The following is a 113,800-nucleotide window of genomic DNA, read 5'->3' on the forward strand; positions in this document are numbered from 1 at the left end:
TTTTGTAGGCCGGGTAAGCGCAGCGCCACCCGGCGTGGTTATTCGCGATGAACTATCACCAGTACTACCCCGTCGACATCGTTAACGGTCCCGGCACCCGCTGCACCCTGTTTGTTTCAGGCTGCGTCCACGAATGCCCCGGCTGCTACAACAAAAGCACCTGGCGCTTAAATTCCGGTATGCCGTTTACCGCTGAGATGGAAGACCGGATCATCAACGACCTGAACGACACCCGCATTCACCGCCAGGGGATTTCGCTCTCCGGCGGCGATCCGCTGCATCCGCAAAACGTGCCGGATATCCTGAAGCTGGTGAAGCGCATTCGGGCAGAGTGTGCGGGAAAAGACATCTGGGTCTGGACAGGCTACAGGCTGGATGAGCTGAACGCGCAGCAAATGGAAGTGGTGGATCTGATTAACGTACTGGTCGACGGCAAGTTTCTGCAGGATTTAAAAGACCCGGCGCTTATCTGGCGCGGCAGCAGTAACCAGGTAGTGCATCATCTGCGTTGATCAAAGGCGGATGTTATCCGTCCGCCCTTACCTCAAAACCGGCTCAAACTCTCCATCGCCACCGCCTTAAACTCGGCAAAATCGCCGCAGCTACAGAGCCGTGACATCGCCCGTTCGCGCAGGAAGGTGACGAAGATATCGTATATCGCCATCGCCTCCTCGTACTCGCTTTTGCTGATGGCGAGCAGGAAGATGACGTGTGCGGTTTCGTCGCCCCACTGGACACCGTGCGGGGCGAGCACGGTATAGACAACCGTTTTCTGCGCCAGCAGGCCGAGTGAGTGCGGCAACGCGATGCCGTCACCGAGCATGGTGCTGACGATGGCTTCACGCTCGACGACGGAATCCAGGAACTCCGCGCCGACAAATCCCTCGCCTTCAAGCTGCGCGCACAGTTCACGGAACAGCGTTTGCTGATCAACGGGCGTGTCGATAATGCGGAAATGGGCCGCATCGAAGTATTTATCCAGCATCCACGGGCGGGTACGGTCCACCAGCACCAGCTTGCCGATCTGCTCTAACTGATAGTCGGTCGGGAACGGGGCGATCGTCACCACCGGTTTCGACTTTTCGCTGACGCGGGCGGTGGCGATCACAAAATCTTCGCCAATCGTTTCCGCCAGCTCGTACTCGCGCAGGGTGAGCGTGCGCGTAACCTCAATTTGCGGGTATTTACGCTGCAGCACCGCCTCAATCATGCGGACCATGGCGTTACCGGCGTCGCACACCAGCAGCACGCGCGGCTGGCGCTGGTAGCCAATGTTGTAGTGACGCTCCAGCCCGACGCCGATATGCAGCACCAGGAAGCCGATCTCGTTTTCGCTGATCACATACGGCGTGTATTTGCCCCAGTTCGATACCGCTGCGAGGGTCATATCCCACGCCATCGGGTAGTGCTGCTTGATGTTATCCAGCAGCGGGTTGGGGATCATAATTTGATACCGCACGCGGGTGATCATGGTTTTGATGTGCGTGAGCAGGTCCGCGTGAAGCTGCTCGTCGCTGAGCAGGTTGTAGTTATAGTGAGTGTTGATGTAGCGCAGGATGTAGTTGACCAGCGCTTCATCGTCGTCTGCGTTAATCGCGCTCGGGGCAATCTCCTGGATCTGCCGCGCCGCAATGTGCACGCACAGCCAGCTCTCCTCCGAAGGCGAAAGCGCTTTGCCCGCCAGCTGCTGGATAGAGACCGCGATATCTTTCGCCGCCTCGCGCACGTTCTCTTCTACATCTTCGGCGTGGAATTCCGGCAGCGGAAAGCCCTCGCTGATGCGACGTACCGACACCGCACAGTACAGACGCAGGAACAGCTCACCTTCGTCGGTCAGGCGGATGTGATGTCGCGTCAGCGCATCATGCAGTACGGCCACCATCTGCTCCGGCACACCCGCGTTGAGAGCAACTTCGGTCACCAGCGGGTTGAGACTGTCCTGCTGCGCCAGCTCCCAGAGCAGGTCGGTCAGGCACGCGCGGGTGGACATCTCGCTGCCAAACAGCTTCATGCCGTGGCGCGGACGCGTTTCCAGGGTCAGGTTGTAGCGGTGGAACCACTCGCGCACTTCCACCATGTCGCTTTGCAGCGTGGCGCGGCTGACAAACCACTCATCGGCCAGATCTTCCAGCTTGAGGGAAAACGCTGAGGTGAGAAAACGTACCACCAGATAGTGCACGCGCTCGGGTCCGGTCCGCGGAATACGCAACGCGCGCGGGTGGGATGCCTGCAATTGCTGATAACGTTCAGCGTCGTCAATTTTGAGCTGATAGCCATTGCCACGGCTCAGAACAAACTGCGCGCCGTGGCTTGCCAGCAGCGCGTTCAGGGCGGTGATATCGGCACGGACGGTTCGCGTGGAAACCGACAGCCGCTGCGCCAGCTCGTCCTGCGGCAGCGTCTCGTTTTGCAACAGATCGAAAAGTTGCGCTAAACGTTGGTTCGGAAATCGCACGGGTTTGTCCTCTTACGGCTTAAGGTGAAATGACCATCTGGGATGGGCTGCCGACCGGGGTATAGTCCGGTTCGAAGCTGAGTTTGCCGTCCTGCGCCACGCGGAAACGGGTAATGTTGTCGCTGCGCTGGTTCATGACGTACAGCCAGCGTCCCTGTTTATCGAGCGTCAGGGTGCGCGGATAGTCGCCCCGCGTCCACACGTCGTCCTGATGCGTCAGCGTGCCCTCCGCTGTTACGGTAAAGTGCCCGATGCTGTTATGCAAACGGTTAGCCACATACAGCTGTTTGCCGTCGGCACTTAATGCCAGCCCGGCAGCAAAGCTGGTGCCTTTGTAACCTTCCGGCAGGGCTGAAAGCGTTTTGCCCTCTTTTAAGGTGCCGTTGGCGTTCACGGTATAATGGGTGAGCGTAGACGCCTCTTCGTTAATCAGCCACAAGGCATCGCCTTTTGGCGTAAAGACAAAGTGGCGCGGTCCGGCACCTTTTGAGGAGGCGCTGATAAACGGCGGATCGTTCGGCGTCAGCTTCCCTGTTCGATCGTCAAATCGGTACTGGTAGATGCGATCCAGCCCAAGATCGGTGGAAAACACGTATTTCCCGCTCGGTTCGGCGGCGATCATGTGCGCATGCGGGCCGTTGTGATCGCTGATGGCAAAGCTGCCCTCCGCAGCCGCTTCCGGCTTCGCCGCGCCCGGTTCGCCTTGATCCTGATGTTGATCCGTGGCGTCACCCAGGCTGCCGTCTGCCTTAACCGGCAAAACGGCAATCGATCCGCTGACGTAGTTCGCCACCAGCAGGTGCTTACCGTTCGGCGTCAGGGAAAGATACACCGGCCCCGCACCGCCGGATGCCACCTGATTCAGCTCGCTCAGCTCACCGTTATCCCCCACCCGCAGCGCCTGCACCACGCCCTGCTCCACTTCGCTTGCCAGATACAGCGTTTTGCCGTCGTGCGAGACGGTAAGCTGCGCGGCGTTCGGCAGCGTGCTGACCAGCGTTTTATTGCCGAGCGCGCCGGTTTGCGGGTCAACGGTAAAGCGGTACAGCCCTTCACCGTTCGGATTATAGGTGCCCACCCAGGCGTATTGCGTTTGGGCGATAGCGGCGGTGGCGAGCATTGAGAGTGAAGCGACAAGCAGGTTACGGGTGTGCATGGTGGCTCCTTCAGGTTTGAGTGCGGAGTTCCCCCCTCACCCTAACCCTCTCCCCAAAGGGGAGAGGGGACGATTACACCCTCTCCCCTTTGGGGAGAGGGCTGGGGTGAGGGGTGTTGTTTTTATTACTTCACCAGCTTCTTCGTCATCTCCAGCAGCGTGCGCACATCCTCCGGACGCGTATCGCCGCTGGCTTTGTCGATAATCGAGCTGTAGATATGCGGGATGATTTTGCTCACGCCCGCGTCGAGGGCGATCTGCAGGATCTCCTCAAAGTTCTCCAGATCGATTCCCCCGGTCGGCTCCAGCCAGAAGTCGTGACGGGCGCAGGCTTCCGCCACCGCTTTATACTCGTCGCGGCACTTGAGGCCGCCCATCGGGAAGTATTTGATGGAGCTGCCGCCGAAATCTTTCAGCAGGGCAATCGCGGTTTCAACCGGCACGATACCGTCCGGCGCCGCGCTGCTCAGCGGGCCGGTGGAGATTTTCACCATCCCGACGGTGCCGGTCGGGGAGACCAGACCGTTGACCACGGAGTCGTTCTGCCCCAGCAGCGCGCGGCTAGTCGCAACGCCGGTAAAGACCTGGTTGACGTGCTGCGGCTGCACCTGACGGGAGATTTCACTCACCATCGCCGACTGGTTTGGATCCCCAGCGCCCAGGCCGACGGAGAGCGCGTTATCAATCAGCGCGGCATATTCGCGCATATCGGCAACGGCGCTCGCCACGTCCGGGTAATTTTTGGAGAGCACGCCCACCAGCACGTGACCTTCCGCCGCCTCGTAAATGGCGCTGGCGTTGGCTTTCGATCCTGCCAGCACGTTAAGGCAGACGCGGTCACGGTAAAAGTTGGGGGTCAGTTTCATGCTTTTTTCTCCTGTCCTAACACTTCGCTAATGCGGCGGTAGACGATGTTCAGCTGGTCTGCGTTTACGCTGCGCACGTCCGCTTCGATAATCCCTTCGTTGGCCTTGTAGCCGCGGAAATAAATGGCGTATTCGCCCTGCTTGAGCGCGTTCACCAGCTCGCCGGTGCCGACACCCGTTGTGGCTTCATCAAACTTAATCTCGGTGCGGGCGATATCGCGACCGGCGCTGTCCCAGACCACGCGCGCGGTGACGCCGTTCAGGGTATTAAGCGCCTCGATAAACGGCGTCATCTTCGCCACCATCTCAGCGCCGCTCTCTTTGGTGGCCGTCAGGTAGTGTTCGATGGCGCAGGTCAGGCCAAGAATGCCCTCTTTCCCCACTTTCATGGCGCGGCCAATGCCCGCGGACTGACGTTTTACCCACTCTACGTACTGGGTTTTGCCGATCACCAGCCCGCTGGTTGGCCCTTCAATCGCCTTCGCGCCGCTGTAGATCACCAGATCGGCGCCGGATCGATAGTAGGTATGCAGATCTTCTTCCGCTGCGGCGTCGACGATCAGCGGGAGATCGTGCTTACGCGCGACCACCGCCGCCTGCTCGACGCTGAGCATGCTTTTCTGCACGCAATGGTGCGATTTGATGTAGAGGATCGCTGCGGTGCGTGGAGTAATTGCCGCCGCCAGCTGATCGGCAGAACATTCGTTGGCGTAGCCCGCTTCCACCAGCTTGCCGCCGCCCAGCGCCACCATGGTGCCCACCGGCGCGCCAAAGTTCACGTTGTGGCCTTTCGGCAGCACGATTTCGTTGTTCTCAATCGGGGTCACGTGCAGGTTTTCCAGCAGCCAGTCGCTGTCTTTGACCAACACCGCCGCCACGGACTGGGCAATGCCCGCCGACGCGCAGGAGACCACCGTTGCCCCTTCCACATCCAGCAGTTTCGCGATGTATTCCCCGGTTTTATTAACCAGATCCTTCATCTCGAAGTACTCATTCATACCGTCCATTGCCGCCTGCACCACTTCCGGGCGCGGCGTGGAGACGCCCAGCGCCGTCATGCGGCCGGAGGTGTTGATAACCTGCTTTAAGTTGTACTTCTCATAAATCGAAGGCATGTTCCGTGCTCCCTTGTTCGGTCATGTAGCCCTTGCCCGCGCGGATCGCGGCAAGCGGCACCAGAATGTGTTCAGCCTGCAGGCTGTCGTTTTCGGCATCCGTCAGCACCGTCGGCTGACGTTTAAGGGTGAACAGCGTCAGGTCGGCATCGAGACCCGGCTGAATGCGACCCTTATGCGCCAGGCGCAGGCCGTCGGCGGCGTTCGCGGTCACGCAGTCAATCACCTGCGGCAGCGACATGCCGATGGCGAGGAATTTCGACATCACGCTTGCCAGCGAGCCGACCGGACCGTTGATGCGGTTGCGGCAGTAGATATCCGAGCTGATGGTGTGCGGCAGAATGCCCATCGCGATGGCGCGTTTTGCCACCTCAAAACTGAAGCTCGCCGTGCCGTGCCCCACGTCCAGACGCACGCCGCGCTTCAGGGCCGAGGTGATGGAGGCGCGCAGCTCGCCGGAGGGCGTCAGAATGCGGTTGGGTTTGCCGTTGTAGCAGTGGGTGATAATGTCGCCGGAACTGAGCAGTTCGGCAATTTCGTCGAGGTTCGGCGGGTTGTTGCCAATGTGCACCATCAGCGGCAGGTCGCCGTTCTCTTTCTGAATGGCTTTGGCGCGCTCCAGCGGCGTGATGCCGTTTTCACCGACCACGCTGCTGCTCATGCGCGCCTTCAGGCCGACGATAAAATCAGGGTGGCGCTTCACCGCCTGCTTCACCGCGTCGGCGTCGATATTCGCCATGTTGGCCAGTTCGTTCTGGGCAATCAGCCCCACGCGGGAGATGTTCAGCAGGGCAAAGACCTCGGTAGAGGCTTTGCGGGTGATGTCGTAGAAATCGTCCACGTCGTCGGCACCGGTACTGCCCGCGTCCACCACGGTTGTGACGCCGGTGGCAATGCCGACGCTGTCCGGTTCGTCGTGGTAAATCGGGGAGTTCGGGTAGCAGTGAACGTGGGAGTCAATCCAGCCTGCGCTGACGAATACGTCGCCGTTCAGCTCAACCGTTTTATGCGCGGGGGCGTCAATGTCGCCCAGCGCCGCGATCTTCCCGTCCTGAATGGCGATATCGGTCAGGGTATCGTCGGCAAGGCGCGCACGGCGCAGGAGTAAATCAAACATGAGGATCTCCTGATAAGGCGGGCGCCTGAGCGCCCGCGGGTATTAAAGGGCGACCGGGAACAGCCAGCCCAACAGCATTGCGCCGAGGATCGCGCCACCGGTGATCGGCTTCTGCCAGATGTAGAACACCAGCGCACCCAGCAGGGAACCGACGCCGATAGGAATGGAGGCGGTCATGGCGCTGAGGATAATCAACGGCCCGAGGAAGCGGCCGGAGGCGTTACCCGCGCCCATCATCACGTCTGCACCGTAGGTGGAGTTGCTCTGGTTGATGGTGAACTTACGCGCCAGGATGATGACGTAGCCAATCGCCAGGCCAATCACCAGGCCGGTAATCAGTGCGGCAATGAAGTTGGTCACCGGGAACATTATCCCCGCGCCCAGCAGCAGCGCCGGAACGCCGAGGCCCACGCCGGTCTGGATGGCGCCGCCGATATCAAGAATACCGACCAGCGAGCCTTCGATAATGCGGGCGAACAGGAAGCTCGCGCCGAACGCCGCCACCGCGCCGTAGACGCCGGTATCTATCCCCGCTTTCAGCATCGCCACGAAGGCCACTTCGTTAAACGCGCCGATGCCGTAGAGGTAGTACATGTGCGTCCCGGCAAAGACGCCGGAGGAGAGCAGGCCAACGAAGATCGGGAACGACCAGTCGGCATACCAAAAACCTTTATTCTGTTCCATGTAGAGGCTCCTGTTATTTACCGCTGAGCGAGTTGTGGATCATGTCGAGCCAGTTCGGCACGGTCAGATGGAAGGATTCGATCATCTTCATGTCGAAGCCGCGGAAGAAGCCGCTCAGCACGAAGAGCAGGACAATCGCCGCCATCATCACTTTGGTGACGTGATTCCAGCCGCTCTCTTCCACGCCTTTACCGATCAGGATCCCCAGCACCAGGCCCGGAACGGCGTTCCCCATAATCAGCTGCGCCGCGCCGCCAAAGATGGTGGCCCAGAAGCCCGATTTTTTACCCGCGTCGATGGCTGCCAGCCAGAAGATCACCGGCATGACGGTGTTCACCAGCAGGTTTGCCGCCGGTACCAGCACCTTCACGGCGGTGACCTGAAGCGCTGCCGGCACGGATGAGGCGGTCAGGTTCAGGAAGGTCACGACGATCATGCCGATCACGCCGCAGGCAATCGCCATTTTGCGCGGGTCGTGCAGCGTTTCGCCGACGTTACGGTTTTTAACCATCAGTGCAGCAGCACCCCAGTTCGGGATGATGCGGTGGTCAACGTCCTGTGTGAAGGCACCAGCGGCCACGGAAGAGGCCCAGGCGTTAAAGAAGAAACCTAACCCAAAGGAGAAGTGGGACGCCGGATCCCCTTCACAGGAGTTCAGTTCCCCCAACGTACGAAACGCGCCCATACCCTGTGTGGTAGGCGCATGAAACATGCGTGCAGCCCCGGCCCCCACACCGACGCCAACCAGGCCGCCAATGATGAGCGATTTTATTAATATAATTAAGAACATCAGTCTGCCCTTTTATGAATAATCAGCGTTGCGTGACGAAATCCACCTGGTCAAGATTGATAGCGGTCACGTTGACGGTCACATCCAGCTCCACGCTGTAGGTGCGTCTTTCCCGGCGCAAAAAGAAGAACAGAAACGCTTCTTTACGCACCGCTTCTTGCGCCTGAACAACCTGCACATCCTGTGGCTCAATACGCAGTAAGATATGCGGTGAGGCTTTCATCACCGCGGCCTGAACGTGGTTGAGCGCGTCGGCAAAGGCGCGCGCTTTGGCGTCGCCTTTCCCCTTCACTCTCACCGTGGTTGTGAACTGTTCTTTCATGCTTATGCGCCGTATTTCTTCTGCCACGCCTGTACCAGACGCTCGCCCAGCTCTTCTTTATCCATAAAGCCAAAGCCCAGCACGTTGCAGCCTTCGTTGATGGCGGTCACGCCCTCTTCCACGGAACGCATGCCGTATTTCGCTTTGTAGCCATATTTGGTTTGCGCCGTGATGGCACCCGCGCCGCCGCTGCCGCAGAAGGAGATGCCGAAGGTGGCGTTTTCCGCTTTCATCATGTCGCCAAGCTTCATGTCCGCGGCCATACCCGGTACGACAACCGCGCGTCCACCTGCTTTTTCCACACCCGCGGCCACTTTCTGACCTTTGCCCAGGCGATCGCCAATCACGACTGTAATCTGTTCCATGTGTTGCTCCTTAAAGGTTGTCTTTCGCGACTTCGAAGTGAACGGAGAGCAGCCAGGCTTCTTCATCAGGAAGGTTGCCAAACTGCGCTACCACTTCACGGGCAAGTTGCATTGAATCTGGTGAAATTTCGTCGAACAGCTCCGCTTCAACCTCCGGCAGCGGCTCGCCGGTCACGGACCGGTGCGCCATCGCGCGAACGTGGGAGGTGAGCATCTGTTCCTGTACCGCGTTGGGGATGATGTCGTGCCGGGCCAGCAGGGCATAAACCTGCTGCAGCATCGTGTTCGCAAGCTGCTCTGTTTGCACTGCCTGTTCCCCAACGTCGTTCATTACCGCTCCGTTAATCACTGGTCTTACCCCGTTAATGGCTCTGGAAGTAAACTAACTGTGGGGGGGAAGGGTTTGTAGCGAGTTGTTTTCCACTTCGAAGTGGAAAGGCGGGCAGCAGCAGTGATCTGTGCCACATAAATGCGGTGAATCTGGATAAACCGCTGTATTTACGTGATGAATGTCACGCTATTAAACGGCAATAAACAGGCAAGCAAAGTGGAAAAGTTTCCGAGCGGGCTCGTAGAAATGTGACGTGGATAAGGTTTTCTTATGGGGATTCGCTAGAGTGGTTGCGGGTGCTTGAGACTGACCGTCTCAGGCATGGGACGGAAAGTGGAAAGCCCCTACCTGAATTTAAATCAGGACGGGGCTGTAAACGACACGTCTAGCCACGTGATGTTTGCTACCTCGCCCGCTTTACAGCAAGGAGGCATCCATGAAACGCAGAAACCCAAGTATCGGGGTTTTGATGATTATTTCTTTGACGATAATCATCTTAACGCTGGTGACGAGGAAAACACTGTGCGAGATCCGTTTTCGAAACGGCTCGCTTGAAGTGACCGCGCGGATGGAGTGTCGCTCCGGCAAGTAGGGAGCAAAGATGCGGGGGCGCGTAATGCGCCTCCGCATACGGAGGAAGGACGTACAGCTCAGGCACCCAATTAACGATACTTTTTATGATAGGTGTTGCGCGTCGCCACAAACTGGTCGGCCGCCGCCTGGGCTTCCTTCACCTTGCCTTCGTTAGCCAGCTTCAGCGCACCGTCGATCTGGCCGACCAGCACGTCAAAGCCGTGGCGATAGTCTTTCATCTCTGCACTGTCTGCCGCTTTGCTTTCCAGCTTCGGCGGGGTCGCTTTTTGCGCATCCAGCGCCGCTTCACGCATTTTGGTCAAGGCGTCTTTCATGTCCGCCGCATTGTCCGTTTTCTGCACTACCTTCAGGTTTTCACTGAGGATGTCCATGTTGTCTTCAAGATCGGCGGCAAACGCAGACGAGCCAAGAACCAGCGTTGAAGCCGCGACGATCGCTAACAGATGTTTACGCATTGCTCACTTCCTTTTTTATTATTAACAAAACGCTATCTTTATTGACCCGCAATTTTCATTTCGGGCAGAAGAACTGATCCACACTGTATATTGCTACGTGTTTCAATATCGTTACCGACCGTAACGATGTTGCGCCACATGTCCTTCAGGTTACCCGCGATGGTGATTTCGCTCACCGGATACTGAATTTCGCCGTTTTCGACCCAGAAGCCCGCCGCGCCGCGCGAGTAGTCGCCGGTGATGCCGCTTACGCCCTGGCCCATCAGTTCCGTGACGACCAGGCCGGTGCCCATCTCTTTCAGCATCTGCTCAAAGCTCAGGCCCTGACCGGCAATGCGCCAGTTGTGGATGCCGCCCGCGTGACCTGTGCTTTTCAGCCCCAGCTTGCGCGCGGAGTAATTGGTCAGCAGCCACTGGGTCAGAATACCGTCTTTGATAATATCGCGACGTTCGGTGCGAACGCCTTCGCTGTCGAACGGCGTGGAGGCCAACCCTTTCAGCAGGTGCGGATGCTCTTCAATGGTCAGCCATTCCGGCAGGATCTGCTTGCCCAGCGAGTCGAGCAGGAAGGTCGATTTACGGTACACCGAGCCGCCCGCGATAGCGCCCACCAGATGGCCAAACAGGCCGGTTGCCACTTCATTAGCAAAAATGACCGGGGCTTTCATGGTGGAGAGTTTGCGCGGCGACAGGCGAGACAGCGTGCGCTCGGCGCACTCTTTACCCACCCACTCCGGAGACTGTAAATCCCCCAGCGCGCGGCCAATGGTGTAGGCGTAGTCACGCTCCATGTCGCCGTTCTCTTCGGCAATCACGCAGCTGGAGAGCGAGTGGCGGGTGGAGCAGTAGCCCTGCAGCATGCCGTGGCTGTTGCCAAAGACTTTGATGCCATAATGGCTATTGAAGCTGCCGCCTTCGGTATTGGTGATGCGCTTATCGGCCTGCAGGGAAGCCTGCTCTGCGCGTGCAGCCAGTTCAATGGCTTCGTCCGGGGTCACTTCCGCCGGGTGGAAAAGATCGAGATCCGGCGCATCAAACGCCAGCAGCTCTTTATCGGCCACGCCTGCGTAAGGATCAGGAGAGGTATAACGGGCGATATCCAGCGCCGCCTGCACCGTTCGGGCAATGGCATCCGGACTGAGATCGGTGGATGAGGCGCTGCCTTTGCGATTCTGGTGATAGACCGTGATCCCAAGCGCGCCATCGCTGTTGAATTCGACATTTTCCACTTCGCCATAGCGGGTGCTCACGCTGATGCCGGTGGTTTTGCTGACCGCCACTTCGGCGCCATCTGATTTTTCTGAAGCAAGCATCAGCGCGGTGGAGACGGCTTCTTCCAGAATCTTACGCTGCGCTTCAACTTGTGAGGTTACTTTCATCGCAAATGCCATACTGTAAGAGAGAGTTATCTGAAGTCTAACAGAGAACCGTTTTTCAGTGCGCGTCTTAACTGGTAACATTAGCCTCTTTTTTTAAGGAGCCTGACATGACTAAGCAGCCCGAAGACTGGCTCGACGACGTTCCCGGTGATGACATCGAAGACGAAGATGATGAGATCATCTGGGTCAGTAAAAGTGAAATTAAACGTGACGCCGAAGAGTTAAAACAGCTTGGCGGAGAACTGGTAGAACTGGGTAAAAACGCGCTGGATAAGATCCCGCTCGACCAGGATCTGCGTGATGCCATTGAACTGGCACAGAAAATCAAAAAAGAAGGCCGTCGTCGCCAGCTTCAGCTTATCGGGAAAATGCTGCGTCAGCGCGACGTCGATCCGATCCGCCAGGCACTGGACAAGCTGAAAAACCGCCACAACCAGCAGGTTGCGTTTTTCCATAAGCTTGAGCAGATCCGCGATCGTCTGATTGAACAGGGTGATGACGCCGTACCGGAAGTGCTGAACCTGTGGCCGGATGCCGACCGCCAGCAGCTGCGTTCTTTGATCCGAAACGCGAAGAAAGAGAAAGAAGGGAATAAGCCGCCGAAGTCTGCGCGCCTGATTTTCCAGTATCTGCGCGAGCTGTCTGAGAACGACGAGTAATCTGTTCCCCTCACCCCGAGGGAGAAAAGAATGTAGGCCCGGTAAGCGCAAGCGCCACCGGGCTTTTTTTTACTCTGCGGCCGCGGCCGCTTCCGCTTTCTTCGCCAGACCGTCCAGCAGCTTCTGATGGATCCCACCAAAACCGCCGTTGCTCATCACCAGAATATGGTCACCGGGCTGGGCCGCTTTCACGACCATATCCGCGAGCACATCCACATCCGCACTCCAGTGCGCAGGCTGAATGCAGGCATCGGCCACTTCCGCTACCTGCCACGGAATATGCTGCGGCTGCAAGAGGAAGACCTCATCGGCACGTCCTAACGACGGCGCGAGGTCATCTTTGCAGATGCCCATTTTCATGGTGTTCGAGCGCGGTTCCAGCACGGCCAGAATGCGCGCGGTGCCGCCAACCTTGCCGCGTAACGCTGCAAGCGTCGCAAGAATCGCCGTTGGGTGATGCGCGAAATCGTCATACACCGTCACGCCATTCGCTTCGCCGCGCAGCTCCAGACGGCGACGGGCGTTAATGAACGAGCCCAGCGCATTGGCTGCATCCGCAGGCAGCACGCCCACGTGACGCGCCGCAGCAATGGCCATCAGGCCGTTGTGCATGTTGTGCTCGCCCACCAGGCCCCACTTCACCTCACCCACTTTTTCACCGTCGAGCAGCACTTCCCACTCGGAGGCATCGGCGTTGAGTTTCTTCGCCTGCCAGTGACCCTGTTCGCCCACCAGCTCCTGCTCGCTCCAGCAGCCCATTGCCAGGGTTTGCTTCAGGTTGATGTCGTTCTCCGGCAGGATGATGCGGCCCTGACCCGGAACAATGCGCACCAGGTGGTGGAACTGTTTCTGGATCGCTTTCAGGTCGTCAAAGATATCCGCGTGATCGAACTCAAGGTTGTTGAGGATCAGCGTGCGCGGGCAGTAATGCACAAACTTGGAACGCTTGTCGAAGAATGCACAGTCGTATTCGTCGGCTTCGATCACAAAGAACGGGCTGTCACCCAGACGTGCAGAAACGTCGAAGTTGCCCGGAACGCCGCCAATGACAAAGCCAGGCTTATAGCCGCAGGCTTCGAGGATCCAGGTCGCCATTCCGGCGGTGGTGGTTTTGCCGTGGGTACCGGCAACGGCAACAACCCAGCGGTCGCGCAGCACAAAATCATGCAGCCACTGTGGGCCAGACATAAACGGAATATTACGTTCCAGCACCGCTTCAACACATGGGTTACCACGGGTCATGGCGTTACCAATGATCACCAGATCCGGTTCAGGATCCAGCTGGCTGGCCTCGTAGCCCTGAATCAGAGAGATGCCCTGCTTCTCCAGAAGCGTGCTCATCGGCGGATACACATTGGCGTCCGAACCTGTTACTTCATGGCCCAGTGAGCGCGCCAGCATTGCCAGTCCGCCCATGAAAGTGCCACAAATCCCCAATATATGAATGCGCATACGTCACTATCCTTCTTCAATGTGGCGCACATTTTACTCACATGTTAGCGGCTGTGAAACGCATTTCAGGTAAATCCGTATTTGCTGGCGCGATTCACCAGTGCGCTACTATTTGAATATTTGTTAAGATTGTTGGGCTTTAGTCGTTTTGGTGAACATACAATCGCTCTACTCACATAAGATGCAGGGAAAGTGTTATGAAAACGTTAGGTGAATTTATTGTCGAAAAGCAGCACGAGTTCTCTCATGCTACCGGTGAACTCACTGCTTTGCTGTCGGCAATAAAGCTGGGCGCTAAGATCATCCACCGCGATATCAACAAGGCCGGTCTGGTCGATATCCTGGGTGCCAGCGGTGCCGAGAACGTTCAGGGCGAGGTTCAGCAGAAACTCGATCTGTTCGCAAATGAAAAACTGAAAGCTGCACTGCGCGCGCGCGACATCGTTGCGGGTATCGCCTCCGAAGAAGAAGATGAAATTGTTGTTTTCGAAGGATGCGAACACGCGAAATACGTTGTCCTGATGGATCCGCTCGACGGCTCCTCCAACATCGACGTTAACGTTTCTGTCGGTACCATTTTCTCCATCTACCGCCGCGTCACGCCTGTTGGCACGCCGGTCACCGAAGAAGATTTCCTCCAGCCGGGCAGCAATCAGGTTGCTGCGGGCTATGTGGTGTATGGTTCGTCCACCATGCTGGTGTACACCACCGGCTGCGGCGTTCACGCCTTTACTTACGATCCGTCGCTGGGCGTGTTCTGCCTGAGCCAGGAACGTATGCGCTTCCCGGAGAAGGGCAACACTTACTCCATCAACGAAGGCAACTACATCCGATTCCCGAGCGGCGTGAAGAAGTACATCAAATTCTGCCAGGAAGAAGATAAGGCCACCCAGCGCCCGTATACCTCCCGCTATATTGGTTCTCTGGTCGCTGACTTCCACCGCAACCTGCTGAAAGGCGGCATCTACCTCTACCCAAGCACCGCAAGCCACCCGGACGGGAAGCTGCGTCTGCTGTACGAATGCAACCCGATGGCATTCCTCGCCGAACAGGCGGGCGGCAAGGCGAGCGACGGTAAAGAGCGTATTCTGGATATCGTGCCGGAAAGCCTGCACCAGCGCCGTTCGTTCTTCGTCGGCAACAACCACATGGTTGAAGACGTTGAGCGTTTCATCCGTGAGTATCCGGACGCGTAACCCCTTTATCCTGGGAAGCCGCCCGGCTTCCCAGTCATTTATATATTTTACCGTATAAGTGTTTATAAAAAAGACGCTTTAATCTTCATCCCTGCTCCTGCATTATTTCCATAACAGTTTGACAATTATTTCCTGGAGCATATTCGCGATGAAAAACTATTCTCGTGCCAATACCGGCATTGATTTAAATCTTATTCCTGTCTTTATTGAAATTGTTCGCTGCGGCAGCATGGCGAAAGCCTCTGTGCGCCTGGACATGTCCCGCCCGGCGGTAAGCCTGGCACTGAAGCGCTTTAATCAACTTTTTGATGAGCCACTGTTTTACCGTAAAGGTTTATATCTTGAACCCACAGAAAAAGCGTTAGCGTTAACCAGCGCGCTGGAAATATTAATGGGGAATATTCACGATAATATTAATGCGTTAAATTCATCGGCAAATAAAACCCTGGCACAGCACGTACCAGGGATGAATATGATTATGCAGCAGTCTGGGCCGTCAGCTTAAACGAGGACATGGCTTCCATCAGTTCGCGCGACTGCTCTTCCAGCGAGCGTGTCGCGGCGGATGACTGCTGTACCAGCGCCGCATTTTGCTGCGCCGTTTCGTCCATCTGGTTCACCGCGATGTTCACCTGCTCAATGCCGCGACTCTGTTCCTGAGACGCGGTCGCAATTTCACGCATCAGCCTGGTCATCCGCAGCACTTCGGTTGCGATCTCATCCATCGTTTCACCGGCCTGCTGTGCCAGTTCGCTCCCCTCATTCACATGAGTTTGTGAATCGCTGATAAGCGATCGGATCTCTTTCGCCGCGTCGGCACTGCGGCTGGCCAGGTTTCGCACTTCGCCCGCGACAACGGCAAAACCCCGTCCCTGTTCGCCCGCACGCGCGGCTTCAACGGAGGCGTTCAGCGCCAGAATGTTGGTCTGGAAGGCAATGCCGTCGATCACGCTCAGGATGTCGGCGATCCGCGCCGAGCTGCCGGCAATATCGCGCATTTTTTCAATCACGTAGCAGACCATTTCACTGCCGTGATCGGCCGTGTCGGAAACGGACTTCGCCAGCTGGTGCGCCTGCTCGGCGTTATCGGCGTTGAGTTTCACCGTGGCGGTGATCTCTTCCATGCTGGCCGCCGTTTGCTCAAGTGAGGTGGCGGTAGATTCCGTGCGCTGGGCAAGGTTCATGTTCCCTGCCGTCAGCTCCCGGCTGCCGGTATCAATTTGCGAACTGGCATCGCGCACCCGCAGAACCGATCCCATCAGCGACTGACGCATCGCTTCAATGGCCGCGTTGAGCCGGTTAAATTCCTGGCTGGCCGTTGGATCCAGGGTATGGGTTAAATCGCCTGCCGCGACATGTTCAAGCTGAGCAATCGATGCCGAGAGCGGCTTCAGCAGCATATGGCGCAGCACCAGCCAGGCGAGGACGATAATGCCTGCCGTCAGCAGCGCGGCGACAACGATCAGGATCAGTACGCGGGTTTTGCTCGACTGCACGGCACTGACTTCCGCTTTGCCACGCGCTTCGCTCCACGCCTGGAAAGCCTGCATATCGTTATCAAACTTGTTGGCCACTGGAATCAGCGCGTTCTCAATCAGGTCGTAATAACCGTCCGCACTCTGGTCGTTCAGGGCTTTCAGCATCGGGTTGATGCCCTGCCGGGTATACGCCGCCAGACTCGCCGCCACGTTATCCAGCAGCTTTTGCCCCTGCTCGTCAGCCACCCCGCCGTCGATCACGGCTTTCAGCGTTTTCTGCGCCTGGGCAATTTCCTGATTGATGTTTTTTACCGATTTGGATGCATCGTCCAGCAGACCAATTTCCATCATTCGGACGGCCTGGCCCGCCTCATTACGCGCGCGCAGGATCAGCGTATAGCCAGAATTAAGCTGCACCATTTGCTCACCCTGAAGGTGGTTGATGCGCTGGAGTGAAGAAGAACTCTGTGTGAGGGCATAAATACCAATGCCGCTGACAATCAGCAGCAGAAGGGTCATAACGGCCAGTAAAGAGAGCAAGCCGGTACGAATCGATAGCGTTTTCAGCATGATGTTATTTCCGGTAGCGAGATATTTCTTGGCGTAAAAGAAGAGTATCGGCCGCTACCGGAAAATGTTTAGACTTTAAGCAATTTCAGCGTGTTATGGCTCTGTTACCGATGTGTTTACGCGGGTAACAGGCGAGCTCTGGCGGTTCTCCCAGAGCACCGTCAGACCGCGCTGCAGGGCAATAAAAATAAACAGCAAAATGCCGATGGCGATCTTCGTCCACCACGAGCTGAGCGTGCCGTCGAAGTTAATGTAGGTCTGAATCAGCCCCTGGATCGCCACGCCGAACAGCGTGCCCAGCACCGTGCCTACCCCGCCGCTGAGCAGCGTGCCGCCGATAACCACAGAAGCAATCGCATCCAGCTCAACGCCGACGCCCGCCAGCGCGTAACCGGCCTGGGTATACACAGAGAAGACGATCCCCGCCAGCGTCGCCAGCCCGGTCGACAGCATATAGATGCGGATGGTGGTGCTGCGGGTGGAGATCCCCATCAGGTTGGCCGACGTGGCGTTACCGCCAATGGCGTAGACCTGATTGCCAAACCGGGTGCGGTGGGCGAGGAAGATGCCAATCACCACCACGCCCAGCATCAGCAGCCCCATCGCGCTCAGGCGGCCGCCGCCGGGGATTTTCCACGCCAGGCTGGAGAGCGTGTCGTAGATGGGGTGGTTAATCGGGATCGACTCCTCCGACACCAGATAGCTCACGCCGCGCAGGAAGAACATCCCGGCGAGGGTGATGATAAAGGCAGGAATTTTCAGCGCGTCGATCAGCAACCCCATAAAGGCACCAAACGCGCAGCCCATCGCCAGCACCAGCGGGAATGCCACCAGCGGAGAGATGCCCCAGAACCCAATGGCCTTCGCGAGGAACACGCCCGTAAACGCGATCACCGAGCCGACGGAGAGATCGATCCCGCCGGAGAGGATCACAAAGGTCATCCCTACGGCGATGATGCCTAAAAAGGCGTTATCGGTCAGGATATTGCAGATCACACGTGTGGAGGCGAAACCGGGAAACTGGGTGAGGCAGTAGAGATACCCCAGCACAAACACGCCCAGCGTGATCATCAACGGCAAATTACGTTTTATCATGGCCACGGATCCCCTTAATGATGCTGACAAAGCGCGGCGACTGGACGATCAGCACGCAGAGCACGACCACCGCTTTCACCACCTGGTTGAGTTCCGGCTGGAATCCCGAGAGCAGGATGCCAGTGTTCATGCCCTGAATGATCAGCGCCCCCACCACCGAGAGCAGCAGGTTAAAGCGCCCGCCCATCAGCGACCCGCCGCCGATCACCACCGCGAGGATCGCGTCCAGCTCCAGCCATAACCCGGCGTTGTTGGCATCGGCCCCGCGAATATCCGCCGCGACGATGACCCCGGCGATGGCGGCGCACACGCCGCTCAGCACGTAGGTCAGCATCACCATCAAGCGGGTGTTGACCCCGGCGTTACGCGCGGCGCGGATGTTGATCCCCACCGCTTCAATAAACATGCCGAGCGCCGTTTTGCGGGTAAAGAGCCAAAAGATAACCAGCGTCACGAGGGCAATAATCACCGGCGTCGGGAAGAACAGAAGGTTGCCGCTACCGAGCCACGCCAGGCTCGGGGAGTTAAAGGTGACGATCTGCCCGGACGTAATCAGCTGCGCCACGCCGCGCCCGGCCACCATCAGTATCAGGGTGGCAACAAAGGGCTGAATTTTCAGCACCGCCACCAGAATGCCGTTCCAGAGCCCGGCTAATACCCCGGAGCCCAGTGCGGCCAGCAGCACCACCGGCAGGCTGTGCCCGGCGACGGTCATTGAGGCGGCGGTGGCGCCAGCAATCGCCATCACCGCGCCGACGGAGAGGTCAATCCCGCCGGTGGCGATCACCAGCGTCATACCAATCGCCAGCAGCGCGACGGGCGCAGCACGGTTCAGGATATCAATCGGGCTGCCAAACAGGCGGCCATCCTGCACGATGATCTGGAAGAAATGCGGCGCGACCAGGCTATCCACCAGCAGTACCACCAGCAGCGCCGCGATTTGCGGCGTGCCGGTCGGCCAGCTAAAGCGGCGCTTTGACTCACCGGTTTGCGAAAGTGAACGGGGCATCACGATTAGCTCCTTACGCCGCGATGGCATTCATGATTGCCGGAACGGACAGCTTATCCAGCGGGATCTCTGCCACCTGCTTGCGATCGCGCATGATAATGACGCGATCGGCATAACCCACCAGCTCCTCAAGCTCGGACGAAATGACCAGCAGCGCCAGACCGTCCGCGCACAGCGTTTCGATAAGCCGGATAATTTCGGCGTGCGCGCCTACATCAATGCCGCGCGTCGGCTCGTCGAGGATCAGGAACTGCGGTTTGGTCAGCAGCCAGCGCGAGAGGAGCACCTTCTGCTGGTTACCGCCGGAGAGAAATTCAATGGGCTGTTCCGCGCTCGGGGTGCGAATACCAAGCTGACGGATAAAGCGCTCGGCAATGGCGTTTTGTTCTTTACGCGGAATGGGACGCAGCCACCCGCGCTGCGCCTGTAGCGCCAGAATGATGTTTTCCCGCACCGAGGCGGCGGCAATAATACCGTCCGTTTTCCGGTCTTCCGGGCAGAAGCCGACGCCCAGACAGGACGCCTGATGCGGCGATCGCAGGGTTTGCGGTTTGCCCCTGATCAGCGCCCTGCCGCTGTCGGCAGGTTTGATCCCGAAGATCACCTCGGCGGTTTCGGTTCGGCCTGAGCCTAGCAGGCCCGCCAGGCCAACAATCTCACCGGGGCGAACCTCAAGGTTAAACGGCGAGATCACCCCTTTTTTGCCGTAATCACTGAACGCGGCGACCGGTTTTTCGCTCAGCAGCGTGCGCCCTGCACGCTGAAGGGCGTTGGTTTCCAGCTCTCGGCCCAGCATCATTTTCACCAGCTCAATCTGCGGTAGCTCGCGGGTTTCGCGGCAGCCGACAAAGCTGCCGTTGCGCAGCACCGTGATGCGATCGCTCACTTCATACACCTGATCGAGGAAGTGCGTAACGAAGATCAGGCTCACGCCTTGATCGCGCAGCTGGCGCATCAGGGTGAAGAGCATTTCGACTTCCTGGGTATCCAGGCTGGCGGTGGGTTCATCGAGGATCAGCACCTTTGCCGAGAGATCGATAGCCCGGCAGATAGCGACGATCTGCTGCATCGCCACGGAAAAGCGGTTCAGCGGCTCGCGGACGTCGAGGGAGAAGCCGTACGATTCCATCAGTTTTGTCGCCCGCGCTTCCATCTCTTTGCGGCGCAGCAGGCCAAAACGGCGTGGCTCACGGCCAATAAACAGGTTATCCGCCACCGACATGTTTGGCAGCAGGTTGACTTCCTGATACACCGTCCCGATCCCCAACTGTTGGGCATGGGCGGTATTTTTTGGCGAAATGGCGTTACCTTCCAGCCAGATGGTGCCGCGATCGGCGTGATACACGCCGGTCAGCGCTTTGATCAGCGTCGATTTCCCCGCGCCGTTCTCGCCCAGCAGCGCCATGATCTCACCGCGACGCAGGCTGAAATCGACGTTATCCAGCGCCTTCACGCCGGGGAAGAATTTACTCAAGCCCTCTGTGCGGAGGATTTCCTGGTGTTGTTCAGTGGTCATGGTTTTCCCCCTGCATCAAGCCGGATGGCGCTACGCTTATCCGGCCTACAAAAGAGCGTATCGTAGGCCGGGTAAGCGCAGCGCCACCCGGCAATTTCACTGGATCAGTAGCCCATATTTTTCTTCTTCTCTAACTCTTCTTTTGCCGTGTCAGGCAGGTAGAGCGTGGACTTGGTGACCGTCACTTTCTCAGGCATCGTGCCGTCTTTTTTGAATTTCTCCAGCGCGTCGAATGCCGGGCCCGCCATGTTCGGCGTCAACTCCACGCTGGCGTTGGCTTCACCGTCGATCATCGCTTTGTAGATGTCCGGCACGCCGTCGATAGAGCCGGTGAGGATATCTTTGCCCGGTTTCAGACCCGCTTCTTTAATCGCCTGAATCGCACCGATCACCATGTCATCGTTGTGGGCGTAAACCATGCAGATGTTCTTGCCGTTGTTTTCAGCCTTGATAAAGCTTTCCATGACCTCTTTGCCCTTACTGCGGGTAAAGTCACCGGACTGAGAACGGATAATTTTGATGTTTGGCGCTTTGGCGATGGCTTCAGCAAAGCCTTTCTTACGGTCGATGGCCACGCTCGCACCGACGGTGCCCTGCAGTTCAACGACGTTACACGGCTTGCCGTCGACCTGTTTCACCAGCCAGTCACCAATTAACTGTCCTTCAAGAACGTTATTGGCCGTCACGGTGGTCATATAGAGAGATTTGTCTTTTACATCAATGGAACGATCGAGCAGGAAGACCGGGATCTCCGCGTCTTTCGCTTCCTTCAGTACGGGCTCCCAGCCGGTCGCCACGACGGGCGCAATAAAGATGGCATCTACGCCCTGGGCGATAAAGGAGCGTACGGCTTTGATCTGGTTCTCTTGTTTTTGCTGACCATCGGCGATTTTCAGCGTGATCCCGCGTTTCTGGGCCTCGCTTTTTGCTACGTTGGTTTCTGCCGCGCGCCAGCCGGATTCAGAGCCGACTTGCGAAAAACCTACGGTTAAAGGTGCGGCCATCGCCATAGACGACATGGCTGCCGAAACTGCTGTGACAAGAAGTAAGCGCTTCCACATATGAACGTCCTCGTAGGGTGAGTTATTGTTGGTTAAAAGATGTTCTGCGAAATGACTATAGCCAATGAAATATGTAACGAATTGCGTTACATCACACTTCAGAAAAGTGAATAAAACGTTAATCACAAGTTTGTAATCGCTTTCATTTCACCATTAAAAATGCGGCTGAGTTTATGGATTTTCCTGTCATGGAAACGGTCTGAAAAGTGGGGTTAACGAGGGAAGATGGCGAAAACAGGCGGAGACATTCAGCGCGAGTTGGCTATAATACCTGCCACTTGTTTACCATCCATTTTAAAGGACACCGACATGAGCTTACTCAACGTCCCTGCGGGTAAAGAACTGCCAGAAGACATCTACGTAGTTATCGAAATCCCGGCTAACGCAGATCCTATCAAATACGAAATCGACAAAGACACTGGTGCGCTGTTCGTTGACCGCTTTATGTCTACCGCGATGTTCTACCCATGCAACTACGGTTACATCAACAACACCCTGTCTCTGGACGGAGATCCGGTTGACGTGCTGGTCCCAACGCCATACCCACTGCAGCCAGGCTCAGTCATTCGCTGCCGTCCAGTTGGCGTGCTGAAAATGACCGACGAAGCCGGTGAAGATGCGAAACTGGTTGCGGTACCGCACACCAAGCTGAGCAAAGAGTACGATCACATTAAAGATGTGAACGACCTGCCAGAACTGCTGAAAGCGCAGATCAGCCACTTCTTCGAGCACTACAAAGACCTCGAGAAAGGCAAGTGGGTTAAGGTTGACGGCTGGGACAACGCTGAAGCGGCGAAAGCAGAAATCATCGCCTCTTTCGAGCGCGCTGCTAAGAAGTAATTCTTACTGCCGATCGACAAAGCCCCGCATGTCGGGGCTTTTTTGTGGCTGGAGAGTTTTGCCCGGCGGCGCTACGCTTGCACGGGCCTACATGTTCATTGCAGGCCAGGTAAGCACAGCGCGACCCGGCAAGAGTCGCAAAAAAACAACGCCACCTCACGGTGGCGTTGTTTTTTTTCAGTACTGGTCTCTGTCTAACCAGTTACCGCTTTCAATCCGCGTTAGCCCATCAACAGGACGCTGATAAACGTACATCCACGCACTTCCGTATGGCGTCTGGATCAACTGGCGAGCGTATTCACCGCCCCTGGTGCGCAAGGCATCAAGTTCGGCAAGCGTAGCATTGTCAATACGATAAACTTCACCCTGTACTGTTCCTTCCCCCGGAACCGCGCCTGGATAGTGGCCCAGACTGTACAACTGGTAGTTCTCGATATTGTAATTCCCCAGCAGCAGGGCATTGGTCATCCAGTGACTGTTGCCTTGCTTGGTTCGTAAACTGCCGTACACAAATATTCGCATTGCTAAAACTCAAACTGATAGAGCAGATCAAGTGCCTGGTCTACGCCGGACACTGCTTCCAGATATAGCTTAGGCATCAGGCGATAGCGTAGCGTGAGTGTTGCCAGTGAGTCAAAGATCCCCACACCATATTTTACCTGCAGACCCGGCAGTACATAGCCGCTGACCACCACCTGCGAGGAGTCGCCCACGCCCTGGGTGTCCAGCGCCAGATTGCTTACGCCGAACGTCTCGCCGATTTTACCCACAACCTGACCACTTTGTGCAACCCCCAGACCCACTAACATTGATGTCATCGCAGCACCATCGCCTTGTGCACTATCCAGTCCCTGTCCACGCAGGAGATAAGAAAGTGCTTCTTGCTGCGACATGGCCGGGTCGGAGAAGATCTCCGCTTTGGGTTCGTCGGCAGAGCCGGTGACACGCACGCCAGCAATCACATCGTTTTCAGTCGCTTCAGGGTTACGAATGGCTTCGATATTGAGCACCGGCTGATCCGGTGGACCGGAGAATAACAGCTCGCCTTTACGCACAATCAGATCCTGACCATAGGCGTGGAAACGCCCATCAGGAATATTGATTTGCCCGTTGAGGCCCAGCCCTTGACTGTCCTGCGCCACTTTCAGATCGCCCGTGAGTCTCGCCTTCAGCCCAAACGCATCCAACCGCACGTTATTCCCCACGTGCACGATAAGATTACTATTGATTGGTATGCCTGCGCTCTGTTGTTCAACAGGTTTCAGATTTTCATTGAGCATAACTTCATCGCTGGAGACGCCGACTGCACTTTCCGGTACCTCGTGAACCACGATACGCGCCCACGGCACGTCGACACGACCGTCCAGAGTGAACAGGCTCGGTGTCGCCTCAAAGACGACGTCAGGTGAGACATCCAGACGCACCATCGGCGGTACGGTGATGCGTACCCGGCTCCCCTTCGCCGCGATGCGTGCGCGCCAGTTATCAAGCTGGCTCCAGTCAGCATCACCGCTCAGATTAATTTGCCCCTGCTGGGTCAGCACCGAGCCGCTCAGCGTCGAACTCATGCCGTTGAAGTTCAGTGCAATCTGGCTCGGCTGCATGTCGAACGGCATAAAGTTACCGTCAATATCGAGCCCGCTGAGCCGCATCTGCCCAAACAGCTGCGGGCTTTCCGCGTTGCCAGCCAGACGCAGATTGGCATTGAGCAGTCCCTCAGCTTTTTCCCCGCGCGCGAAAATGGGGTTCACCATCGCCAGGTTGAAATTGCGGATATTCACGTTACCGCCGAGATTACGCCGCCCTTGCGGATCGGTAATCTGCACCTGCCCGTCCAGCTGACCGTTGTTGGTCAGGCGGATCGTCCATCCCAGCTCAGCACGGTTGTTACGCAGATCGGCACTCAGGTTCAGGGTGTCGAACGCCACCGGCAGCGGTGCGTCGTTAACTTCTTGCGTCACCTTCACGTTACGCCCGGAGAGCGTCACGCTGCCCTGCGGCAGCCCCTCTTTGGTGGTGTCCCATGCGACATCCGCTTTACCGCTAAAGACGCCGCTGGCCTGGGTCGTATCCGGCATAAACGGCTTTAGCATCGCCAGATCGAAGCGGTTGAGGTTAATCTGTGCGCGCCCTTCTGCCCCCGCATCAATAGTCTGCGGTACGCAAAGTTCTGCGTTAGGGTTGGTCCAGCAGTGCGGTCCGATGCTGATCTTCTGCTCGGCGTTGCGGTAGTCCAGCGCAATCGAGCGAGACAGCGCCAGCGGCCCAACCGGCGTGCTGAAGCGGGTGTTATCTAACTGCCCCTTCCAGCGTTCCGCTTTGCGGTCGAAACTTCCCGTCAGATGGAGCTGGCCGGATACCGGTTCGCCCTGCACGCGCAGCTGGAGGTCATGCTGCTTCTCGTTGCCTTTGGCTTCCAGCGTCACCAGATTGATGTTCACATCCGGCTGAGAGATTCGCTCCACGCGCAGGTTCAGATTGCCGCCGATCTGATCGGTGGATTTTACATCTCCTTCAACGCGAACGCGGGCGACGGACAGTTCCTGCCAGCGCAGGTTATTGGCGGTGATATCCGCCAGCAGCTGCGGCGCCTCCACCGTACCGCGCACCTTCACCAACCCTTTCGCCGTGCCGCCAAGACCCGGCAGGGCGTTATCCAGATTCGGCGCGTCGATGGTGGCATCCAGGTTGAGATCCTTCACGCCCAGCTCGCCTTTGATATCCGCCGTGTTGCGGCCCAGCGCCACGTGCAGCCCCGGGATGATCCACTGCAGATAGCTGTTGCCTTTCAACGAACCTTCAACGTTAACCTTGTTCTGCTTCACGTTCCCGGTGAGCTTGATTTCCGGTACGTCCATCTGCCAGGTGCCGCCGTACAGGCTGCCGCGGGTTTTAATCAGGCCGTCCAGTTTCGACGGCCAGTCCGGCACCTCTTTGGCGGTGTTAATGCCCGTCAGCTTCAGCTCGCCGCGCCAGCTGATTGCCTGCTGCCAGTCGAGCAGCGCGGTCAGCTCGGTTTTGCCTTCCAGCGCCGCGACGGTCAGCTTGTCGAGGTTAACCTGCTGTTCGTTGCCTTTTGCATCCAGCGTAATGTTCGCGGGCGGCACGCCCTGCCCCTTCACCGCGGTGCTGAATGACAACGTGTAATCGGTCATCTTGCCGCTCAGCTTCAGCTTCAGGTCATCGGCCTGGAACTGTTTTTCGTCGGTGAACGGCCAGTAAAGCTGTTTGCTGACAATTTCCAGGTTGAGCGGTAAACCGGCTTCTGCCAGTTGGGTTTGCCCGCGCAGCACCATATCCACCGGGCCGGAGAGGTTAACGCCGAATTCCAGCTTCTCGCGCAGCGCGCCGCCGACGTTGACCTTCACCTTTTCACCCTTCAGCGGGTCGATGTTCAGGGCGCTGTTGAGGGTGATATCCACCGGCCAGTTGTCGCGCAGCAGGGCATTCCCTGACGCATTGACAGAGCCCTGATTGGTGTCGATATCCAGCGCGTCGAGCTTCATGTTGCCGTCAATGCTGCTGACTTTCAGCAGCATGTTATAGACCGTCAGGTCGGTATCGCCCGTCAGACGCAGCTGTTCGCCTTTGAATTCCTCAATGTTGAGGTTCAGCGGCAGATGCACGTCGGTCATCTCCGGCAGAACCGGTTTCGAGAAGAGATCTTTCAGCGTTTCACCCAGCGGCTTTTCTTCCGGCTGCGGGTTCTGGATCTTCGGCTCGACAATCTCTTCCTGCGCCACGTCGGCCACTTTCGGTAGCGCAATCAGCAGCCCCTGCAGGGACGTTGGCGTCAGGGTAAGGTTTTTCTCCTGCCAGCGCAGGCCGGAGGTGAAATCCATCACGGACACGGTGGTGTCGTCGATTTTGATATTGACGTTATCCAGCGCCACCCGATAGAGCGCAATCGGGTACGGTGTGGAAAGATTCAGCGGGCCGCTGTCCTCTTCCTCAACCGGCGCAGACTTTGGCATTTTTTTTGAATCTATCGCCACGTTCACATCTTTTAGAGACAGATCGTTCACGCAGAGCTTACTGTCCCGCAGGCAGCCCAGCTTCACGGCCAGATGGAATTCGCCTGCATTAACGGCCACGCCCGGCTGCTCATAACGAATGTTCTTCAAACGCAGGTCGCGCCAGCCGCCCGTCACCTGCCCAATTTCCAGCCCCGGCACCCAGCGGTTAGCCGCGTTAAACAGCAGATGCAGGCCGGTGGTGGTGCCCACCAGAAACGCCACCGTACCGAGCAGCAGCACGATAAAAATCAGTACGCCGAGGCTTATCTTCTTCCATAAACTCATAATTCAGGCCCCAGACCGATGTAAAACTGTAAACCGTGTTCGTCTTTGTCGCCCACCGGAACGGCGAAATCGAGCTTGATGGGCCCGACGGGTGACTGCCAGCGCACGCCTACGCCCGCGCCGGTTTTGAAATCGCTGCGGCGGATATCGTTTACCGCCTCACCGCCGTCAACGAACATCGCTCCCCACCACTTGCCGCTGACGTTGTACTGATACTCCAGCGAGCCGGTCGCCAGTTTGGATGCCCCGGTCAGCTGGCCTTTTTCGTTTTCCGGTGAGATAGATTTGAACTTATAGCCGCGAATGCTGCGGTCGCCCCCGGCGAAGAAGCGCAGATCGGGCGGCACGCGTTCGAAATCGCCCGTTTCAATCCAGCCCAGGTTGCCGCGCATCACAAAGCGGTGTTTGTCATACAGCGTACGGATCCAGACGTTTTGCGCCTGAAAGACGGAGAAGTCCACGTCGGAGCCCCAGGCGGTGTTGGAATAATCGATGGAGTAGCGCTGTGAGTCGCCCCAGGTCGGCATCAGGCCCCCGCGCGAGCGGGTGCGGCTGATCATCACGCCCGGATAAAGCAGCATGGTGGTATTGGTGACGTTGGCCTGGGTAAAGTGGTCGAGGCTCCAGCGCAGGTTAATGGCGCGCTGCCAGCCGCTTGAAAGATCCCAGAAACGCGATACGGCAAGCGTCGTTGAGTCCTGCTCGGTGTCGTTCAGGTCGGTGCGCTTAAAGCCGCCCTGCAGAAGGTAATACTGCTCAAGCGGATTTTTCAGCAGCGGCATTTTGTAGCTGAAATCCAGCTGCTGCTCAGGCGCAGAGAGGCTCAGACTGGTGGTCAGGCTGTGGCCGTAGGAGTTCATCCACGGTTTTTTCCACGAGGTTTTCACGCGTGGGCCAACGTCCGTCGAATAGCCCACACCGGTTTCAATGGTGTTCTCGGTGCGCGGAGAGACCACGCCATGCAGCGGCAAGACTTTCGTTTTACGGGACTTTTCAAATTCCGGCGCGACAATCACCGAGTTAAACCAGCCGGTTGCCGACAAACGGCGGTTGAGTTCGCCCAGGTCGCTCGACTGGTAATAGTCGCCTTTTTTAAACGGTATCAGGTTTTGCAGGTACCCCTCGCGGATCTGCGATCCTTCGAACGTCACATCGCCAAAACGATAGCGTTCACCGCTGTCGTAGTCGATGTCCCAGAAGGCCTGACGCCTCTCCAGCGCTACGCCAAGCTGGCTTTTATTAAACTGGCTGTCGAAATAGCCTTTACGTAGCGCTACGTTGGTTAAGGATTTTTTAAAATGATCGTAGTCGCCGTGATTCAGAACGGTGCCAACTTTAGGACGGGTACTCAGCAGATCCAGGTAATCCCGATCCGTACGCGCGCCGCCGCGCAGCACCACGTTGGTACCGCCAATCAATACCGGCTCACCCGCTGAGACGCGGGCAATCAGCACCTGACGCCCCTTCTTTGGTGGCGGGCGGAGGTCGAAATCAATGGTGGGTTCGTAATACCCCAGCGCTTTCAGTCCTTCGCGGATCGCGTCATCCACGCGCGCGCGAAAACGCCGGTCCGGCGTCACTTCGTCACTCTGGATCGTCGATAACTGCGCGCGCACGTTTTTTTCCAGCGCCCCGGATAACCCCTCAACCTGCAAACGGACATTCGCCGCGCTGGCAACCCCGCTTGTCAGCAATACACTGACCAAACATAACTGGCGGATTTTTGTCACGTTTTCTCCTGAATATCCCTGTTTCCACCCTGGAAGCAAATGAAATGCCGCTCTGCGGCAAAAAAACGGCCTGTTAGCCAAAAACCCAAATCGTGGGTTGAAAATGGGTGTAACACCCAAATATTTCTTATGATTAAATCTAGACTTATTCAGCGCATTTATTGTGTTCAATTAAACGCTTCGTGACAACCTTAACCGAAACATCGCTACCCGGGAGGCACCATCGTGAGTTTATTCGACAAAAAGCATCTGGTTTCACAAGCAGATGCATTACCGGGACGCAACACCCCTATGCCTGTGGCGACCTTACACGCCGTAAACAACCATTCAATGACAAACGTTCCTGATGGAATGGAGATCGCCCTGTTCGCCATGGGCTGCTTCTGGGGAGTTGAACGTTTGTTCTGGCAACTGCCCGGCGTTTACAGTACCGCAGCAGGCTATACCGGCGGTTACACGCCAAACCCAACCTACCGCGAAGTGTGCTCCGGCGATACCGGTCACGCGGAAGCGGTTCGCGTAGTGTATGACCCGGCCATCATCAGCTACGAACAACTGCTGCAGGTGTTCTGGGAAAATCACGACCCGGCGCAGGGCATGCGTCAGGGTAACGATCACGGCACCCAGTACCGTTCGGCCATTTATCCGCTCACACCCGAGCAGGATGCCGCCGCGCGCGCCAGCCTCGAGCGTTTTCAGAAAGCCATGCATGACGCGGGCGATACGCGCGAGGTGACCACGGAAATCGCCACCGCGAAGCCGTTCTATTATGCCGAGGACGACCACCAGCAATATCTGCATAAAAACCCGTATGGCTACTGCGGTATCGGAGGCATCGGCGTCTGCCTGCCGCCACAGCTGGCCTGATCACTGGTCTAGCGCCACGCGAGCCGCGTGGCGCGTCGCATTACTCACCGAACCAAAATCCATCACCTTCCCCTGCAACAGCAAATTATAAACCGGCGCCTGAGGTCGGTTGAGCCGCGTTTGCAGCAAATGCACCGCTTCTATCCCCAGTTCACGACAGGGCACCGTGACGCCGGTGACCGGTTTTTCCAGGCGGTGCGCTAAATTCCAGGCAAAATCGGTGGTGATGAGTGAAATGTCTTCCGGGATACGAAGCCCGTGACGCGTCAACGCTCTGATCACCCCCTCCACCATGCTGGTACTGTTGGGGAAAATCACTTCCGGCCACTGGGCTTTATCGTGACTCGACAGCCACTCATCCAGCGCCTGTTCGGCCTCTTCCGCGGTAAACCACTCCGTCACTAACAAATCACGTCGTGGCTCAAAGGCAATGTGAAAATGGCGGTACGCCTCTTTGATCCCATCCAGGCGAGCATAGAGCGTATCCCGCCGCAGACACGTTAAGGTCAGCACCCGGCGGTGTCCCTGCTCAAAAAGGTGCTGCATGGCGGTAAAACCAATGGCCCGATGGTCGGGCGAAACGGAGTCCAGCACCCGATCCCTGTCGACGGAATTAATTAAAACGCAGGGTTTATTGAGCGTGCTGGCCAGTTTAAATATGGTGGAATCATCCGTGCCAATGATAATTATCGCGTTGATATTTTTATGACTGGCCTTTTCCAGAAACAGTTTTACATCGGCGTGCTGTTCTTCTAATCCGCAATAGCTGACCCAGACATTATGCGGCGCGCTGGCTTCGGTTATTCCTTTGGTCACTTCGAGATAAAAAATATCGCCGCGGCCCTGAAAGGTTCTTTCCGGCGCAAAAACAGCGATACCGTTAATTAATAGCCGCCCGCTTGCCATGGATTCAAGGACACCTAATTCCCGCGCGGTGCGAACAATCGCTTCCCGGGCCTTATCGCTGGTATACGACTTCCCGCTTAGCACCCTTGAGACAGTGCTAACGGAATAGCCCGTCAGGGAGGAAATTTCCTCCATTTTTAACTTACCCGCCATAGTGTGACCTCGCTCCCAATCAGTTTTTGCAAATATTTGCAGAAACAGCGCATTGATTTTAAAACTAAATTTCAAGATGGTTAGAGTTTACTTATTGACCTTGCGAGTATTCTCACAAAAACACATTGTCGCTGCGCCTGAGCTTTCCTATTTTCCGGTCATCACTCTTTTCGACTGAAATTAAGGTGAGACATGGAGAAGGTACGTTTTGGCATTATTGGTATAGGTAATATTGGCACGGTCCACGCGCGCTATTTACTGGCAGGTACCGTCAGCGACGCCTGCCTGGCGGCAGTTTGCGATAACGCGCTGGAAAAGCATCCTGCCATTCGTCAGATGGTCGGCACCCTCCCACTGTTTAGCGATGCGCAGGAGATGCTCCAGAGCGGGCTTATCGATGCGGTCATTGTCGCCACGCCGCACTATGAGCACCCGCGCCTGTCGATGCTGGCGATGCGCAACGGCATCCATACCTTGTGTGAAAAACCGGCGGGCGTGTACACGGCGCAGGTTCAGGAGATGAACGCCTGTGCCCAGGCGTGCGACGTGGTGTTCGGCATCATGTACAACCAGCGCCCGAATCCGCTCTACCAGAAAGTGAAAGATCTGATCGACAGCGGCGAGCTGGGTGAAATCCGCCGTTCAAACTGGATCATCACCAACTGGTATCGCTCGCAGAGCTACTACAACTCCGGCGGCTGGCGCGCCACCTGGAAAGGTGAAGGCGGCGGCGTGCTGCTCAACCAGGACCCGCATCAGCTCGATCTCTGGCAGTGGCTGGTCGGCATGCCGGTCCGCCTGCGCGCGTTCTGCCAGTTCGGTAAGCATCGCGATATCGAAGTGGAAGACGAGGTCACCGCCTACGCCGAGTATGCCAACGGTGCCACCGGCGTATTTATCACTACCGTCGCCGAAACGCCGGGCACCAACCGCCTGGAAATAGCGGGCGATCGTGGCAAAGTGGTCGTCGAGGAGGGGAAACTGCGCTACTGGCGACTGCGCGAATCCGAAACCGCCTTTAATGCCCGCTGGCAGAACGGCTTTGGGGAGCCTGAGTGCTGGGAAGTCTCTATCCCCGTCGCCCCTGAATACAGCGAACATCACATCATTACCGCCAACTTCTGTGCGGCCATCCTGCGCGGCGAACCGCTGATTGCGCCGGGTCTGGAAGGGATCCATGGGCTCACGCTCTCTAACGCCATGCACCTTTCCACCTGGACAGACGACTGGGTCGAGCTGCCGCTCAACGAAAAACAGTATCTGCGCCTGCTTCAGCAACGCATCAGCACCTCAGTGGCTAAAGAGACAGCCAGCGTCACGCTGGATGCCTCTGGCACCTGGTAACTCCGGAGAAGAAACGATGTTAAATGTCGCCATTGTGGGAACGGGGAATATCTCGCATAACCATATTCAGGGCTATTTGCAGTTTGGTCCGCGCTGCCGGATCGTTGCGCTGGTGGATATCTACCCGGAAAAAGCGGAAGAGAAAAAAACGCGCTACGGCCTGGCAGATGCCCGCGTGTATGAAAGCCACCGGCAGATGCTGGAATCTGAGCCGAATGTCGACATCGTCGACGTCTGCACGCCGCCCTACGTCCACGCAGAGATCAGTATCGACGCGCTCAACGCCGGTTGCCACGTGCTGTGCGAAAAACCGATGGCCGCCTCGCTGGAGGAGTGCGACGCGATGATCGCCGCCCAACAGGCCAGCGGTAAAACGCTCTCCATCATTGCCCAGAACCGCTTTACCGATGCCTTCTGGCGCTTAAAAGCGGCGCTGGACTCCGGCCTTGCCGGGAAAGTCTGCCATGCGCAGGTGGATTCGTTCTGGTGGCGCGGTCACTGCTACTACGACCTGTGGTGGCGCGGCACCTGGGAAAAAGAGGGTGGCGGCTGCACCCTTAACCACGCTGTTCACCACATCGACGCCATTCAGTGGATGCTCGGCTTCCCGTCCGAGGTGGTGGCGATGATGACCAACGTGGCGCACGACAACGCTGAAGTCGAAGACCTCAGCGCCGCGATCTTCAAATACCCCAGCGGCGCGCTCACGCAGTTGACCGCCTCGGTGGTGCACCACGGCGAAGATCAGAAAATGATCATTCAGGGTGATAAGGCGCGCATCTCTGCGCCGTGGCAGGCCTTTGCCAGCGTCAGCGCCGATAACGGCTTCCCGCAGGAAACCCACGACCAGCAGCGAGAAGCACAGCTCAACGCCGTTTTTCAGGAGACGCCAAAGCTCGAGTGGACGCTGCACACCGGGCAGATCAATGACCTGCTTTATGCCATTGAGCACGGCACGGCGCCGCTGGTAGACGGCGTGCAGGGCAAACGCTCGCTGGAGCTGATTACCGCCATTTATAAATCAGCCATCACTCGCGCTGTCGTCTCATTGCCCATTGGCCGCGACGATCCGTTTTACCGTACCGGCGGGACCAACGCCCTCGCCCCCCGTTTTTATGAAAAATCCGCAAGCGTCGCCAACTTCAGCGAAGTGGGTGCGATTCCCCTCGGCAAAGATCTGGATTAAGGAGTGACACCATGAACAAGAATGACGGTATGAACTACGCCCCGGTGGGCAAACCGCAGCCGGTTGTCCGCGAGGGTGAATTCGTCTTCGCCGCCGCCGCGCTCGACCACGGCCATATCTACGGGATGAGTAACGGCCTGATAGAAGCCGGAGCCACGCTGAAGTGGGTATACGACCCCGATCCGGCCAAAGTGGATAAATTTATCCAGCAGTACCCGCAGGCAAAAGTGGCTGAGTCTCTGGAGGTGATCCTCAACGACGACGAGGTGCGTCTGGTTGCGGGAGCAGCAATTCCTTCCGAGCGCTGCGCGCTGGGGCTGAAAGCGATGGCGGCGGGAAAAGATTACTTCACCGACAAAGCGCCGCTCACCACCCTTGAACAGCTGACGGACGCCAAAGCGATGGTTGAAAAAACCGGGCGGAAATATGCGGTGTACTACAGCGAGCGTCTTCACGTCGAGAGCGCGGTTTTTGCCGGGCAGCTGGTGCAGCAAGGCGCCATTGGCCGCGTCGTGCAGACCCTGGGAACCGGCCCACACCGGGAAGGCACGGGCCGCCCGGACTGGTTCTACGATCGTCGCTACTTCGGCGGCATTCTGTGCGATATCGGCAGCCACCAGATTGAGCAGTTCCTGTTTTATACCGGCAACAGTGAGGCATGCGTGGTCGCCAGCCAGGCCCGCAATGTCAACCATCCTCAGTATCCGGCGTTTGAAGATTTCGGCGATGCGATGATCAAAGGCGAAAACGGGGCCAGCGGCTATTTCCGCTGCGACTGGTTCACGCCGGACGGACTCTCCACCTGGGGCGATGGCCGCCTGACGCTGCTCGGCACCGACGGATATATTGAGATCCGCAAATACGTCGATCTCACCCGTGGCGAACAGGATGTGGTGTATCTCGTCAATAAAGAGGGGGAATTCCGTTATCCGGTGGCCGGACAGGTCGGGTTCCCGTTCTTTGGCGAGCTGATCCTCGACTGCCTGCACCGCACCGAAAACGCCATGACGCAGGCACACGCTTTCAAAGCTGCCGAACTGTGCGTGAAGGCTCAGATGCTGGCCAACGCGACGGAATAACGGGAGGCAACGATGACGATCCTGAACACGGCAATTATTGGCGGCGGTGCGATCCACGTCTGCCATGTGAATGCTCTCCGCCAAATTCCTGACGTGGCGCTACGCGCGCTGGTGGATATCGACAGCGTCAAAGGGCTAAAGCTGGCGATGGACTATCGGTGCCGCTTTTATCAGGATTACCGGGAAATGCTGCTGGATGACAGCATCGACGTGGTGCATATCTGCACGCCTCACTTTGAACATAAAAACATGATCCTGGCGGCGCTGGCTGCCGGAAAACACGTTTTCTGTGAAAAGCCGGTGGGCATGAACGGCAGTGAACTGGTCGATATCGCCCGCGCCGTTGAGCAGGCGGAGGGGCAGCTTGGCGTCTGCTACCAGAACCGACTCAACCCCACCAGCCTGCGCGTGCGTCAGGAGTTAGCCCATGGCGGGCTGGGTAAGATGCTCAGCATCAAGGCGGTATTAACCTGGTCACGCTTCGGCACCTACTACACCGACAGCCCGTGGCGTGGGCGACTGGCGACCGAAGGCGGCAGCCTGCTGATCAACCAGGCAATCCACACCCTCGACCTGATGCAGTGGTTTGGCGGCGGCGTCACGCGGCTGAAAGGCGTAGTCGATAGCGGAGAACTGGCAAACGTGACCGAAGGGGAAGACAGCGCGATGGCGACGCTGCATTTCGCCAACGGCGCGCGCGGCCTGTTTTATGCCACCAACTGCCACACCACGGATTCCCCTCTCCTGCTGGAGATCCACTGTGAACACGGTTCACTGCTGCTGGAACACAACGTTCTCTGGCGTATCACGCCCGGTGAACGCCTCAAACTGACAACCGACGATTCACCCGACGGCTCGGTCAAAAGCTACTGGGGTCTGGGTCATCAACAGGCTATCCGTCGCTTTTATCACGCCCTTATTCATCCGGAAAACAGGGATTACACCGATATCCATGAAGCCGGCAAATCACTCACCCTTGTGGAGGCCATTTATCGCTCATCTCAATTACGACAATGGATAGAGATCAATAACTAGAACGTAATGTGCAATCCAGACGTTAATAAAAACACGACCTGACATACAGGTTAAACATTACCCTACACTGGATATTATTATGGTCAAACCAACTGAACGTAGAGTTGGTTATGGCGTAGCGCTTGGCTACGGCATAACCGATCTGTTTGGCGGAGGCGCTTTCGCCATTATCGGCACCTGGCTGTTATTTTTTTACACCACCTATTGCGGACTCTCTGTGATTGAAGCGGGCTCAATATTTGCCATTGCCCGCGTCATTGATGCGTTATTAAGTCCCATTATGGGTTATATCACCGATAATTTCGGGGATACCTGGCTTGGACGAAAATTTGGTCGTCGCCGCTTCTTTTTATTACTCAGCTCCCCGTTAATGTTTCTGTACGCCCTGCTCTGGATGACGGACATGGGATACTGGTACTACCTGGGCACCTATCTGTCTATCGAACTGCTGTCGGCAATGGTGCTGGTGCCCTGGGAGACGCTGGCGGCAGAAATGACCAACCGCTACGAAGAGCGCAGCCGCCTTTCGGGCGTGCGGATGATCTGCTCACAGCTGGGCGGTTTTCTTGCTGTATCGGTCCCCGGTGTGATTATGCAATTCACCGGCAAAGATAATCCGTTTACCTATACCCTCACCGGACTGATATTTTCCTGCGTATTCTGCCTGGCGGTATTTATTACCTGGTACACCACCTGGGAAGCAAAAGATGTTCATCAGGAATCGAACTTCAAGGTGGATAATCAGCGTAAAGGCGGCCTGGGGAATCACTTAAAATATCTGGTGCTTGATCTCTTTTCGTCATTCCGCATCCGTGCGTTCCGCCTGCATATACTCATCTATATTTTTTCTTTTACCGCGATGGATGTATTCGGTTCAGTCTTTACCTATTACGTGGTGTATTGCCTGAGCCAGGATGCCTCTGCGGTTTCCGGCTGGCTAAGCATTGCGGCCTTTGCCTCGGTACCGGGCACGTATGGGTTTATGCTGCTGTTGAACCGGCTAAACATGACGCCTTCTGCCGCCCTGCGGCTCTCGTACGGCTGTATCTTCCTGGTGCTGGCGTTTCTGTTTACGGTCTACCTCACCAAAACGCAGGTGCCGACGCTGCTCTTCTCAGCGGTCTTTATCCTGCTCGGTGCGGCACGTTCCGGCCTGTATTACATCCCCTGGAATATTTACAGCTTTATTCCGGACATTGACGAGATGGTCACGCAGCAGCGCCGCGAAGGGATTTTTGCCGGGGTGATGGTGCTGACCCGCAAAAGCACCGTGGCGATTGCCATCATGATTATCGGCCTGGTGCTGCAGGAGTCCGGTTTCGTGAAGGGCAGCGGTGCGCAGCCTGAAAGCGCGCTGGGTGCCATTATCGGGCTGATGATTTTCGCCACGGCAGCCCTGCTGACCGTCAGCTTCTTCACGACATACAAATTCAAGCTGACCCGTGAGACACACAAGGTACTGCTCAAAGAAATTGCCCGCCGCAAGCTGGGCGGCGATTATCGCGACTGCGACGAGAAAACCCGCGTGGTGATCAAGCAGCTGACGGGCTACGAGTATGACCAGGTGTGGGGAGGCGATGCAACGCGCCGTGCAGTGGGTAACGTCCCGCTGTCGACCGTCAAATAGCGACATATGCCGGGCAGGCACCCCACCTGCCCGGCCTTTTTTTGCCCAAAATGTGACCTCTGGCAGATTTACATCTCTTTACGCTATACTACCCGCTGAAATAATCGGCTCAACGCTACGAGCTGACGTTCAATGTGTCTTCACACAAATGGTATCAACTCCCCTTCTGAGGATCTGGCGAGAAGCCGGATAAACTATGTTAAACAGTATTTTAGTAATACTTTGCCTTATTGCCGTCAGTGCATTTTTCTCGATATCCGAGATCTCGCTGGCCGCGTCCCGTAAAATCAAACTTAAGCTGCTTGCCGATGAAGGCAACATCAACGCCACGCGCATCCTGAAAATGCAGGAAAACCCCGGCATGTTCTTCACCGTGGTGCAGATTGGCCTTAACGCGGTCGCCATTCTCGGCGGTATCGTGGGTGATGCGGCGTTTTCCCCGGCGTTTTATAGCCTGTTTGTGCAGTACATGTCCGTTGAACTGGCCGAACAGCTGAGCTTTATTCTCTCCTTCTCGCTGGTGACAGGCCTGTTCATCCTCTTCGCAGACCTGACCCCGAAACGCATCGGTATGATTGCGCCAGAAGCCGTGGCTTTGCGTATCATCAACCCGATGCGCTTCTGCCTGTACGTGTTCCGCCCGCTGGTGTGGTTCTTCAACGGCCTGGCAAACGTGATTTTCCGCATCTTTAAGCTGCCGATGGTGCGTAAAGATGACATCACCTCCGACGACATTTATGCGGTTGTAGAAGCCGGGGCGCTGGCCGGGGTGCTGCGCAAGCAGGAGCACGAGCTGATTGAGAACGTTTTCGAACTCGAATCCCGTACCGTGCCGTCTTCCATGACGGGCCGTGAGAACATTATCTGGTTCGATTTACACGAAGATGAGCAGAGCCTGAAGAACAAAGTGGCGCAGCATCCGCACTCTAAGTTCCTGGTCTGTAATGAAGATATTGACCACATCATCGGTTACGTCGACTCCAAAGACCTGCTGAACCGCGTGCTGGCCAACCAGAGTCTGGCGCTGAACAGCGGTGTGCAGATCCGCAATACCCTGATTGTGCCGGACACTCTGACGCTCTCAGAAGCGCTGGAAAGTTTCAAAACCGCCGGGGAAGACTTCGCGGTGATCATGAACGAATACGCGCTGGTGGTGGGTATCATCACCCTGAACGACGTGATGACCACGCTGATGGGCGATCTGGTGGGCCAGGGGCTGGAAGAGCAGATTGTTCAGCGTGACGAAAACTCATGGCTGATCGACGGCGGTACGCCGATTGAAGACGTGATGCGCGTGCTGGACATCGACGAGTTCCCGCAGTCGGGCAACTACGAGACCATCGGCGGCTTTATGATGTTTATGCTGCGTAAAATCCCGAAACGTACCGACTCGGTGAAGTTTTCCGGCTACAAGTTTGAAGTGGTGGATATTGATAACTACCGCATCGACCAGCTGCTGGTGACGCGCATCGATAACAAACCGACCGTGCTGGTGCCGAAGCTGCCGGATGCGGAAGAGAAGGTGTCGGCGTAAAGTCCCTGCCCCACATACATCAACGGCTCCCATTGGGAGCCGTCTTTTTAACTACTGCATAGCACGTTGGTTAAGCCATCTCAGTCTGCAGACGCATAACCTGACGGTTGACTTCGGACATCACAGACAGGTGCTGTTTGTCCTTCACTTTTGGGATAAGGATTTTGCCCTTATCAAATTCAAAAGCGCCAACATCCTTGATATACAACCGTCCACGGAACAGGATCTTCACGTACTTCGCCACCTGAAGCGGGTTGTAGCGTTGGAAAATTTTCATTCTTGTATCTCCTGCGAATCATACGCTCTTGCGGTGCCACAATCGGCCCGACTGTCCTGAGCGCAAATTTTATTGCCCAATGACTATAGACCAGAACTACGTTGTTACCCAGTGTGCATAAGTTTATTTACCGTTTGATTACAATTATTCAGAATAATCTTTGCAAACCGTGACTCAGGGCAGTATAAGCCGTCGTTTTTTCATGGATATGTGCGTTCACCCGCAAACTGGCATCGGGATTGCGGGAAAACCCCATTGATCGCACTTATGATTAAAAGCGTAAGACCAAGTGGTCGGATCACCTGCTAACAAAAAAGGAAACACCATGACCCTACGTAATATCCTTGCAGCAGCCTGCCTGCTGCTGCCCCTGTGGGCTTGCGCTCACACGATTGAAAAAGGACAACGCGTACCGCCAGCCGGCATTGCTGACCGGGGAGAATTGATTCTCGACAATGATAAGTTTAGCTACAAAGCCTGGAATAGCGCGCAGCTTGCGGGCAAAGTGAGAGTTGTACAACATATTGCCGGTCGTACATCCGCGAAAGAGAAAAACGCTACCCTGGTGGAAGCGATCAAGGCCGCAAAATTCCCGCACGATCGCTACCAGACCACCACCATTGTGAACACCGATGATGCCATCCCCGGCTCCGGCATGTTTGTGCGCTCGAGCCTGGAGAGCAACAAAAAGCTCTACCCGTGGTCGCAATTTATCGTCGACAGCAATGGCGTGACGCGTAAGGCGTGGCAGCTTGACGAAGAGAGCTCTGCGATTGTGGTGCTCGATAAAGAGGGACGCGTGCAGTGGGTGAAGGACGGCGGATTGACACAAGAGGAAGTGCAGCAGGTGGTTGCTCTGCTGCACAAGCTGCTGGCTCAGTAAATTGAAACCCGGAAGCCAGGGTTGAGGAACGATTCGCGCGGGGTATAGTCCAGCGGCTTACCCTGCCAGTCATGAACATGCGCACCGGCCGCCGCCGCTACCGCGTGCCCTGCCGCCGTGTCCCAGACGTTGGTTGGCCCAAATCGCGGGTAAAGCTGCGCATGTCCTTCCGCCACCAGGCAGAACTTGAGCGATGAACCAATCGACGTCGTCTGGTGTTCACCCAGCTGCTGCAAATACTCCTGCAGTTCGCTGTCGCTGTGGGAACGGCTGATCACCACCAGCGGTGGACGCGCATCACGCACCTGAATCTGCTTACGCACGCCGCACTCTTCCTTCCAGGCTTTACCTTCCGCAGCGCTGTACATGACTTTCATTACCGGTGCGTAGACCACGCCGAGCACCGCTTTTCCCTTCTCAATCAGGGCGATGTTGACGGTAAACTCACCGTTGCGCTTGATGAACTCTTTCGTTCCGTCCAGCGGATCCACCAGCCAGTAACGCTGCCAGTGCTGGCGCTCGTCCCAGCCCTGCGGCGCTTCTTCTGACAGGACGGGAATATCCGGCGTTAACGCCTGCAAACCTTTCAGGATCACGCCATGCGCCGCGATATCCGCCGCCGTGACCGGGGAGTCATCCGCTTTGCTGACAACGTCCATCGGCTTATCGCCGTCGTACACTTGCATAATGGCATCACCCGCATCCCGTGCGAGCTGACAAATTTTATCTAACATTCTCCACCTCTTCGTTAACGCAGTGGTCATAACTCGTTGTTTTATTTATATCGTAATGTGAACAATTCTGCTATCTGTGAAGCAATTCCGGTTTCACTACCCTTATTTCTGGCAGGATTCACACTTCTGTAAGCAACGCGATATACATACATAATCTTTTGTGGCTTGGATCGAAAAAAGGACTCTTCTGATGATTAAGTTTAGCGCAACGCTCCTGGCGACGTTGGTGGCCGCCAGCGTTCAGGCGGCAACGGTGGATCTTCGTATTCTGGAAACGACCGATCTTCACAGTAACATGATGGACTTCGATTACTACAAAGATACGCCTACCGAAAAATTCGGACTGGTACGCACAGCAAGTTTGATTAACGCCGCCCGCGGTGAAGTGAAAAACAGCGTGCTGGTCGATAACGGGGATTTAATTCAGGGTAGCCCATTGGGCGATTACATGGCCGCGAAAGGGCTGAAAAAGGGCGAAATCCATCCGGTTTATAAAGCAATGAATACCCTGGACTACACCGTTGGCAACCTTGGTAACCACGAATTTAACTACGGTCTGACATACCTGCACGATGCGCTGGCAGGGGCCAAATTCCCGTACGTTAACGCCAATATCATCGACGTTAAGACCCAAAAGCCGCTGTTCACTCCTTACCTGATTAAAGAGACCGAGGTTGTCGACAGCGAAGGTCATAAGCAGACGCTGAAGATTGGCTACATCGGCTTTGTGCCGCCGCAGATCATGACGTGGGATAAAGCCAACCTCGACGGGAAAGTGACCGTTAACGACATCACCGAAACCGCGCGCAAGTATGTGCCGGAAATGCGCGAGAAAGGCGCTGACCTGGTGGTGGTTGTCGCCCACTCGGGTCTCTCCGCTGACCCGTATCAGGCAATGGCGGAGAACTCCGTTTACTACCTGAGCGAAGTGCCGGGCGTTGACGCGATCCTGTTCGGCCATGCTCACGCGGTCTTCCCGGGCAAAGATTTCGCCAGCATCAAAGGCGCGGATATCGAGAAAGGGACGCTCAACGGCGTGCCGTCGGTGATGCCGGGGATGTGGGGCGATCATCTCGGCGTGGTGGATCTGGTGCTAAATAACGACGGCGGCAGCTGGAAGGTGACGCCGTCAAAAGCCGAAGCGCGCCCGATTTACGACGCTGCGGCTAAAAAATCGCTGGCAGGTGAAGATAAAAAGCTGGTCGACGTGCTGAAGCATGACCACGATGCGACCCGTGAATTCGTCGGCAAGCCGATTGGGAAATCCGCCGACAACATGTATAGCGTCCTGGCGCTGGTGCAGGATGACCCAACCGTTCAGGTGGTCAATATGGCGCAAAAAGCCTATGCCGAACACTTTGTTCAGGGCGATCCGGATCTGGCAAAACTGCCGGTGCTTTCAGCCGCTGCACCGTTCAAGGTGGGCGGACGCAAGAACGATCCGGCAAGCTACGTGGAAGTCGAAAAAGGCCAATTGACCTTCCGTAACGCCGCCGATCTCTATCTTTATCCGAATACGCTGGTCGTCGTCAAAGCGACGGGGAAAGAGGTGAAAGAGTGGCTGGAATGCTCCGCCGGGCAGTTCAACCAGATTGACCCGAACAGCAGCAAGCCGCAGTCGCTGATTAACTGGGACGGGTTCCGCACCTACAACTTCGACGTGATCGACGGCGTGGAGTATCAGATTGATGTTACTCAGCCAGCCAGATACGACGGCGAGTGCCAGACCATTAATCCGCAGGCTGAACGTATTAAAAACCTGACCTTCAACGGCAAGGCAATCGACCCGAATGCCACCTTCCTGGTGGTGACCAATAACTACCGCGCCTACGGCGGTAAGTTTGCCGGAACGGGTGACAGCCACATCGCTTTTGCTTCACCGGACGAGAACCGCTCGGTGCTGGCGGCGTGGATTAGCGCGGAATCGAAGAAGGCGGGCGAAATTCATCCGGCAGTGGATAACAACTGGCGTCTGGCGCCGATCCACAGCGATACGAAACTGGATATCCGCTTTGAAACCTCGCCGTCCGATAAAGCTGCCGCGTTCATTAAGGATAAGGCGCAGTATCCGATGAAGAAGGTCGCAACGGATGATATCGGGTTCGCGATTTATCAGGTGGATTTGAGCAAGTAGCGGTGATTGTGCCGGGTAGCGCTTCGCTTACCCGGCCTACGAACTGCGGGTAGGCCGGGTAAGGCGAAGCCGCCACCCGGCTTTTACGCCGCACGATCGTCGCGATTAGCCAACACCTGCGGCGTATTCACCTCAATCCAGTCCGCCAGCGCGGCCACTTTCTCGCTCACCTCAACGCCCAGCGGCGTCAGACTATACTCTACGTGCGGCGGCACAACCGGATATGACACGCGATCGACAAATCCGTCCTGCTCCAGCGCCTGAAGCGACTGGGCCAGCATCTTCTCGCTCACGCCGCCCATCTTGCGGCGCAGGTCGCTAAAGCGATGGGTACCCTCGCGTAACGCCACCAGGATCAGCACGCCCCAGCGGCTGGTGACGTGCTTAAGCACGTCTCTTGAAGGGCACTGTTCCGCGAAGAGATTGCCATCGCGCATTTGCTCGCTGAGTGTCGGAATGGTCTTTTTCATACTTACCTTTTTGTACGTACTTACTAAAAGTTAGCTTCAATGTTAGTGTGCCACAACACCAGACAAACACGAAGGAGATTCATCATGATCGCGATTACCGGCGCTACCGGCCAGCTTGGCCAGCTCGTTATTGAAGAACTGCTGAAAACCGTTCCAGCCAGCCAGATCGTGGCTATTGTGCGTAACCCCGCGAAAGCTGAAGCGTTGAGCAACCAGGGTATTGTGGTTCGTCAGGGGGATTACACCGACCAGGCGGCGTTCACGACTGCGCTGAACGGCGTGGATAAACTGCTGCTGATCTCCTCCAGCGAAGTGGGCCAGCGCGCCACGCAGCACCAGAACGTCATTAACGCCGCCAAAGCGGCAGGCGTGAAGTTTATCGCCTACACCAGCCTACTACATGCGGACAAATCGCCGCTCGGTCTTCACGTGGAACACGTCCAAACCGAAAAAGCGCTGGCAGAGTCTGGCGTGCCATATGCCCTGCTGCGCAACGGCTGGTACACCGAAAACTATCTGGCGAGCGCACCGCCGGCGCTGGAGCATGGCGTGTTTATTGGTGCCGCGGGCGAAGGCAAAATCGCCTCTGCGACCCGTGCAGATTACGCGGCGGCTGCAGCTAAAGTCGTTTCTGAGGAAGGTCACGCAGGTAAGGTATATGAACTGGCGGGCGACAGCGCGTGGACGCTGAGCGAACTGGCGGCTGAACTGAGCAAGCAGAGCGGTAAGCCGGTGGCGTATCAGAACCTGAGCGAAGCCGATTTTGCCGCCGCGCTGAAGGGCGTTGGCCTGCCTGCCGGGCTGGCGGATATGCTGGCGGATTCAGACACCGGCGCATCCAAAGGCGGCCTGTTCGACGACAGCCGTACCCTGAGCAAGCTTATCGGTCGCCCAACGACGACGCTGGCGGAGAGCGTCAAATCCATCCTGTAAATGTTACGGATTGGTTATTTTTTGTGGCATCCCCTCGGGTCATCTCTGATAATGAAGCGATGACCCACGAGGAGGCTCACCGTGCAAGGCGTACCGGAACAGTTCATTGATGAGAGAGACAGCGCGCGCTTTCGCCATCTGGCGCAGTTGCCTGGCCTGGAACTCTATCACGCACATATCTCTGATTACGCCTTTGAGCCTCACACGCACGAAGCCTTCGGCATTGGCACCATTGAAACCGGCGCCGAACGCTTCCGCTATCGCGGTACCCAGCACCTCGCCTCCGAGAAATCCGTTGTCACCATGAACCCGGACGAGATCCACACCGGGGAATCCGCCACTGAAGACGGCTGGCGCTACCGGATGGTCTATATCGAACCCGACCTGCTGGAAGAGGTGACCGGCCTGCGTCACTGGTGGTTTAGCGACGTCACCCGCTACGACCCGCAGCGCTCGCTGCAAATCGGCCAGCTGATTTACGGCCTGTGGCATACGAACGACCCGCTGGCACAAAAAGGAATGCTGCTGGATCTGATTGAGACGTTCCGACCGTTAGCCCATCACGCGCCGGTGATTCAGGAAGGCGCGCACCGGTTCGAACGTGTTCGCGAGTATCTGCACGATAACTATATGCACCCTCTGACGCTGGACGAGCTGGCAAATGTTGTCTCGCTCAGCCCGTACCATTTCCAGCGCCAGTTCAAGGCCCATTTTCACCTCACGCCGCATCAAATGCTGATGGCGATCCGCCTGTGGCGCGCCAAAGCGTTCCTCACCCACGGCATGCCCGCCGCCGAAGTGGCTGCCGCAACCGGGCTGACCGACCAGTCCCATCTAACCCGTGCCTTTACCCGCCGCTACGGCATTACGCCGGTGCGCTATCAAAAGCAGGTTGCGCAGCGCTAATGCGCAATCTCATACAATACGCACCTATTTCGCCCTCCTACACTGAGTGCAAAGTGAATCAATGTGGATGGAAAAATGATTAGCGGCGTGTTGTATGCCCTGCTTGCAGGTTTGATGTGGGGGCTGATTTTTGTCGGCCCGCTGATAGTGCCGGAATACCCGGCGATACTGCAGTCCACGGGACGTTATCTGGCGCTGGGGCTGATTGCCCTTCCTCTGGCCTGGCTGGGGCGGGCTCGCTTGCGCCAGCTTAGCCGCCAGGACTGGCTGACCGCGCTGGCGCTGACCATGATGGGCAATCTCATCTATTACGTTTGCCTGGCAAGCGCGATACAGCGTACCGGTGCACCGGTGTCGACCATGATCATCGGCACGCTGCCGGTCGTTATTCCTGTGTTCGCGAATCTGCTCTACAGCCACCGCGATGGCAAGCTGGCCTGGTCAAAGATGGCCCCAGCACTGGTATGCATCGCCGTAGGGCTGGTATGTGTGAACGTTGCCGAGCTGAGCCACGGGCTGGAGGACGTCGACCTGTGGCGTTACGGTTCCGGCATCATGCTGGCCTTTATTTCCGTGGTGTGTTGGGCGTGGTATGCCCTGCGCAACGCGCGCTGGCTGCGGGAGAACCCGGACAAGCACCCGATGATGTGGGCGACAGCGCAGGCGCTGGTGACGTTGCCCGTCTCGCTCGTGGGGTATGTCGGCGCGTGTATCTGGTTAGGCCATCAACAGCCGGAATTTGCCCAGCCCTTCGGTCCAAGACCGTGGCTGTTTGTAGGCTTGATGGTGGCGATTGCGGTGCTGTGCTCGTGGGTTGGCGCGCTGTGCTGGAATATTGCCAGCCAGAAATTGCCGACGGTGATTTTAGGGCCGCTGATTGTCTTCGAAACCCTGGCCGGGCTGCTGTACACCTTCCTGATGCGCCAGAGCGTACCGCCGCTGTTAACAGCCTGTGGAATTTTATTGCTGGTGGCTGGGGTGGTGATTGCGGTAAGAGCGAAGCCGGAAAAACCGAGGGTCGTTCCGGCGTCGGAGATGTGAGCATTGCCCAGCGGCGCTGCGCTTGCAGGGCCTACAAAACCGTAGGCCCGGTAAGGCGTAGCCGCCACCGGGCAAGCCGTTAAAACGTTTCCCAGTTCGCTTCAGACGCGGTCGCTACAGGCTGCGCCTTCGGTACATAGGTTTTCACCGGGGCGGCTTTGACAGCCTGGTTGCGGGTAATTTTAAACACCGCCACCGCTTCGTTCAGGCGTGCAGCCTGATCTTCCAGCGCCGCCGCGGCCGCCGCAGACTCCTCCACCAGCGAGGCGTTCTGCTGGGTGACGCGGTCCATCTCCGCCACCGCCTGACCGACCTGATCGATACCGCGGCTCTGCTCGTCAGAGGCCGAGGCGATTTCACCCATGATGTCGGTGACGCGGGTGACCGCATTGACGATCTCTGCCATCGTCGCGCCCGCTTCGTTCACCAGCTGAGAACCCGCATTCACGCGCTCGCCGGAATCATCAATCAGCGCCTTAATCTCTTTCGCCGCCTGGGCGCTGCGCTGGGCAAGGGTACGCACTTCGCCCGCGACGACCGCAAAGCCACGGCCCTGTTCGCCCGCGCGCGCCGCTTCCACCGCCGCGTTCAGCGCCAGAATGTTGGTCTGGAAGGCAATACCGTCGATCACGTTGGTAATTTGCGCAATTTTGCTTGAGCTGGTGGCGATCTCGTCCATCGTACGTACCACGCCTTCCACCACGTTGCCGCCCTTCTTCGCGGTCGAGGAGGCATCCAGCGCCAGCCGGGAAGCCTGACGCGCGTTATCGGCGTTCTGCTTCACGGTGGCGGTCAGCTGTTCCATGCTGGCAGCGGTCTCTTCCAGAGACGCGGCCTGCTGCTCGGTACGGGAAGAGAGATCGTTGCTGCCCGCAGAGATTTCGCCCGCGCCGGTGTATATGGTGTCTGCGCCTTCACGCACCACGCCCACGGTGTTCGCCAGCGACGTTTGCATCTCCTGTACGTTGCGGGCCAGGATCGCCATTTCGTTTTTACCCTGTGCCTGAATCGGCTGGGTCAAATCCCCTGCAGCAATGGCGCGGATATGGTTGATGACGTCCTCCAGAGGCAGCAGCAGCACGCGACGCATCGCAATCCAGCTGGAGATAATCACCGCAATGACGAGAATCATGACGGCAGAAAGGATCCACAGGATGCGCTTATAGTCGCTTTCGTTATCCTGAATGCCTTTATCAGTGAGCGCGGCCTGCGCCTCACGCCACTCGCGGTAGACCTTTTGCATCGCCGTCTGCTTGTGCTCAGCGTTCTGTTTAAACATATCTTCCAGATTACCCTGGCCCAGCAGAACGTTCATTTGCGTCAGCGTTGCAGAGTAAATCCGGTACTGCTCTTCCAGCCGCTCAGCCAGTTTCTCATCCAGACCCGGCGTATTTGGCAAAGCATAGTATTTGTCGTAATGGGCCTGGGCATCTGCCAGCAGGTTTTTTGCGGTGTTAACCAGTTCGTTCAATTGTCCGCCGTTGATCTGCGACGCCATGCTGCTTTGCAGGCGCAGCATCCCGCGGTTCAGGGTCACGCGCGCCTGGTTCAGGCTGATCCAGGCGTCGGTAAATTCCGCGACGTTTTGGCTGGAAAGCTGAGAAACGGTGAAGTTCTCTTTATCGTTATTCAGCGCATTGATGAAAATGCCGGCAGAGATCAGCTGCATGATGCCGAGCACAAGCAGCACCGAAATCAGAAGGGTAATGACTTTTATACGTTTAAACATGCGTTGCCTTTTTTATATGCAGGTATTGTCTGACGTGTATCTATCGGCAGGCTCGGCGCGTTGTTTACTGTTTCTACACCTTTAAAAACTTTCTAAAGCACTTTCTTATGTCCATTCAGTGAGTTAAAAGAGACATTTTTTTGTGATCCACATCGCATTCTCTCCCTTCCCTCTAAAGGGTTATAGCCTCGCCTTAAAGATGCATTTAATATGCATCTTATATTATTCATGACGAGGTAACTGCTATGGCTTTCCGCGACCAACCCCTGGGCGAGCTGGCGCTCTCCATCCCTCGCGCTTCTGCGCTGTTTCGTAAATACGATATGGATTACTGCTGCGGCGGTAAGCAAACGCTGGCGCGCGTAGCGTCGCGTAAAGAGCTGGATGTCGAAGTGATTGAAGCCGAGCTGGCACAGCTGGCCGAGCAGCCCATCGATAAAGACTGGCGCACCGCACCGCTCGTGGAAATCATCGACCACATCATCGTGCGTTACCATGACCGTCACCGTGAACAGCTGCCGGAGCTGATCCTGCAGGCAACGAAAGTTGAGCGCGTTCACGCCGACAAACCTTCCGTACCGCGCGGTCTGGCAAAATACCTGACCATGCTGCACGAAGAGCTTTCCAGCCACATGATGAAAGAAGAGCAGATCCTCTTCCCGATGATTAAACAGGGCATGGGGAGCCAGGCGATGGGGCCTATCAGCGTGATGGAAAGCGAGCACGATGACGCGGGCGAACTGCTGGAGGTGATCAAGCACACCACCCACAACGTCACGCCGCCGCCAGAAGCGTGCACGACCTGGAAAGCGATGTACAACGGCATTAACGAGATGATCGACGACCTGATGGAACACATCAGTCTTGAGAATAACGTGCTGTTCCCGCGGGCATTGGCCGGGGAATAAAAAAGGCCGCTGCGGCCTGATGCCCTCACCCCGGCCCTCTCCCACGGGGAGAGGGTGCAAAAACTAAAAACGGCAACCGAAGTTGCCGTTTTGCTTTTACCTTACGCCAGCCATCCGTTTCTTACCGATAAACATCCAGCCCAGCCCCAGCGCGATAAACCACAGCGGCGTGACGATCAGCGCCTGACGAGTATCATCTTCCAGCGTCAGCAGCACCAGCACGAAGACGAAGAACGCCATGCATACCCAGCACATCAGCTTGCCCAGCGGCATCTTGTAGATCGATTTCTCATGCAGGTGTGGACGCTGTTTGCGGTACACCAGGTACGAGCACAGGATGATGGTCCAGACGAACATAAACAGGATCGCAGAAACCGTGGTAATCATGGTGAACGCGCCAATCACGCTCGGGTTGACGTAGAGCATCACCACACCGCCCAGCAGGCAGATGCAGGAGAAGGTCAGCCCTTTCGCCGGTACTGCACGTTTAGACAGCTTGGCAAACGCACTCGGGGCAACGCCCTCCTGCGCCAGACCAAACAGCATACGGCTGGTGGAGAACACGCCGCTGTTTGCAGATGAAGCCGCTGAAGTCAGCACCACGAAGTTAATCAGGCTCGCGGCAGCCGGCAGACCCACCAGCACGAACAGCTCAACGAACGGGCTCTTGGTTGGCACCACCGAACTCCACGGCGTCACGGACATAATCACGATCAGTGCGAAGACGTAGAACATGATGATACGCACCGGAATGGAGTTAATGGCGCGCGGCAGGGATTTCTCCGGATCTTTGGTTTCCGCAGCCGTGGTGCCCACCAGCTCAATCCCGACAAACGCAAACACCGCTATCTGGAAGCCCGCAAAGAAGCCGCTGAGGCCTTTAGGGAACCAACCGCCGTCATTCCACAGATGGGTAAATGATGCCTGAACGCCGGTTGGCGACTGGAAATGCGTCAGCACCATCACCAGACCCACAACAATCAGCCCCACGATAGCGACGATTTTAATCATCGCGAACCAGAACTCCATCTCGCCGAACATTTTCACGGTGGCGAGGTTCAGGCTCAGCAGCAGGACAATCACCGCCAGCGAAGCCACCCAGTCCGAGAGGCCGGGGAACCAGAATTGCGCGTACGCCGTGATGGCCACAACGTCAGCCATACCGGTGACAACCCAGCAGAACCAGTAGGTCCAGCCGGTAAAATAGCCCGCCCATGGCCCAAGAAGGTCGGAAGCAAAGTCGCTAAAGGATTTGTATTCGAGATTCGAGAGCAGCAATTCACCCATTGCGCGCATCACGAAGAAAAGCATAAAACCGATGATCATATAAACGAAGATGATCGACGGCCCGGCAAGACTGATGGTTTTGCCTGACCCCATAAACAGCCCGGTACCGATGGCCCCCCCGATAGCGATAAGCTGAATATGACGGTTTGTGAGATTGCGCCGTAGCGACTGTTCAGACGACGCCTCTTCGTCGGCGACGACTTTGACCTGATCTACCATGTGATATTTTCCTGTTTATGCCTGTCTGTGTTGTTAAGGCTCTTCTGGCCTTTAAATACGTCAAAGAATGACGGTCCCTTGTAAGGGCTAATCGATATTAGGTAAGAATCGGCGGGATGAATACTATGATTTGAATATTATGTTAATAATATGTTGAAAGTGAGTGTCATATCACTCATACAGCGCGAAACAGCTCACAAAAATACACGCAACAGTTTCGTTTGCAAGATAAAATGTTGATTGCGTCGTAACTATAGGTTTTATCACTATTTTCCTCTCCCCGGACGGAGAGAGGAAATAAGAAAAGCCGATTACAGGATTTCCAGCAGCTCGACTTCAAAGACCAGGGTGCTGAATGGCGGAATGGACGCACCCGCGCCACGCTCGCCATAGGCCAGGTTCTGAGGAATGGTCAGTTCCCATTTGGAGCCAACAGGCATCAGGGTCAGCGCTTCGATCCAGCCCGCGATAACGCCGTTAACCGGGAATTCAGCCGGTTCACCGCGTGCAACAGAGCTGTCGAACACGGTACCGTCGATCAGTTTGCCGGTATAGTGAACGCGAACGTGGTCGGTGCGTGCCGGGATCGCGCCGTCACCCTGGTTGATCACGCGGAACTGCAGGCCCGATTCGGTGCTGTTCACGCCTTCGCGCTCGCGGTTCTCTTCCAGATATTTCACGCCTTCTGCTGCCATCTCTTCGAAGCGCGCGCGACGCACAGCGTCAGCACGTTCGTGAATTTCACGCAGCGCGCGGTGCACCACGTCAACCGGAACAGCCGGATGATTGCCTGCCAGCGCGTCAGCGATACCCGCCACCAGCGCTTCCGGTAACAGACCTTCCAGGCCGGATTCGCTCAGCTGCTGTCCTACCTGCAAGCCGATGCCGTAGCTTGCCTGCGCTTCGATAGTGTCAAAAGTCGGGGTGGTCATGGGTTTTCCTTCCATCACATTTAAAGTAGCGGGCAGCATATCAGCCATGCCCTTATGGGTAAAACTTTGTCTTAAGTAAAGGTGACAAACTGCGGCGAAACAGAAACAATAGAGCCAGTCAGGATTTTCCCAAATATGTGTCACGAAAGCTGGCTTTGTTACGCCCATCAGGCAGTTAGCAAACTACACTTCTCAGGACAGGATAAAAAAGACGCGGAGCAGGAGGAGAGCCATGCCCGGGCGATTTGAACTGAAACCTACCCTGGCGAAAATCTGGCAGGCGCCAGACAATTTTCGCATTATGGACCCGCTGCCCCCTATGCACCGCAGAGGCATTATCATTGGCGCACTGCTGGTGATCGTGGGCTTCCTGCTTCCTTCTGGCGGCGACGACGTTGATACCGCGCCGGTGACCCGCAATGCGCAGCTGGATATCCAGTCGCAAACGCGACCTCAGCCTGACGCGCAGCCCATGCAGACGCAGCTGGTGACGCCATCCAACGATCCGGGCCAGGTCGCACCTGTAGAGCCTGAACCCGTTCAGGAAGAACAACCGCAGGAGCAGGCCGCTGCGCCACAGGTTCAGCAACCGACAGGCATTGAACAGCAGTGGCGTTCCTATCGCGTTGAGCCGGGTAAAACGCTCGCGCAGCTGTTCCGCGACCACAACCTGCCTGCTACGGATGTCTATGCTATGGCGCAGGTGGAAGGCGCAGGCAAGCCGCTGAGCAACCTGCAAAATGGACAGATGGTGCAGATCCGCCAGAACGCCAGCGGCGTGGTGACCGGCCTGACGATCGATACCGGTAATGGCCAGCAGGTGCTGTTTACCCGTCAGACCGACGGCAGTTTTATTCGCGCACGCTAGCTCTGTAGGCCGGGTAAGGCGTAGCCGCCACCCGGCACACTGTTCTCAGGCACTCCGCTTATTCACCCACCAGATCCCCGAACAGACCAATACCAGAGCAATCGCATATTTGATATCCAGGATATTCTCCCCGAGGAAAATGGCGGATAAGACTGTGCCTGCCACCGGCACAACGAAGTTAAACGGCGCAATCATACTGACGCGGTTTACTTTCAGCAGCACGCTCCACAGCGCAAAGGCTACGGATGAGAGCAGCGTCAGATACCCCAGCACGGCGATGGCCTTCATACTGTGCACTTCCAGCGTTCCGCCTGTTGCATATCCGCCACCCACCAACACCAGTCCACCGATAGCCAGCTGCCAGCCGGTCATCACCGTGGGGTCGACGGTCTGGGAGATGCGTTTTCCGTAAAGCGTGGCAGCGGAGAGAATAAAAGCAGCCAGCACCACAAACCCGTCACCATTCCAGACAAACTGGAAATCGCTTAACCCGCTGTGGAAGTTCACCAACATCACCCCGGCAAACCCGAGAATACAGCCCAGCGTTTTGTTATAGCTGAGTTTGTCGTTGTGGTAGATAAAGTGCGCCAACAGTACGCTGAAGAAGGTTCCAGTGGCGTTCATGATTGAACCATTCACCCCCGTCGTGTAGGCCAGGCCTATATAGAAGAAAGTGTACTGAATAGTCGTCTGGGTCAGGCCGAGGATGGTGAGCTGGCCAAACTGCGTGGGCGTAAGCCTGCCAATCGGTTTTCTCTGGGCCAATGCAAACAGCAGCAGCAACACACCGGCAAACAGGAACCGGTATCCGGCAAACACCACTTTCGATGGAATATCATCGGTTGCGATCTGGAAAAGCGCATAACCACTTTTAATGGCCGGGTAGGAGCTACCCCAGAGCAGACAGCAGAGCGTGGCGCAGGCATAGGCCACATTTCGGCGAGCAAAGGCAGGCGTGGGCAGAGCGGTATCCATGACAAATCTCATAAATAAAATTGCGTTTCAATTTATTATCAGAGAATGCGACAGGAATGGCTACCATACAAGAAGAAATGATGAATTCTGATCCCCCAGAAAAGCAAAACGCCGGCACAAGGCCGGCGCTTCGACGTGAGCAGAGTAAAAAATTACTCAGCTACTACGTTAACAACCAGTTTAGCGAACACTTCGCTGTGAACCTGGAAGTCAACTTCGTGCTCACCAGTGGTACGCAGAACGCCGTTCGGCAGACGAACTTCGCTCTTAGCCACTTTAACGCCTGCTGCAGAAACTGCATCAGCGATATCGCGGGTACCGATGGAACCGAACAGTTTACCTTCGTCGCCAGCTTTAGACGCGATGGTAACAGTGCCCAGTGCGTTGATTGCTTCAGCGCGAGCGTTAGCAGCCGCCAGAACGTCAGCCAGTTTGGCTTCCAGTTCAGCGCGACGTGCTTCGAAAAACTCAACGTTTTTCTTAGTAGCTGGAACAGCTTTACCCTGTGGAACCAGGAAGTTACGTGCGTAACCCGCTTTAACGTTAACCTGATCACCCAGGCTGCCCAGGTTTGCTACTTTATCAAGCAGAATAACTTGCATTACCTTATCCTCTTAAAGTCGTATTAATGGACCGTGCCCGATTACTGATGACGATCAGTGTACGGCAGCAGGGACAGGTAGCGAGCGCGTTTGATAGCGCGAGCCAGCTGACGCTGGTATTTTGCACGAGTACCGGTGATACGGCTTGGGACAATCTTACCGCTTTCGGTGATGTAGTTTTTCAGCGTTGCGATATCTTTATAGTCGATCTCTTGAACGCCTTCCGCGGTGAAACGGCAGAACTTGCGACGACGGAAATAACGTGCCATATGGCTAGTCTCCAGAATCTATCAAATCAATCTGCTCGGCATGCAGAACCATTTTGCTCAGGCCGTTCTTTGCCTTGTGGCAAGAGATGAACCCCTGAACGATTACTGCGCTACCGACCGTTAAACTGTGAGTAATGGCCTGGTTTTCGTGTCCGCTAATAATAACGGGCATTTGGCACCACGCCTGCCGGTGAAACCCGGCTTCCTCTTGCACAGAACGATGCTCAAGCACGAACTGGCAATGCGGAATTCCTGATGGACTGACCTTTCGAAGGGGAGCCCTGCATACGATGCCGGACAACGCCAGACGGTTGGTCATCAGAAATTACTCTTCAGAATCCCCAGCATCAGAATCATCTGCGGTTTCGTTTGCGAAATCATCGCGACGCTCACGGCGCTCGTCTTTCGCTTTAACCATCGGAGATGCTTCGGTAACTGCGTTTTTGGTACGCATAACCATGCTGCGGATAACGGCATCGTTGAAGCGGAAGGTAGTTTCCAGCTCATCGATCACTTCCTGCGGCGCTTCAACGTTCATCAGAACGTAGTGTGCTTTGTGCAGTTTGTTGATCGGGTAAGCCAGCTGACGGCGGCCCCAGTCTTCCAGACGGTGGATCGTACCTTCTGCACCAGTGATGGCAGCAGAGTAACGCTCGATCATACCCGGAACCTGTTCGCTCTGGTCAGGATGGACCATAAAAACGATTTCGTAATGACGCATCGAATTGCTCCTTACGGATTATTCAGCCTCCTGTCTGGGTCAGCCGAGGCCCGGGGAGGCAAGGAACGTGTTAAAGGTCGGCTGAAAAATTGACGCGTCATAATACTTGCGCGCCCCTGGAAACTCAAGCTGATTGCACAAATAATTCGCACAAAGCGCGAAGCGGGTCTAAGTCGGTGATTTAAAATTAATCACACCGAGAAGCGTTGTTTTTTTGAACAACACCATCAGAAATGGTCACCCATCGCGCAGCGATAAGCGATTACACTTTAATCAGAGCCCATCTAAACCGAGAAGGAGCAGGACAAACCGTCACACAGCACGCAGTCGTGGAGCGCATATCATGAAAAAAATCGCATTAGCCATAATGGCGGCGCTTTTGCTCAGTGCAAACGCGATGGCAGCCATCAAGATAGACAGCCGACAGGCCAGAAACATGGATGATGTGCAAAGCTTGGGCGTAATTTACATCAATCATAATTTCGCCACGGAAAGTGAAGCAGATCAGGCATTAAACGAAGAAACCGATGCCCAGGGCGCAACCTATTATCACGTGATGTTAACCCGTGAGCCCGGCAGCAACGGCAACATGCACGCCAGTGCAGATATTTACCGATAACGCTTTAACGCTAGCACCAGGAAAGCCAACAAAGAGAACATAGCCATAGTTTGACTTGCCCCCTGCCCGGGGGCTTTTTTTTGTGAATGGCTCCGGAATACCACCGGTTACAACTGTTTTTGGTATTCCAGAGCACTTATTCACTTCTGCCCGTAATAGGCATTCGGGCCATGCTTACGCATGAAATGCTTGTTCATCAGGTAATCATCAATGCACTGAAGCTGTGGATTGATGTCGCGGGCAATCCACGCCATTTTGGCCACCTCTTCCATCACCACGGCATTATGTACCGCGTCGTGAGCATCTTTACCCCAGGCGAACGGACCGTGCTGGTACACCACAATCCCCGGCGTATGCAGCGGTTCACTTTCCCCCAACGTTTCGATGATGACCTTCCCGGTGTTGAGCTCGTACTCGCCTTCCACTTCAGCCTGCGTTAACGCGCGCGTGCAGGGAATGTCGCCAAAGAAGTAGTCCGCATGCGTCGTTCCAAGTGCCGGTATGGGCAGCCCCGCCTGTGCCCAGGCAGTCGCGTGCGTGGAGTGGGTATGCACCACGCCGCCAAGGGACGGATAACGCCGAAACAGCGCCAGATGGGTTGCGGTATCTGATGAAGGCCGCCATTTGCCGTCAACGACACGCCCTTCGAGATCCACCACCACCATATCTTCAGCTTTCATGGTGTCATACGCCACACCGCTCGGCTTGATCACTACCAGACCTTGCTCGCGATCGATAGCGCTCACGTTGCCCCAGGTGAACGTGACCAGGCCATAGCGCGGCAGATCCATGTTGGCTTCAAAGACCTGCTGTTTAAGCTTAAGCATGTTCAGCCTCCAGCAATCCCGCCCGCGCCATACGTTCGCGCACCCAGTCCCGCGCTTTCACGACTTCGGCAGCCGGGTCGGCTGACGTTTCGCTCCACATCTCAATCAGGTAAGGCCCGCAATAACCCGTCTGTTTGAGCGTTTCAAAGCACCGTTCGAAATCCACCACCCCGGTGCCGAACGGAACATTTTTGAATACGCCTGGACGGGTATCTTTGACGTGCACCGCCACGATATGACCGACGCCCGCCTGCAGCTCCATCTGTACGTCGTTATCCCATGCCGACAGGTTGCCGATATCGGGATAAAGCTGGAACCATGGATTATTGAGATAGTGCGCGTAGCCCAGCGCCTTACTGATGGAGTTCATCAACGGGTAGTCCATGATCTCCATCGCCAGCGTGACCTGCGCGCGGCTTGCCATCTCAACGCTCTCTTTCAGACCATCGCGAAAACGACGGCGCGTTTCATCGTTGGCTTCCTGATAGTAAACGTCATAACCCGCCAGCTGGATCACGCGGATACCGACATCCTGCGCAAAGCGAATGGCTTTACGCATGATCTCCAGCCCCTGCGCGCGTATGGCATCATCTTCGCTGCCGAGCGGAAAACGGCGGTGGGCACTCAGACACATGGACGGCACGCGCACTCCCGTTTCAGCAATGGCGCTCACCAGTGCGAGCCGCTGTTCACGGCTCCAGTCGAGGCGAGAGAGGCGCTCGTCTGTTTCATCCACGGACATTTCGACAAAATCGAAGCCCAGCTGTTTTGCCAGTTGCAACCGCTCCAGCCAGCACTCCCCCGCAGGGAGTGCCTTTTCATAGATGCCAAGCGGGACCTGTTTTGACAACATACCCGCTCCTTAGCCCCAAAGCTGAGCGATTGAGCGTTTAAACTGACGCGCCGCTTCCACCGGAGACGCCGCATCACGAATGCTACGACCGGCAATAAAGACGTGAATTGGAATGCCCTGGAACAGCGGCAGATCTTCCAGCGCCAGGCCGCCGGTGACGGTCACTTTGAAGCCCATATCCGCCAGACGTTTGATGGCGCTGATATCCGCCTCACCCCACGCCACGCCTGCAGCCTGCGCATCACGGCTACGGTGGTAAACCACCTGCTGAATGCCCGCGTCGCGCCACGCCTGCGCCTGCTCCCAGGTCCAGAAGCCGGTCAGTTCAATCTGCACGTCGCCGTTAAACTCTTTTGCTACGTCCAGCGCGCCTTTCGCGGTGTTGATATCTGCACAGCAGATCACGGTGACCCAGTCAGCATTCGCTTCGAAGCACATGCGGGAAAGGATTTTGCCTGCATCGGCGATCTTGGCATCTGCCAGCACGATTTTATGCGGATAGAGCGCCTTCAGGTCGCGAACGGCGCGAACGCCCTCACCCACGCACAGAATGGTACCCACTTCGATGATGTCCACTTCTTCCGCGATCAGACGGGTAGTTTCGTAAGCGTGGGACAACGTTTGGTTATCCAGCGCAACCTGCAACATTGGTAATGACATATTCAGTTCCTCTTAGACTGCCGCCGCAGTGGCGTTATCAATTAAATCCAGCACTTCCTGCTCGGTACGGCAGGCGCGTAAACGGTCAAAATTGGCTTCATCATCAAACAGATTAACGATCTGCATGATGCCCACCTCCTGGTGGGTGTTGGCATCCACGGCGGCCATGGTGATCAGGATGTCGACCGGGTCGTTATCTTCATGGTTAAACACCAGCGGCGTTTTCAGCGTCACAAGGGCAAAGCCGGTTTTTTTCACGCCCTCTTCAGGGCGGCCGTGCGGCATGGCCAGGCCTGGCGCAATCACAAAGTAAGGGCCGTGCTGCGCCACGCCATCAAGAATGGCCTGGTAGTAACGCGGCTCGACAACGTCAGCCTTAACCAGCAGATCCACGCTCAGCTTCACCGCCTCCTGCCAGGTGCTGGCCTCCGCCTGCAAAAGGATGGCGTTATTTTCTGCCAGCGAATCACGTAATTTCATGTTTCGTCCTTACTTCACGTCTTGAGGGAAGTGCTCTTTGATCACTTCCAGCAGTTTTGGGCCGAAATCCGCAGGCGACAGCATGTTGCGTACGCCCACCACATATTTGTTGCCCGTCACGGTGATCTCACCGGCGATGTGGGTAGAAGCGATGATGATGTCTGCGCCGTTCAGCTCACTTTTGTATTCGCCCACTGCGCAGCTGTTCACCGTGTGGTCGATGTTTGACTGGGTTAAAAACTGATCCACTTTCATCTTCATGATCATGGAGCTGCCTTGCCCATTGCCACATACAGCCAGGATACGTACGGTCATAATCGAAACTCCTTAATGAGCAGACACTTCTGCTGTTTGTTTTTCCGCATCTTCTTCAGCTCGCAGAGAACGGCCAGCGAAGAACATATAAGCCAGTGCAATCAGAATGATGACGGCCATAAAGACCAGTCCGATGGAGGCAAAGCCCTGCATCATCGGCGGTGCCAGAATTGACCAGTCCGCCATGCCCATCCAGGCGCTCATACCGGTAAGCTTGACCGCCCACACGCAACCGAAGATTTCAACCATGCCCATTACCAGGCAGATCTTGAGCGCTGCGCGCCAGCCGCCGAAGTGGTTAGCAAACACGCCGATGGTGGCGTTGGAGAAGAACATCGGGATAAAGCCAGGAATAATCAGGATTGAGGAGCCGCAGCCAACCAGGATGCCTACCGCAATCAGCTGGCCGATGGTGCCCCACATAAAGCCCCAGACCACCGCATTTGGCGCAAAGCTATAGATAGCAGCACAGTCAATCGCCAGCACCGCGCCAGGGATCAGGCGTTGGGAGATACCGTTGAAGGCTTCCGACAGTTCGGCGACAAACATACGTACACCCTGAGTGATGATGAAAATGGCCACCGCGAAGGAGAAGCCGGTCTGCAGGATATAGACCGTCCAGTGGGTTTTACCCGCCATCGCCTGAACGACGTCAATGCCGAAGGAGAGCAAAATGGCGCCGAAGAAGATGGTCATCACAATCGCCGTTGAAACGATGTTGTCGTGGAAGATATTCAGCCAGCCCGGCAGCTTGAGGTCTTCAACGCTCTCTTCTTTTTTGCCCAGGTACGGCGCGACTTTGTAAGCAATCCAGGAGGCGAACTGCTGCTGGTGACCGATGGAGAAGCCGCAGCCGTCAGTCACTTCCTGGGTTGGCTTGTACATCATGTTGGAGGTGATACCCCAGTAGAGCGAAACCAGCACCGCGGTGCAGATAATCGTGGTCCACATTGGGTAGCCGAAGATATAGAAAGAAACCGCAATCAGCCCCGCCTGCTGGAACATGATGTGGCCGGTCAGCATGATGGTGCGAATGCCGGTAATACGGCGCAGCAAAACGTAAATGATGTTCAGGGCCAGCGCGAGCAGAACCGCATACCCCACCCAGCTATAGGCATCACCCATGCGTTCAATGGTCGCCATCATGGATGCGTAGGTATCAGAGATAGCGCCGTTAATACCATACACTTCCGACATTTTGGCGACGACCGGCTTAAAGGTGCTGGTCAGAATGCCTGAACCCGCCTGCAGCAACATAAAACCAATAATGGTTTTGATAGTGCCTTTGATAATCACGCTGACGCTTTTTCGCAACAGGATATAGCCCAGGCACGTCACGATACCCAGCAGCAGCGGGGCGTTGGTCATTACCTGATTAAAGAACACGGTAAAGACGTTGTAGAGGATCTCCATAACTCTCTCCAGAAATGAGAACACGAGGGGCAATCCCTGTGTGGTTGGTGCCATCACTCTAGTAATCACAAATAATCACCACAAGATTGGATTTGATTATTTGTGACGTATCACGCAAATTATTTCCATGGTGTTAGTAATGATTTTCACTACCGTACATGAAAAACAAATTAATCTTTATAATTCATGAAATTAATGATTAATACTGGATAGTCTAACAAGTAAAAAGCGCATAATCAGTGAAGTCGACCAGATAAAATTCACCATTTTCACCATTGCAAAACGCGTCAAATGATGCCAGCATCAATCACAACAAATCACATTGTGATTACTTTTGATTAAACCAGGAGTCAAAACGATGAGTAAAGTGAACACCATCACCCGTGAATCATGGATTCTGAGCACCTTCCCGGAATGGGGTAGCTGGCTGAATGAAGAGATCGAGCAGGAACAGGTTGCTCCTGGCACATTTGCAATGTGGTGGCTGGGCTGTACCGGTATCTGGCTGAAATCAGAAGGTGGCGCCAATATCTGCGTCGATTTCTGGTGCGGCACCGGTAAACAGAGCCACGGCAACCCGCTGATGAAAAAAGGTCATCAGATGCAGCGCATGGCGGGCGTGGAAAAACTGCAGCCGAACCTGCGAACTACGCCGTTTGTGCTCGATCCGTTTGCGATTCGTCAGATCGACGCCGTCCTCTCTACCCACGATCATAACGATCATATCGACGTGAACGTGGCTGCAGCGGTAATGCAAAACTGCGCGGACGATGTGCCGTTCATTGGGCCGCAAACCTGCGTGGATCTGTGGGTCGGTTGGGGCGTGCCGAAAGAGCGCTGCATCGTGATGAAACCGGGCGATGTAGTAAAAATTAAAGACATTGAAATCCACGCGCTGGATGCTTTTGACCGTACAGCATTGATCACCCTGCCTGCCGATCAGAAAGCAGCAGGCGTGCTGCCAGATGGTATGGACGAACGTGCGGTGAACTACCTGTTTAAAACCCCTGGCGGTTCTCTGTACCACAGCGGTGACTCCCACTACTCCAACTACTATGCGAAGCACGGTAACGAGCATCAGATCGACGTGGCGCTGGGCTCCTACGGTGAGAACCCGCGCGGCATCACCGACAAAATGACCAGCGCCGATATGCTGCGCATGGCGGAAGCGCTGAACACCAAAGTGGTTATTCCGTTCCACCATGATATCTGGTCAAACTTCCAGGCAGACCCGCAGGAAATCCGCGTGCTGTGGGAAATGAAAAAAGACCGCCTGAAGTATGGCTTCAAGCCGTTCATCTGGCAGGTTGGTGGCAAGTTCACCTGGCCACTGGACAAAGATAATCTGGAATATCACTACCCACGTGGTTTCGATGATTGCTTCACCATTGAGCCTGACCTGCCGTTCAAGTCCTTCCTCTGATTGTGAAGTCAAATCGCCAGACCTTGTGTCTGGCGATGTCATATTTATTTTAGTAATTTCATGCTATTTCAAATATCATCTTTTCAAATCAATTCTTATCGGAATAGCTCATGACGGAAGCGCAACGACATCAAATTTTACTGGAACTCCTGGCGCAAACAGGGTTTATCACCGTTGAGAAAGTGATCGAACGATTAGGCATTTCTCCGGCAACCGCCCGACGGGACATCAACAAGCTGGATGAAAGCGGCAAACTGAAAAAAGTCCGTAACGGTGCGGAAGCCATTAGCCAGCAGCGTCCGCGCTGGACGCCGATGAACATTCATCAGGCGCAGAACCACGATGAAAAAGTGCGGATTGCAAGAGCAGCATCACAGCTGGTCAACCCTGGCGAAAGCGTCGTGATCAACTGCGGCTCCACGGCGTTTTTACTGGGGCGGGAGATGTGTGGCAAACCGGTGCAAATCATCACTAACTATTTGCCGCTGGCCAACTATCTCATTGACCAGGAGCATGAAAGCGTAGTGATCATGGGCGGTCAGTACAATAAGAGCCAGTCCATTACGCTCAGCCCACAGGACAGCGAAAATAGCCTCTACGCCGGACACTGGATGTTCACCAGCGGTAAAGGCCTGACCACGGATGGGCTGTATAAAACCGATATGCTGACCGCCATGGCGGAGCAAAACATGCTTAATGTGGTAGGCAAGCTTGTTGTGCTGGTCGACAGCAGCAAAGTGGGCGAGCGCGCAGGCATGCTGTTCAGCCGTGCCGAGCAAATCGACATGGTGATCACCGGTAAAAATGCCAACCCGGAGATCCTCCAGAAGCTGGAAGATCAAGGGGTCAAAATTCTTCGGGTTTAAAGGTGCTGGCGGAAAAAGCTCACCGTGGCATCCAGCGCCGTCGGCGTAATGCGGTGACGAACGCCCGCCTCCCAAAGGCAGGTTAAATTGCCGTCCAGCCCTTCATTCTTTAACGACTGCTGTAAACGGAAAGTTCCGTCAGGCGGAACCACATCATCCGCATCGCCGTGCCACAGCAGCAGCGGGCGATTGGCCAGGTGCGGTAACGCATGGGTGACGTCCCACTCCGCCAGCGCCGCTTCGATATCTTCTGGGTTCTGCGAGGGAAACAGCGTCTGCGAGAGCGAAGTGAAGTAGCCCGACCCCATCAGACAAGCGACGGACTTCACCTCCGAATGATGCGTCATGATCCCCAGCGCCGTCATCCCCCCCATTGAAGCCCCAGCGACCGCCAGGCGATCGTTCTCCACCAGCCCGGCCTCAAAAAGCGCATCGCGCAGCCCTGCGAATTCCGTCAGGCTACCGTGCAAGATTTGCCAGAACTGGCCGAGCCGCGCCTGTTCGTTGCCCGAAAATCGCGCGCCATGATCCGGAGCATCCGGCATAACAACGCGGAATCCAGCCTGCGCCAGCGCCACGGCAAAATAGCTATAAACCAGTTTTGACGAGGTAAACCCATGATAAAAAACCACAACTGGCAGCGGCTGCTCACTTTTTCCGGTGGGGAAAGCATGTAATATTTCGCGATCACCAAGGTGCCGCGTTTCGAGTTCAATCATTGTCGGTCCTGTACTGATGAATGATTCATAATGTTTGAGAGCTGGATTACGGTTTCTGGATATTTTCATTCGAAATCTTCGCCTCAGATAACACTTCGGGAACATTCCCCCAAAACTAAATTTACAGGCAACTACACTATGGCTATCAGGAAACGAGATATGGTTATGCGCAGGTTTGCTGCTTTATTGTTTGTGTTTCTGCTCAGTGGCTGTAGCGCGCTGCAGGGGACACCGCAACCCGCTCCGCCGGTCGCCGATCACCCGCAGGAAATTCGTCGTAATCAGACTGAAGGATTACAGCGAATGGGCACTGTCTCCGCGTTGGTTCGCGGTTCCCCGGATGACGCGGAAGCCTCTATTGAAGCACAAGCCGCTGCCGCCAAAGCAGATTATTACGTCATCATTATGATCGACGAAACCATCATTACGGGACAGTGGTACTCGCAGGCGATTTTGTACCGTAAGTAATGGCGATCATTTGAACGACATTTACACTGCTTTGCGTCCATAGACATTTTCCTGTCCACAATAAACTCCATGCCTGCACCAATGGAAGTGAGTTTATTTGCGAAGGATTGCCCGGCGGATACCGGAGACATGTGAAATGGAGCTGACGATGAAACGAACTCTTGCCTTGACCACACTGTTGCTCTCAGCAGGCCTTGTGAGCACAACCGCACAATCAGCTGAATTCGCCAGTGCTGATTGCGTGACTGGCCTGAATGAAATAGGCCAAATCTCCGTGAATAACATTTCGGGGAGCCCGCAAGACGTTGAACGTGTCGTTGCATTAAAAGCCGATGAACAAGGCGCTTCCTGGTATCGCATCATCCAGATGCAGGAAGATAACCATGTCGATCATTGGCGGGTACAAGCCATCCTTTATGTTTAGCCCCTCCCGATAAAAGCCACTTAATTTTAGTGGCTTTTCGTTTTTGCAAATCTTTTATCTTTTTCAAAACCATCCAAAAACAAACAAATAACATTTTGTTACATTAATAGCATAAATGTTATCGCTGCTCTGCCGTTGAACAGGCATACCTTTTCAATGATGAGCAATTTATGATCAATTCTTTCCGCCGTGCGGGTCTGGGCACTAAGCTATCGCTGCTGACCGGTATGAGTGTCGCCATTCTGTTTCTGCTTTTCACTTTTCTGCTCAGCCATAAAGCCAGCCAGCAGCTTGAAGATCTTGCCGTCGAAGATTTGCATAACCAGTCCACCGGCATGGTCGATATGGTGCAGATGTTTAATACCAGTCTGAGCGAAGAGGTGGAAAGCTATACCCGACTGTTTACCACTTTCCTGCCTCAGCCATTTACGGTCGATACGAGTCAGACCCGTACCATTAACGGGATCAATGTGCCTTTGCTGAAAGGCGGCGAATCTGAACTGCATGAAAACAATGCTTTTTCTGACGACTTTCTGAATCGTACGGGCGCAATCTCCACGCTGTTCGTTCGCAGCGGTAACGACTTTATTCGCGTTGCCACCTCGCTGCGCAAGGAGAATGGCAACCGGGCGATGGGAACCCTTTTGGATACCACCAGCCCGGCGTTTGCGGCCGTCACCAGGGGCGAAGTTTACCGTGGCCTGGCGCTACTGTTTGGTAAACGCTACATCACCCAGTACCAGCCGGTTAAGAATGGTGAAGGCCAGGTTATCGGGATCATCTTTGTTGGGGTAGATATCACACACTCCTGGAACGTTATGCGAGAGAAAATCCTCAACCGTCGGCTGGGCGAGAGCGGGCACTTCTATGTGCTGGATCGCAGCAACGGCAAAACGCGCGGGCAGTTCCTGTTCCACGGCAGTGAAGAGGGGCAACTGCCGAAGTGGGACAGCGCCACCCAACAGCAGCTGCTGAGCGATTCCTCCGGCACGCTGGAGCGCGTAAGCGACGACGGCCGCACGCTGAAAATGGCCTATACGCCGCTGCCGGGCTGGAACTGGACCATCGTGGGTGAAGTGGATAAATCGGTCCTTCTCGCAAGCGTCAACGCCATGCGTGACCGGTTCCTGCTGGCGGGCGTGGTGCTTTCCGTGCTCTTCGCGGGCCTGTTTGTGGTGCTCATTCGTCGGATGCTGACCCGCCCGCTGCGTAACGTGATCGAGCTGGCCCGCCAGTATGCCGCAGGCGATCTGCGTGCCAGCCTGCCCGTAACGCGTCAGGATGAGGTCGGCCAGCTGGTTGATGCCATCAACGGTATTGGCGATGGGCTGCAAAAAATTGTCCTGCAGGTGCGTGAGGCCGCGGGCGAGATCCATTTGGGCACCAATGCGCTGGCTTCCGACACCGGAGAAATCTCGGAGCAGATCAACAAGCAGGCCAGCAGCGTGGAAGAGACTTCCGCCAGCATGGAGCAGCTGGCCGCCACCGTGCAGCAAAATGCCGCTAACATGGAGCAAACGCAGCAGCTGGTGGGTGAAACCTCGCTCGCGGTTCATCAGGGCGGCGAGACGGTCACCCACGCGGTGTCGACGATGGATGATATCCGCGATGCTTCTAAACGCATTGAGGACATTACCCGCGTGATTGAGTCCATCGCGTTCCAGACTAACATTCTGGCGCTGAATGCGGCGGTCGAAGCGGCTCGCGCGGGCGAACATGGCAAAGGCTTCGCCGTGGTGGCGCAGGAGGTTCGCGCCCTGGCGGCACGCAGTGCCAACGCGGTGAAGGAGATTGAACACCTGATTGGCGATACGCTGAACAAGGTAAGTGAAGGCCACGCGCTGTCAGAAAAGACGCGTCTGGCTATGGACGCCATCATTGTTCATATTGATAACATCAGCCAGCTGGTTACCGAGATCAACCACGCTTCCCGCGAACAATCCGCAGGGATTGGGCAGGTGAATCTTGCCATGACGCACATTGGCGAAGCGTCGCACATCAACGCCGACCGCGTCTCGCGCAGCGAGCAGACCGCACACACGCTACGTGAGAAAGGCTCACACCTCACCCAACTGGTCAGCCTGTTCCAGCTAAAAGGCTAACCGACTCTGCCCGTGGCGCGCAGTAGCAGGTCATTTTGCACCTGTTCGCTCATTAGCGTTCCGCCACGGGTATCCAGCATCATGCGGCACCACGCCTGCGCCACGGGCGGTGAAGCGTGTCGCAGCATCTGGCTTCCGGCACCCAGTAAAAAAAGCTGTTGAGCAATCTCCCGGCCCTGTGCCTCCTGCGGCTTACGCAGTTTTTGCTGCAGCTGTCGCCAGCTGCGGTCGAAGTGTCTGTCCTGCCCTTTTACCTGCGCAAACTCATCTGCAAGCAGATCGTGGATCCCCGGCTGCTTCGCCAGCACGCGCAGCACGTCCAGGCACATGATATTGCCCGATCCTTCCCAGATGCTGTTGACCGGCATTTCACGGTACAGACGGGGAAGTTCACTTTCTTCGCAATATCCGATCCCACCCAACACCTCCATCGCCTCCGCGACAAATGGGATGCCCGCTTTACACACGCTAAATTTCGCCGCCGGAGTGAAGAGCCGCGCCCAGGCAGCTTCTTGGGGATCGGCCCGCTTGTCCCACGCGCGGGCCAGGCGGAACAGCAGCGCCGTGTGCCCCTCCAGCACCAGCGCCATCCGGCTTAACACCTCACGCATTAGCGGCTGGTCGATAAGATTTTTGCCAAAGGTTTGCCGCTGATGGGCATGATAAAGCGCCACCGACAGCGCCCGACGCATGAGTCCGTGGCTACCCAGCGCGCAGTCGAAGCGCGTCAGACCGCCCATTTTGAGTATCTGCCGTACCCCTTCACCTTCTTCCCCCAACAACCAGCCGGAGGCATCGAGGAACTCCGCCTCGCTGCTGGCGTTGGAGCGGTTCCCGAGCTTGTCCTTGAGGCGTTCCAGGCGGACGGCGTTGCGTTGTCCGTCGGGTAAAAAGCGCGGCACAAAAAAGCAGGATAGACCGCCCTTAGCCTGGGCCAGCACCAGATGTGCATCGCTTTGCGGCACGGAGAAAAACCATTTGTGCCCCACCAGCCGGTAGCTGCCGTCGCTGCATTTTTCCGCTTTGGTGGTATTGCTGAGCACGTCTGAACCGCCCTGCTTTTCCGTCATCCCCATACCGATCAGCAGGCCGCGCTTTTGCGCGCCGGGGGCCAGATGCGGATCGTAGCGATCGCTGAGCAGCGGCGTGAGCCAGTTGTGAAATATTTTGGGGAGCGCCTGCTGCAGCAGCGGCGTGGCGGCGAACGTCATGGTGACAGGGCACAGCGTGCCGGCCTCCACCTGAGCATGAAGCACAAAGCGCGCGGCCCGAGCGACAAACGACCCTTTACGCGCCTCCTCTTCCCACGCCAGGTTATGCACGCGGTTGGCGCAAAGCCCCTGCATCAGCAGATGCCATGCCGGATGAAAACGCACGTCGTCCAGCCGCTCCCCCGTGGGGTCATAGCGTAACAGCTCGGGCGGGTTGACGTTTGCCAGCCTGCCAAGCTCCAGCGACTCCGCGGTACCTAATTGCTGCCCGATACTGGCGAGCAACTCAATATCCCACTCGGCGCCTTCACGCGTAACCGCATCACGCAGGGCGCAGTCCGAGAGAAAAAGGTTGCTGTTGGAAAGCGGTGCCGGTTGATTGAAAACGGTGTGGGTCTGCCAGTGCATGCTGTCTCCCTCCTTCAGTGGCAATGACGATAAGTATGGACAGACCGCGCGCACGCTGCATGGGAGGGGAATCACACGTTCACGATCCCGCTGATATCATTCGTGAAATAGCTCACATAACATAAGAATAAACTATTTCATCACTTCGCTTTTGTTGAATAATTTATTCTTACCCCTTTCAGTGAGGATCGTTATGCAACGGGACGCGCACCAGCGTGCATTAATTGCAGGCTCCATTGGTAACTTTATCGAGTGGTATGAGTTTGCGGTCTACGGTTTTCTGGCGACCGTTATTGCGAAAAACTTCTTCCAGCTTGAAGGAGAAGCGGGGCTTACCAGCCTGATCCTCACCTACGCCTCGTTTGCCATCGCCTTCTTCTTCCGCCCGCTGGGTGCGGTGGTGTTTGGCCGCATCGGCGACCGGATTGGCCGTAAGCCGACGCTAATCATTGTGCTGGTGCTGATGACGCTCGCTACCGCCGCCATCGGCATAGTGCCGGTCTACGCCAGCATCGGGATTGCCGCCCCGCTCATTATTACGCTGCTTCGCATCCTGCAGGGGCTGTTCGCGGGGGGCGAGTACGGCGGTGCGGTCTCGCTGATGACGGAGTTCGCCCCGCGCGGCAAGCGTGGACTCTATGGCGCGTGGCAGTCCTTTACCGTGGCGCTGGGGCTGCTGGCGGGGGCAGGCATCGTGGCGCTGCTCTCCGCCCTCCTCACGCCGGAAGCCCTCCACGACTGGGGCTGGCGCATTCCGTTCTTCCTGGCGCTGCCTATGGGCGTCGTTGCGCTGTGGCTTCGAGTCAGCATGGAGGAGACACCCAGCTTTGTGCAGCAGCAGGATAAACCGGCTGTCGCTCAGGCGGATACTGCCGCCACGCTCCGGGCCATCATGATGGGGATTGGCCGCGTGATGGTCTGGTCTGCAGCGGGGTATACCTACCTGGTGATTATGCCGACCTATCTGCAGTCGGCGCTGCACACCGGGTTTAACCAGGCGCTGCTGATAGCGGTGATTTCGAATATTGGGTTTGCGCTGACGATTATTCCGTCGGGGATCCTGAGCGACCGGATCGGGCGCCGCACGGTGATGATTATCGCCACCGCGCTTTTGCTGATCCTCGCCCTGCCGCTGCTGAAGATCCTGCAGGCGGAGTCGAGTACGCTGGCGGTGAAGGCTGTTGTGGTGTTGATTGCGGGCGGTCTGGTCGGGATGCTGGCGGGGCCGGGCCCGGCAATGCTATCTGAGATGTTCCCGACGCGCGTGCGCTATACGGGACTGGGGCTGGCCTACTCTTTGTCGAACGCGATTTTCTCGGGATGTGCAGGGTTAATCATTACCGGGCTGATTAAGCAGACGGGCAACCTAGATATTCCGGCGTATTACGTGATGGCGACGGCAGTGGTGAGTATCTTTGCGCTGATGACGCTGAGAAAGGATGACCATTTGCGGTCGCTGGAGGAGTGAGGTTGTTTTGCCGGGTGGCGCTTCGCCTTACCCGGCCTACNTAGGCCCGGTAAGCGAAGCGCCACCGGGCGAAAATCAGCTACGCTGGCGCACCGCTTCAAACAGGCAGATACCCGTCGCAACGGACACGTTCAGGGACGACACGCTGCCCGCCATCGGGATGCTGATCAGCTCGTCGCAGTGCTCGCGCGTCAGACGACGCATACCTTCGCCTTCCGCCCCCATCACCAGCGCCAGACGGCCGGTCATTTTGCTCTGGTACAGAGTATGATCCGCTTCACCGGCGGTACCGACGATCCAGATGTTCTCTTCCTGCAGCAGACGCATGGTGCGCGCCAGGTTGGTCACGCGGATCAGCGGAACATTTTCCGCCGCGCCGCAGGCCACTTTCTTCGCCGTCGCGTTCAGCTGCGCGGAGCGATCTTTCGGCACAATCACCGCGTGTACGCCCGCCGCATCGGCGCTACGCAGGCAGGCACCGAGGTTGTGCGGATCGGTAACGCCATCGAGGATCAGGAAGAACGGGTTATCCAGTTCGGCAATCAGATCCGGCAGATCGTTTTCCTGATACTGACGGCCCGGCTTCACGCGCGCAATAATGCCCTGGTGCACCGCACCTTCACTTTTCTCATCCAGGAACTGGCGGTTCGCCAGCTGGATCACCACGCCCTGCGCTTCCAGCGCGTGGATCAGCGGCATCAGACGTTTATCTTCACGCCCTTTCAGAATAAAGACTTCCTGAAAACGCTCCGGTGCGCGCTCGAGAAGGGCCTGCACCGCGTGGATGCCGTAAATCATTTCACTCATTGATGGTTCTCGTAATAAGTATTTCCCCTCCCCCCGTTGGGGAGAGGGTCAGGGTGAGGGGAGAATTTACTCCGCCTGCTTTTTCTTGGCCGCACGCTTCGCTTTGGTCGCGGCAGCTATTTTCTGCGTTTTAGCGGAAGGTTTTTTCGCTGAGCGAGCGTCTTTCTTCGCCGCCTTCGGCTTCTGTTTCTTCTCGCCGCGGAACGCGCTGTCCGGCTCGAAGTTTACCTTCTTGCCCGCCTGACGACGTTTACCGCCGCCCGGTTTACCGTTACCGCCTTTTTTCGCTTTCTCACGCTCGGTTTTGCCGACGTTACGCGGCGCGCGCTCGCTGGAGATCAGGCTGAAGTCGATTTTACGGTCGTCCATATTCACGGCTTCGACCTTCACTTCCACACGGTCGCCCAGACGGTATGTCTGGCCGCCAGACTCGCCAATCAGGCGCTGACCGACCTGGTCGAAGCGGTAGTAGTCGTTATCCAGGCTGGAGACGTGCACCAGACCGTCAATAAACAGCTCGTCCAGACGAACGAAGAAACCAAAGCCGGTCACGCTGGCAATCACGCCTTTGAAAACGTTGCCTACCTGATCCAGCATAAAGTCACACTTCAGCCAGTCCGCCACGTCGCGGGTTGCTTCATCGGCACGACGTTCGGCCATGGAGCAGTGCTGGCCCAGCTGCAGCATCTCTTCCATCGAATAGTGGTAGCCGCCGGTTTCGGTGGTGTTCCCTTTGTGGCCCTGCTCTTGCGCCAGCAGATACTTGATCGCACGGTGCAGGGAAAGGTCAGGGTAACGACGGATCGGCGACGTAAAGTGGGCGTAAGACTGCAGCGCCAGGCCGAAGTGACCGCGGTTTTCCGGATCGTAGATCGCCTGCTTCATGGAGCGCAGCAGCATGGTCTGCAGCATTTCTGCATCAGGACGATCGCCGATGGATTCCAGCAGCTCGGCGTAATCGCGCGGCTCTGGCTTGTTGCCACCCGGCAGCTCCAGGCCCAGTTCAGCCAGCACAGAACGGAATGAGGTAATGGCTTCCGTGGTCGGCTTATCGTGAATACGGAACAGCGCTGGCTCTTTGGCTTTCTCAACGAAACGTGCCGCCGAGATGTTCGCCAGGATCATACACTCTTCGATCAGCTTGTGCGCGTCGTTACGCTGGGTCTGCTCAATACGCTCAATGCGGCGTTCGGCGTTGAAGATGAATTTCGCTTCTTCGCTCTCAAACGAGATCCCGCCGCGCTCTTCGCGCGCCTGTTCCAGCGTTTTGTAGAGGTTATGCAGCTCTTCGATGTGTTTGACCAGCGGCGCGTACTGCTCGCGCAGATCCTGGTCGCCCTGCAGCATATGCCAGACCTTGGTATAGGTCAGACGCGCGTGCGAGCTCATCACCGCTTCGTAGAATTTGAAGCCGGTTAAGCGCCCTTTGGTAGAGATGGTCATCTCGCAGACCATGCAAAGACGGTCAACCTGCGGGTTCAGAGAACAGAGGCCGTTAGAGAGCACTTCCGGCAGCATCGGCACAACCTGAGACGGGAAGTAGACCGACGTACCGCGGCTGCGCGCTTCGTTATCCAGCGGCGTATGCGGACGGACATAATAGCTTACGTCAGCGATAGCAACCCACAGACGCCAGCCGCCACCGCGTTTTTTCTCACAGTAAACGGCGTCATCAAAGTCGCGGGCGTCTTCGCCATCAATAGTGACCAGCGGCAGGGATCGCAGATCCACGCGGCCCACCTTAGACTCTTCCGGCACTTCTTCGCGCAGGCTTTCGATCTGATCTTCAACCGCTTTCGGCCAGACGTAAGGGATCTCATGGGTACGCAGCGCCATATCAACGGCCATGGTAGTGCCCATGTTATCGCCCAGCACCTCGACGATTTTACCTACGGCTTTAGTGCGACGGGTTGGGCGCTGGGTGAGTTCCACCACCACCACAAAGCCCATGCGTGCGCCCATCACCTCTTCAGGTGGGATCAGAATGTCGAAGCTCAGGCGGCTGTCGTCCGGTACCACAAAGCCCACGCCCGCGTCGGTAAAGTAGCGGCCAACAATCTGGCTGGTTTTTGGCACCAGCACACGCACCACGCGCGCTTCGCGGCGGCCTTTACGGTCCGCGCCCAGCGGTTGCGCCAGGATCTGATCGCCGTGGATACACATCTTCATCTGCTCAGATGAGAGGTACAGATCGTCTTTGCGGCCTTCCACGCGCAGGAAGCCGAAGCCATCGCGGTGACCAATGACGGTCCCTTTCAGCAGATCGAGGCGTTCTGGTAGCGCGTAGCACTGGCGGCGGGTAAAGACCAGTTGCCCGTCACGCTCCATCGCGCGCAGGCGGCGGCGAAGGGCTTCAATTTGCTCTTCACCTTCAATGTTTAATTCAACGGCAAGTTCTTCACGATTGGCGGGTTTTTCGCGTTTTGTTAAGTGTTCAATGATGAACTCGCGGCTAGGGATAGGATTCGCGTATTTTTCGGCTTCGCGTTCCTGGAAAGGATCATGTGACATGTCGGTTCCTCCGTTGTCAGCTCCGGTGGAAATTTTCTTCATTCCACCAGCAATAATTTATAAAGCGGTTGATTCTCTTCAACCAAATCGGCCAGCGTGTAGTTATCCAGTTCCATGAGAAAACTTTGCACGGCCTTAGAAAGCGCCTGTTTCAGGCGGCAAGCGGGGGTAATGTGGCAGAACTCGCTGCTGCAGTTCACCAGAGACAACGGCTCCAGTTCACGTACCACATCCCCAACGCGAATACTCTGTGCCGGTTTACCGAGACGGATCCCACCATTCTTCCCGCGGACGGCAGCAACGTATCCGGCACGGCTAAGTTGATTGATTATTTTGACCATATGATTACGGGATACACCATAGACCTCTGTTACCTCAGAGATGCTGGTCATCTTTCCATCGGGTAACGACGCCATGTAAATCAGGGCGCGTAAGCCGTAATCGGTGAAACTCGTTAACTGCACATCAACCTCAGGGAAAAAGGGAAAACGCGGTTAAACCGCAGAGATATTCATTAATGATGATAAACCAGCCAGATAGTTAGGGGCTAATTTATTTGACAGACGGGGCGAAAAAGCGGAGATCCAGGAGCGGTCGCCGGATGGCGCTACGCTTATCCGGCCTACGGGTCTCCCCGCAGGCCAGCAGTCACGAAGATTATGCGTCGAACGGGTCGCGCAGGATCATCGTTTCAGTACGATCCGGGCCGGTAGAAATAATATCGATCGGCACTTCGGTCAGTTCTTCAATGCGCTTGATGTAATCCAGCGCCGCCTGCGGCAGGCCGCTACGCTCTTTCACACCGAAAGTGGTCTCAGACCAGCCCGGCATGGTTTCGTAGATTGGCTCGATGCCTTCCCAGTCGTCAGCAGCCAGCGGAGTGGTGGTCACTTCGCGGCCATCTGGCATACGGTAGCCTACGCAGATTTTCACTTCTTTCAGGCCGTCCAGTACGTCCAGCTTGGTCAGGCAGAAGCCAGACAGGGAGTTGATCTGCACTGCACGACGCACTGCGACCGCATCCAGCCAGCCGGTACGACGACGACGACCGGTGGTCGCGCCAAACTCGTTACCCTGCTTGCACAGGAACTCGCCGGTTTCATCAAACAGCTCGGTCGGGAATGGACCGGCACCCACGCGAGTGGAGTACGCTTTGATGATACCCAGAACGTAATCCACATAGCGTGGACCCAGGCCAGAGCCGGTCGCCACGCCACCCGCGGTGGTGTTAGAGGAGGTTACGTACGGATAGGTACCGTGGTCGATGTCCAGCAGCGTACCCTGCGCACCTTCAAACATGACGAAATCGCCACGCTTGCGCGCCTGGTCCAGCAGATCGGACACATCCACAACCATACCGGTCAGAATATCAGCCACCGCCATGACGTCATCCAGCACTTTCTGGTAGTCAACAGCGTCAGCTTTGTAGAAATTCACCAGCTGGAAGTTGTGATATTCCATCACTTCTTTCAGTTTTTCAGCGAAGGTCGCTTTGTCGAAGAGATCGCCCACGCGCAGACCGCGACGTGCAACTTTATCTTCGTAAGCCGGGCCGATACCACGACCGGTGGTACCGATCGCTTTCGCGCCACGCGCTTTTTCACGCGCAACGTCCAGCGCCACATGATAATCCAGGATCAGCGGGCAGGCTTCAGAGAGCAGCAGACGCTCACGAACAGGGATACCACGGTCTTCCAGACCTTTCATCTCTTTCATCAGCGCAGCAGGAGACAGCACAACGCCGTTACCAATGATGCTGGTGACGTTTTCGCGAAGAATGCCTGATGGAATAAGATGGAGGACGGTTTTTTCACCGTTGATTACGAGAGTATGGCCTGCGTTGTGACCGCCCTGGTAGCGTACAACATATTTAGCCCGTTCAGTCAGAAGATCAACAATCTTCCCTTTACCTTCGTCACCCCATTGGGTGCCCAGTACGACGACGTTGTTACCCATTTTTTTCAAAATCACCGTTTGCTTAAAAATGGATTCTACCATCGCTTTTTCAGATATACAGCACTTTTTGACCTCAAAATACGCCGATTGCGCCTACTTTTTGATCAGCCAATCGTTTTCTTCAACATGTAGTAGATAACGATACCCGCAACCACAAGACCGCCGCCAAAACGACGCAAAATATTATCCGGCAGTTGGCTCATCGTCGCGATCATTCGACGCCAGGCGCGCGGATAAAGCATCGGTCCAAGACCTTCAAGCACCAAAACCAGGGCCAGCGCGAGCCAGATCGTTGAATTCATTTTTAGTCCTTATAAAAGAAAACCACCGCTCCGTTGAGAGCGGTGGTTTGAATACTCAAACGGACCTGAGTTTATCGCGTTGCGTTAGTCGGCGTCTTCATATAACGGAAGAAATCGCTGTCCGGGCTGAGCACCATCACATCCTGGTTGCTCTGGAAGCTATTCTCGTAAGCACGCAGGCTACGGATAAAGGCATAGAAGTCTGGATCCTGACTGAAGGCATCAGCAAACAGCTTCGCCGCTTCGGCATCGCCTTCACCGCGCAGGATACGCCCCTGACGTTCAGACTCTGCGAGCGTCTTGGTCACTTCGTAGTCCGCAGCAGCACGCAGCTTCTCAGCCTCTTCCTGACCCTGTGAACGGTGACGACGGGCTACCGCTTCACGCTCGGCGCGCATACGGTTGTAGATCGCCTCGGACACTTCTGCTGGCAGGTTGATTTGCTTGATACGCACGTCAACGACTTCAATACCCAGCGCGGCCATACTGTTCGGGTTGATCACCGGCACTTTACCGTTGGTTTCAGCCTGAACGCGTTCAGCGGCTTTAGCAATCGCGTCATCCGCTGCTGGCGTTTCCACTTCGTCTTCCGTGCCCGCGGTACCAGAGTTCAGCGCATCACGGACTTCCAGCGTCAGACGGCCGCGGGAGTCGGTCACGATGTCTTTCACATCCAGACGACCGATCTCAGAACGCAGACGGTCAGAGAACTTACGTTTCAGCAGCACTTCTGCCTGAGAAACATCGCCACCGCCCGTTGCCAGGAAGTAACGGCTGAAGTCGCTGATACGCCATTTGATGTAGGAATCAACGATCAGGTCTTTCTTCTCTTTGGTCACGAAACGGTCGGCCTGGTTATCCATGGTCTGGATACGCGCATCAAGCGTTTTCACTGACTGAATGAAAGGCACCTTGAAGTGCAGACCCGGTTCGTAAATCACCGGACGTTTGTCACCATCACGCACGACGCTGCTGAACTGGAATTTGATCCCACGCTCGCCTTCTTTCACCACAAAGATCGAGGTATACAGCACGACCAGTACGATGACGATGATCGCAATAACTGACTTACGCATCCTTATTCCCCCTGACGCTGGTAGTCGTTACGCTGCGCGTTAGCACGGCGTTGGTCCATAATGTCACCATCGTTCGAAGAAGGCGTTGTGTTCGCGCTGGCGTTGCCTGAAGAGGCTGGTGGCAGACGCAGCAGGTTATTCGCACCGCTGGTGTCTTTCGCAGCCGGTGCAGAACCACCTTTCAGCATCTGATCCAGCGGCAGGACCATCAGGTTTCCGCCTTTGCTGTCGTTAACCAACACTTTGCGGGTGTGGCTCAGCACTTTTTCCATGGTCTCGATATACAGACGCTCGCGGGTAATTTCCGGTGCCGCTTTATACTCCGGCAGGATCTTCGCGAAGCGAGCCACTTCACCCTGTGCTTCCAGGATGGTCTGAGTCTTATACGCGCGTGCTTCTTCCAGAATACGCTGCGCCTGACCGTTAGCACGCGGCTGAACTTCGTTGGTGTACGCTTCAGCTTCACGGATGTACTGCTGTTCGTTTTCACGTGCAGCAATCGCATCGTCAAATGCGGCTTTCACCTCTTCCGGCGGACGCGCAGCCTGGAAGTTGACGTCCAGCAGAGTGATACCCATGTTGTATGGACGAATGGTCTCTTCCAGCTCGCGCTGGGTATCGCTACGAATAACGGTACGACCTTCGGTCAGAATACGGTCCATGGTGTACTTGCCGATCACGCCACGCAGGGCGCTGTCGGTCGCCTGACGCAGGCTGTCATCAGCGCTGGCCACGCTAAACAGATAACGCTCAGGATCGGTTACGCGGTACTGCACGTTCATCTCAACGCGCACGACGTTCTCGTCAGAGGTCAGCATCACGCCAGATGCCGCCAGTTCACGGACGGACTCCACGTTAACCGCGGTGACGTTGTCAACGAAGGTCGGTTTCCAGTTCAGGCCCGGTTCAACCAGATGGCTGAACTTACCGAAACGAGTGACCACGCCGCGTTCTGCTTCTTTAATGGTGTAGAACCCGCTGGCTGCCCAGATGATTACCACCGCAGCGGCCACAATGCCCACTACGCGGCCACCCATTGGAGGGCGCGGACTCTGAGTGGAATTACCACCCGAGCCAGAACCTTTTCCTCCGCCAAGGCCACCGAGCTTTTTGCTCAGCTTGCGGAAGATATCATCCAGATCCGGCGGCCCCTGCTCGCGACCACCTTTGTTGCCATTTCCCCCAGAGTTGCCGCCTTGATTATTGCTGCTTCCCCACGGGTCGCGGTCTTGTCCGTTATTACCGGGCTGATTCCACGCCATGTATATGCTCCATATTTGTTATGCAAGGGCGAATTATTCAGGCTTCCCCTTTCTGATCAGACGATATAGTCCGCCAGCGCAGGTTCTTGTTTACAGAGGCGACGCCAGTCAACGATCGGCATACGCACCTGCATCCCCACGCTGCCGTCATCCTCCATCCACTCTTTTTCTATCGCCTGAAGCTGATAAAACCGGCTGCGCAGCCTGCCTTCCTGTGGCGGCAATCGCAGCGTGTGCTGGGCGACCTCACCGGAAAGACGTTCTGTCAAAGCCTGGAAAAGCAGTGGCACACCGATACCGGTCTGGGCAGAAAGCCAGACCCGAATCGGTTTGTTCTCTTCATCTCTGTCGATACGCGGTTCGAAATCGTCCAGCATATCGATCTTGTTCATCACCAACAGCGTTGGGATTTCGTGGGCGTCGATCTCTTCGAGCACCACGTTCACCGCGTCGATGTTCTCCTGAACGCGCACGTCTGCCGCATCAATCACGTGCAGCAGCAGGGTCGCCTGTCGCGTCTCCTGCAACGTCGCTTTAAACGCCGCCACCAGGTCATGCGGTAAATGACGGATAAACCCTACGGTATCCGCCAGCACCGTCTCACCGACGTCTGCAACGTCAATACGGCGTAGCGTCGGGTCCAGGGTCGCAAACAGCTGGTCTGCGGCATAAACCTGGGCCTCGGTGATCTGGTTAAACAGGGTGGATTTACCGGCGTTGGTATACCCCACCAGCGACACCGTCGGGATATCGGCTTTCGTTCGCGCCCGACGTCCCTGCTCACGCTGTTTCTCAACTCTTTCCAGACGTGAGAGGATCTGGGTAATACGGCCACGCAGCAAACGACGGTCGGTTTCGAGCTGGGTTTCACCCGGGCCGCGCAAACCAATCCCGCCTTTTTGTCTTTCAAGGTGTGTCCAGCCACGCACAAGACGCGTTGCCAGATGGCGCAGCTGCGCCAGTTCAACCTGCAGCTTACCTTCGTGGGTACGCGCACGCTGAGCAAAAATATCTAAAATCAATCCCGTGCGATCGATAACACGGCATTCGCAAAGGGCTTCCAGGTTGCGCTCCTGGGCTGGAGACAGCGCATGATCAAACAACACGACTGACGCGCCGGTTGCTTTTACGGCATCCGCAATTTCGACTGCTTTACCTTCACCAACAAAATACTTTGGGTGCGGCGCTTTACGGCTACCGGTAATCACCTGCATTGCTTCGACACCGGCAGAAGAGACCAGAGATTCAAACTCCTGGAGGTCTTCCATATCTTTGTCTTGCGAAAAATAGATGTGTACCAGCACCGCCTGCTCACCGGCATCATAACGGTCAAACAAGCGTAAACCTCTCTAAAAAGATCAGCGGGGAACGCAGGATCCCTGGCTCCCCGTGTGGATAACAGTGCGAAACCTTATTCGGTCTCGTCGCTGTCCTGCGCAGGCGTTGAAGAACCCTGCGCGTTGCTGCCATGATGGTAGTTACTACCAGTGCCGCCGCCAGCGTTATTGCTGTGATGAGATACCGGACGGGACGGAACAACAGTAGAAATAGCGTGCTTGTAGACCATCTGACTGACCGTGTTTTTCAACAGAATCACGAACTGATCGAAAGACTCAATCTGACCTTGCAGCTTAATACCATTCACCAAATAAATAGAAACTGGAACACGTTCCCGACGCAATGCGTTCAGGAACGGATCTTGTAAAGATTGCCCCTTAGCCATTCTATCTTTTCCTTATATGCTTGTTTTGTACTTAGAACCTTGCGATTCTGAAAAATTGCGCACGATACGTCTCAATTGTACACATTCAGTCAGCGATATCACCAACAACCTCAATCACTTCGTTTAACGCCTGTTGCGGCTTTTCACTGTCTAACCAGTGAACGCCCTCCCAACCGCGCAACCAGGTGATCTGGCGCTTCGCTAACTGCCTCGTGGCGCAAACACCTCGATAAACCATTTCATCGTATGAAATCTCACCTTCAAGATACGACCACATCTGGCGGTATCCCACACAACGAACGGAAGGCATATCCGTATGCAAATCTCCACGGGCAAATAGCGCCCGCACTTCTGCTTCAAAATCTGAAGCCAACATCTGATGAAAACGCTGCTCAATTCGTTGATGGAGCAGTTCACGGCTCGCCGGGGCGATGGCGAACTGATGCACCTGATACGGCAGAGCGTCTCCTGACGTTTGCGTCAGTTCCGTTAAAGTTTTACCCGAAATGAAAAAAACTTCCAGTGCCCGGGAAAGCCTTTGCGGATCATTCGGATGGATTCGCGCTGCAGCAACCGGGTCAATCTCCGCCAGTTGCTGGTGCAAAACGTCCCATCCCTGCTCTGCCGCCTGCTGTTCAATCCTGGCTCGTACGTCCGGATCTGCCGATGGCAGAGGCGATAACCCCTCCAGCAGCGCCTTGAAGTAGAGCATGGTTCCGCCAACCAGTAGCGGTATTCGTCCCGCAGCGGTAATGTCGGCCATCTCGGCTAAGGCATCGCGGCGAAAGTCTGCTGCGGAGTACGCCTGAGCCGGGTCGAGAATATCCAGCAAACGGTGCGGTGCCGCGCGCAGTTCGTCTGCGTCTGGCTTCGCCGTGCCGATGTCCATTCCTCGATAAATGAGGGCGGAATCGACGCTAATCAACTCTACAGGCAAAACTTTACGTAACTCAATGGCTAACGCTGTTTTACCGGAGGCCGTAGGGCCCATTAAAAAAATCGCCTTAGGCAGGCTCGCCTTACTTACGTCAATCATGTCTCAGGGCGGTCATCGCCGTTTTTAAATCAACAGGTTGTAATAATCCACCCGGCGGCGTTTTCACCAGATGTGGGCAAAGGCGTTCAACCTCTGCCAACACGGTAATCGCCTGCGCCATACTCCACGGTGAGTGTTCGCTGGCCAGATGGCGAGCGATCCACTGCGCGGTGTTGGCGGCATCAAACGACGTTTGCTGCGCCAGGTAGCCTATCAGTTCAGGAATCAAGTTTTGTAAATTTTGTTGGCGTAAGGGTAAAGGCACTGCGCGAATTGTCACATGCTGCGCTTCCAGCACGATTTCTATGCCCATTTCGGCAAGAAGCGCCTGTGCGCGCTGCAAAACCCCTGTTTCTTCAGGGGTTATTTTTAACCGGACCGGGATCAGCAACGGCTGTGCGCAGGCGGCGTTTTCCCCCGGCGTCAGCTGCGCCTGTTTAAGCCAGCGTTCCGCCACCGGCAACGCCAGTAGCATCAGTTTCCCCTCGCGTTCGAGCAATGCCATATCCGGAGCAACAATCGTCAGTACACGACCAAAGCTCTGGCTATGCCCATCCAGTGAAGGTTGCGACACCTCGATATGCTCTTTACGTTCCACGGCGGGCGTATCAAGCAGTTTGCGGTACAACGCCCCCTGCTGCTTCTGATAACCCGGCTGAGCGTTGGGGTAGTTCGCCCCCGTAGGGCGAGGCGCGCTGCCCGCCGCTGAGAAACGCGGAGCCGACGGTTCGCGGGCTGCGGCGGGTTCAGCAAAGTGGTTGCGGCCTGCCGCCACCCGGTTTTCCGGCAGCGGACGCGGTGCCGGGGCGTCGTTTTCCAGCGGAAGCGTTGGCTCCGCCTGCTGCTGCAATACCGTGACAACACCCTGATAAATAAAGTCATGAACCAGACGTGACTGGTGGAAGCGCACCTCATGCTTCGCAGGATGGACGTTCACATCCACCTGATGGGGGTCGATCTCCAGATAAAGCACAAACGCGGGCTGTTGATCCGCACCGAGTTTGTCTTCACAGGCCTGACGAATAGCGTGGTTGATCAGGCGGTCGCGCATCATGCGGCCATTCACGTAGCAGTATTGGATCTCAGCAAAGGCGGCGCTGCTCGCGTTCGGATCGGCCACCCAGCCGCGCAGCGCCAGATCGCCATGCTGCCACTCTATCGCCAGTGCTTTTTCAAGGAACGGCGTGCCGCAGATAGCCCCTAACCGGCGTTCCTTCTGCCCACCTTCCGCCACCGCACGATACTGACGCATCACCTTGCCGTTATGGCTGAGGTTGATGGTGACATCGAATCGCGCCAGCGCGATGCGGCGAATGATCTCATCGATGTGTCCGAATTCGGTCTTCTCGGTACGCATGAACTTGCGTCGGGCTGGGGTGTTATAGAACAGGTCCAGCACTTCGAGCGTAGTGCCGACAGGGTGCGCCGCAGGTTTGACCGTGACGTCCATATCGCGCCCTTCAGCGTAGGCCTGCCAGGCCTCCTGCTGTTCCGCGGTACGGGAGGTCAGGGTTAAGCGGGATACGGAACTGATGCTCGCCAGCGCTTCGCCGCGAAAACCAAGGCTGATAATGGCTTCCAGATCGTCCAGAGAGGCAATTTTACTGGTGGCATGACGCGCCAGCGCCAGCGCCAGCTCGTCTTTTTTGATGCCACAGCCGTTGTCACGAATACGAATAAGCTTTGCGCCGCCGCGTTCGATATCAATATCAATGCGGGTTGCCCCCGCATCGAGGCTGTTTTCCACCAGCTCCTTCACCACCGACGCAGGGCGCTCCACCACCTCACCGGCGGCGATTTGGTTCGCGAGCTGCGGCGGTAGAACCTGAATCGGCATGAATTCTCCTTAATTTGTGGCGGTCATCTCACCCGGCAGCGCGGCACTGGCCGTCTGGCCTGCACCGCTTTGCGGCGCGGACTGAAGCGGATGGGCTTCAAAATATTTACGCAGACCGTTATAAATCGCTTCGGCGATCTGCTGCTGGTAACTGTCGCTTGCCAGCAGGCGCTCTTCACCGTTGTTGCTGATAAAGCCCGTTTCCACGAGGATCGACGGAATATCCGGCGAACGCAGAACACCCAGGCTCGCATGCTCCGGACGGCGCTTGTGCAATGCCCCGATGCCCTGCAGCTGGTTCAGTACGTTAGTCGCGACATCATACCCGACGCGCTGGGAATGACCGAACTGTAAATCCAGCACCGCCTGGCTGAGATACGGGTCAGACTGGCTATTAGCCAGCACATCACCCGCACCGCCTAACAGTTCAGACTGTTTCTCATGCTCTTCAAGCCAGTTTGCCATTTCACTGTTGGCGCGACGGTTCGACAGCACCCAAACAGAGGCGCCGGTCGCGCTACGATTCGGCGCGGCATCCGCATGAATGGAGACCAGGAAGTTTGCGTTTTGCTTACGCGCCACGTCCGAGCGTCCCATTACGGAGATAAAATAGTCGCCGTCGCGAGTGAGCACGCCTTTAAACATCGGATCGTCGTTTAACAGCGTCCTGAGCTTGCGGGCTACCGCGATTGTCACGTTTTTCTCCCGCGTACCGCCCGGGCCAATTGCGCCCGGATCCTGCCCGCCGTGACCTGCATCGATGGCGATGATCACTTTGTCACCGCTGACCGCCGCGCGTCGTGCGCTGGCCGCCGGACGCGTCACCGTATTACTGCTGGTTGCCGCTGTGATGCGATCGTTTTGCGACTTAAACGGATTACGGGCAGGTTCAGACGGACGCGGGGTATACACAGGTTCTTCCACGCGCTTCGCCACCACGGGTGCAGGCGGTGGAGGTGGCGGCGGTGCGTCGGCATTGATGGTAAAGACCACCGTATAGCTCGCCCCGTTTTGCTGCTTCACCGCCTTCGTTTTGCCCTTTTCGGTCAGATCCACAACCAGGCGTAACGACTGGCTATCCTGCGGCGTTCCCGAACGGATACTTTTCACCAGGTTGTTACCGCTGAAGCGCAGCGGTAATCCCTGGATTACGCCCGTTTGTTTGATATCCAGCGCCACGCTGTGGCTGTCTGGCTGAGAAAACGCATATTCTGGGTCGCCCATAAAGCTAAACGTGATCCGGGCCTGAGTTTCCCCGTTTGACACCTGAATATCTGAGAGGCTCGCCGCCCCGGCCTGCGCGCACAGCAGCACCGTGGCAGCCAACAACCAACCTTTAACGCGATTTTTCATCCCGTCATCCCTACGCTTAACCGGCCAGTCGCGCCAGTAAGGAACTGCCTGATGAGGAAACAGCACTGATGCGTGCCTCACGCCCTTGTGCCTGGTAATCTAAGTGAATTTCGACATCCGGGTCAGGCAGCACACCCGCACCTTGTTGCGGCCACTCCACCAGGCAAATGGCGTCGTTGGCAAAATAATCACGGATCCCCATAAATTCCAGCTCCTCAGGATCCGCAAGGCGGTATAAATCGAAGTGGTACACCATGAGATTTTCAAGGGTGTACGGTTCTACCAGCGTGTAGGTTGGGCTTTTCACATTCCCGTTATGGCCTAACGCCTGCAAAAAACCCCGGCTGAAGGTGGTTTTACCCGCACCTAAATCACCATAAAGATAAATGACGGTTGCCCCCTGACAGGCCTGCGCCACGCGCTTGCCGAGATCTAAAGTGGCTTGTTCATCAGGTAAAGGAATCGCTCGATTAGTCATTTTCTACGTCAATCACATCCGGGTTAACAACACGCCGTAGCGTGCAAAAAAGATCGGTGGCCAGCATACCGCGCGTACCATAGCATGCAGCAAGCTGGTCAGCCGCTGCGCCGTGGGCCACACAGCCCGCACAGGCTGCATCATAAAGGGGAAGTTTCTGTCCGAGCAATGCGCCAATGATGCCAGACAACACATCACCCATGCCCCCGCTCGCCATGCCTGCATTTCCGGCATCAATAATTCCCAACGCATCCTCGCTGGCGATAACGGTTCCCGCCCCTTTCAAAACAGCAACACCTCCGTAACGTTTTACCAGACGCTGGGCAGAAAGTAAGCGATCGCTTTCAATTTCTGCCACGCTGCAGTTAAGCAGCCGCGCGGCTTCGCCGGGGTGTGGCGTCAGGATGCGATTGTGACGCTTATCCGGGTTTATTGCCAGAAGGTTAAGCGCGTCGGCATCCCACAGCATCGGTTTACGAAAGTTCTCGACCTTTTGCAGGGCTTGTTTACCCCATGCCTGCAGCCCAAGCCCGGGGCCAATCACCACAACATCGGCCCATTCGAGGCTCTCTTCCAGCGTCTGCGGCGTGAGTTCATGCACCATCAGCTCCGGTCGGGCGGTAACGATCGGGATGATATTGTCACTACGCGTTAACACCCGCACTAAACCGGCACCGCAGCGCAGAGCCGCCTCGCCGGTCATGCGGATAGCGCCCGCCGTGCCGTGGTCACCCCCGACTATCACCAGCCTGCCGTGATCGCCCTTATGGGACGTTGGACGGCGCGGCGGCAGCCATCCGGTCAACTGCGAGGCGTCATATCGTGAAACTTGCGTATCCTGTCCCGCCAGCCAGCTTTCAAGCCCCAGCGCGTTGTGATGCAGTTTCCCCACCACATCCCGCGCTTTTCCGGTTAGCAGACCCGGTTTCAGGGCAATAAAGGTGACAGTATGTGACGCCTGAATCACCGCCCCCGGCGTCGCACCAGTTTGCGCGAGCAGTCCAGAGGGTATGTCCAGCGCCACCACCGGTGCGGGATGCGCGTTAGCACGCTCAATCAGCGCGGCAATGTTGTCGCGGGGCGCGCACATCAGACCGGTGCCCAGCAGACCATCAACGACCAGATCCACATCTTCCGGCCAGAGGATATCTGACGCATGAATCACACCGCCTGCGTTCAGCCAGGCCTCTCGCGCCGCACTGGCTTCTTCCGGCAGCGGATGTTCGCTCTCAACGGCCAGTAACGTGACGCGAAGACCTGCCGCCACGGCCAGACGGGCGACGACATAGCCATCGCCGCCGTTATTACCGTGCCCACATAAAATGAGCCAGTGAGCGGCCTGCGGGTACGCGCGGCGGGCAACGTTAAACGCCGCCTCACCCGCGCGTAGCATCAGTTCGTAAAGGGTAATGCCGAGACTATCTGCAGCCTCTTGTTCGGCGCGTCGGAGCGCATCCGCATGCCAGATGGAATGTGGTATACTTGCGGGGTTTTTCTTCACCGTATGGTCCGTCATGTCACAGCCCCTCGATCTCAATCAGTTAGCGCAAAATATAAAACAGTGGGGTGCTGAGCTTGGCTTCCAGAAGGTGGGCATCACCGACACCGACCTCTCCGCCAGCGAGCCCAAACTGCAGGCGTGGCTGGACAAACAGTACCACGGCGAGATGGAGTGGATGGCGCGTCATGGCATGATGCGCGCTCGTCCACACGAGCTGTTGCCGGGCACATTACGCGTCATCAGCGTGCGCATGAATTACCTGCCCGCCAATGCGGCCTTTGCGCGCACGCTCAAAAATCCCTCTTTGGGTTACGTCAGCCGGTATGCTCTGGGGCGTGACTACCATAAGCTTCTGCGCAACCGTTTAAAAAAACTTGGGGAAATGATTCAGCAGCACTGTGTTTCGCTGAATTTTAGACCCTTTGTGGATTCCGCGCCTATTCTTGAGCGTCCGATCGCTGAAAAAGCGGGGCTTGGCTGGACAGGTAAGCACTCACTTATCCTTAGCCGCGACGCCGGTTCGTTCTTTTTCCTGGGTGAACTGCTGATAGATTTACCGCTGCCGGTAGACGGCCCGGTAGAAGAAGGCTGCGGCCGGTGTGTAGCCTGCATGACCATCTGCCCGACAGGCGCTATTGTCGAGCCTTATACGGTTGACGCACGCCGCTGCATCTCCTATCTCACTATCGAACTGGAAGGGGCCATTCCTGAGGAATTTCGACCGCTTATCGGCAACCGGATCTACGGTTGTGACGACTGCCAGTTGATCTGCCCATGGAACCGCTATTCGCAGCTTACGGACGAAGAGGATTTCAGCCCGCGTAAGGCGCTGCATGCACCACCGCTTATTGAGCTGTTCGCCTGGACAGAAGCCTGGTTCCTGAAAGTGACGGAAGGTTCGGCCATTCGCCGTATCGGTCATTTGCGTTGGCTGCGAAATGTTGCCGTTGCGCTGGGCAATGCCCCGTGGGATGAAGCGAATATTCAGGCACTCGAGAGCCGTAGAGGTGAGCACCCACTTCTCGATGAACACATAGAGTGGGCGGTTGCACAGCAAATTGAGAAGCGAAATGCCTGCGTGGTCGAAGTGCAGTTACCCAAGAAACAGCGGCTGGTGAGGGTGATTGAAAAAGGGCTAACGCGGGATGCCTGAACTATTCACAGCCTGTGTATAAAATTACAAACTCAGGCGCCATCAGGGCTGGCTAAGAGGTCAAGTGATCTCACTAACATTTTGAAATGATATTTTCTTTTTATAAATCAAAAAATTACAAAGATACTATTCACCCTGCGAAGCGTTTGGCACTCACAGATAAACGGCAGGTTCTGTGGATAACTCTGTTTACAAGAGTATTTCAGATGAAATAGAAAACGTCCCCAACGAAGCATTTCGCTGTGGATAATTTGAATATGAAGAAGAATTTGGAGCGGGAAACGAGACTCGAACTCGCGACCCCGACCTTGGCAAGGTCGTGCTCTACCAACTGAGCTATTCCCGCTTGGGTGTTCTGGTGCTGTGCGTATCTTGCGATACTTTCAAATTTTGGAGCGGGAAACGAGACTCGAACTCGCGACCCCGACCTTGGCAAGGTCGTGCTCTACCAACTGAGCTATTCCCGCTTGGGTGTTCTGGTGCTGGCGTATCTTGCGATACTTTCAAATTTTGGAGCGGGAAACGAGACTCGAACTCGCGACCCCGACCTTGGCAAGGTCGTGCTCTACCAACTGAGCTATTCCCGCAAATCTGTACTGCTTTTGTTGCTGTCGTAACGTGTAATTCTCTGTCGTTACGGGAGGCGCATTATACGAGAAATCCTTTTAGCTGCAACCCCCCTTAAAGCGATTTTTTTGAAAATCCGTTCAAATGCTTAATTAATCGGCAAGCTGAACAATTTAACGACAAAAACCCGGCCACGCAAGGCGCCGGGTCGCAAAATCACAGCTTTATAAAGTTTTCGCGGTAGTACGCCAGCTCCGCAACCGACTCGCGAATGTCGTCCATCGCCTGGTGTGTTCCCTGCTTTTTAAAGCCGTCGAGAATTTCCGGTTTCCAGCGACGCGCCAGCTCTTTCAGGGTGCTGACATCCAGATAGCGGTAGTGGAAATACGATTCCAGCTCCGGCATGTACTTAAACAGGAAGCGACGATCCTGACCAATGCTGTTACCGCAGATAGGCGATTTGCCCGCCGGAACCCACTGTTTCAGGAATTCAATGGTTGCCAGTTCTGCTTCGCGGTCGCCCTGGGTGCTGGCCTTCACGCGCTCTACCAGCCCGCTACCGGTATGGGTGCGCACGTTCCATTCATCCATCAGCGCAAGTTGATCGTCAGACTGATGTACCGCGATGGTTGGCCCTTCCGCCAGAATATTCAGGTTGGCATCAGTGACCAGCGTTGCAATTTCAATGATGCGATCGCGCTCGGGATCCAGCCCGGTCATTTCAAGATCGATCCAAATCAGGTTGTTTTCATCCGCGCTCATGTTATTTTCCACCCTTCTCGCATAACCGGCAGTAGCAGGTTAACTAGTATTAATTAGAGTGTATCATAGAGGTTTTGCCCCTTACGGGCGACCAGGAGCCAGCGCGATTGAGTAAAAATAAACTCTCCAAAGGGCAGCAGCGCCGCGTAAACGCCAACCACCAGCGCCGTCTTAAAACCACTTCGGAGAAGCCGGATTACGACGACAACCTGTTTGGTGAAGCGACAGAGGGCGTCGTAATTAGCCGTTTTGGTATGCATGCTGATGTCGAATCCGCCGAAGGGGATATCCACCGTTGCAATATTCGTCGCACTATCCGTTCACTGGTAACCGGCGATCGCGTCGTCTGGCGTCCGGGTAAAGAAGCCGCTGAAGGGGTGACGGTTAAGGGCATCGTTGAAGCCGTGCATGAACGCACGTCGGTGCTGACCCGTCCTGATTTCTACGACGGTGTTAAACCCATTGCCGCCAATATTAACCAGATCGTCATCGTTTCGGCGATTTTGCCTGAGCTTTCGCTCAATATTATCGACCGTTATCTCGTCGCCTGCGAAACGCTGCAGGTTGAACCGATCATCGTGTTGAACAAGATCGATCTGCTGGATGACGACGGCATGGCCTTCGTGAATGAGCAGATGGATATCTATCGCAAGATCGGTTATCGCGTGCTAATGGTCTCCAGCCACACTAAAGATGGCCTGAAGCCGTTAGAAGAAGCGCTGACTGACCGAATCAGTATCTTTGCGGGTCAATCTGGCGTAGGTAAATCGAGCCTGCTGAACAACCTTCTCGGCCTCCAGCAAGAGATCCTGACCAACGATGTGTCCAACGTTTCGGGTCTGGGCCAGCACACCACCACCGCCTCACGTCTTTATCACTTCCCGCACGGTGGCGACGTGATTGACTCGCCGGGCGTACGTGAGTTTGGCCTGTGGCACCTTGAGCCGGAACAAATCTTCAACGGATTTGTCGAATTCCATGACTATTTAGGCGCTTGCAAATATCGCGACTGTAAGCACGACAACGACCCTGGCTGCGCCATCCGCGAGGCGGTAGAGAACGGTGAGATTGCGGAAACCCGCTTCGAAAACTATCACCGCATTCTTGAGAGCATGGAAGACGTAAAAACGCGTAAAAACTTTTCTGATTCTGATAACTGACAACTAAGCTAAGCATCGCTAAAATCGTCCCCTTTTTTCAGGTTCCGGCGCTTTTCCGCCGGATCAGGAACGACAAAACAATGGCCTGGAGGCTACCTTGTTAAACTCATTCAAACTTTCGCTTCAATACATTCTGCCAAAACTGTGGCTCACTCGCCTGGCGGGCTGGGGCGCGAGCAAACGAGCGGGCTGGCTGACCAAACTGGTCATCGACCTGTTCGTGAAATTCTACAAGGTCGACATGAAAGAGGCGCAGAAGCCGGACACCGCCAGCTACCGCACGTTTAACGAATTCTTCGTGCGCCCGTTGCGCGACGAAGTGCGCCCGTTAAATACCGACCCTAACGTGCTGGTGATGCCTGCGGACGGCGTGATCAGCCAGCTCGGTAAGATCGAAGACGACAAAATTCTGCAGGCCAAAGGCCATAACTACACCCTGGAGGCGCTGCTCGCAGGTAACTACCTGATGGCAGATCTGTTCCGTAACGGTTCCTTCGCGACCACCTACCTGTCGCCGCGCGACTATCACCGCGTACACATGCCGTGTAACGGTATCCTGCGTGAGATGATCTACGTGCCGGGGGATCTGTTCTCTGTGAACCACCTGACCGCACAGAACGTTCCGAACCTGTTCGCCCGTAACGAGCGCGTCATCTGCCTGTTTGATACTGAATTTGGCCCAATGGCACAGATTCTGGTGGGTGCTACCATTGTAGGCAGTATCGAAACCGTCTGGGCCGGCACCATCACCCCGCCACGCGAAGGCGTGATCAAGCGCTGGACCTGGCCTGCCGGTGAAGAGGAAGGCTCTGTGGCCCTGCTGAAAGGTCAGGAGATGGGCCGCTTTAAGCTGGGCTCTACCGTGATCAACTTGTTTGCACCGGGTAAAGTGAACCTGGTTGAACAGCTGGAAAGCCTGTCGGTGACCAAACTGGGTCAACCGCTGGCGGTGTCGACCGAAACCTTCATCACGCCGGACGCAGAGCCTGCGCCGCTGCCTGAAGAAGAGATCAACGCCGAGCATGACGCCAGCCCGCTGGTTGACGACAAAAAAGACGAAGGCTAACAACAGAAGGATCGCTGACGTGCGCCCGATTATCGTTCTACTGATGGCCTGGTGCCTCAGCATGGGGGCGTACGCAGCGACAGCCCCCGACGCCAAACAGATAACCCAGGAACTGGAGCAGGCAAAAGCGGCGAAACCCGCTCAGCCAGAGACCGTCGAGTCGCTCCAGTCTGCCCTGAACGCGCTTGAGGAGCGAAAAGGCTCCCTTGAGCGCGCTCAGCAATATCAGCAGGTTATCGACAACTTCCCGAAACTCTCTCAAACGCTGCGCTCACAGCTGAATAACCTGCGTGATGAACCGCGCGAGGTTCCTGTGGGCTTAACGTCGGATGCGCTAAACCAGGAGATCCTCCAGGTTAGCAGTCAGCTTCTGGAAAAGAGCCGCCAGGCGCAGCAGGAACAAGAGCGCGCACGTGAAATCGCCGACTCGCTCAGCCAGCTACCGCAGCAGCAGACCGATGCCCGCCGTCAGTTGAACGAGGTCGAGCGTCGCGTCGGCACGCAAGCCGGTAATACGCCACAGAGCCAGGCGCAAAATCTTGGGCTACAGGCGGAATCCGCCAGGCTCAAAGCGCTGGTTGATGAGCTGGAGCTGGCGCAGCTTTCTGCCAACAACCGCCAGGAACTGTCGCGCATGCGCGCTGAACTGGCGCAGAAGCAGAGCCAACAGCTGGACGCGTATCTGCAGAGCCTGCGCAACCAGTTAAATAGCCAGCGCCAGCGCGAAGCCGAACGCGCGCTGGAAAGTACAGAACTCCTCGCGGAAAACAGCGCAAATCTGCCTGTCGGCATCGTCGATCAATTCAAGGTTAACCGCGAGCTTTCAGCCGCGCTGAACCAGCAGGCGCAGCGTATGGATTTGGTTGCGTCGCAGCAGCGACAGGCGACCAATCAAACGCTGCAAGTACGTCAGGCGCTTAACACCCTGCGTGAGCAGTCCCAGTGGCTGGGGTCCTCCAACCTGTTGGGTGAAGCCTTACGCGCCCAGGTTGCCCGCCTGCCGGAAATGCCAAAGCCGCAGCAGCTTGATACCGAGATGGCGCAGCTGCGCGTCCAGCGCCTGCATTTTGAAGACCTCCTCAATAAGCAGCCGCAAATCCGCCAGATCCGTCAGGCCGATGGACAACCGCTTACCGCTGAGCAGAACCGCATCCTTGAAGCCCAGCTGCGCACCCAGCGTGAGCTGCTGAACTCTCTGCTGCAGGGCGGCGATACGCTGATCCTTGAGCTAACCAAGCTGAAAGTGTCAAACAGCCAGCTGGAAGATGCGCTGAAAGAGGTCAACGAGGCGACGCACCGTTATCTCTTCTGGACATCTGACGTGCGGCCAATGACCTTCTCGTGGCCAATAGAGATTGTGCAGGATCTGCGCCGCCTGATTTCGCTGGATACCTTCAGCCAGTTGGGCCAGGCCAGCGTGATGATGATTACCAGTAAGGAGACCATCTTCCCGCTACTGGGCGCGCTGATTCTGGTGGGCTTCAGTATCTACTCCCGCAGGCACTTTACGCGCTTCCTCGAACGTTCCAGCGCGCGCGTCGGGAAAGTGACGCAGGATCACTTCTGGCTGACGCTGCGTACCGTATTCTGGTCGATTCTTGTTGCTTCACCGCTACCTGTGCTGTGGATGACGCTGGGATACGGCCTGCGCGAGGCCTGGCCCTATCCGCTTGCGGTAGCGATTGGCGATGGCGTCACCGCCACCGTGCCGCTGCTGTGGGTAGTGATGATTTGTGCCACCTTCGCGCGTCCAAACGGTCTGTTTGTCGCCCACTTTGGCTGGCCGCGCAGCCGCGTCGCGCGCGGCATGCGTTACTACCTGATGAGCATCGGCCTGATCGTGCCGCTAATTATGGCGCTGATCATGTTCGATAACCTCAATGACCGGGAGTTCTCCGGTTCGCTGGGCCGTCTCTGCTTTATCCTCATCTGCGGCGCGCTGGCAATGGTGAAACTCAGCCTTAAACGCGCCGGCATTCCGCTGTATCTCGATAAGACGGGCAGCGGCGATAACATGCTCAACCGCATGCTGTGGAACCTGATGCTCTCCGCGCCTTTGGTGGCCATTCTGGCCGCAGCCGTGGGGTATCTGGCGACCGCGCAGGCGCTGCTGGCACGTCTTGAAACCTCCGTCGCCATCTGGTTCCTGCTGCTGGTGGTCTACCATGTCATCCGTCGCGGAATGCTGATCCAGCGTCGTCGTCTGGCGTTTGACCGTGCCAAGCATCGCCGCGCCGAAATTCTGGCCCAGCGCGCACGCGGTGAAGAAGAGCCAAACCACGTCAACAGTACAGAAGGGACAACGGATGCCGACGATGTCGAAATCGATCTGGATACCATCAGTACCCAGTCATTGCGGCTGGTGCGTTCCCTCCTGATGCTGGTTGCGCTGTTGTCCGTGATTTTTCTGTGGTCGGAAATTCACTCCGCGTTTGGCTTCCTGGAGAACATCTCGTTGTGGGATGTGACGTCCACGGTACAGGGTGTTGAAAGTCTGGAGCCGATTACCTTAGGGGCGGTGCTGATTGCCATTCTGGTGCTGATCATCACCACGCAGCTGGTGCGCAACTTCCCGGCGCTGCTGGAGCTGGCGCTGCTGCAGCACCTGGATTTAACCCCCGGCACGGGCTACGCCATTACCACCATCACCAAGTATCTGATCATGCTGTTTGGTGGGCTGGTAGGTTTCTCAATGATTGGTATTGAGTGGTCAAAACTGCAGTGGCTGGTCGCCGCCCTGACCGTGGGTCTGGGCTTTGGCCTGCAGGAGATTTTTGCCAACTTCGTTTCCGGTCTGATCATTCTGTTTGAGAAACCGATCCGTATTGGCGATACGGTGACCATCCGCGATTTGACCGGTAGCGTCACGAAGATCAATACGCGCGCCACCACGATCAGCGACTGGGATCGAAAAGAGATCATCGTCCCGAACAAGGCGTTTATCACCGAGCAGTTTATCAACTGGTCGCTGTCAGACTCCGTCACCCGAGTGGTGCTGACCGTACCGGCACCGTCTGATGCCAACAGCGAAGAGGTGACGCAGATCCTCTACACCGCAGCAGAGCGCTGCTCGCTGGTGATTGACAACCCGGCACCGGAGGTATTCCTTGTGGATTTACAGCAGGGTATTCAGATCTTCGAGCTGCGTATCTACGCCGCCGAGATGGGACACCGTATGCCGTTGCGACATGAGATCCACCAGCTGATTCTGGCTGGCTTCCGCGAACACGGGATTGATATGCCGTTCCCACCGTTCCAGATGCGTCTGGAAAGCCTCGGCGGGAATAAAACGTCAAGAACGCTGTCATCTGCAGGGCGCAAACGCCCGGCGGGAAGTTTGTAATCTTTCTCCCCTCCCTTTCGGGAGGGGCATTTTACCGCTAAGCCACTTCCGTGATGTACGCCATCGAGCGACGACGATAGTTCTCATAAATCCCCATCGCCAGCAGCGAGAAGAAGATCGGACCGCCAACCATCCACAGCGCGCTGTTCCAGTCATTCGCCTCAATGATGGGCTGGATCACGGTGAATATATTGGCAAACGCCACCACCAAAACCACCACCGTGGTTGCCAGCAGCGTTGTTGCGCGGGTTTTGAAAATCACGAACGGACGTTCCAGCCCCTGCTTCGCCTTAAAGAACGGGAACGCAAGCGTCAGGAACAGATACGGGAGCGTCATTGAGACGTTCGCCATCAGGGTCAGCTTGTTGTAAAACGCTGACGCCGTATCTCCACCGAACGACACCAGAAGAATGAACACGCATACCAGCAGACACTGCATCCACATGGCGTTAGCGGGCATGCCGGTTGTATTCAACTGCGTCATGCGCGCTGGCCACAGCGCTTTTGGCGTGCCCTGAATAATGGCTTTCAGCGGAGAGTAAATTAGCGTGAAGAACGCGCCCGTATACGCAAGGAACATCGACAGTCCGGTGATGCGCGCAAACCAAACGCCCATCGTCGTCGCCGCGTCCGGCGTCAGGTTCATCGCCTGCCCCAGCGTCATGCCCAGACTTTTCATCAGAACATAGGTGATGTTCCCGAGGTTCGTGGTGTTGTTGCTCAGTACCTGCTGCCAGTTAGTGCTGACGCCCCAGAGGAAAATCGCCAGCGAATAGCCAATCGAGATGACGATGGCGGCAAAAATAATGCCTTTGGCAAAGTTCTTTTCCGGGTTCTCGGTCTTATCGACCAGGCCGCCTACGGCTTCAATACCGCCGTAAGCAAAGATGGCAAAGACCACGAAGGAGAGCATGGCAAGGCCGGACTGATAGCTCGGGTTAGGGGATGAAACAAAATTCACCTCCTGCGCGAAATGGCCGCCGTTCAGACACAGAATGGCGATACTGACCACCAGCAGAACCAGGTTCAACCCCATGACCGAAATACCGCCCACAGCGGTAATCCGGGCTATTTTGTTGATACCTTTAGACGCCACCAGCGTTACAACAACCATCCAGCAGACCGCCAGAATACCCACCACCTGCGTAGAGCTGAGGCCCGCCAGCGACCAGACCTGGGTTTTATCGGCATCGAACACAAACGTCGAGAACGGAACCCACACCTTCGCGGCCGTACTGACCATCCAGACGACGTAAGAGGAGAACCACATAAACGTGCCGATAAACGCATAGCGCGGGCCAACGCTGTTGTTCATCCACGAATAGATCCCGCCCTCTTCTTTGCGATAGGCCGATCCCATTTCCGCCATCATCAGCGCAAAGGGAATGAAGAAGAATAGCGCAGAGACGATATAAAACGGCGTCGCGCTGTAACCCATCAGGTAGAAGGCCGACGGGCTGTTGGCAAAACCAAAGACCGAGGTAAATATCATCAGGATGAGCCCGGTGAGGGTCATCTTTTTGAGTGAGTGAGACATATAACCATCCGAAGGAGAATTAAGCTGCGCGGATGGTAGCAGATGACCAGACAGAAATTGTGGCTATGCGAGGCAAACTAAGAAAAAGACCCGTGTACAGAGGAATTGGCAGTTTTTAATGTTGCTGTACGGAAATGGAAAGGTTAATTGACAGGAATGTAGGCCGGGTAAGCGCAGCGCCACCCGGCATTTTATCAGGCGCGATCGACCGTAAAGGCAATCACATCGCCAAGCTGCTCTGCGCCCAGCGCCAGCATCACCAGACGGTCAACGCCCAGCGCCACACCAGAACAATCCGGCAGACCAGCTTTTAACGCCTCCAGCAGGTTGGTATCAATCGGCTGCTGCGGCAGACCGCGCGCTGCACGCTTGCGGTTATCCTGCTCAAAACGCTGCTGCTGTTCGCGCGCGTCAGTCAGCTCGTGGAAACCGTTCGCCAGCTCAATACCTTTATAATAAACCTCAAAACGCTCCGCCACGCGGTGGTCTTCGGTGCTGATCTGCGCCAGCGAAGCCTGGCTTGCCGGGAAGTGATAAACAAACGTCGGACGATCCTTGCCAATCTGCGGTTCCACGCCAAAGGTGAAAAGCAGTTGCAGCAGCGTATCGCGATCTTCCTCGGTATCCGCCACATTGCTCAGATCCAGTTTTGCCGCCACTTCACGCAGCTGGGCTTTATCTGCTGACAGAGGATCGATTTCCAGACAACGCTGGAAAGCCTGCTGATAGGAGAGCGTCTCCGCTTCTGAACAGTCCAGAACCTGCTGCAGCAGATCGTCCACCTCATTCATCAGGCGATACATATCATAATGCGGGCGGTACCACTCCAGCATGGTGAATTCCGGGTTGTGGTGACGACCCATCTCTTCATTACGGAAGCTGCGGCACAGCTGATACACCGGACCACATCCCGCCGCCAGCAGGCGCTTCATGTGGTATTCCGGGCTGGTCATCAGATACAGATTCATACCCTGGGAATGGCCTGGGCCAACAAAACGGGTTTCAAACGGGACCAGATGAATATCCGTTACCGTTGCCTGACTCATGCACGGAGTTTCCACCTCCAGGACGCCGCGGTCAGCAAAGAAGCGGCGAATCTCCGCCATTACTGCTGCGCGTTTTAACAGGTTTGGGATGGATGCGCTCGGCTGCCAGGTGGCCGTTTCGCTCATGAGTAATTCTCCGATTTCAGACAAGGGCACGAAGTCTACTCGTAAGCCGGGGCGGAGACAAATTTTGCGCGGTAAAAGCGCCTTTTTCATAACGAAGAAAAATAACGTAACGGAATTCATCAATAACGATGATAAATCACCGCACTGAACAGCAAAAAAATCGAACACGTCAAATTTCCCTCACATCCATACGGTTATACTGTTTTACCCATAAAGGAGCAGTGGAAACGCTTTCGCAATTTCCCGTTCGGACAGGTGAGCTACCTTTAGTTCAACGCGTTGCGGAAAAACAAAAATCTGGAGGAATGTCGTGCAAACTTTTCAAGCCGATCTTGCCGTAATAGGCGCTGGCGGAGCGGGATTACGCGCTGCAATTGCTGCAGCACAAGCTAATCCCAACGCTAAAATCGCACTGATTTCAAAAGTCTATCCTATGCGTAGCCACACGGTTGCTGCAGAAGGAGGATCCGCCGCTGTTGCGCAGGATCATGACAGCTTCGAATACCATTTCCACGACACGGTTGCAGGGGGCGACTGGCTTTGCGAGCAGGATGTCGTTGACTACTTCGTGCACCACTGTCCTACGGAAATGACCCAGCTTGAGCAGTGGGGATGTCCGTGGAGTCGCCGTCCGGACGGCAGCGTCAACGTTCGCCGCTTCGGCGGAATGAAGATTGAACGCACCTGGTTCGCCGCCGATAAGACCGGCTTCCATATGCTGCACACCCTGTTCCAGACCTCCCTTCAGTTCCCGCAAATTCAACGCTTTGATGAACACTTCGTTCTCGACATTCTGGTCGATGACGGCGAGGCGCGCGGCCTGGTGGCGATGAACATGATGGAAGGCACGCTTGTCCAGATCCGCGCGAAAGCCGTGGTGATGGCGACGGGTGGTGCAGGCCGCGTTTATCGCTACAACACCAACGGCGGCATCGTCACCGGCGACGGGATGGGCATGGCGCTCAGCCACGGCGTGCCGCTGCGCGATATGGAGTTCGTGCAGTATCACCCAACCGGTCTGCCGGGCTCCGGCATTCTGATGACGGAAGGCTGCCGCGGTGAAGGGGGTATTCTGGTCAACAAAAACGGCTACCGCTATCTGCAGGATTACGGCATGGGCCCGGAAACCCCGCTCGGCGAGCCGAAGAACAAATACATGGAACTCGGCCCGCGCGACAAAGTGTCTCAGGCCTTCTGGCACGAGTGGCGCAAAGGCAACACCATCTCCACGCCGCGCGGCGATGTGGTCTATCTCGACCTGCGCCACCTCGGCGAGAAGAAACTGCTGGAGCGTCTGCCGTTCATCTGCGAGCTGGCAAAAGCCTACGTGGGCGTTGACCCAGTGAAAGAACCGATTCCGGTGCGTCCAACCGCGCACTACACCATGGGCGGTATCGAAACCGATCAGCAGTGCGAAACCCGCATCAAAGGACTGTTCGCCGTGGGCGAGTGTTCCTCCGTTGGCCTGCACGGTGCGAACCGTTTGGGATCGAACTCGCTGGCTGAACTGGTCGTCTTTGGCCGCATGGCGGGCGAACGCGCAATGGAGCGGGCGGCTACTGCAGGTGAAGCCAACGGTGCCGCGCTGGACGCTCAGGTCGCAGACGTTGAAAAACGTCTGAAAGATCTGGTGAATCAGGAAGGTAACGAGAACTGGTCCAAGATCCGCGATGAAATGGGCCTGTCGATGGAAGAAGGCTGCGGTATCTACCGTACGCCAGAGCTGATGCAGAAAACCGTCGACAAGCTGGCAGAGCTGCAGGAACGCTTCAAGCGCGTGCGCATCACCGATACCTCCAGCGTGTTCAATACCGACCTGCTCTACACCATCGAGCTGGGCCACGGTCTGAACGTCGCGGAATGTATGGCGCACTCCGCGCTGGCGCGTAAAGAATCCCGCGGCGCGCACCAGCGCCTTGATGAAGGCTGTACCGAACGTGATGACGTCAACTTCCTGAAACATACCCTCGCCTGGCGCGATGCGGATGGCACTACCCGTCTGGACTACAGCGACGTGAAAATCACCACGCTGCCACCGGCGAAGCGCGTTTACGGTGCAGAAGCAGAAGACGCCGAGAAGAAGGAGAAGGCGAATGGCTGAGATGCAAAAACTGAAAGTTGAAGTGGTGCGCTACAACCCGGAAGTGGACGCCGCACCGCACAGCGCTTTCTATGAAGTCCCTTATGACGAGCAAACTTCCCTGCTGGATGCGCTCGGCTATATCAAAGACAACCTGGCACCAGACCTGAGCTATCGCTGGTCCTGCCGCATGGCGATCTGCGGCTCCTGCGGCATGATGGTTAACAAGGTACCGAAGTTGGCCTGTAAAACCTTCCTGCGCGAGTACACAAAAGGCATCAAGGTTGAAGCCCTGGGCAACTTCCCGATTGAGCGCGATCTGGTGGTCGATATGACCCACTTTATCGAAAGCCTGGAAGCCATTAAGCCGTATATCATTGGCAACCCGCGCACGCCGGATCAGGGGCCAAACACCCAGACGCCAGCCCAGATGGCGAAGTACCATCAGTTCTCCGGCTGCATCAACTGCGGTCTGTGCTACGCCGCCTGTCCACAGTTTGGCCTGAACAAGGAGTTCATTGGCCCGGCCGCCATTACCCTGGCGCACCGCTATAACGAGGACAGCCGTGACCACGGTAAAAAAGAACGTATGGCGCAGCTAAACAGCCAGAACGGCGTCTGGAGCTGTACCTTTGTGGGCTACTGCTCCGAAGTCTGTCCGAAGCACGTCGACCCGGCCGCCGCTATTCAGCAGGGTAAAGTGGAAAGCTCGAAAGACTTTCTTATCGCTACCCTGAAACCACGCTAAGGAGTGCATGATGACGACTAAACGCAAAGCCTATGTGCGGCCAATGCCGTCCACCTGGTGGAAAAACCTGCCGTTTTATCGCTTCTATATGCTGCGTGAAGGCACGGCGGTACCTGCGGTCTGGTTCAGCCTTGAGCTGATGTACGGGGTTTTCGCCCTCAAACACGGTCCGGAAACCTGGGCCAGCTTTGTCGGTTTCCTGCAAAACCCGATCATCGTTGTGCTGAACCTGATCGTGCTCGCGGCCGCGCTGCTTCATACCAAAACCTGGTTTGAACTGGCGCCAAAAGCGGCGAACATCATCGTTAAAGGCGAAAAAATGGGGCCAGAGCCGGTGATTAAAGGGCTCTGGGCAGTGACGATTCTGGTCACTGTGGTCATTCTGTTTGTCGCATTGTTCTGGTAAGGAGACACCTGTGATCAATCCAAATCCAAAACGTTCTGACGAGCCGGTCTTCTGGGGCCTGTTCGGTGCAGGCGGCATGTGGAGCGCCATCATCGCGCCGGTCATTATCCTGCTGGTCGGCATTATGCTGCCGCTGGGGCTGTTCCCGGGCGATGCGCTGAGCTACGAGCGCGTACTGGCCTTTGCGAGCAGCTTTATCGGTCGCGTGTTCATCTTCCTGATGATCGTCCTGCCGCTGTGGTGTGGCCTGCACCGCATTCACCATGCGATGCATGACCTGAAAATCCATGTACCGAGCGGTAAATGGGTGTTCTACGGTCTGGCAACCATCCTGACCGTGGTGACGCTGATTGCGGTAGTCACCCTCTGACGCTTCAGGCCCGCCATCCGGCGGGCCTGTTATTTCTGCATTTTGCCCACCAGCCACTGCGCAAACTCACGCATTGCGGGGGTTTCTGCCCGCGACTGGAGTCGCGTCAGCCAGTAACTGCCCAGGTCAATCTGCGTCGCAAACGGCTGCACGATGCGCTCGCTGTTCAGCAAATGACTAAACATATCAACAGGCGCGATGGCAATTCCCACGCCCGCCTGAGCGGCCTCAAGCATGGTCACAGACGAATCAAACACCATCACCCGGTGCGTCGGTGAAGGAGGATGCTCACCCGCCGCCTGCATCCAGGCAGCCCATTCGTCGCGTCGATAAGAGCGCAGCAGGGTAAATTTCAGGATATCTGCCGGGTTTTTTAGCACAGAGGCGATATCCGGCGTGCAAAGCGGAGCCAGCGGCGCAGGGCAAAGAAACTGCGCCTCGGTACCATGCCACGCGCCTCCACCATAGCGGATGGTGTAATCCAGTCCTTCGGCGGCAGGATCGACACGGTTGTTATGCGTGGAAAGCTGCAGATCAATGTGCGGATAGCAGCGACGAAAATCCTCCAGCTGCGGAAAAAGCAACCCCGTCGCAAAGGTACCCACCACGCCGATCTTCAGCTTCTCCATGGCAAGATGGTGAGTAAAGCGATCGAGCAGACCGGCGATACGATCGAACGAATCGTTCAGCACCGGCAGTAAATTCTCGCCTTCCGTGGTCAACGTCAGCCCACGGGAAACGCGAACGAACAGCTGGCAGTGCAGGTGCTGCTCCAGCGCTTTCACGTGTTGGCTAATGGCAGAATGGGTCACATTGAGCTCAATGGCGGCATGCGTAAAACTAAGATGCCTGGCGGCCGCTTCGAAAGCACGAAGCGAGTTAAGAGGAAGATAGCTTCGCGTCATCTGTCGTTCCGTTAGAAAAATTAACAGCTAATGCTAAATTTAACCGTTTGTCAGCCACAGTCAAATCCCACAGACTACGCTCGTCTGATGGGCCCGGACACTCCCCTGAACCGCGATTATGGAAGATAACTGATGATCAAAAAATCCCTTTGCTGCGCCCTGCTGCTCGGCGTTTCATGTTCCAGCATTGCTGCGTCGATGTCAGAAAAACAGCTGGCTGACGTGGTGGAAAAAAACATTACCCCCCTGATGAAAGCGCAGTCCATTCCGGGCATGGCGATTGCCGTGATCTACCAGGGTCAGCCGCACTATTTTACTTTTGGTAAAGCCGATGTTGCGGCGAACAAACCTGTTACCCCACAAACCCTGTTCGAACTGGGTTCTATCAGTAAAACTTTCACCGGCGTATTGGGCGGCGATGCCATTGCCCGCGGCGAAATATCGCTGGGCGATCCGGTAACCCAATACTGGCCTGAGCTGACGGGCAAGCAGTGGCAGGGGATTCGCATGCTGGATCTGGCAACCTATACCGCAGGCGGTCTGCCGCTACAGGTACCGGATGAGGTCACTGATAACGCCTCTCTGCTGCGCTTTTACCAGACATGGCAGCCGCAGTGGAAACCTGGCACCACGCGACTGTATGCGAACGCCAGCATCGGCCTGTTTGGCGCACTGGCGGTTAAACCTTCCGGCATGGGCTTTGAACAGGCCATGACGAAGCGGGTCTTTAAACCGCTCAGGCTCGACCATACTTGGATCAACGTTCCGAAAGCAGAAGAGGCACATTACGCCTGGGGATACCGTGACGGTAAAGCGGTCCACGTGTCACCGGGGATGCTGGGCGCCGAAGCCTACGGCGTGAAAACCAACGTGCAGGATATGGCGAGCTGGGTGGTGGCCAATATGGCTCCGGATAACGTTCAGGATGCATCGCTGAAGCAAGGCATTACGCTGGCGCAGTCGCGCTACTGGCGCGTGGGGGCCATGTATCAGGGACTGGGCTGGGAAATGCTTAACTGGCCGGTCGATGCCAAAACCGTGGTTGAAGGTAGCGACAACAAGGTCGCGCTGGCACCCCTGCCTGCGAGAGAAGTGAATCCTCCGGCGCCTCCGGTAAAAGCCTCATGGGTGCACAAAACCGGCTCCACCGGCGGATTCGGCAGCTATGTGGCTTTTATCCCGGAGAAGCAGCTTGGCATCGTGATGCTGGCGAACAAGAACTATCCGAACCCGGCACGCGTTGAGGCGGCATACCGTATCCTCGACGCGCTGCAGTAAAACATTGCCGGGTGGCGGCTTCGCCTTACCCGGCCTACAAAATCCACGGTGTGACGCCGCACAAAAGCCACATTTTCCTTGCTGTCATCTACACTTAACAGAAAACAGTAAGGAAACACCTATGCGCATTCTGCCTGTTATCGCTGCAGTGACAGCCGCGTTTTTAGTCGTTGCCTGCAGTTCCCCTACCCCGCCACCCGGCGTCACCGTCATCACGCCTTTCGATTCACAACGTTTCCTTGGAACCTGGTATGAAATCGCCCGAATGGATCATCGGTTCGAGCGCGGTTTAGAAAAAGTCACAGCCCATTACAGTTCAATGGATGACGGCGGTATTCAGGTCGTTAACCGTGGTTACAACCCGGACCGGGCGATGTGGCAACAGTCGGTTGGCAAGGCGTACTTCACCGGCGACGCGAGCCGTGCCGCCTTGAAAGTCTCTTTCATCGGCCCGTTCTACGGTGGATATAACGTGATTGCACTCGACAGAGAATATCGTCACGCATTAGTGTGCGGGCCGGATCGCGACTACCTGTGGATACTCTCCCGCACCCCGACCATTTCACCTGAAATGAAACAGCAGATGCTGGACGTGGCGACCCGGCAAGGGTTTGATGTAGCGAAATTAGTTTGGGTTGAACAGCCGCATTAATGCGTGCTGAGCTTCAGGCCAACGATCCCGGCAACAATCAGGGCGAGGCTGGCAATACGCGCCAGACTCGCTGACTCTCCCAACAACAGAATGCCGGTGATGGCCGCGCCTACCGCTCCAATTCCAGTCCAGACCGCATAAGCCGTCCCAACAGGCAGGGTACGCATTGCCCATGACAGCATGACAATACTGACAATCATTGCGGTAACGGTAATGACGCTGGGCGTCAGACGGGTAAAACCGTGGGTATATTTCAGACCAATTGCCCAAACCACTTCGAGCAAACCGGCAATGAAAAGAATAATCCAGGACATTTCAGGCTCCTTAACTTAAGTACAAGTTGGGGCCGTCCCCGGTGAAAGAAGCGCTTACGGGTCGTCCCGAAAGGCAGAGATTACGCTCAATATTGTGGATAGAGTGCGCTTTTTTTTCAATCCCTTTGTGCTGAATATGTTAAGGCAAGAAATAGCCTCAGTATGGCGCGCAGTTCAGGCATTTATCACTCATCCGACTTCTCTATGATGATGTGCTTTCTGATGGCAGGAAGCCAAACCACTAGCCGACTGCGAATCCACTATGTTCAAAATTCTTTTGATTGACCGTTGCCACTTCACCCGTACGGGTTTTGAAGCATGGCTCAATCATTCTGGTCTTTTTCCGGGTCACTTCGTCGTGACCGGGTTGAATAACCTCTTCCTCGCCAGAGAGCATATCCTGCAGTGGAAACCGACGCTGGTTATCGCTGACTTACACGGTTTTCGACACGATTTTCATCATTTTCAGCAACTCTCTTCCCTGATGATTGCCAGCGAAACGCAGCCCTTTATTTTACTCCAGTCAGGCGAAGAACAAGACATGACAAACTACCTGACACAATTCCCGGTATGGGCTTCGCTGTTGAAAAATGCCGATTTAGAAGAAGTGGCGATGGTGATTAATGACGCGCTGACGTCATGCGCAAGCGTTGAAATGCCGCAGATTGCCGCCCCGCTGCTGACTCGTCAGGAGGAGAAAGTGCTAACGCTGTGGATGGACGGCGCGAGCAACCAGAAGATTGCCAGCCATTTAAGTATTAACGGAAAAACGGTTTATACCTACAAGCGGAATATCAGGATGAAGCTGCATATGGATACGCGCTATTCCCCGTTTTTATCCCTGCAGGAAGCAGAGAATTGACGGTACGGTAAGAGTGGTGCGCCGTACCGTCAGTGCGTCATTAGTTCTGAGCTTTAGTGGCTGCACCAGAAATAGCATTGCCACCATCGGAGATATCTTCCCCTACACCGCGGGTGGTATTACATGCAGTCAGTACAGAAGAGAGCACCAGAACAGAAAAGATCGCTGCAATTGTTTTCTTAACCATAATATCTTCCTTTTATAGCCAAAGTTGTTTTGTGTATAGCAACTTAAGGATAGACAAGATCCCGTCATTTGACGGCACAGGAAGCATTTTTAAGAAAATTAGACGAAATTAGCTGGCTGCATTAGAAATGACGTGGCCAAGATCTTTGATGTCTTCACCCACGCCGCGCGCGGTATTGCATCCAGAAAGGATTGCGCTGGTCAGCGCTAACAGAAGCAGAATTTTAACGGTACGTTTCATCATCCCTGCCTGCAAAAATCAGGCGCAGCGGGCGCTGCGCCTTCAATCATGACGTAAATTACTTCACGCGGGACACGTATTCGCCGGAGCGGGTATCCACTTTGATCACTTCGCCAGTCTGGACGAACAGTGGCACTTTAACCACTGCGCCGGTAGACAGTTTCGCTGGCTTACCGCCGGTACCTGCGGTGTCACCTTTCAGACCTGGATCGGTTTCAACGATTTCCAGTTCTACGAAGTTTGGTGGGGTCACAGCGATAGGCTGGCCGTTCCACAGGGTCACGATGCACTCAGCCTGATCCAGCAGCCATTTAGCGCTGTCGCCTACTGCTTTCTCATCAGCAGACAGCTGTTCGAAAGTAGAGTTGTTCATGAAATGATAGAACTCACCGTCGTTGTACAGATAGGTCAGGTTCATATCAACAACATCAGCGCCTTCAGCGGAGTCAGTAGACTTGAAGGTTTTCTCAACACGGGTGCCGGTCAGCAGGCGGCGCAGCTTAACGCGTGCGAATGCCTGGCCTTTACCTGGTTTAACGAATTCGCTGGCTTCAACCGCGTACGGTTCGCCGTCCATCATGATTTTAAGACCAGCACGAAAATCGTTGCTATAGTACGTTGCCATAAGGCCCTCTAAATTTGTTAACTGGTAGCTAAGCCACAAAATGGCGCATATTGTAACCCTAAACACCCCGTCCAGAGAAGATTGGTTATCGCAACTTGCCGATGTAATCACCAGTCCTGATGAATTGCTGCGTCTTTTAGACCTCGATCAACACGAAGAGTTGCTTGCAGGCCGCGAGGCAAAGCGCCTTTTTGCCCTGCGCGTTCCCCGTGCGTTTGTTGCGCGTATGGAGAAAGGTAACCCCGACGATCCGCTATTAAAACAAACGCTTACTTCGCAGGATGAGTTTGTCACCGCCCCGGGTTACAGCACCGATCCGCTGGAAGAGCAGAACAGCGTGGTGCCGGGTTTACTGCACAAGTACCTCAACCGCGCCCTGCTGCTGGTAAAAGGCGGCTGTGCGGTAAATTGTCGTTATTGCTTCCGTCGGCACTTCCCCTATGCCGACAATCAGGGCAATAAACGCAACTGGCAGGTCGCGCTGGACTATATCGCCGCCCATCCCGAGCTTGATGAGATTATTTTTTCCGGCGGCGACCCGCTGATGGCGAAAGATCACGAGCTGGACTGGCTGCTGACGCAGCTGGAAGCCATCCCGCACATCAAGCGTCTGCGCATTCATAGCCGTTTGCCGATTGTTATTCCGGCGCGGATCACCGATGGGCTGGTCTCTCGCCTTGAGCAGTCTCGTTTACAGGTGCTGCTGGTAAACCATATCAACCACGCGAACGAAATTGACGATGAATTTCGGGCGGGGATGGCGCGTCTGCGTAAAGCGGGCGTGACGCTGCTGAACCAGAGCGTGCTGCTGCGCGGCGTAAACGATAGCGCCCGCGTGCTGGCAGATTTGAGCAATGCGTTGTTTGATGCGGGCGTGATGCCCTATTACCTGCACGTGCTGGATCGCGTTCAGGGCGCAGCGCATTTCATGGTGACGGATGAAGAAGCCCGGCAGATTATGCGCGAACTGTTAACGCTGGTTTCAGGCTATATGGTGCCGAAGCTGGCGCGTGAGATTGGCGGTGAGCCGAGCAAGACGCCGCTGGATTTGCAACTGCGGCAGTGCTAAAAGGCAGGTGGCGCTTCGCTTACCTGCCCTACGGGGTCCGGGCGCAGCGCCATCAGCAAATTAACTCAGTTCGGGCACTTGTAGACCTGGCCATTCATCTGGCTGGCGGTCGGCACGAAGCTGGACAGCATACCCTGCGTTGGGCTGCTCACGCCGTAAATCACGTTACCGCCCATTGCCGCAGCCTGGTTACGCAGGGCATTCGCCGCACCGCGCATAGAGCCACCTTCTTCGCCATGCTGACCTGACATCCAGTTACTTTGCTCACCGGTTGCCGTGCCTAACAGCTGGCATTCGCTGCCCGGCTTATCTTCCACAAAGCGAACGCCCTGGCCCGCTGCCGACAGCTCATTGCTGGAGCTACAACCCGCCAGCAGCAATGCTGCCCCTACAATCCCTGCACAGACTTTTACGCGCATGTTATTCCTCGTTTTCAATAAGCTGGACAGTAGTTGTCCGTGTGTAAACCTTATACCTAAAAGATGACCAAAAGAAAAACCCCCGAGCATTTCTGCCCGGGGGTTTTTCACATTCTAAGAGGTAAAGCGCACGATTACATCATGCCGCCCATACCGCCCATGCCGCCCATACCAGCAGCACCTAAGTCAGGCGCGTCGCCTTTTGGCAGGTCGGTCACCATGCACTCGGTGGTGATCATCAGGCCAGCAACAGAAGCCGCATACTGCAGAGCAGAACGGGTTACTTTTGTTGGGTCCAGAATACCGAAGTCGATCATGTTGCCATATTCTTCAGTTGCCGCGTTGTAACCGTAGTTACCTTCGCCCGCTTTCACGTTGTTGGTTACAACAGATGGCTCTTCACCGGCGTTGGACACGATCTGACGCAGTGGCGCTTCCATCGCGCGCAGCGCAACTTTGATACCCACGTTCTGATCTTCGTTCTGAGCAGTCAGGCCTGCCAGCTTAGCGGCAACACGCACCAGCGCGACACCACCACCAGCAACCACGCCTTCTTCTACCGCAGCACGGGTCGCGTGCAGGGCATCGTCAACGCGTGCTTTTTTCTCTTTCATTTCAACTTCGGTCGCCGCACCGACTTTGATTACCGCAACGCCGCCAGCCAGTTTCGCTACGCGCTCCTGCAGTTTTTCACGGTCGTAGTCAGAAGTCGCTTCTTCGATTTGCTTACGGATCTGACCCACGCGGCCCTGAATAGCGGCTTCTTCACCCACGCCATCGATGATGGTGGTGGTGTCTTTGTTGATCACAACGCGTTTCGCCTGGCCGAGGTCTTCCAGGGTCGCTTTTTCCAGCTCCATACCGATCTCTTCAGAGATCACGGTACCGCCAGTCAGGGTAGCGATATCCTGCAGCATTGCTTTACGACGATCGCCGAAGCCAGGTGCTTTAACCGCAGCCACTTTCACGATGCCGCGCATGGTGTTAACCACCAGGGTCGCCAGCGCTTCGCCTTCAACGTCTTCAGCGATGATAACCAGCGGCTTGCCTGCTTTCGCAACGGCTTCCAGCACTGGCAGCATTTCGCGGATGTTGGAGATTTTCTTGTCAGCCAGCAGGATGAACGGGCTTTCCAGCTCAACAGCGCCAGTCTCTGGCTTGTTGATGAAGTATGGGGACAGGTAACCGCGGTCGAACTGCATACCTTCAACCACGTCCAGTTCGTCTTCCAGACCGGTACCGTCTTCAACGGTGATCACGCCTTCTTTACCGACTTTATCCATCGCTTCTGCGATCAGTTTACCTACGGTTTCGTCGGAGTTAGCGGAGATGGTACCAACCTGAGCAATCGCTTTAGAGTCAGAGCACGGTACGGACAGCGCTTTCAGTTCTTCAACAGCGGAAGCGACAGCTTTGTCGATACCACGTTTCAGATCCATTGGGTTCATGCCCGCAGCAACGGCTTTCAGACCTTCAGTGATGATAGCCTGTGCCAGTACGGTCGCGGTGGTGGTACCGTCGCCTGCAGCGTCGTTCGCTTTAGAGGCCACTTCTTTCACCATCTGCGCGCCCATGTTTTCGAACTTGTCTTCCAGCTCGATTTCACGTGCAACAGAAACACCATCTTTGGTGATGGTTGGCGCGCCGAAGGATTTGTCCAGCACTACGTTACGACCTTTCGGACCCAGGGTCACTTTCACTGCGTCTGCCAGTACGTTTACGCCGCGGAGCATTTTTACACGAGCGTCGTTACCGAATTTTACGTCTTTAGCTGCCATGTTCTTATTTCCTCAAATTCGTACAGTTTCGTGCGTAAATTACGCTTCAACAATTGCCAGAATGTCGCTCTCGGACATGATCAACACTTCTTCATTGTCGATCTTCTCGGATTTCACGCCGTAGCCATCGTTGAAAATGACGATGTCACCAACTTTAACGTCCAGCGGCTGCACAGTTCCGTTTTCCAGGATGCGGCCCTTACCGACAGCGATGATTTCGCCACGCGTTGATTTGGCTGCCGCAGAACCGGTCAGAACGATGCCGCCAGCAGACTTGGTTTCAACTTCTTTACGTTTGACGATCACACGATCATGTAACGGACGAATACTCATTGATAGCTCTCCTTTGAGAAAGTCATTATCAGTTATGGATAACGCCGGGCCGCATGCGGTTTTCCGGCTAGTGCCCTGAGAGATGGGGATAGCTTTTTCCCCCTTCAAGGGGGAATCGAAAAAAAATTTGCGAAAGTGTTACCATCGCCTCTCTTTTGATGGTGGCAGGACGATGGAAATGAGTGGACTCAAGCAGGAGTTGGGGCTGGCACAGGGCGTTGGCTTACTCTCCACCTCCTTGTTAGGCACGGGCGTGTTTGCCGTACCCGCCCTGGCCGCGCTGGTCGCGGGGAATAACAGTCTGTGGGCGTGGCCTGTGTTGATTGTGCTGGTTTTCCCGGTGGCAATTGTCTTCGCCATCCTCGGGCGGCATTTTCCCAGCGCGGGCGGCGTGGCGCATTTTGTCGGCATAGCGTTTGGTCCGCGCCTTGAGCGCGTCACCGGCTGGCTCTTTCTCTCCGTCATTCCGGTTGGTCTTCCTGCGGCGTTGCATATTGCGACCGGCTTTGGTCAGGCGCTGTTTGGCTGGCATAACGCGCAGTTGTTGCTGGCCGAACTGGGCACGTTGGCTATCGTCTGGTGGGTGGGCTCGCGCGGCGCCAGCTCCAGCGCCAATCTGCAGACGCTGGTTGCGGTGCTGATTGTTGCGCTCGTTGCTGCTATCTGGTGGGCGGGCGATATCACAATAAAAGAAATTCCCTTTCCCGCGGTAACAGACGTCGACCATTCACAGCTTTTCGCCGCCCTCTCCGTCATGTTCTGGTGTTTTGTGGGCCTGGAAGCCTTTGCCCATTTGGCGTCGGAATTTAAGCAGCCTGAACGTGATTTTCCCCGCGCGCTGATGATTGGCCTGCTGCTGGCGGGTACGGTCTATTGGGCGTGTACCGTGCTGGTATTACACTTCAACGCGTTCGGTGCGGATCTCGCTGCCGCGGCATCGCTGCCTGGCATTGTGGTTGAACTGTTCGGTGTGAAAGCGCTGTGGATCGCCTGCGTCATCGGCTATCTGGCCTGTTTTGCCAGCCTGAATATTTATATCCAGAGCTTTGCCCGGCTGGTGTGGTCGCAGGCGCTCGACAAACCTGAGAATCGCCTCGCGCGCCTGTCTAAACGCCAGCTACCGCTGAATGCCCTGAATGCCGTGCTGGGCTGCTGCGTCCTGAGTTCGCTGTGTATTTACGCGCTGGATATCAATCTGGACGCGCTGATCGTTTACGCCAACGGCATTTTCATCATGATCTACCTGCTGTGTATGCTCGCGGGCTGCCGTCTGCTGAAAGGTCGCTATAAAGCCCTGGCGGTCGTTGGGGGTGTGCTTTGCCTGCTGCTGCTGGCGATGGTGGGATGGAAGAGTCTGTACGCTATTGTCATGCTGGCAGGGCTGTGGCTGTTTTTACCGAAACAGCAGAATCCGTAGGCCCGGTAAGCGAAGCGCCACCGGGCAAAAAAATCACCGATCGTCTTTATGATCTAACCGGTCGCGCTGGTCGTCCTTACGCTGATACTCCCCTTCAAACGTATCACCCGGCCCGGTGCTGAACCCGCCACCCGGCATGCGGCTGAAACGCAAATGCGGCAGCAGCTTCATGGTCAGGTGCTTCTGCACCGGCGGTAACAGCAGCAACAGGCCGAGGAAATCGGTGAAGAACCCCGGCAGGATCAGCAGCAGGCCCGCAATAATCAGCGACACGCTTTTGATCATCTCGGCTGCCGGGCTTTCGCCCGCGGCCATCTTCTGCTGCATTAACAGGAAATTTTTGAAACCCTGATTACGCACCAGCGACATGCCGATGACGGAGGTGAAGATCACCAGAATCAACGTCAGCAGCACGCCCAGCACGTAGGCAACCTGAATGAAAATCGAAATCTCAATGTAAACATAGAGAAAGAAAGCAATAAACGGTATCCAGCGCACTGGCATCTCCTGTAGGGCAGGTGCCATCTGGCCCCTGTCTGAATGTGTTCGCAAAACGCGTTTTTTAGAGATGGCGACGGTTAGCCAAAATTCAATCGGTTTGCACGGATATTTTTTTCGGAAATATTAAAGCGGTGACACATTTCACAGATTAATAATTATCATGGAATCGGGTCGATAATAAGTGATCCAGCTTACGGCAATTCGCTATCATCAGCATATGATCTCGAACATCAGGCCGATTGAGGGAATAATCGTCGGTCAGAAAATATTCAAAACCACATATATACTGTGTGTTTAGTACAATCCATCGGCAGCTTGAAAAGAAGGTTCACATGTTAAACAACATTCGTATCGAAGAAGACTTGTTGGGTACCAGGGAAGTTCCAGCGGATGCCTACTACGGTGTTCACACTCTGAGAGCGATTGAAAACTTCTACATCAGCAACAGCAAAATCAGCGACATCCCTGAGTTTGTCCGTGGCATGGTGATGGTGAAGAAAGCCGCAGCACTGGCAAACAAAGAGCTGCAAACCATTCCTAAAAGCGCTGCAAATGCGATTATCGCCGCGTGCGATGAAGTGCTGAACAACGGCAAATGCATGGATCAGTTCCCGGTTGACGTCTACCAGGGTGGCGCGGGCACCTCCGTCAACATGAACACCAACGAAGTGCTGGCAAACATCGGCCTGGAGCTGATGGGTCACCAGAAAGGTGAATACCAGTACCTCAACCCGAACGACCACGTTAACAAGTGTCAGTCTACCAACGATGCTTACCCAACCGGCTTCCGCATCGCGGTCTATGCCTCTGTAGTGAAACTGGTGGACGCGATCAACCAGCTGGGCGATGGCTTCCAGCGTAAAGCGGTTGAGTTCCAGGATATCCTGAAAATGGGTCGTACCCAGTTGCAGGACGCAGTCCCTATGACCCTCGGTCAGGAGTTCCACGCGTTTAACGTGCTGCTGAATGAAGAGACCAAAAACCTGCTGCGCACCTCTGAACTGCTGCTGGAAGTGAACCTGGGCGCAACCGCCATCGGTACACGCCTGAACACGCCAGACGGCTATCAACAGCTGGCGGTACAGAAACTGGCTGAAGTCTCTAACCTGGCCGTCGTCCCTGCGGAAGATCTGATTGAAGCAACGTCCGACTGCGGCGCATACGTCATGGTTCACAGCGCCCTGAAACGTCTGGCGGTGAAACTGTCCAAAATCTGTAACGACCTGCGCCTGCTCTCTTCAGGCCCGCGCGCGGGTCTGAACGAGATTAACCTGCCAGAACTGCAGGCGGGTTCATCCATCATGCCAGCCAAAGTTAACCCGGTTGTGCCAGAAGTGGTCAATCAGGTCTGCTTCAAAGTCATCGGTAACGACACCACCGTGACCATGGCCTCTGAAGCCGGTCAGCTGCAGCTGAACGTGATGGAGCCAGTGATTGGCCAGGCGATGTTTGAATCCATTCACATCCTGACCAACGCCTGCTATAACCTGCTGGAAAAATGCATCAACGGCATCACCGCCAATAAAGAAGTGTGTGAAGGTTACGTCTATAACTCTATCGGGATCGTCACCTACCTCAACCCGTTCATCGGCCACCACAACGGCGATATCGTCGGTAAGATTTGTGCCGAAACCGGTAAGAGCGTGCGTGAAGTCGTGCTTGAGCGCGGACTGTTGACCGAAGCGGAGCTGGACGATATCTTCTCGGCCCAGAACCTGATGCACCCGGCGTATAAAGCGAAACGATATACCGATGAAAGCGAACAGTAACCGTTCAGGCTAAGCTTCCGAAAGGCACGTCACTTGTGACGTGCCTTTTTTCTTTTTAAGCATTACCAATTACACAACATTTCAATATCAACTTGTTAATAAACAAGGAAGGCACTTATGTTTGGAGCAGAACTCGTCATCGTCTTGTTGGCGATTTATTTGGGCGCACGACTCGGGGGGATCGGCATCGGTTTTGCCGGCGGTCTCGGGGTGCTCGTTCTTACCCTTATCTTTCAGATCAAACCCGGCGCAATCCCTTTTGACGTTATCGAAATCATCATGGCAGTTATTGCGGCTATCGCGGCCATGCAGGTCGCAGGCGGTATGGACTACCTGGTGAGCCTGGCGGAGCGTATGCTGCGCCGCCATCCAAAATATATTACCTTCCTTGCCCCGCTGGTGACCTGGTTTATGACCATTCTCGCCGGTACGGGCCACACCGCCTTCTCTACGCTGCCAGTGATTACTGAAGTGGCGAAAGAACAAGGTATTCGCCCGTCGCGTCCGCTCTCTATTGCCGTCGTCGCGTCCCAGATTGCAATTACCGCCTCGCCGATTTCTGCTGCGGTGGTCTTCTTCGCCGGTATCCTTGAGCCGATGGGCGTGAGCTACCTGACGCTGCTGGCGATCTGTATTCCGGTGACGCTGATTGCGGTCATGATCACCGCCGTGCTCTGTAACTTCCTCGGAGCCGAGCTGAAAGACGATCCGGTTTACCAGGAACGCCTGGCGAAAGGTGAAGTGAAGCTGCGCGGCAGCCAGGTCTTCGAGCTGAAGCCACACGCAAAACGCTCCGTGTTGCTGTTCCTGATCGGTATTGTCGCCGTGATGTTCTACGCGACCGCCATCAGCGACACCGTGGGTCTGATCCAGAACCCGGTCCTGCCGCGTAACGAAGCGATTGTGGTGTTCATGCTGACCATCGCAACGCTGATTAGCATCACCTGTAAAATTGACACCAGCGAAGTGCTGAACGCCAGCACCTTCAAATCAGGTATGAGCGCCTGCGTGTGCGTACTGGGCGTAGCCTGGCTCGGTGATACCTTCGTGAAAGCGCACATCAGCGACATCCAGACCGTAGCCGGTGACCTGCTGCACAATTACCCGTGGCTGCTGGCGGTCGTGCTGTTCTTTGCTGCGACCCTGCTCTACTCTCAGGCCGCCACCACCAAAGCGCTGATGCCTGCGGCACTGATGCTGGGTGTGACGCCGCTGACGGCAATTGCCTCTTTCGCGGCGGTTTCTGCGCTGTTCGTATTGCCAACCTACCCAACCCTGCTGGCGGCGGTTGAAATGGATGACACCGGCTCAACGCGTATCGGTAAGTACGTGTTTAACCATGCGTTCCTGATCCCGGGCGTCGTCGCCATTACGCTTTGCGTGATCCTCGGCTTTATCATCGGCGGCATTGTGCTGTAAACGGATTGCCGTTGTAAAAATAGTTAAAATCGGGCCGCTCAGCGGCCCGTTTCATTAATGACCAACTGCCTTGCGTGATATAGTGAAGACTTTCGTGATGAGGAGGTCGACTTGTGAACACGCCTGATGCTGTTGTCGTACTGTGCACCGCCCCTGATGAAGCCACTGCCCAGGATCTCGCCGCCAAAGTGCTGGCCGAAAAACTGGCTGCCTGCGTGACGCTCCTCCCCGGTGCCACCTCCCTTTATTACTGGGAAGGCAAGCTGGAGCAGGAGTACGAAGTCCAGATGTTGCTCAAAACCAATCCGGCGAATCAGCAGGCGCTACTCGACTGCCTCAAATCTCATCATCCTTACCAAACTCCGGAACTGCTGGTGCTGCCAGTGGTCCACGGCGATAACGACTATCTCTCATGGCTCAACGCTTCCTTACGCTGATCCTGCTGCTGTGCAGCACATCAGTATTTGCCGGGTTGTTTGACGCGCCCGGCCGTTCGAACTTTATTCCTGCCGACCAGGCGTTCGTTTTCGACTTTCAGCAAAACCAGCACGATCTCAATCTTACCTGGCAGGTGAAAGAGGGCTATTACCTTTACCGCAAGCAGGTGAGCATTACGCCTGCCCAGGCTAAGGTGGGCGCATTGCAGATGCCCGCGGGCGAGTGGCACGAGGACGAGTTCTACGGTAAGAGTGAAATCTATCGCCAGCGCTTAAGCGTGCCCGTTACGGTGAATCAGGCCGACAAGGGTGCTACGCTGGCCGTCACCTATCAAGGGTGTGCGGATGCCGGGTTCTGCTATCCGCCGGAAACGAAAGTCGTGCCCCTTAGCGAAGTTAATGCTGCCGCCGCTATTCCCCCTCTCCCCTCAGGGGAGAGGGCCAGGGTGAGGGGTGAAGGCGAAGGCGAAGCCGCGTCAGACCTTCCGTTCTCAGCACTGTGGGCCTTACTGATTGGCATCGGCATCGCCTTTACGCCATGCGTCCTGCCAATGTACCCGCTTATTTCTGGCATCGTACTGGGCGGCAAACAACGCCTCTCCACCGCACGTGCGCTGTTGCTGGCCTTCATCTACGTGCAGGGTATGGCGCTGACATACACCGCGCTCGGCCTCGTCGTCGCCGCTGCCGGATTGCAGTTCCAGGCGGCGCTTCAGCACCCTTACGTGCTTATCGGCCTGTCAGCGGTGTTTATCCTGCTGGCGCTGTCGATGTTTGGCCTGTTCACGCTGCAGCTGCCCTCCTCGCTGCAAACCCGCTTAACGCTGATGAGTAACCGTCAGCAGGGCGGCTCGGCAGGCGGGGTGTTTGCAATGGGCGCGATAGCAGGGCTGATCTGCTCCCCCTGCACCACCGCGCCGCTGAGCGCGATCCTGCTGTACATCGCCCAGAGCGGCAACATGTGGCTCGGCGGCGGGA

The 113,800-nt window shown here is 56.0% G+C and carries 111 protein-coding genes and 3 tRNA genes (1 of these 114 only partly in view); 44 read left to right on the forward strand and 70 right to left on the reverse strand.

Annotated features, from left to right (window positions below):
- The first annotated feature begins 47 nt into the window (after positions 1-47).
- Positions 48-512 carry an anaerobic ribonucleoside-triphosphate reductase-activating protein gene (nrdG, locus tag ACTJJA_RS11235; protein WP_440668006.1) on the forward strand — a complete coding sequence of 155 codons (465 nt, stop codon included), beginning with the start codon at positions 48-50 and terminating at the stop codon, positions 510-512.
- A gap of 32 nt (positions 513-544) precedes the next feature.
- Here nrdG and ACTJJA_RS11240 read toward each other — a convergent pair whose 3' ends face one another.
- The 10 genes from ACTJJA_RS11240 to ACTJJA_RS11285 form a co-directional block, all read right to left on the reverse strand.
- Positions 545-2,455: a BglG family transcription antiterminator gene (locus ACTJJA_RS11240; protein ID WP_010427362.1), complete on the reverse strand. Its 1,911-nt coding sequence runs from the start codon at positions 2,453-2,455 to the stop codon at positions 545-547.
- Between the two features lie 19 nt (positions 2,456-2,474).
- Complete coding sequence (locus tag ACTJJA_RS11245; protein WP_440668008.1) at positions 2,475-3,611, reverse strand: lactonase family protein; 1,137 nt, start codon at positions 3,609-3,611, stop codon at positions 2,475-2,477.
- Positions 3,612-3,736: 125 nt separating this feature from the next.
- The gene (gene dagF / locus ACTJJA_RS11250; protein WP_215723709.1) at positions 3,737-4,477 is read right to left on the reverse strand and encodes a 2-dehydro-3-deoxy-phosphogluconate aldolase; all 741 of its coding nucleotides are present in this window, start codon (positions 4,475-4,477) and stop codon (positions 3,737-3,739) included.
- Positions 4,474-5,592, reverse strand: coding sequence for a DgaE family pyridoxal phosphate-dependent ammonia lyase (locus tag ACTJJA_RS11255; RefSeq protein ID WP_440668009.1), 1,119 nt, complete (start codon positions 5,590-5,592; stop codon positions 4,474-4,476). The genes dagF and ACTJJA_RS11255 overlap by 4 nt, the downstream gene beginning before the upstream one ends.
- Positions 5,576-6,709: an amidohydrolase/deacetylase family metallohydrolase gene (locus ACTJJA_RS11260; protein ID WP_089599746.1), complete on the reverse strand. Its 1,134-nt coding sequence runs from the start codon at positions 6,707-6,709 to the stop codon at positions 5,576-5,578. Before ACTJJA_RS11260 ends, ACTJJA_RS11255 begins: the two co-directional genes overlap by 17 nt.
- Before the next feature lie 42 nt (positions 6,710-6,751).
- Entirely contained in the window at positions 6,752-7,393 is a 642-nt protein-coding gene (locus tag ACTJJA_RS11265; protein ID WP_023310183.1) for a DUF4310 family protein, read from the reverse strand.
- 13 nt (positions 7,394-7,406) lie between these two features.
- Positions 7,407-8,183, reverse strand: a complete 777-nt coding sequence (locus tag ACTJJA_RS11270) for a DUF4311 domain-containing protein (RefSeq protein WP_440668012.1) — start codon at positions 8,181-8,183, stop codon at positions 7,407-7,409.
- Positions 8,184-8,205: 22 nt separating this feature from the next.
- Positions 8,206-8,505 carry a DUF4312 family protein gene (locus ACTJJA_RS11275; protein WP_006810338.1) on the reverse strand — a complete coding sequence of 100 codons (300 nt, stop codon included), beginning with the start codon at positions 8,503-8,505 and terminating at the stop codon, positions 8,206-8,208.
- A 2-nt stretch (positions 8,506-8,507) separates the two neighbouring features.
- Positions 8,508-8,870, reverse strand: coding sequence for an SFCGS family glycine-rich protein (locus tag ACTJJA_RS11280; protein ID WP_010427372.1), 363 nt, complete (start codon positions 8,868-8,870; stop codon positions 8,508-8,510).
- Between the two features lie 10 nt (positions 8,871-8,880).
- Positions 8,881-9,219 carry a glycine dehydrogenase gene (locus tag ACTJJA_RS11285; protein WP_126543408.1) on the reverse strand — a complete coding sequence of 113 codons (339 nt, stop codon included), beginning with the start codon at positions 9,217-9,219 and terminating at the stop codon, positions 8,881-8,883.
- Between the two features lie 418 nt (positions 9,220-9,637).
- On the opposite strand from ACTJJA_RS11285, the gene ACTJJA_RS11290 reads away from it, so the two are divergent.
- Positions 9,638-9,793: a Hok/Gef family protein gene (locus tag ACTJJA_RS11290; protein WP_010427375.1), complete on the forward strand. Its 156-nt coding sequence runs from the start codon at positions 9,638-9,640 to the stop codon at positions 9,791-9,793.
- A gap of 70 nt (positions 9,794-9,863) precedes the next feature.
- On the opposite strand, the gene cybC is transcribed toward ACTJJA_RS11290, so the two are convergent.
- Positions 9,864-10,250, reverse strand: coding sequence for a cytochrome b562 (gene cybC, locus ACTJJA_RS11295; protein WP_010427378.1), 387 nt, complete (start codon positions 10,248-10,250; stop codon positions 9,864-9,866).
- Positions 10,251-10,288: 38 nt separating this feature from the next.
- On the reverse strand, positions 10,289-11,641 hold the full coding sequence (gene pmbA / locus ACTJJA_RS11300; protein ID WP_041951344.1) for a metalloprotease PmbA: 1,353 nt from the start codon (positions 11,639-11,641) through the stop codon (positions 10,289-10,291).
- A gap of 95 nt (positions 11,642-11,736) precedes the next feature.
- Here pmbA and yjgA point away from each other — a divergent pair, with 95 nt between their 5' ends.
- Positions 11,737-12,288, forward strand: coding sequence for a ribosome biogenesis factor YjgA (gene yjgA, locus ACTJJA_RS11305; protein WP_440668016.1), 552 nt, complete (start codon positions 11,737-11,739; stop codon positions 12,286-12,288).
- 69 nt (positions 12,289-12,357) lie between these two features.
- On the opposite strand, the gene mpl is transcribed toward yjgA, so the two are convergent.
- A complete protein-coding gene (mpl, locus tag ACTJJA_RS11310) occupies positions 12,358-13,740 on the reverse strand; it encodes a UDP-N-acetylmuramate:L-alanyl-gamma-D-glutamyl-meso-diaminopimelate ligase (RefSeq protein WP_440668018.1) in 1,383 nt (460 codons plus the stop codon).
- Positions 13,741-13,937: 197 nt separating this feature from the next.
- Between mpl and fbp the strand changes: the two genes are divergently transcribed.
- Positions 13,938-14,936: a class 1 fructose-bisphosphatase gene (fbp, locus tag ACTJJA_RS11315; protein WP_010427386.1), complete on the forward strand. Its 999-nt coding sequence runs from the start codon at positions 13,938-13,940 to the stop codon at positions 14,934-14,936.
- A gap of 148 nt (positions 14,937-15,084) precedes the next feature.
- Positions 15,085-15,441 carry a helix-turn-helix domain-containing protein gene (locus tag ACTJJA_RS11320; protein WP_440668020.1) on the forward strand — a complete coding sequence of 119 codons (357 nt, stop codon included), beginning with the start codon at positions 15,085-15,087 and terminating at the stop codon, positions 15,439-15,441.
- Here ACTJJA_RS11320 and ACTJJA_RS11325 read toward each other — a convergent pair.
- The 5 genes from ACTJJA_RS11325 to ytfQ form a co-directional block, all read right to left on the reverse strand.
- Positions 15,413-16,984 (reverse strand): methyl-accepting chemotaxis protein, encoded by a 1,572-nt coding sequence (locus ACTJJA_RS11325; RefSeq protein ID WP_214594735.1) that lies wholly within the window; start codon positions 16,982-16,984, stop codon positions 15,413-15,415. The genes ACTJJA_RS11320 and ACTJJA_RS11325 overlap by 29 nt on opposite strands.
- A 93-nt stretch (positions 16,985-17,077) precedes the next feature.
- Positions 17,078-18,079 (reverse strand): galactofuranose ABC transporter, permease protein YjfF, encoded by a 1,002-nt coding sequence (yjfF, locus tag ACTJJA_RS11330; protein WP_042714276.1) that lies wholly within the window; start codon positions 18,077-18,079, stop codon positions 17,078-17,080.
- Entirely contained in the window at positions 18,066-19,091 is a 1,026-nt protein-coding gene (ytfT, locus tag ACTJJA_RS11335; protein WP_172411126.1) for a galactofuranose ABC transporter, ATP-binding protein YtfT, read from the reverse strand. Before ytfT ends, yjfF begins: the two co-directional genes overlap by 14 nt.
- Before the next feature lie 10 nt (positions 19,092-19,101).
- The gene (gene ytfR, locus ACTJJA_RS11340) at positions 19,102-20,604 is read right to left on the reverse strand and encodes a galactofuranose ABC transporter, ATP-binding protein YtfR (RefSeq protein WP_440668023.1); all 1,503 of its coding nucleotides are present in this window, start codon (positions 20,602-20,604) and stop codon (positions 19,102-19,104) included.
- 104 nt (positions 20,605-20,708) lie between these two features.
- Positions 20,709-21,665, reverse strand: coding sequence for a galactofuranose ABC transporter substrate-binding protein YtfQ (ytfQ, locus tag ACTJJA_RS11345; RefSeq protein ID WP_014882271.1), 957 nt, complete (start codon positions 21,663-21,665; stop codon positions 20,709-20,711).
- A gap of 309 nt (positions 21,666-21,974) precedes the next feature.
- Between ytfQ and ppa the strand changes: the two genes are divergently transcribed.
- On the forward strand, positions 21,975-22,505 hold the full coding sequence (gene ppa, locus ACTJJA_RS11350) for an inorganic diphosphatase (protein WP_020684412.1): 531 nt from the start codon (positions 21,975-21,977) through the stop codon (positions 22,503-22,505).
- A gap of 177 nt (positions 22,506-22,682) precedes the next feature.
- On the opposite strand, the gene ACTJJA_RS11355 is transcribed toward ppa, so the two are convergent.
- Genes ACTJJA_RS11355 through tamA form a run of 3 tightly spaced genes read right to left on the reverse strand, consistent with a single transcriptional unit; the run spans position 22,683 to position 28,536 of the window.
- Positions 22,683-23,027, reverse strand: coding sequence for a gamma-glutamylcyclotransferase family protein (locus ACTJJA_RS11355; protein WP_010427401.1), 345 nt, complete (start codon positions 23,025-23,027; stop codon positions 22,683-22,685).
- 2 nt (positions 23,028-23,029) lie between these two features.
- Entirely contained in the window at positions 23,030-26,806 is a 3,777-nt protein-coding gene (tamB, locus tag ACTJJA_RS11360) for an autotransporter assembly complex protein TamB (protein ID WP_440668026.1), read from the reverse strand.
- Positions 26,803-28,536 carry an autotransporter assembly complex protein TamA gene (tamA, locus tag ACTJJA_RS11365; RefSeq protein WP_440668028.1) on the reverse strand — a complete coding sequence of 578 codons (1,734 nt, stop codon included), beginning with the start codon at positions 28,534-28,536 and terminating at the stop codon, positions 26,803-26,805. The genes tamB and tamA overlap by 4 nt, the downstream gene beginning before the upstream one ends.
- Before the next feature lie 225 nt (positions 28,537-28,761).
- Between tamA and msrA the strand changes: the two genes are divergently transcribed.
- The gene (gene msrA / locus ACTJJA_RS11370; RefSeq protein WP_440668030.1) at positions 28,762-29,403 is read left to right on the forward strand and encodes a peptide-methionine (S)-S-oxide reductase MsrA; all 642 of its coding nucleotides are present in this window, start codon (positions 28,762-28,764) and stop codon (positions 29,401-29,403) included.
- On the opposite strand, the gene ACTJJA_RS11375 is transcribed toward msrA, so the two are convergent.
- A complete protein-coding gene (locus tag ACTJJA_RS11375; RefSeq protein WP_440668032.1) occupies positions 29,404-30,462 on the reverse strand; it encodes a LacI family DNA-binding transcriptional regulator in 1,059 nt (352 codons plus the stop codon).
- A 192-nt stretch (positions 30,463-30,654) separates the two neighbouring features.
- Here ACTJJA_RS11375 and ACTJJA_RS11380 point away from each other — a divergent pair, with 192 nt between their 5' ends.
- The 6 genes from ACTJJA_RS11380 to ACTJJA_RS11405 all read left to right on the forward strand — a co-directional run bounded on the left by ACTJJA_RS11380 (position 30,655) and on the right by ACTJJA_RS11405 (position 38,267).
- Positions 30,655-31,806, forward strand: a complete 1,152-nt coding sequence (locus tag ACTJJA_RS11380; protein WP_440668034.1) for a Gfo/Idh/MocA family protein — start codon at positions 30,655-30,657, stop codon at positions 31,804-31,806.
- Between the two features lie 16 nt (positions 31,807-31,822).
- Positions 31,823-32,992 carry a Gfo/Idh/MocA family protein gene (locus tag ACTJJA_RS11385; RefSeq protein ID WP_440668036.1) on the forward strand — a complete coding sequence of 390 codons (1,170 nt, stop codon included), beginning with the start codon at positions 31,823-31,825 and terminating at the stop codon, positions 32,990-32,992.
- A gap of 11 nt (positions 32,993-33,003) precedes the next feature.
- Positions 33,004-34,071, forward strand: coding sequence for a Gfo/Idh/MocA family protein (locus ACTJJA_RS11390; protein WP_440668038.1), 1,068 nt, complete (start codon positions 33,004-33,006; stop codon positions 34,069-34,071).
- Positions 34,072-34,083: 12 nt separating this feature from the next.
- Positions 34,084-35,106: a Gfo/Idh/MocA family protein gene (locus ACTJJA_RS11395; RefSeq protein WP_440668041.1), complete on the forward strand. Its 1,023-nt coding sequence runs from the start codon at positions 34,084-34,086 to the stop codon at positions 35,104-35,106.
- 79 nt (positions 35,107-35,185) lie between these two features.
- Entirely contained in the window at positions 35,186-36,733 is a 1,548-nt protein-coding gene (locus ACTJJA_RS11400) for an MFS transporter (RefSeq protein WP_089599724.1), read from the forward strand.
- 196 nt (positions 36,734-36,929) lie between these two features.
- The gene (locus ACTJJA_RS11405) at positions 36,930-38,267 is read left to right on the forward strand and encodes a hemolysin family protein (RefSeq protein WP_042715770.1); all 1,338 of its coding nucleotides are present in this window, start codon (positions 36,930-36,932) and stop codon (positions 38,265-38,267) included.
- Between the two features lie 70 nt (positions 38,268-38,337).
- On the opposite strand, the gene ACTJJA_RS11410 is transcribed toward ACTJJA_RS11405, so the two are convergent.
- A complete protein-coding gene (locus tag ACTJJA_RS11410) occupies positions 38,338-38,544 on the reverse strand; it encodes a DUF1107 domain-containing protein (protein ID WP_003856054.1) in 207 nt (68 codons plus the stop codon).
- 325 nt (positions 38,545-38,869) lie between these two features.
- Between ACTJJA_RS11410 and ACTJJA_RS11415 the strand changes: the two genes are divergently transcribed.
- Positions 38,870-39,427 (forward strand): YtfJ family protein, encoded by a 558-nt coding sequence (locus ACTJJA_RS11415; RefSeq protein ID WP_440668044.1) that lies wholly within the window; start codon positions 38,870-38,872, stop codon positions 39,425-39,427.
- Here ACTJJA_RS11415 and cysQ read toward each other — a convergent pair.
- Entirely contained in the window at positions 39,421-40,161 is a 741-nt protein-coding gene (gene cysQ / locus ACTJJA_RS11420; protein WP_440668046.1) for a 3'(2'),5'-bisphosphate nucleotidase CysQ, read from the reverse strand. The genes ACTJJA_RS11415 and cysQ overlap by 7 nt on opposite strands.
- Before the next feature lie 190 nt (positions 40,162-40,351).
- Between cysQ and ACTJJA_RS11425 the strand changes: the two genes are divergently transcribed.
- Positions 40,352-42,295 carry a bifunctional 2',3'-cyclic-nucleotide 2'-phosphodiesterase/3'-nucleotidase gene (locus ACTJJA_RS11425; protein WP_440668048.1) on the forward strand — a complete coding sequence of 648 codons (1,944 nt, stop codon included), beginning with the start codon at positions 40,352-40,354 and terminating at the stop codon, positions 42,293-42,295.
- Between the two features lie 83 nt (positions 42,296-42,378).
- Here ACTJJA_RS11425 and ACTJJA_RS11430 read toward each other — a convergent pair whose 3' ends face one another.
- Positions 42,379-42,765 (reverse strand): winged helix-turn-helix transcriptional regulator, encoded by a 387-nt coding sequence (locus tag ACTJJA_RS11430; protein WP_440668050.1) that lies wholly within the window; start codon positions 42,763-42,765, stop codon positions 42,379-42,381.
- An 84-nt stretch (positions 42,766-42,849) separates the two neighbouring features.
- On the opposite strand from ACTJJA_RS11430, the gene ACTJJA_RS11435 reads away from it, so the two are divergent.
- From ACTJJA_RS11435 to ACTJJA_RS11445, 3 genes are all read left to right on the forward strand, one after another.
- The gene (locus ACTJJA_RS11435) at positions 42,850-43,698 is read left to right on the forward strand and encodes an SDR family oxidoreductase (RefSeq protein ID WP_440668052.1); all 849 of its coding nucleotides are present in this window, start codon (positions 42,850-42,852) and stop codon (positions 43,696-43,698) included.
- Between the two features lie 81 nt (positions 43,699-43,779).
- Positions 43,780-44,604, forward strand: coding sequence for an AraC family ligand binding domain-containing protein (locus tag ACTJJA_RS11440; protein WP_440668054.1), 825 nt, complete (start codon positions 43,780-43,782; stop codon positions 44,602-44,604).
- A 75-nt stretch (positions 44,605-44,679) separates the two neighbouring features.
- Complete coding sequence (locus ACTJJA_RS11445) at positions 44,680-45,645, forward strand: DMT family transporter (protein ID WP_440668056.1); 966 nt, start codon at positions 44,680-44,682, stop codon at positions 45,643-45,645.
- Positions 45,646-45,724: 79 nt separating this feature from the next.
- On the opposite strand, the gene ACTJJA_RS11450 is transcribed toward ACTJJA_RS11445, so the two are convergent.
- Positions 45,725-47,374 (reverse strand): methyl-accepting chemotaxis protein, encoded by a 1,650-nt coding sequence (locus tag ACTJJA_RS11450; RefSeq protein WP_440668058.1) that lies wholly within the window; start codon positions 47,372-47,374, stop codon positions 45,725-45,727.
- A gap of 245 nt (positions 47,375-47,619) precedes the next feature.
- Here ACTJJA_RS11450 and ytfE point away from each other — a divergent pair, with 245 nt between their 5' ends.
- The gene (gene ytfE / locus ACTJJA_RS11455; RefSeq protein ID WP_440668060.1) at positions 47,620-48,282 is read left to right on the forward strand and encodes an iron-sulfur cluster repair protein YtfE; all 663 of its coding nucleotides are present in this window, start codon (positions 47,620-47,622) and stop codon (positions 48,280-48,282) included.
- A 96-nt stretch (positions 48,283-48,378) separates the two neighbouring features.
- On the opposite strand, the gene cycA is transcribed toward ytfE, so the two are convergent.
- Together cycA and fklB are read right to left on the reverse strand one after the other, a co-directional pair.
- Positions 48,379-49,788: a D-serine/D-alanine/glycine transporter gene (gene cycA, locus ACTJJA_RS11460; RefSeq protein WP_108417884.1), complete on the reverse strand. Its 1,410-nt coding sequence runs from the start codon at positions 49,786-49,788 to the stop codon at positions 48,379-48,381.
- 311 nt (positions 49,789-50,099) lie between these two features.
- Entirely contained in the window at positions 50,100-50,720 is a 621-nt protein-coding gene (gene fklB / locus ACTJJA_RS11465) for an FKBP-type peptidyl-prolyl cis-trans isomerase (RefSeq protein ID WP_168927638.1), read from the reverse strand.
- Positions 50,721-50,952: 232 nt separating this feature from the next.
- Here fklB and ACTJJA_RS11470 point away from each other — a divergent pair, with 232 nt between their 5' ends.
- Complete coding sequence (locus tag ACTJJA_RS11470; protein ID WP_089599117.1) at positions 50,953-51,588, forward strand: OapA family protein; 636 nt, start codon at positions 50,953-50,955, stop codon at positions 51,586-51,588.
- Between the two features lie 45 nt (positions 51,589-51,633).
- Here the strand turns inward: ACTJJA_RS11470 and ACTJJA_RS11475 are convergent, their stop codons facing one another.
- From ACTJJA_RS11475 to rpsF, 5 genes are all read right to left on the reverse strand, one after another.
- On the reverse strand, positions 51,634-52,563 hold the full coding sequence (locus ACTJJA_RS11475; RefSeq protein ID WP_440668063.1) for a DMT family transporter: 930 nt from the start codon (positions 52,561-52,563) through the stop codon (positions 51,634-51,636).
- Between the two features lie 152 nt (positions 52,564-52,715).
- Positions 52,716-53,165, reverse strand: coding sequence for a 50S ribosomal protein L9 (gene rplI / locus ACTJJA_RS11480; protein WP_008502894.1), 450 nt, complete (start codon positions 53,163-53,165; stop codon positions 52,716-52,718).
- Positions 53,166-53,206: 41 nt separating this feature from the next.
- On the reverse strand, positions 53,207-53,434 hold the full coding sequence (rpsR, locus tag ACTJJA_RS11485; RefSeq protein ID WP_000135199.1) for a 30S ribosomal protein S18: 228 nt from the start codon (positions 53,432-53,434) through the stop codon (positions 53,207-53,209).
- Positions 53,435-53,438: 4 nt separating this feature from the next.
- Entirely contained in the window at positions 53,439-53,753 is a 315-nt protein-coding gene (gene priB, locus ACTJJA_RS11490; RefSeq protein WP_008502895.1) for a primosomal replication protein N, read from the reverse strand.
- A 6-nt stretch (positions 53,754-53,759) separates the two neighbouring features.
- Positions 53,760-54,155: a 30S ribosomal protein S6 gene (gene rpsF / locus ACTJJA_RS11495; protein ID WP_014068637.1), complete on the reverse strand. Its 396-nt coding sequence runs from the start codon at positions 54,153-54,155 to the stop codon at positions 53,760-53,762.
- Positions 54,156-54,498: 343 nt separating this feature from the next.
- Between rpsF and yjfY the strand changes: the two genes are divergently transcribed.
- The gene (gene yjfY / locus ACTJJA_RS11500) at positions 54,499-54,774 is read left to right on the forward strand and encodes a DUF1471 family protein YjfY (RefSeq protein WP_010427445.1); all 276 of its coding nucleotides are present in this window, start codon (positions 54,499-54,501) and stop codon (positions 54,772-54,774) included.
- Positions 54,775-54,914: 140 nt separating this feature from the next.
- On the opposite strand, the gene ACTJJA_RS11505 is transcribed toward yjfY, so the two are convergent.
- The 6 genes from ACTJJA_RS11505 to ulaA are packed head-to-tail and all read right to left on the reverse strand — an operon-like array spanning position 54,915 to position 59,322.
- Entirely contained in the window at positions 54,915-55,601 is a 687-nt protein-coding gene (locus ACTJJA_RS11505) for an L-ribulose-5-phosphate 4-epimerase (RefSeq protein WP_440668065.1), read from the reverse strand.
- Positions 55,594-56,454 carry an L-ribulose-5-phosphate 3-epimerase gene (locus tag ACTJJA_RS11510; protein WP_010427449.1) on the reverse strand — a complete coding sequence of 287 codons (861 nt, stop codon included), beginning with the start codon at positions 56,452-56,454 and terminating at the stop codon, positions 55,594-55,596. The genes ACTJJA_RS11505 and ACTJJA_RS11510 overlap by 8 nt, the downstream gene beginning before the upstream one ends.
- 9 nt (positions 56,455-56,463) lie before the next feature.
- The gene (gene ulaD, locus ACTJJA_RS11515) at positions 56,464-57,114 is read right to left on the reverse strand and encodes a 3-keto-L-gulonate-6-phosphate decarboxylase UlaD (protein ID WP_097535427.1); all 651 of its coding nucleotides are present in this window, start codon (positions 57,112-57,114) and stop codon (positions 56,464-56,466) included.
- A gap of 12 nt (positions 57,115-57,126) precedes the next feature.
- The gene (gene ulaC / locus ACTJJA_RS11520; protein WP_010427452.1) at positions 57,127-57,594 is read right to left on the reverse strand and encodes a PTS ascorbate transporter subunit IIA; all 468 of its coding nucleotides are present in this window, start codon (positions 57,592-57,594) and stop codon (positions 57,127-57,129) included.
- Positions 57,595-57,603: 9 nt separating this feature from the next.
- On the reverse strand, positions 57,604-57,909 hold the full coding sequence (ulaB, locus tag ACTJJA_RS11525; RefSeq protein ID WP_000218355.1) for a PTS ascorbate transporter subunit IIB: 306 nt from the start codon (positions 57,907-57,909) through the stop codon (positions 57,604-57,606).
- A 12-nt stretch (positions 57,910-57,921) separates the two neighbouring features.
- The gene (ulaA, locus tag ACTJJA_RS11530) at positions 57,922-59,322 is read right to left on the reverse strand and encodes a PTS ascorbate transporter subunit IIC (RefSeq protein ID WP_238459651.1); all 1,401 of its coding nucleotides are present in this window, start codon (positions 59,320-59,322) and stop codon (positions 57,922-57,924) included.
- 358 nt (positions 59,323-59,680) lie between these two features.
- Here ulaA and ulaG point away from each other — a divergent pair, with 358 nt between their 5' ends.
- Entirely contained in the window at positions 59,681-60,745 is a 1,065-nt protein-coding gene (ulaG, locus tag ACTJJA_RS11535; protein WP_440668069.1) for an L-ascorbate 6-phosphate lactonase, read from the forward strand.
- A gap of 110 nt (positions 60,746-60,855) precedes the next feature.
- Positions 60,856-61,611 (forward strand): HTH-type transcriptional regulator UlaR, encoded by a 756-nt coding sequence (ulaR, locus tag ACTJJA_RS11540; RefSeq protein ID WP_042713424.1) that lies wholly within the window; start codon positions 60,856-60,858, stop codon positions 61,609-61,611.
- Here ulaR and yjfP read toward each other — a convergent pair.
- A complete protein-coding gene (gene yjfP, locus ACTJJA_RS11545; protein WP_440668071.1) occupies positions 61,608-62,330 on the reverse strand; it encodes an esterase in 723 nt (240 codons plus the stop codon). The two genes, ulaR and yjfP, sit on opposite strands and share 4 nt — an antisense overlap.
- A gap of 138 nt (positions 62,331-62,468) precedes the next feature.
- Here yjfP and bsmA point away from each other — a divergent pair, with 138 nt between their 5' ends.
- The 3 genes from bsmA (at position 62,469) to ACTJJA_RS11560 (ending at position 65,324) form a co-directional block, all read left to right on the forward strand.
- The gene (gene bsmA / locus ACTJJA_RS11550; RefSeq protein WP_071985399.1) at positions 62,469-62,798 is read left to right on the forward strand and encodes a biofilm peroxide resistance protein BsmA; all 330 of its coding nucleotides are present in this window, start codon (positions 62,469-62,471) and stop codon (positions 62,796-62,798) included.
- Between the two features lie 148 nt (positions 62,799-62,946).
- Entirely contained in the window at positions 62,947-63,222 is a 276-nt protein-coding gene (yjfN, locus tag ACTJJA_RS11555) for a DUF1471 family protease activator YjfN (protein ID WP_139157912.1), read from the forward strand.
- Positions 63,223-63,392: 170 nt separating this feature from the next.
- Positions 63,393-65,324, forward strand: a complete 1,932-nt coding sequence (locus ACTJJA_RS11560) for a methyl-accepting chemotaxis protein (protein ID WP_440668074.1) — start codon at positions 63,393-63,395, stop codon at positions 65,322-65,324.
- Here the strand turns inward: ACTJJA_RS11560 and ACTJJA_RS11565 are convergent.
- Positions 65,321-66,943 (reverse strand): isovaleryl-CoA dehydrogenase, encoded by a 1,623-nt coding sequence (locus tag ACTJJA_RS11565; RefSeq protein WP_440668076.1) that lies wholly within the window; start codon positions 66,941-66,943, stop codon positions 65,321-65,323. The genes ACTJJA_RS11560 and ACTJJA_RS11565 overlap by 4 nt on opposite strands.
- 193 nt (positions 66,944-67,136) lie before the next feature.
- Here ACTJJA_RS11565 and ACTJJA_RS11570 point away from each other — a divergent pair, with 193 nt between their 5' ends.
- A complete protein-coding gene (locus ACTJJA_RS11570; protein WP_440668078.1) occupies positions 67,137-68,411 on the forward strand; it encodes an MFS transporter in 1,275 nt (424 codons plus the stop codon).
- A 75-nt stretch (positions 68,412-68,486) separates the two neighbouring features.
- On the opposite strand, the gene rlmB is transcribed toward ACTJJA_RS11570, so the two are convergent.
- The 14 genes from rlmB to nnr form a co-directional block, all read right to left on the reverse strand.
- Positions 68,487-69,218, reverse strand: coding sequence for a 23S rRNA (guanosine(2251)-2'-O)-methyltransferase RlmB (gene rlmB / locus ACTJJA_RS11575; RefSeq protein WP_058840431.1), 732 nt, complete (start codon positions 69,216-69,218; stop codon positions 68,487-68,489).
- A 66-nt stretch (positions 69,219-69,284) separates the two neighbouring features.
- A complete protein-coding gene (rnr, locus tag ACTJJA_RS11580; RefSeq protein WP_440668080.1) occupies positions 69,285-71,729 on the reverse strand; it encodes a ribonuclease R in 2,445 nt (814 codons plus the stop codon).
- Between the two features lie 38 nt (positions 71,730-71,767).
- Positions 71,768-72,193, reverse strand: coding sequence for a nitric oxide-sensing transcriptional repressor NsrR (nsrR, locus tag ACTJJA_RS11585; RefSeq protein WP_010427492.1), 426 nt, complete (start codon positions 72,191-72,193; stop codon positions 71,768-71,770).
- 193 nt (positions 72,194-72,386) lie between these two features.
- Positions 72,387-73,685, reverse strand: a complete 1,299-nt coding sequence (locus tag ACTJJA_RS11590) for an adenylosuccinate synthase (protein WP_042713442.1) — start codon at positions 73,683-73,685, stop codon at positions 72,387-72,389.
- 104 nt (positions 73,686-73,789) lie between these two features.
- Positions 73,790-73,987: a DUF2065 domain-containing protein gene (locus ACTJJA_RS11595; protein WP_010427497.1), complete on the reverse strand. Its 198-nt coding sequence runs from the start codon at positions 73,985-73,987 to the stop codon at positions 73,790-73,792.
- A gap of 71 nt (positions 73,988-74,058) precedes the next feature.
- A complete protein-coding gene (gene hflC, locus ACTJJA_RS11600) occupies positions 74,059-75,063 on the reverse strand; it encodes a protease modulator HflC (protein ID WP_010427498.1) in 1,005 nt (334 codons plus the stop codon).
- Between the two features lie 2 nt (positions 75,064-75,065).
- Positions 75,066-76,325: an FtsH protease activity modulator HflK gene (hflK, locus tag ACTJJA_RS11605; RefSeq protein ID WP_440668083.1), complete on the reverse strand. Its 1,260-nt coding sequence runs from the start codon at positions 76,323-76,325 to the stop codon at positions 75,066-75,068.
- A 56-nt stretch (positions 76,326-76,381) separates the two neighbouring features.
- Entirely contained in the window at positions 76,382-77,662 is a 1,281-nt protein-coding gene (gene hflX / locus ACTJJA_RS11610; protein ID WP_010427502.1) for a ribosome rescue GTPase HflX, read from the reverse strand.
- A 74-nt stretch (positions 77,663-77,736) separates the two neighbouring features.
- Complete coding sequence (gene hfq / locus ACTJJA_RS11615) at positions 77,737-78,048, reverse strand: RNA chaperone Hfq (RefSeq protein WP_008502919.1); 312 nt, start codon at positions 78,046-78,048, stop codon at positions 77,737-77,739.
- 85 nt (positions 78,049-78,133) lie between these two features.
- Entirely contained in the window at positions 78,134-79,084 is a 951-nt protein-coding gene (gene miaA, locus ACTJJA_RS11620) for a tRNA (adenosine(37)-N6)-dimethylallyltransferase MiaA (RefSeq protein ID WP_010427503.1), read from the reverse strand.
- The gene (mutL, locus tag ACTJJA_RS11625; RefSeq protein ID WP_440668086.1) at positions 79,077-80,921 is read right to left on the reverse strand and encodes a DNA mismatch repair endonuclease MutL; all 1,845 of its coding nucleotides are present in this window, start codon (positions 80,919-80,921) and stop codon (positions 79,077-79,079) included. Before mutL ends, miaA begins: the two co-directional genes overlap by 8 nt.
- A 9-nt stretch (positions 80,922-80,930) precedes the next feature.
- Complete coding sequence (gene amiB, locus ACTJJA_RS11630; RefSeq protein ID WP_440668088.1) at positions 80,931-82,274, reverse strand: N-acetylmuramoyl-L-alanine amidase AmiB; 1,344 nt, start codon at positions 82,272-82,274, stop codon at positions 80,931-80,933.
- A gap of 16 nt (positions 82,275-82,290) precedes the next feature.
- Positions 82,291-82,752: a tRNA (adenosine(37)-N6)-threonylcarbamoyltransferase complex ATPase subunit type 1 TsaE gene (tsaE, locus tag ACTJJA_RS11635; protein WP_008502923.1), complete on the reverse strand. Its 462-nt coding sequence runs from the start codon at positions 82,750-82,752 to the stop codon at positions 82,291-82,293.
- Positions 82,745-84,268: a bifunctional ADP-dependent NAD(P)H-hydrate dehydratase/NAD(P)H-hydrate epimerase gene (nnr, locus tag ACTJJA_RS11640; RefSeq protein ID WP_440668090.1), complete on the reverse strand. Its 1,524-nt coding sequence runs from the start codon at positions 84,266-84,268 to the stop codon at positions 82,745-82,747. The genes tsaE and nnr overlap by 8 nt, the downstream gene beginning before the upstream one ends.
- Between nnr and queG the strand changes: the two genes are divergently transcribed.
- Positions 84,267-85,406, forward strand: coding sequence for a tRNA epoxyqueuosine(34) reductase QueG (queG, locus tag ACTJJA_RS11645; protein ID WP_010427508.1), 1,140 nt, complete (start codon positions 84,267-84,269; stop codon positions 85,404-85,406). The two genes, nnr and queG, sit on opposite strands and share 2 nt — an antisense overlap.
- Positions 85,407-85,676: 270 nt before the next feature.
- On the opposite strand, the gene ACTJJA_RS11650 is transcribed toward queG, so the two are convergent.
- The 4 genes from ACTJJA_RS11650 to orn form a co-directional block, all read right to left on the reverse strand.
- A tRNA-Gly gene (locus ACTJJA_RS11650) sits at positions 85,677-85,752 on the reverse strand.
- Positions 85,753-85,797: 45 nt separating this feature from the next.
- Positions 85,798-85,873: transfer RNA gene (locus ACTJJA_RS11655), tRNA-Gly, on the reverse strand.
- Between the two features lie 44 nt (positions 85,874-85,917).
- Positions 85,918-85,993, reverse strand: a tRNA-Gly gene (locus ACTJJA_RS11660).
- 196 nt (positions 85,994-86,189) lie between these two features.
- A complete protein-coding gene (orn, locus tag ACTJJA_RS11665; RefSeq protein WP_089600925.1) occupies positions 86,190-86,735 on the reverse strand; it encodes an oligoribonuclease in 546 nt (181 codons plus the stop codon).
- Positions 86,736-86,842: 107 nt separating this feature from the next.
- Between orn and rsgA the strand changes: the two genes are divergently transcribed.
- The 3 genes from rsgA to mscM all read left to right on the forward strand — a co-directional run bounded on the left by rsgA (position 86,843) and on the right by mscM (position 92,304).
- Positions 86,843-87,895, forward strand: coding sequence for a small ribosomal subunit biogenesis GTPase RsgA (gene rsgA / locus ACTJJA_RS11670; RefSeq protein ID WP_440668092.1), 1,053 nt, complete (start codon positions 86,843-86,845; stop codon positions 87,893-87,895).
- Between the two features lie 97 nt (positions 87,896-87,992).
- Positions 87,993-88,961, forward strand: coding sequence for an archaetidylserine decarboxylase (gene asd, locus ACTJJA_RS11675; RefSeq protein ID WP_440668094.1), 969 nt, complete (start codon positions 87,993-87,995; stop codon positions 88,959-88,961).
- Positions 88,962-88,980: 19 nt separating this feature from the next.
- Complete coding sequence (gene mscM, locus ACTJJA_RS11680; protein WP_440668096.1) at positions 88,981-92,304, forward strand: miniconductance mechanosensitive channel MscM; 3,324 nt, start codon at positions 88,981-88,983, stop codon at positions 92,302-92,304.
- Between the two features lie 37 nt (positions 92,305-92,341).
- Here the strand turns inward: mscM and yjeM are convergent, their stop codons facing one another.
- Positions 92,342-93,841 carry a glutamate/gamma-aminobutyrate family transporter YjeM gene (gene yjeM / locus ACTJJA_RS11685; RefSeq protein WP_440668098.1) on the reverse strand — a complete coding sequence of 500 codons (1,500 nt, stop codon included), beginning with the start codon at positions 93,839-93,841 and terminating at the stop codon, positions 92,342-92,344.
- Between the two features lie 194 nt (positions 93,842-94,035).
- The gene (epmA, locus tag ACTJJA_RS11690) at positions 94,036-95,013 is read right to left on the reverse strand and encodes an elongation factor P--(R)-beta-lysine ligase (protein ID WP_010427746.1); all 978 of its coding nucleotides are present in this window, start codon (positions 95,011-95,013) and stop codon (positions 94,036-94,038) included.
- A gap of 310 nt (positions 95,014-95,323) precedes the next feature.
- Between epmA and frdA the strand changes: the two genes are divergently transcribed.
- The 4 genes from frdA to frdD are packed head-to-tail and all read left to right on the forward strand — an operon-like array spanning position 95,324 to position 98,617.
- On the forward strand, positions 95,324-97,114 hold the full coding sequence (gene frdA, locus ACTJJA_RS11695; protein WP_089600273.1) for a fumarate reductase (quinol) flavoprotein subunit: 1,791 nt from the start codon (positions 95,324-95,326) through the stop codon (positions 97,112-97,114).
- Positions 97,107-97,841, forward strand: a complete 735-nt coding sequence (locus ACTJJA_RS11700; protein ID WP_014068601.1) for a succinate dehydrogenase/fumarate reductase iron-sulfur subunit — start codon at positions 97,107-97,109, stop codon at positions 97,839-97,841. The genes frdA and ACTJJA_RS11700 overlap by 8 nt, the downstream gene beginning before the upstream one ends.
- Before the next feature lie 10 nt (positions 97,842-97,851).
- A complete protein-coding gene (frdC, locus tag ACTJJA_RS11705; protein ID WP_010427752.1) occupies positions 97,852-98,247 on the forward strand; it encodes a fumarate reductase subunit FrdC in 396 nt (131 codons plus the stop codon).
- Positions 98,248-98,257: 10 nt separating this feature from the next.
- Entirely contained in the window at positions 98,258-98,617 is a 360-nt protein-coding gene (frdD, locus tag ACTJJA_RS11710) for a fumarate reductase subunit FrdD (protein ID WP_032662398.1), read from the forward strand.
- 29 nt (positions 98,618-98,646) lie between these two features.
- Here frdD and ampR read toward each other — a convergent pair whose 3' ends face one another.
- On the reverse strand, positions 98,647-99,522 hold the full coding sequence (gene ampR / locus ACTJJA_RS11715) for a LysR family transcriptional regulator AmpR (protein WP_010427754.1): 876 nt from the start codon (positions 99,520-99,522) through the stop codon (positions 98,647-98,649).
- Between the two features lie 132 nt (positions 99,523-99,654).
- Here ampR and blaACT point away from each other — a divergent pair, with 132 nt between their 5' ends.
- Together blaACT and ACTJJA_RS11725 are read left to right on the forward strand one after the other, a co-directional pair.
- On the forward strand, positions 99,655-100,800 hold the full coding sequence (blaACT, locus tag ACTJJA_RS11720) for an ACT family cephalosporin-hydrolyzing class C beta-lactamase (protein ID WP_440668102.1): 1,146 nt from the start codon (positions 99,655-99,657) through the stop codon (positions 100,798-100,800).
- Positions 100,801-100,921: 121 nt separating this feature from the next.
- Positions 100,922-101,452, forward strand: a complete 531-nt coding sequence (locus ACTJJA_RS11725; protein WP_440668104.1) for a lipocalin family protein — start codon at positions 100,922-100,924, stop codon at positions 101,450-101,452.
- On the opposite strand, the gene sugE is transcribed toward ACTJJA_RS11725, so the two are convergent.
- Positions 101,449-101,766 carry a quaternary ammonium compound efflux SMR transporter SugE gene (sugE, locus tag ACTJJA_RS11730; RefSeq protein ID WP_100165646.1) on the reverse strand — a complete coding sequence of 106 codons (318 nt, stop codon included), beginning with the start codon at positions 101,764-101,766 and terminating at the stop codon, positions 101,449-101,451. The two genes, ACTJJA_RS11725 and sugE, sit on opposite strands and share 4 nt — an antisense overlap.
- A 262-nt stretch (positions 101,767-102,028) precedes the next feature.
- On the opposite strand from sugE, the gene ACTJJA_RS11735 reads away from it, so the two are divergent.
- Positions 102,029-102,628, forward strand: a complete 600-nt coding sequence (locus ACTJJA_RS11735) for a helix-turn-helix transcriptional regulator (protein WP_010427762.1) — start codon at positions 102,029-102,031, stop codon at positions 102,626-102,628.
- A gap of 40 nt (positions 102,629-102,668) precedes the next feature.
- Here ACTJJA_RS11735 and ecnB read toward each other — a convergent pair whose 3' ends face one another.
- From ecnB to efp, 3 genes are all read right to left on the reverse strand, one after another.
- Positions 102,669-102,815, reverse strand: a complete 147-nt coding sequence (ecnB, locus tag ACTJJA_RS11740) for a lipoprotein toxin entericidin B (RefSeq protein WP_003855942.1) — start codon at positions 102,813-102,815, stop codon at positions 102,669-102,671.
- Positions 102,816-102,923: 108 nt separating this feature from the next.
- The gene (locus ACTJJA_RS11745; protein ID WP_010427765.1) at positions 102,924-103,055 is read right to left on the reverse strand and encodes an entericidin A/B family lipoprotein; all 132 of its coding nucleotides are present in this window, start codon (positions 103,053-103,055) and stop codon (positions 102,924-102,926) included.
- 58 nt (positions 103,056-103,113) lie between these two features.
- A complete protein-coding gene (gene efp, locus ACTJJA_RS11750) occupies positions 103,114-103,680 on the reverse strand; it encodes an elongation factor P (protein WP_010427766.1) in 567 nt (188 codons plus the stop codon).
- Positions 103,681-103,720: 40 nt separating this feature from the next.
- Here efp and epmB point away from each other — a divergent pair, with 40 nt between their 5' ends.
- Positions 103,721-104,749: an EF-P beta-lysylation protein EpmB gene (gene epmB, locus ACTJJA_RS11755; protein WP_440668107.1), complete on the forward strand. Its 1,029-nt coding sequence runs from the start codon at positions 103,721-103,723 to the stop codon at positions 104,747-104,749.
- 65 nt (positions 104,750-104,814) lie between these two features.
- Here the strand turns inward: epmB and ACTJJA_RS11760 are convergent, their stop codons facing one another.
- The 3 genes from ACTJJA_RS11760 to ACTJJA_RS11770 all read right to left on the reverse strand — a co-directional run bounded on the left by ACTJJA_RS11760 (position 104,815) and on the right by ACTJJA_RS11770 (position 107,279).
- Positions 104,815-105,168 carry a DUF4156 domain-containing protein gene (locus tag ACTJJA_RS11760; RefSeq protein WP_010427771.1) on the reverse strand — a complete coding sequence of 118 codons (354 nt, stop codon included), beginning with the start codon at positions 105,166-105,168 and terminating at the stop codon, positions 104,815-104,817.
- 134 nt (positions 105,169-105,302) lie between these two features.
- Complete coding sequence (gene groL, locus ACTJJA_RS11765; protein ID WP_010427772.1) at positions 105,303-106,946, reverse strand: chaperonin GroEL; 1,644 nt, start codon at positions 106,944-106,946, stop codon at positions 105,303-105,305.
- A gap of 39 nt (positions 106,947-106,985) precedes the next feature.
- The gene (locus ACTJJA_RS11770; protein WP_003855929.1) at positions 106,986-107,279 is read right to left on the reverse strand and encodes a co-chaperone GroES; all 294 of its coding nucleotides are present in this window, start codon (positions 107,277-107,279) and stop codon (positions 106,986-106,988) included.
- A gap of 178 nt (positions 107,280-107,457) precedes the next feature.
- Here ACTJJA_RS11770 and yjeH point away from each other — a divergent pair, with 178 nt between their 5' ends.
- On the forward strand, positions 107,458-108,696 hold the full coding sequence (gene yjeH / locus ACTJJA_RS11775; RefSeq protein ID WP_010427774.1) for an L-methionine/branched-chain amino acid transporter: 1,239 nt from the start codon (positions 107,458-107,460) through the stop codon (positions 108,694-108,696).
- A 33-nt stretch (positions 108,697-108,729) separates the two neighbouring features.
- Here the strand turns inward: yjeH and ACTJJA_RS11780 are convergent, their stop codons facing one another.
- Positions 108,730-109,194: an FxsA family protein gene (locus tag ACTJJA_RS11780; protein ID WP_440668269.1), complete on the reverse strand. Its 465-nt coding sequence runs from the start codon at positions 109,192-109,194 to the stop codon at positions 108,730-108,732.
- Positions 109,195-109,529: 335 nt separating this feature from the next.
- Between ACTJJA_RS11780 and aspA the strand changes: the two genes are divergently transcribed.
- The 4 genes from aspA to ACTJJA_RS11800 form a co-directional block, all read left to right on the forward strand.
- Complete coding sequence (gene aspA / locus ACTJJA_RS11785; RefSeq protein ID WP_010427776.1) at positions 109,530-110,966, forward strand: aspartate ammonia-lyase; 1,437 nt, start codon at positions 109,530-109,532, stop codon at positions 110,964-110,966.
- 117 nt (positions 110,967-111,083) lie between these two features.
- Entirely contained in the window at positions 111,084-112,385 is a 1,302-nt protein-coding gene (locus ACTJJA_RS11790; RefSeq protein ID WP_028016415.1) for an anaerobic C4-dicarboxylate transporter, read from the forward strand.
- Positions 112,386-112,498: 113 nt separating this feature from the next.
- A complete protein-coding gene (gene cutA / locus ACTJJA_RS11795) occupies positions 112,499-112,822 on the forward strand; it encodes a divalent cation tolerance protein CutA (protein ID WP_010427778.1) in 324 nt (107 codons plus the stop codon).
- Positions 112,798-113,800, forward strand: partial view of a protein-disulfide reductase DsbD gene (locus ACTJJA_RS11800; protein WP_440668110.1) — the 5' portion only. 713 nt of this gene lie beyond the right edge of the window; only the first 1,003 of its 1,716 coding nucleotides appear in the window; its start codon is at positions 112,798-112,800; its stop codon lies beyond the right edge, outside the window. The genes cutA and ACTJJA_RS11800 overlap by 25 nt, the downstream gene beginning before the upstream one ends.

The organism is Enterobacter sp. 22452 (genome assembly GCF_052045065.1).
Lineage (GTDB): Bacteria > Pseudomonadota > Gammaproteobacteria > Enterobacterales > Enterobacteriaceae > Enterobacter > Enterobacter mori.

Coding starts and splice junctions, on each gene's coding strand:
- rpsR (WP_000135199.1), bottom strand. CDS start 53,434: ATGGCACGTTATTTCCGTCGTCGCAAGTTCTGCCGTTTCACCGCGGAA.
- ACTJJA_RS11385 (WP_440668036.1), top strand. CDS start 31,823: ATGTTAAATGTCGCCATTGTGGGAACGGGGAATATCTCGCATAACCAT.
- efp (WP_010427766.1), bottom strand. CDS start 103,680: ATGGCAACGTACTATAGCAACGATTTTCGTGCTGGTCTTAAAATCATG.
- pmbA (WP_041951344.1), bottom strand. CDS start 11,641: ATGGCATTTGCGATGAAAGTAACCTCACAAGTTGAAGCGCAGCGTAAG.
- epmB (WP_440668107.1), top strand. CDS start 103,721: ATGGCGCATATTGTAACCCTAAACACCCCGTCCAGAGAAGATTGGTTA.
- ACTJJA_RS11435 (WP_440668052.1), top strand. CDS start 42,850: ATGATCGCGATTACCGGCGCTACCGGCCAGCTTGGCCAGCTCGTTATT.
- ACTJJA_RS11375 (WP_440668032.1), bottom strand. CDS start 30,462: ATGGCGGGTAAGTTAAAAATGGAGGAAATTTCCTCCCTGACGGGCTAT.
- ulaB (WP_000218355.1), bottom strand. CDS start 57,909: ATGACCGTACGTATCCTGGCTGTATGTGGCAATGGGCAAGGCAGCTCC.
- ACTJJA_RS11425 (WP_440668048.1), top strand. CDS start 40,352: ATGATTAAGTTTAGCGCAACGCTCCTGGCGACGTTGGTGGCCGCCAGC.
- ACTJJA_RS11790 (WP_028016415.1), top strand. CDS start 111,084: ATGTTTGGAGCAGAACTCGTCATCGTCTTGTTGGCGATTTATTTGGGC.
- ACTJJA_RS11590 (WP_042713442.1), bottom strand. CDS start 73,685: ATGGGTAACAACGTCGTCGTACTGGGCACCCAATGGGGTGACGAAGGT.
- cybC (WP_010427378.1), bottom strand. CDS start 10,250: ATGCGTAAACATCTGTTAGCGATCGTCGCGGCTTCAACGCTGGTTCTT.
- ecnB (WP_003855942.1), bottom strand. CDS start 102,815: ATGGTTAAGAAAACAATTGCAGCGATCTTTTCTGTTCTGGTGCTCTCT.
- ACTJJA_RS11470 (WP_089599117.1), top strand. CDS start 50,953: ATGCCCGGGCGATTTGAACTGAAACCTACCCTGGCGAAAATCTGGCAG.
- ACTJJA_RS11595 (WP_010427497.1), bottom strand. CDS start 73,987: ATGAATTCAACGATCTGGCTCGCGCTGGCCCTGGTTTTGGTGCTTGAA.
- ACTJJA_RS11325 (WP_214594735.1), bottom strand. CDS start 16,984: ATGCTGAAAACGCTATCGATTCGTACCGGCTTGCTCTCTTTACTGGCC.
- ytfQ (WP_014882271.1), bottom strand. CDS start 21,665: ATGTGGAAGCGCTTACTTCTTGTCACAGCAGTTTCGGCAGCCATGTCG.
- ACTJJA_RS11255 (WP_440668009.1), bottom strand. CDS start 5,592: ATGCCTTCGATTTATGAGAAGTACAACTTAAAGCAGGTTATCAACACC.
- ACTJJA_RS11275 (WP_006810338.1), bottom strand. CDS start 8,505: ATGAAAGAACAGTTCACAACCACGGTGAGAGTGAAGGGGAAAGGCGAC.
- aspA (WP_010427776.1), top strand. CDS start 109,530: ATGTTAAACAACATTCGTATCGAAGAAGACTTGTTGGGTACCAGGGAA.
- mutL (WP_440668086.1), bottom strand. CDS start 80,921: ATGCCGATTCAGGTTCTACCGCCGCAGCTCGCGAACCAAATCGCCGCC.
- ACTJJA_RS11560 (WP_440668074.1), top strand. CDS start 63,393: ATGATCAATTCTTTCCGCCGTGCGGGTCTGGGCACTAAGCTATCGCTG.
- ACTJJA_RS11290 (WP_010427375.1), top strand. CDS start 9,638: ATGAAACGCAGAAACCCAAGTATCGGGGTTTTGATGATTATTTCTTTG.
- ACTJJA_RS11410 (WP_003856054.1), bottom strand. CDS start 38,544: ATGAAAATTTTCCAACGCTACAACCCGCTTCAGGTGGCGAAGTACGTG.
- ulaG (WP_440668069.1), top strand. CDS start 59,681: ATGAGTAAAGTGAACACCATCACCCGTGAATCATGGATTCTGAGCACC.
- hflK (WP_440668083.1), bottom strand. CDS start 76,325: ATGGCGTGGAATCAGCCCGGTAATAACGGACAAGACCGCGACCCGTGG.
- ACTJJA_RS11745 (WP_010427765.1), bottom strand. CDS start 103,055: ATGAAACGTACCGTTAAAATTCTGCTTCTGTTAGCGCTGACCAGCGCA.
- ACTJJA_RS11445 (WP_440668056.1), top strand. CDS start 44,680: ATGATTAGCGGCGTGTTGTATGCCCTGCTTGCAGGTTTGATGTGGGGG.
- ytfE (WP_440668060.1), top strand. CDS start 47,620: ATGGCTTTCCGCGACCAACCCCTGGGCGAGCTGGCGCTCTCCATCCCT.
- cysQ (WP_440668046.1), bottom strand. CDS start 40,161: ATGTTAGATAAAATTTGTCAGCTCGCACGGGATGCGGGTGATGCCATT.
- yjfN (WP_139157912.1), top strand. CDS start 62,947: ATGAAACGAACTCTTGCCTTGACCACACTGTTGCTCTCAGCAGGCCTT.
- ACTJJA_RS11770 (WP_003855929.1), bottom strand. CDS start 107,279: ATGAGTATTCGTCCGTTACATGATCGTGTGATCGTCAAACGTAAAGAA.
- ACTJJA_RS11415 (WP_440668044.1), top strand. CDS start 38,870: ATGACCCTACGTAATATCCTTGCAGCAGCCTGCCTGCTGCTGCCCCTG.
- ACTJJA_RS11725 (WP_440668104.1), top strand. CDS start 100,922: ATGCGCATTCTGCCTGTTATCGCTGCAGTGACAGCCGCGTTTTTAGTC.
- tamB (WP_440668026.1), bottom strand. CDS start 26,806: ATGAGTTTATGGAAGAAGATAAGCCTCGGCGTACTGATTTTTATCGTG.
- rnr (WP_440668080.1), bottom strand. CDS start 71,729: ATGTCACATGATCCTTTCCAGGAACGCGAAGCCGAAAAATACGCGAAT.
- ACTJJA_RS11570 (WP_440668078.1), top strand. CDS start 67,137: ATGCAACGGGACGCGCACCAGCGTGCATTAATTGCAGGCTCCATTGGT.
- ACTJJA_RS11565 (WP_440668076.1), bottom strand. CDS start 66,943: ATGCACTGGCAGACCCACACCGTTTTCAATCAACCGGCACCGCTTTCC.
- yjfF (WP_042714276.1), bottom strand. CDS start 18,079: ATGATAAAACGTAATTTGCCGTTGATGATCACGCTGGGCGTGTTTGTG.
- ACTJJA_RS11760 (WP_010427771.1), bottom strand. CDS start 105,168: ATGCGCGTAAAAGTCTGTGCAGGGATTGTAGGGGCAGCATTGCTGCTG.
- mpl (WP_440668018.1), bottom strand. CDS start 13,740: ATGCGCATTCATATATTGGGGATTTGTGGCACTTTCATGGGCGGACTG.
- tsaE (WP_008502923.1), bottom strand. CDS start 82,752: ATGACTAATCGAGCGATTCCTTTACCTGATGAACAAGCCACTTTAGAT.
- ACTJJA_RS11395 (WP_440668041.1), top strand. CDS start 34,084: ATGACGATCCTGAACACGGCAATTATTGGCGGCGGTGCGATCCACGTC.
- ACTJJA_RS11320 (WP_440668020.1), top strand. CDS start 15,085: ATGAAAAACTATTCTCGTGCCAATACCGGCATTGATTTAAATCTTATT.
- yjeM (WP_440668098.1), bottom strand. CDS start 93,841: ATGTCTCACTCACTCAAAAAGATGACCCTCACCGGGCTCATCCTGATG.
- dagF (WP_215723709.1), bottom strand. CDS start 4,477: ATGAAACTGACCCCCAACTTTTACCGTGACCGCGTCTGCCTTAACGTG.
- ACTJJA_RS11405 (WP_042715770.1), top strand. CDS start 36,930: ATGTTAAACAGTATTTTAGTAATACTTTGCCTTATTGCCGTCAGTGCA.
- bsmA (WP_071985399.1), top strand. CDS start 62,469: ATGGCTATCAGGAAACGAGATATGGTTATGCGCAGGTTTGCTGCTTTA.
- yjgA (WP_440668016.1), top strand. CDS start 11,737: ATGACTAAGCAGCCCGAAGACTGGCTCGACGACGTTCCCGGTGATGAC.
- ACTJJA_RS11380 (WP_440668034.1), top strand. CDS start 30,655: ATGGAGAAGGTACGTTTTGGCATTATTGGTATAGGTAATATTGGCACG.
- ulaR (WP_042713424.1), top strand. CDS start 60,856: ATGACGGAAGCGCAACGACATCAAATTTTACTGGAACTCCTGGCGCAA.
- ulaC (WP_010427452.1), bottom strand. CDS start 57,594: ATGAAATTACGTGATTCGCTGGCAGAAAATAACGCCATCCTTTTGCAG.
- ACTJJA_RS11505 (WP_440668065.1), bottom strand. CDS start 55,601: ATGCTTAAGCTTAAACAGCAGGTCTTTGAAGCCAACATGGATCTGCCG.
- ACTJJA_RS11265 (WP_023310183.1), bottom strand. CDS start 7,393: ATGGAACAGAATAAAGGTTTTTGGTATGCCGACTGGTCGTTCCCGATC.
- nrdG (WP_440668006.1), top strand. CDS start 48: ATGAACTATCACCAGTACTACCCCGTCGACATCGTTAACGGTCCCGGC.
- ACTJJA_RS11390 (WP_440668038.1), top strand. CDS start 33,004: ATGAACAAGAATGACGGTATGAACTACGCCCCGGTGGGCAAACCGCAG.
- epmA (WP_010427746.1), bottom strand. CDS start 95,013: ATGAGCGAAACGGCCACCTGGCAGCCGAGCGCATCCATCCCAAACCTG.
- groL (WP_010427772.1), bottom strand. CDS start 106,946: ATGGCAGCTAAAGACGTAAAATTCGGTAACGACGCTCGTGTAAAAATG.
- sugE (WP_100165646.1), bottom strand. CDS start 101,766: ATGTCCTGGATTATTCTTTTCATTGCCGGTTTGCTCGAAGTGGTTTGG.
- amiB (WP_440668088.1), bottom strand. CDS start 82,274: ATGAAAAATCGCGTTAAAGGTTGGTTGTTGGCTGCCACGGTGCTGCTG.
- ACTJJA_RS11430 (WP_440668050.1), bottom strand. CDS start 42,765: ATGAAAAAGACCATTCCGACACTCAGCGAGCAAATGCGCGATGGCAAT.
- orn (WP_089600925.1), bottom strand. CDS start 86,735: ATGAGCGCGGATGAAAACAACCTGATTTGGATCGATCTTGAAATGACC.
- cycA (WP_108417884.1), bottom strand. CDS start 49,788: ATGGTAGATCAGGTCAAAGTCGTCGCCGACGAAGAGGCGTCGTCTGAA.
- ACTJJA_RS11700 (WP_014068601.1), top strand. CDS start 97,107: ATGGCTGAGATGCAAAAACTGAAAGTTGAAGTGGTGCGCTACAACCCG.
- frdC (WP_010427752.1), top strand. CDS start 97,852: ATGACGACTAAACGCAAAGCCTATGTGCGGCCAATGCCGTCCACCTGG.
- ACTJJA_RS11735 (WP_010427762.1), top strand. CDS start 102,029: ATGTTCAAAATTCTTTTGATTGACCGTTGCCACTTCACCCGTACGGGT.
- queG (WP_010427508.1), top strand. CDS start 84,267: ATGTCACAGCCCCTCGATCTCAATCAGTTAGCGCAAAATATAAAACAG.
- fbp (WP_010427386.1), top strand. CDS start 13,938: ATGAAAACGTTAGGTGAATTTATTGTCGAAAAGCAGCACGAGTTCTCT.
- nnr (WP_440668090.1), bottom strand. CDS start 84,268: ATGACGGACCATACGGTGAAGAAAAACCCCGCAAGTATACCACATTCC.
- rpsF (WP_014068637.1), bottom strand. CDS start 54,155: ATGCGTCATTACGAAATCGTTTTTATGGTCCATCCTGACCAGAGCGAA.
- ACTJJA_RS11355 (WP_010427401.1), bottom strand. CDS start 23,027: ATGCGAATATTTGTGTACGGCAGTTTACGAACCAAGCAAGGCAACAGT.
- ACTJJA_RS11475 (WP_440668063.1), bottom strand. CDS start 52,563: ATGGATACCGCTCTGCCCACGCCTGCCTTTGCTCGCCGAAATGTGGCC.
- yjeH (WP_010427774.1), top strand. CDS start 107,458: ATGAGTGGACTCAAGCAGGAGTTGGGGCTGGCACAGGGCGTTGGCTTA.
- ulaD (WP_097535427.1), bottom strand. CDS start 57,114: ATGTCATTACCAATGTTGCAGGTTGCGCTGGATAACCAAACGTTGTCC.
- ampR (WP_010427754.1), bottom strand. CDS start 99,522: ATGACGCGAAGCTATCTTCCTCTTAACTCGCTTCGTGCTTTCGAAGCG.
- yjfP (WP_440668071.1), bottom strand. CDS start 62,330: ATGATTGAACTCGAAACGCGGCACCTTGGTGATCGCGAAATATTACAT.
- ACTJJA_RS11245 (WP_440668008.1), bottom strand. CDS start 3,611: ATGCACACCCGTAACCTGCTTGTCGCTTCACTCTCAATGCTCGCCACC.
- ACTJJA_RS11400 (WP_089599724.1), top strand. CDS start 35,186: ATGGTCAAACCAACTGAACGTAGAGTTGGTTATGGCGTAGCGCTTGGC.
- fklB (WP_168927638.1), bottom strand. CDS start 50,720: ATGACCACCCCGACTTTTGACACTATCGAAGCGCAGGCAAGCTACGGC.
- ACTJJA_RS11270 (WP_440668012.1), bottom strand. CDS start 8,183: ATGTTCTTAATTATATTAATAAAATCGCTCATCATTGGCGGCCTGGTT.
- priB (WP_008502895.1), bottom strand. CDS start 53,753: ATGACCAACCGTCTGGCGTTGTCCGGCATCGTATGCAGGGCTCCCCTT.
- ACTJJA_RS11450 (WP_440668058.1), bottom strand. CDS start 47,374: ATGTTTAAACGTATAAAAGTCATTACCCTTCTGATTTCGGTGCTGCTT.
- blaACT (WP_440668102.1), top strand. CDS start 99,655: ATGATCAAAAAATCCCTTTGCTGCGCCCTGCTGCTCGGCGTTTCATGT.
- hfq (WP_008502919.1), bottom strand. CDS start 78,048: ATGGCTAAGGGGCAATCTTTACAAGATCCGTTCCTGAACGCATTGCGT.
- rplI (WP_008502894.1), bottom strand. CDS start 53,165: ATGCAAGTTATTCTGCTTGATAAAGTAGCAAACCTGGGCAGCCTGGGT.
- rlmB (WP_058840431.1), bottom strand. CDS start 69,218: ATGAGTGAAATGATTTACGGCATCCACGCGGTGCAGGCCCTTCTCGAG.
- ACTJJA_RS11280 (WP_010427372.1), bottom strand. CDS start 8,870: ATGGAACAGATTACAGTCGTGATTGGCGATCGCCTGGGCAAAGGTCAG.
- yjfY (WP_010427445.1), top strand. CDS start 54,499: ATGAAAAAAATCGCATTAGCCATAATGGCGGCGCTTTTGCTCAGTGCA.
- miaA (WP_010427503.1), bottom strand. CDS start 79,084: ATGATTGACGTAAGTAAGGCGAGCCTGCCTAAGGCGATTTTTTTAATG.
- ACTJJA_RS11260 (WP_089599746.1), bottom strand. CDS start 6,709: ATGTTTGATTTACTCCTGCGCCGTGCGCGCCTTGCCGACGATACCCTG.
- hflC (WP_010427498.1), bottom strand. CDS start 75,063: ATGCGTAAGTCAGTTATTGCGATCATCGTCATCGTACTGGTCGTGCTG.
- ytfR (WP_440668023.1), bottom strand. CDS start 20,604: ATGACCACTGAACAACACCAGGAAATCCTCCGCACAGAGGGCTTGAGT.
- ACTJJA_RS11510 (WP_010427449.1), bottom strand. CDS start 56,454: ATGTTGTCAAAACAGGTCCCGCTTGGCATCTATGAAAAGGCACTCCCT.
- ppa (WP_020684412.1), top strand. CDS start 21,975: ATGAGCTTACTCAACGTCCCTGCGGGTAAAGAACTGCCAGAAGACATC.
- ulaA (WP_238459651.1), bottom strand. CDS start 59,322: ATGGAGATCCTCTACAACGTCTTTACCGTGTTCTTTAATCAGGTAATG.